Annotated in this window: 82 protein-coding genes (1 of these 82 running past the window's edge); 38 read left to right on the top strand and 44 right to left on the bottom strand. The window is 48.4% G+C overall.

The window, feature by feature from the left end; genetic code table 11:
- The 14 genes from OO017_RS13600 to OO017_RS13535 form a co-directional block, all read right to left on the bottom strand.
- On the bottom strand, positions 1-213 hold a 213-nt coding region (locus tag OO017_RS13600), incomplete at its 3' end, for a hypothetical protein (RefSeq protein WP_266053061.1).
- A 434-nt stretch (positions 214-647) separates the two neighbouring features.
- Positions 648-1,538, bottom strand: a complete 891-nt coding sequence (locus OO017_RS13595; RefSeq protein ID WP_266053060.1) for a hypothetical protein — start codon at positions 1,536-1,538, stop codon at positions 648-650.
- On the bottom strand, positions 1,531-2,553 hold the full coding sequence (locus OO017_RS13590) for a Gfo/Idh/MocA family protein (protein ID WP_266053069.1): 1,023 nt from the start codon (positions 2,551-2,553) through the stop codon (positions 1,531-1,533). The genes OO017_RS13595 and OO017_RS13590 overlap by 8 nt, the downstream gene beginning before the upstream one ends.
- Positions 2,546-3,577: a DUF354 domain-containing protein gene (locus OO017_RS13585; RefSeq protein ID WP_266053059.1), complete on the bottom strand. Its 1,032-nt coding sequence runs from the start codon at positions 3,575-3,577 to the stop codon at positions 2,546-2,548. The genes OO017_RS13590 and OO017_RS13585 overlap by 8 nt, the downstream gene beginning before the upstream one ends.
- A gap of 89 nt (positions 3,578-3,666) precedes the next feature.
- Positions 3,667-4,695, bottom strand: a complete 1,029-nt coding sequence (locus tag OO017_RS13580; protein WP_266053058.1) for a polysaccharide deacetylase family protein — start codon at positions 4,693-4,695, stop codon at positions 3,667-3,669.
- A 52-nt stretch (positions 4,696-4,747) separates the two neighbouring features.
- Complete coding sequence (locus OO017_RS13575) at positions 4,748-5,866, bottom strand: glycosyltransferase family 4 protein (RefSeq protein WP_266053056.1); 1,119 nt, start codon at positions 5,864-5,866, stop codon at positions 4,748-4,750.
- 74 nt (positions 5,867-5,940) lie between these two features.
- Positions 5,941-7,050: a glycosyltransferase gene (locus OO017_RS13570; protein ID WP_266053054.1), complete on the bottom strand. Its 1,110-nt coding sequence runs from the start codon at positions 7,048-7,050 to the stop codon at positions 5,941-5,943.
- A gap of 38 nt (positions 7,051-7,088) precedes the next feature.
- Entirely contained in the window at positions 7,089-8,240 is a 1,152-nt protein-coding gene (locus tag OO017_RS13565) for a glycosyltransferase (protein ID WP_266053052.1), read from the bottom strand.
- Positions 8,241-8,370: 130 nt separating this feature from the next.
- Positions 8,371-9,834: an oligosaccharide flippase family protein gene (locus OO017_RS13560; protein ID WP_266053051.1), complete on the bottom strand. Its 1,464-nt coding sequence runs from the start codon at positions 9,832-9,834 to the stop codon at positions 8,371-8,373.
- Complete coding sequence (locus OO017_RS13555; RefSeq protein WP_266053050.1) at positions 9,815-11,134, bottom strand: O-antigen ligase family protein; 1,320 nt, start codon at positions 11,132-11,134, stop codon at positions 9,815-9,817. The genes OO017_RS13560 and OO017_RS13555 overlap by 20 nt, the downstream gene beginning before the upstream one ends.
- Positions 11,135-11,140: 6 nt before the next feature.
- Entirely contained in the window at positions 11,141-12,028 is an 888-nt protein-coding gene (locus tag OO017_RS13550) for a polysaccharide deacetylase family protein (RefSeq protein ID WP_266053049.1), read from the bottom strand.
- A 52-nt stretch (positions 12,029-12,080) separates the two neighbouring features.
- Entirely contained in the window at positions 12,081-12,581 is a 501-nt protein-coding gene (gene nusG, locus OO017_RS13545) for a transcription termination/antitermination protein NusG (protein ID WP_266053048.1), read from the bottom strand.
- Between the two features lie 264 nt (positions 12,582-12,845).
- On the bottom strand, positions 12,846-15,155 hold the full coding sequence (locus OO017_RS13540) for a GumC family protein (RefSeq protein ID WP_266053047.1): 2,310 nt from the start codon (positions 15,153-15,155) through the stop codon (positions 12,846-12,848).
- A gap of 27 nt (positions 15,156-15,182) precedes the next feature.
- Positions 15,183-15,983 carry a polysaccharide biosynthesis/export family protein gene (locus OO017_RS13535; protein ID WP_266053046.1) on the bottom strand — a complete coding sequence of 267 codons (801 nt, stop codon included), beginning with the start codon at positions 15,981-15,983 and terminating at the stop codon, positions 15,183-15,185.
- 827 nt (positions 15,984-16,810) lie between these two features.
- On the opposite strand from OO017_RS13535, the gene OO017_RS13530 reads away from it, so the two are divergent.
- From OO017_RS13530 to OO017_RS13520, 3 genes are all read left to right on the top strand, one after another.
- Complete coding sequence (locus tag OO017_RS13530) at positions 16,811-20,773, top strand: Ig-like domain-containing protein (protein ID WP_266053044.1); 3,963 nt, start codon at positions 16,811-16,813, stop codon at positions 20,771-20,773.
- A gap of 178 nt (positions 20,774-20,951) precedes the next feature.
- On the top strand, positions 20,952-22,052 hold the full coding sequence (locus OO017_RS13525) for a DmpA family aminopeptidase (protein WP_439651314.1): 1,101 nt from the start codon (positions 20,952-20,954) through the stop codon (positions 22,050-22,052).
- Positions 22,036-22,890: an aminotransferase class IV gene (locus tag OO017_RS13520; protein ID WP_266053042.1), complete on the top strand. Its 855-nt coding sequence runs from the start codon at positions 22,036-22,038 to the stop codon at positions 22,888-22,890. The genes OO017_RS13525 and OO017_RS13520 overlap by 17 nt, the downstream gene beginning before the upstream one ends.
- Before the next feature lie 77 nt (positions 22,891-22,967).
- On the opposite strand, the gene OO017_RS13515 is transcribed toward OO017_RS13520, so the two are convergent.
- On the bottom strand, positions 22,968-24,524 hold the full coding sequence (locus OO017_RS13515) for a protein adenylyltransferase SelO (protein WP_266053040.1): 1,557 nt from the start codon (positions 24,522-24,524) through the stop codon (positions 22,968-22,970).
- A gap of 250 nt (positions 24,525-24,774) precedes the next feature.
- Here OO017_RS13515 and OO017_RS13510 point away from each other — a divergent pair, with 250 nt between their 5' ends.
- The 3 genes from OO017_RS13510 (at position 24,775) to OO017_RS13500 (ending at position 26,680) form a co-directional block, all read left to right on the top strand.
- The gene (locus OO017_RS13510) at positions 24,775-24,987 is read left to right on the top strand and encodes a hypothetical protein (protein ID WP_266053039.1); all 213 of its coding nucleotides are present in this window, start codon (positions 24,775-24,777) and stop codon (positions 24,985-24,987) included.
- A gap of 348 nt (positions 24,988-25,335) precedes the next feature.
- Positions 25,336-26,265 carry a 2-hydroxyacid dehydrogenase gene (locus tag OO017_RS13505; RefSeq protein ID WP_266053037.1) on the top strand — a complete coding sequence of 310 codons (930 nt, stop codon included), beginning with the start codon at positions 25,336-25,338 and terminating at the stop codon, positions 26,263-26,265.
- Position 26,266: 1 nt separating this feature from the next.
- A complete protein-coding gene (locus tag OO017_RS13500) occupies positions 26,267-26,680 on the top strand; it encodes a VOC family protein (protein ID WP_266053036.1) in 414 nt (137 codons plus the stop codon).
- A 405-nt stretch (positions 26,681-27,085) separates the two neighbouring features.
- Here OO017_RS13500 and OO017_RS13495 read toward each other — a convergent pair whose 3' ends face one another.
- Together OO017_RS13495 and OO017_RS13490 are read right to left on the bottom strand one after the other, a co-directional pair.
- Entirely contained in the window at positions 27,086-28,465 is a 1,380-nt protein-coding gene (locus tag OO017_RS13495) for a TonB family protein (RefSeq protein ID WP_266053034.1), read from the bottom strand.
- Positions 28,452-29,051, bottom strand: a complete 600-nt coding sequence (locus OO017_RS13490; RefSeq protein ID WP_266053032.1) for an RNA polymerase sigma factor — start codon at positions 29,049-29,051, stop codon at positions 28,452-28,454. The genes OO017_RS13495 and OO017_RS13490 overlap by 14 nt, the downstream gene beginning before the upstream one ends.
- A gap of 97 nt (positions 29,052-29,148) precedes the next feature.
- On the opposite strand from OO017_RS13490, the gene OO017_RS13485 reads away from it, so the two are divergent.
- Entirely contained in the window at positions 29,149-31,011 is a 1,863-nt protein-coding gene (locus OO017_RS13485) for a vWA domain-containing protein (protein WP_266053030.1), read from the top strand.
- Positions 31,012-31,096: 85 nt separating this feature from the next.
- Here the strand turns inward: OO017_RS13485 and OO017_RS13480 are convergent, their stop codons facing one another.
- Positions 31,097-31,534: a hypothetical protein gene (locus tag OO017_RS13480; protein WP_266053029.1), complete on the bottom strand. Its 438-nt coding sequence runs from the start codon at positions 31,532-31,534 to the stop codon at positions 31,097-31,099.
- 256 nt (positions 31,535-31,790) lie between these two features.
- On the opposite strand from OO017_RS13480, the gene OO017_RS13475 reads away from it, so the two are divergent.
- The 9 genes from OO017_RS13475 to OO017_RS13435 all read left to right on the top strand — a co-directional run bounded on the left by OO017_RS13475 (position 31,791) and on the right by OO017_RS13435 (position 42,331).
- The gene (locus tag OO017_RS13475) at positions 31,791-32,291 is read left to right on the top strand and encodes a (2Fe-2S)-binding protein (RefSeq protein ID WP_266053028.1); all 501 of its coding nucleotides are present in this window, start codon (positions 31,791-31,793) and stop codon (positions 32,289-32,291) included.
- On the top strand, positions 32,288-33,283 hold the full coding sequence (locus OO017_RS13470; protein WP_266053027.1) for an FAD binding domain-containing protein: 996 nt from the start codon (positions 32,288-32,290) through the stop codon (positions 33,281-33,283). Before OO017_RS13475 ends, OO017_RS13470 begins: the two co-directional genes overlap by 4 nt.
- Complete coding sequence (locus OO017_RS13465) at positions 33,280-35,499, top strand: xanthine dehydrogenase family protein molybdopterin-binding subunit (protein ID WP_266053025.1); 2,220 nt, start codon at positions 33,280-33,282, stop codon at positions 35,497-35,499. The genes OO017_RS13470 and OO017_RS13465 overlap by 4 nt, the downstream gene beginning before the upstream one ends.
- Before the next feature lie 68 nt (positions 35,500-35,567).
- Complete coding sequence (locus OO017_RS13460; RefSeq protein WP_266053024.1) at positions 35,568-36,746, top strand: XdhC family protein; 1,179 nt, start codon at positions 35,568-35,570, stop codon at positions 36,744-36,746.
- Complete coding sequence (locus OO017_RS13455; RefSeq protein ID WP_266053022.1) at positions 36,734-37,348, top strand: nucleotidyltransferase family protein; 615 nt, start codon at positions 36,734-36,736, stop codon at positions 37,346-37,348. Before OO017_RS13460 ends, OO017_RS13455 begins: the two co-directional genes overlap by 13 nt.
- A 75-nt stretch (positions 37,349-37,423) precedes the next feature.
- Positions 37,424-37,885: a (2Fe-2S)-binding protein gene (locus OO017_RS13450; RefSeq protein WP_304608501.1), complete on the top strand. Its 462-nt coding sequence runs from the start codon at positions 37,424-37,426 to the stop codon at positions 37,883-37,885.
- Positions 37,886-37,888: 3 nt separating this feature from the next.
- On the top strand, positions 37,889-40,039 hold the full coding sequence (locus tag OO017_RS13445; RefSeq protein WP_266053020.1) for a xanthine dehydrogenase family protein molybdopterin-binding subunit: 2,151 nt from the start codon (positions 37,889-37,891) through the stop codon (positions 40,037-40,039).
- A 91-nt stretch (positions 40,040-40,130) separates the two neighbouring features.
- A complete protein-coding gene (moaA, locus tag OO017_RS13440) occupies positions 40,131-41,117 on the top strand; it encodes a GTP 3',8-cyclase MoaA (protein ID WP_266053019.1) in 987 nt (328 codons plus the stop codon).
- Positions 41,118-41,134: 17 nt separating this feature from the next.
- The gene (locus OO017_RS13435; protein ID WP_266053018.1) at positions 41,135-42,331 is read left to right on the top strand and encodes a molybdopterin molybdotransferase MoeA; all 1,197 of its coding nucleotides are present in this window, start codon (positions 41,135-41,137) and stop codon (positions 42,329-42,331) included.
- A gap of 9 nt (positions 42,332-42,340) precedes the next feature.
- Here OO017_RS13435 and OO017_RS13430 read toward each other — a convergent pair whose 3' ends face one another.
- The gene (locus tag OO017_RS13430; protein ID WP_266053017.1) at positions 42,341-43,276 is read right to left on the bottom strand and encodes an FAD-dependent oxidoreductase; all 936 of its coding nucleotides are present in this window, start codon (positions 43,274-43,276) and stop codon (positions 42,341-42,343) included.
- A 212-nt stretch (positions 43,277-43,488) separates the two neighbouring features.
- Between OO017_RS13430 and moaC the strand changes: the two genes are divergently transcribed.
- From moaC to moeB, 3 genes are read left to right on the top strand one after another with little or no spacing between them, the layout of a single operon-like run.
- Positions 43,489-43,965, top strand: coding sequence for a cyclic pyranopterin monophosphate synthase MoaC (gene moaC / locus OO017_RS13425; protein WP_266053016.1), 477 nt, complete (start codon positions 43,489-43,491; stop codon positions 43,963-43,965).
- On the top strand, positions 43,946-45,115 hold the full coding sequence (locus OO017_RS13420; protein ID WP_266053015.1) for an NTP transferase domain-containing protein: 1,170 nt from the start codon (positions 43,946-43,948) through the stop codon (positions 45,113-45,115). Before moaC ends, OO017_RS13420 begins: the two co-directional genes overlap by 20 nt.
- Positions 45,115-46,176 carry a HesA/MoeB/ThiF family protein gene (gene moeB / locus OO017_RS13415; RefSeq protein ID WP_266053014.1) on the top strand — a complete coding sequence of 354 codons (1,062 nt, stop codon included), beginning with the start codon at positions 45,115-45,117 and terminating at the stop codon, positions 46,174-46,176. Before OO017_RS13420 ends, moeB begins: the two co-directional genes overlap by 1 nt.
- A gap of 3 nt (positions 46,177-46,179) precedes the next feature.
- Here moeB and OO017_RS13410 read toward each other — a convergent pair whose 3' ends face one another.
- The 6 genes from OO017_RS13410 to OO017_RS13385 form a co-directional block, all read right to left on the bottom strand.
- On the bottom strand, positions 46,180-46,596 hold the full coding sequence (locus tag OO017_RS13410) for a molybdenum cofactor biosynthesis protein MoaE (RefSeq protein ID WP_266053013.1): 417 nt from the start codon (positions 46,594-46,596) through the stop codon (positions 46,180-46,182).
- An 11-nt stretch (positions 46,597-46,607) separates the two neighbouring features.
- The gene (locus OO017_RS13405) at positions 46,608-46,850 is read right to left on the bottom strand and encodes a MoaD/ThiS family protein (RefSeq protein WP_266053012.1); all 243 of its coding nucleotides are present in this window, start codon (positions 46,848-46,850) and stop codon (positions 46,608-46,610) included.
- Positions 46,851-46,858: 8 nt separating this feature from the next.
- Positions 46,859-47,623: a sulfite exporter TauE/SafE family protein gene (locus OO017_RS13400; protein ID WP_266053011.1), complete on the bottom strand. Its 765-nt coding sequence runs from the start codon at positions 47,621-47,623 to the stop codon at positions 46,859-46,861.
- 63 nt (positions 47,624-47,686) lie between these two features.
- Positions 47,687-48,115 (bottom strand): c-type cytochrome, encoded by a 429-nt coding sequence (locus OO017_RS13395; protein ID WP_266053010.1) that lies wholly within the window; start codon positions 48,113-48,115, stop codon positions 47,687-47,689.
- Positions 48,116-48,197: 82 nt separating this feature from the next.
- Positions 48,198-49,568 (bottom strand): sensor histidine kinase, encoded by a 1,371-nt coding sequence (locus tag OO017_RS13390; RefSeq protein ID WP_266053009.1) that lies wholly within the window; start codon positions 49,566-49,568, stop codon positions 48,198-48,200.
- Positions 49,558-50,916 carry a sigma-54-dependent transcriptional regulator gene (locus OO017_RS13385; protein WP_266053007.1) on the bottom strand — a complete coding sequence of 453 codons (1,359 nt, stop codon included), beginning with the start codon at positions 50,914-50,916 and terminating at the stop codon, positions 49,558-49,560. The genes OO017_RS13390 and OO017_RS13385 overlap by 11 nt, the downstream gene beginning before the upstream one ends.
- Positions 50,917-51,244: 328 nt before the next feature.
- Here OO017_RS13385 and OO017_RS13380 point away from each other — a divergent pair, with 328 nt between their 5' ends.
- The 5 genes from OO017_RS13380 to OO017_RS13360 all read left to right on the top strand — a co-directional run bounded on the left by OO017_RS13380 (position 51,245) and on the right by OO017_RS13360 (position 57,445).
- Complete coding sequence (locus tag OO017_RS13380) at positions 51,245-53,671, top strand: ABC transporter permease (RefSeq protein ID WP_266053006.1); 2,427 nt, start codon at positions 51,245-51,247, stop codon at positions 53,669-53,671.
- Positions 53,672-53,719: 48 nt separating this feature from the next.
- Entirely contained in the window at positions 53,720-54,277 is a 558-nt protein-coding gene (locus OO017_RS13375) for a DUF1543 domain-containing protein (protein WP_266053005.1), read from the top strand.
- Between the two features lie 136 nt (positions 54,278-54,413).
- A complete protein-coding gene (locus OO017_RS13370) occupies positions 54,414-55,097 on the top strand; it encodes a hypothetical protein (protein WP_266053004.1) in 684 nt (227 codons plus the stop codon).
- Positions 55,098-55,264: 167 nt separating this feature from the next.
- Positions 55,265-56,659, top strand: coding sequence for a D-alanyl-D-alanine carboxypeptidase/D-alanyl-D-alanine endopeptidase (gene dacB / locus OO017_RS13365; RefSeq protein WP_266053003.1), 1,395 nt, complete (start codon positions 55,265-55,267; stop codon positions 56,657-56,659).
- Positions 56,660-57,025: 366 nt separating this feature from the next.
- Positions 57,026-57,445 (top strand): DoxX family protein, encoded by a 420-nt coding sequence (locus OO017_RS13360; RefSeq protein ID WP_266053002.1) that lies wholly within the window; start codon positions 57,026-57,028, stop codon positions 57,443-57,445.
- A gap of 43 nt (positions 57,446-57,488) precedes the next feature.
- On the opposite strand, the gene OO017_RS13355 is transcribed toward OO017_RS13360, so the two are convergent.
- From OO017_RS13355 to OO017_RS13345, 3 genes are read right to left on the bottom strand one after another with little or no spacing between them, the layout of a single operon-like run.
- Positions 57,489-58,295, bottom strand: a complete 807-nt coding sequence (locus tag OO017_RS13355; protein WP_266053001.1) for an alpha/beta hydrolase — start codon at positions 58,293-58,295, stop codon at positions 57,489-57,491.
- A 59-nt stretch (positions 58,296-58,354) separates the two neighbouring features.
- Positions 58,355-59,296, bottom strand: a complete 942-nt coding sequence (locus tag OO017_RS13350) for a gamma-glutamyl-gamma-aminobutyrate hydrolase family protein (RefSeq protein ID WP_266053000.1) — start codon at positions 59,294-59,296, stop codon at positions 58,355-58,357.
- Positions 59,263-60,276, bottom strand: coding sequence for an amidoligase family protein (locus OO017_RS13345; RefSeq protein ID WP_266052999.1), 1,014 nt, complete (start codon positions 60,274-60,276; stop codon positions 59,263-59,265). The genes OO017_RS13350 and OO017_RS13345 overlap by 34 nt, the downstream gene beginning before the upstream one ends.
- 171 nt (positions 60,277-60,447) lie before the next feature.
- Between OO017_RS13345 and ggt the strand changes: the two genes are divergently transcribed.
- From ggt to OO017_RS13320, 5 genes are all read left to right on the top strand, one after another.
- Entirely contained in the window at positions 60,448-62,142 is a 1,695-nt protein-coding gene (gene ggt / locus OO017_RS13340; protein WP_266052998.1) for a gamma-glutamyltransferase, read from the top strand.
- Positions 62,143-62,286: 144 nt separating this feature from the next.
- A complete protein-coding gene (locus OO017_RS13335; RefSeq protein WP_266052997.1) occupies positions 62,287-63,378 on the top strand; it encodes an efflux RND transporter periplasmic adaptor subunit in 1,092 nt (363 codons plus the stop codon).
- Positions 63,375-64,634, top strand: coding sequence for an ABC transporter permease (locus tag OO017_RS13330; RefSeq protein ID WP_266052996.1), 1,260 nt, complete (start codon positions 63,375-63,377; stop codon positions 64,632-64,634). Before OO017_RS13335 ends, OO017_RS13330 begins: the two co-directional genes overlap by 4 nt.
- A gap of 48 nt (positions 64,635-64,682) precedes the next feature.
- Positions 64,683-65,363, top strand: coding sequence for an ABC transporter ATP-binding protein (locus OO017_RS13325; RefSeq protein WP_266052995.1), 681 nt, complete (start codon positions 64,683-64,685; stop codon positions 65,361-65,363).
- 194 nt (positions 65,364-65,557) lie between these two features.
- On the top strand, positions 65,558-65,779 hold the full coding sequence (locus tag OO017_RS13320; protein ID WP_266052994.1) for a YgaP family membrane protein: 222 nt from the start codon (positions 65,558-65,560) through the stop codon (positions 65,777-65,779).
- 73 nt (positions 65,780-65,852) lie between these two features.
- Here OO017_RS13320 and OO017_RS13315 read toward each other — a convergent pair whose 3' ends face one another.
- Both OO017_RS13315 and OO017_RS13310 read right to left on the bottom strand, forming a co-directional pair.
- Positions 65,853-66,056, bottom strand: coding sequence for an SDR family oxidoreductase (locus OO017_RS13315; RefSeq protein ID WP_439651313.1), 204 nt, complete (start codon positions 66,054-66,056; stop codon positions 65,853-65,855).
- Between the two features lie 43 nt (positions 66,057-66,099).
- Complete coding sequence (locus tag OO017_RS13310; protein ID WP_266052993.1) at positions 66,100-68,877, bottom strand: cation-transporting P-type ATPase; 2,778 nt, start codon at positions 68,875-68,877, stop codon at positions 66,100-66,102.
- A 493-nt stretch (positions 68,878-69,370) separates the two neighbouring features.
- Here OO017_RS13310 and OO017_RS13305 point away from each other — a divergent pair, with 493 nt between their 5' ends.
- Entirely contained in the window at positions 69,371-70,231 is an 861-nt protein-coding gene (locus OO017_RS13305) for a universal stress protein (protein ID WP_266052992.1), read from the top strand.
- Positions 70,232-70,489: 258 nt separating this feature from the next.
- Positions 70,490-70,711, top strand: a complete 222-nt coding sequence (locus OO017_RS13300) for a YgaP family membrane protein (protein WP_266052991.1) — start codon at positions 70,490-70,492, stop codon at positions 70,709-70,711.
- A gap of 97 nt (positions 70,712-70,808) precedes the next feature.
- Here OO017_RS13300 and OO017_RS13295 read toward each other — a convergent pair whose 3' ends face one another.
- The 9 genes from OO017_RS13295 to OO017_RS13255 all read right to left on the bottom strand — a co-directional run bounded on the left by OO017_RS13295 (position 70,809) and on the right by OO017_RS13255 (position 78,583).
- A complete protein-coding gene (locus tag OO017_RS13295) occupies positions 70,809-71,897 on the bottom strand; it encodes a proline iminopeptidase-family hydrolase (protein WP_266052990.1) in 1,089 nt (362 codons plus the stop codon).
- Positions 71,898-72,058: 161 nt separating this feature from the next.
- Positions 72,059-72,481 carry a hypothetical protein gene (locus tag OO017_RS13290; protein ID WP_266052989.1) on the bottom strand — a complete coding sequence of 141 codons (423 nt, stop codon included), beginning with the start codon at positions 72,479-72,481 and terminating at the stop codon, positions 72,059-72,061.
- A gap of 124 nt (positions 72,482-72,605) precedes the next feature.
- Complete coding sequence (locus OO017_RS13285; protein WP_266052988.1) at positions 72,606-73,244, bottom strand: c-type cytochrome; 639 nt, start codon at positions 73,242-73,244, stop codon at positions 72,606-72,608.
- Positions 73,245-73,401: 157 nt separating this feature from the next.
- Positions 73,402-74,148 (bottom strand): VLRF1 family release factor, encoded by a 747-nt coding sequence (locus OO017_RS13280; RefSeq protein WP_266052987.1) that lies wholly within the window; start codon positions 74,146-74,148, stop codon positions 73,402-73,404.
- A gap of 82 nt (positions 74,149-74,230) precedes the next feature.
- Positions 74,231-75,067: an anti-sigma factor gene (locus OO017_RS13275; RefSeq protein WP_266052986.1), complete on the bottom strand. Its 837-nt coding sequence runs from the start codon at positions 75,065-75,067 to the stop codon at positions 74,231-74,233.
- Complete coding sequence (locus OO017_RS13270; protein WP_266052985.1) at positions 75,060-75,614, bottom strand: RNA polymerase sigma factor; 555 nt, start codon at positions 75,612-75,614, stop codon at positions 75,060-75,062. Before OO017_RS13270 ends, OO017_RS13275 begins: the two co-directional genes overlap by 8 nt.
- A 313-nt stretch (positions 75,615-75,927) precedes the next feature.
- A complete protein-coding gene (locus OO017_RS13265; protein ID WP_266052984.1) occupies positions 75,928-76,728 on the bottom strand; it encodes a ferritin-like domain-containing protein in 801 nt (266 codons plus the stop codon).
- 13 nt (positions 76,729-76,741) lie between these two features.
- Positions 76,742-77,449 carry a ferritin-like domain-containing protein gene (locus OO017_RS13260; protein WP_266052983.1) on the bottom strand — a complete coding sequence of 236 codons (708 nt, stop codon included), beginning with the start codon at positions 77,447-77,449 and terminating at the stop codon, positions 76,742-76,744.
- 348 nt (positions 77,450-77,797) lie between these two features.
- Positions 77,798-78,583, bottom strand: coding sequence for a bestrophin-like domain (locus tag OO017_RS13255; protein ID WP_266052982.1), 786 nt, complete (start codon positions 78,581-78,583; stop codon positions 77,798-77,800).
- An 81-nt stretch (positions 78,584-78,664) separates the two neighbouring features.
- On the opposite strand from OO017_RS13255, the gene OO017_RS13250 reads away from it, so the two are divergent.
- Positions 78,665-78,799, top strand: coding sequence for a hypothetical protein (locus OO017_RS13250; RefSeq protein WP_266052981.1), 135 nt, complete (start codon positions 78,665-78,667; stop codon positions 78,797-78,799).
- Here OO017_RS13250 and OO017_RS13245 read toward each other — a convergent pair.
- Both OO017_RS13245 and OO017_RS13240 read right to left on the bottom strand, forming a co-directional pair.
- Positions 78,796-81,420 (bottom strand): PAS domain-containing protein, encoded by a 2,625-nt coding sequence (locus tag OO017_RS13245; protein WP_266052980.1) that lies wholly within the window; start codon positions 81,418-81,420, stop codon positions 78,796-78,798. The two genes, OO017_RS13250 and OO017_RS13245, sit on opposite strands and share 4 nt — an antisense overlap.
- Positions 81,421-81,695: 275 nt before the next feature.
- Positions 81,696-82,211 carry a hypothetical protein gene (locus OO017_RS13240; protein WP_266052979.1) on the bottom strand — a complete coding sequence of 172 codons (516 nt, stop codon included), beginning with the start codon at positions 82,209-82,211 and terminating at the stop codon, positions 81,696-81,698.
- A 310-nt stretch (positions 82,212-82,521) separates the two neighbouring features.
- Between OO017_RS13240 and OO017_RS13235 the strand changes: the two genes are divergently transcribed.
- Entirely contained in the window at positions 82,522-83,058 is a 537-nt protein-coding gene (locus OO017_RS13235) for a hypothetical protein (RefSeq protein ID WP_266052978.1), read from the top strand.
- Between the two features lie 24 nt (positions 83,059-83,082).
- Here OO017_RS13235 and OO017_RS13230 read toward each other — a convergent pair whose 3' ends face one another.
- The 3 genes from OO017_RS13230 to OO017_RS13220 form a co-directional block, all read right to left on the bottom strand.
- Positions 83,083-83,892: a tRNA pseudouridine synthase A gene (locus tag OO017_RS13230; protein WP_266052977.1), complete on the bottom strand. Its 810-nt coding sequence runs from the start codon at positions 83,890-83,892 to the stop codon at positions 83,083-83,085.
- 170 nt (positions 83,893-84,062) lie between these two features.
- On the bottom strand, positions 84,063-86,603 hold the full coding sequence (uvrA, locus tag OO017_RS13225) for an excinuclease ABC subunit UvrA (protein WP_266052976.1): 2,541 nt from the start codon (positions 86,601-86,603) through the stop codon (positions 84,063-84,065).
- A 253-nt stretch (positions 86,604-86,856) separates the two neighbouring features.
- Complete coding sequence (locus OO017_RS13220; RefSeq protein WP_266052975.1) at positions 86,857-87,069, bottom strand: dodecin family protein; 213 nt, start codon at positions 87,067-87,069, stop codon at positions 86,857-86,859.
- Between the two features lie 187 nt (positions 87,070-87,256).
- On the opposite strand from OO017_RS13220, the gene OO017_RS13215 reads away from it, so the two are divergent.
- The 5 genes from OO017_RS13215 to OO017_RS13195 form a co-directional block, all read left to right on the top strand.
- Positions 87,257-89,005: an ABC transporter ATP-binding protein gene (locus OO017_RS13215; RefSeq protein ID WP_266052974.1), complete on the top strand. Its 1,749-nt coding sequence runs from the start codon at positions 87,257-87,259 to the stop codon at positions 89,003-89,005.
- A gap of 119 nt (positions 89,006-89,124) precedes the next feature.
- Positions 89,125-89,691 carry a hypothetical protein gene (locus OO017_RS13210; protein WP_266052973.1) on the top strand — a complete coding sequence of 189 codons (567 nt, stop codon included), beginning with the start codon at positions 89,125-89,127 and terminating at the stop codon, positions 89,689-89,691.
- Between the two features lie 326 nt (positions 89,692-90,017).
- A complete protein-coding gene (locus tag OO017_RS13205) occupies positions 90,018-90,566 on the top strand; it encodes an RNA polymerase sigma factor (RefSeq protein ID WP_266052972.1) in 549 nt (182 codons plus the stop codon).
- Positions 90,563-91,177 (top strand): cupin domain-containing protein, encoded by a 615-nt coding sequence (locus tag OO017_RS13200; RefSeq protein WP_266052971.1) that lies wholly within the window; start codon positions 90,563-90,565, stop codon positions 91,175-91,177. The genes OO017_RS13205 and OO017_RS13200 overlap by 4 nt, the downstream gene beginning before the upstream one ends.
- Before the next feature lie 463 nt (positions 91,178-91,640).
- Positions 91,641-92,432: the 5' portion of a cache domain-containing protein gene (locus OO017_RS13195; protein ID WP_266052970.1), read on the top strand. It continues 1,008 nt past the right edge of the window; only the first 792 of its 1,800 coding nucleotides appear in the window; the start codon lies at positions 91,641-91,643; the stop codon falls past the right edge of the window.

Here is a 92,432-nt window from a genome sequence, read left to right as displayed (position 1 = left end):
CGTGCCGGCGTTGACCATCGGGTCGGTGTCGCGCAGCTCGAAGCGGGCCGAGCGCGAGCCCCCGAAGGAATGCGTGCTCACGTACTGCAGCGAATGGCTACCAGCCGTCTCCGTGTAAAGGTTAAGAAAAGTAGTATCCCCCTCAATGTTATCTCCCTCAGAAGTATCTTCCTCAAAACTTTCATCAACAAGTAGTAGCGCCTCAACAGGCAAAGCACTAGCAGCCTCTTTTGAATTAGCTGTGTATTTGGATGAGGGTAAATCCTCTAAAGAGGTGTCTTGGCAGCCTACTAGATGGACTTCAAGTATAATAAGTAAAATAAAATACTGTAAATGTTTCATCGCAATTAGATAAAAGGTAATAAATGCTGAACAGATACAAGAGAGTAGGTGTCAATGGAGCGAGAATAAAGTTTTTGGAGGTATACATTTCTACTAAATCATTGCAGTGCTTGATTAAGCTACTGCTTGTAATGCGTTGCGGGTTACCTAGAATGGTAGGCGTAGTATATGGTTTATTTTTAGTTTTAGAGCATATTAGACGCCCGTCTTATAAATGGAGTCTTATATTGATGCTGCTAGTATCGAAGTACAGCTAAGCTTATACTAGTAGCTATTGTACATATTTTGAACGTTAATTTTATAACTCATGAGGTGAGTAGAGTCTCTTTCTGTGAATAAAGTTTATCAGCTTCTCTTATGAAAGCGCTTGTTTCCGAGATATTTTGTTTTGAAGAGGCTCCAAACAGTATTGACTCAACATTTGGTAGCATACATACATACTCAACAGCTTCCTTAGCTGGAATTGCGCCACCTGCTAACACCTGCATAGCTATAGCTCTCAATTTTCTAGTCTTAAGCGTGTGCTCATACAGTTCTTGCCCGCCAGACATTCTGAATCCTATTTTATTTATAGATGAGCATATAATAGGATTCTTAATTCCTACACTTTCGAGAGTATCTAAAAGTTTAGGTAGATTCATAGTAATAAAGCCTGGTTCTGCGTTATACTTTCTGATAATGTAGTCATAGTAGGCCAAAAAGACTTCCTTCATGTTGAGGCCTAATAATAGATCTGTAACAACGTTTTGTAGAAAAATCACTGGCGTATCTATACCCTTGAACATTTTCATCTCTGCATCAATCATTAATTCCATAATAGAGGTGTAGTCTTTTGAAAGAATTGCTGTGCCACCTTTGAATAGAGAACTGAAAAATCCTCCTGGAATATATTGTTGAATTGTGCCTATGACACCAAGCTCTGTTACAGAATTGGCATATTTATGTGCATAGGGCATGCAAGGGTATATTCTGAAGTCTTGGTACGCTGAGGGCTTTTGTCTGATTAGATCACAGATTCTAGCTATTCTATCATGAGTAGTACACATAAATGTTCCAAGGCCCTCATTGATGGCAATGTCAATAGTATTAAGAATGGCCCTGTCATCCTTAAACTTTATTGACTGCGCGCGTGATTTCTCATCTGAGATGTGATTAACTGAGAAAAACTGATTATCTCCAAAAAGTATTCTATCCATGATATTGGTTGCTATATCGTTTGATTTGGCCAACTATACTATCCGTAAGCAGAGCGCTTTCAAAAGTATTTATAATATTAGGTACTTCACCCTTGACTGCTCTTATGAAGTAATCTACCTGAGCAGAATATTCTTCTCCTCTTAAATAGAAATCGACAGCCTCTGTTAGATCTGTCACATAACGTATATTCCAACCCTTACTGTAACCAGGCGGGCAGTTATCACTTTTGAAATACACCTTAAGTTCACTTGCATCTGAGATGATTTTACCATTAGAACCAATAATGGTAATAGATGTGGACATCTTTCTAAAAGTTTCGTCACTCCAGTTAACTGATAATACACCTGAGACTGGACCTTCAGCCTCTAAAAGAGAGTAAACTGAATCCTCTACTGAAGTAGAATATAGAGATTTCATTATACATCCATTGATGCGAGTTATAGGTGATATGACATCATTAATAAGATCAATCACATGAGACGCATAATCCAATAGGCAGCCACCACCTTCCTCAGGACTTGAGCGCCAATTGTTTTGTTTTTTTCTTATTACAACAGGTCCATAAGACTCTCCTACAAAATGCTGAAGGGTACCAAGGTATTTGCTTTTTATGATACTTTTTGCTTCCCTGAATGTTCCAATAAACTTATTATGGTAGCCAACCTGGTTTATTAAACCTTTGTGTTTTACTAGTTTTACTAGTTCTTTGCCTTCCTGTAGATTAAGACAGAAGGGCTTCTCTACAAATACATGTATTCCTCTGCTTACTAGCTCATTGACAAATTGGCTGTGGTATTTTGTAGGAGCAGCTACGAATACAGCATCAGGTTTAGCAACTTCGAGCATCTTTCTATAGTCAGTGTAGCAGGGGAATGTGGTGTACTTCTGTAGTACATCTGTAACAACTCTAGTATTGTCAGCTACACCTACAACTTTAGCATCGGGATGTGCTCCAAGTATTGACAGATGAGAAATTCCCATCTTTCCGGCTCCTATCAACGCGCATTTAATCATGTTTTTCAAACTTTAGTATTTCACGTTTTAGTAAATTATAGGCCAGTTTCCCTTTCTGCATGAGCTCAAGAGCAGGAGATGTGTTTATCGAATGTTTAATATAATTGTCTAACTCAGGAGCTGTTAAGCAAGGACTGTGAAGCATAAGCTTCTTCTTAATTAGCAACTGGTCCACTTCGAGTAAATCGTCTTGGTACACAGAAATAGTTGGGATGCCTAAAATTGCCATTTCTCTTGTCATAGATCCCCCAGCTCCTATGAAGACGGTACAGTTAGATGCGATATGGTCGAAGCTTAGAGGTCTGTCAGGTACAATAGTTGAATGGAACTTGCTCTGCTTATAATGCTTTGCCTGTTTTGTGTCTCTTGGTAATACAAAAATCTTGTATTTGCTTTGAAGCTCTAGTATTACCTCGTCTAAGAAGTTCTCTTTGCCTTTGTAGTACTGGGCCGTTTGTGGTTCAGGTCTAACATAGATTTCGGGTACATTTGATGTTATACTAGTACGTGCCTCATGGATATGTCTTCCTTTGCTCCAGAGGTAAATACCTTCTTTTACACCTGGGTACTGTTTTATCTTTTTAGAGGATATGCCAAGCTTAGCAACACTTCTTATAGGCAAACTTTCAGGAATAAGTACACGTGTTGCACATAAGAAACTGATAAGATTCCCTAATGCATGTTCATTGTCATTGGTGTAAATAGATGGAACCTTTAAAAGCCGTGCGACAACGGGGGAATGAAATGAACTTTGAGAAACAGCCAAGTCAGGTTTGTGGTTGTTAAGGAATTTCCTTAGTTGAACGACTCTAATAGGGTAACCGAATATCTTCTTTAAAAGGCTTTTTCCGTAATGTTCACCTACTACAGTGTGTGTCATGCCTCTTTGATCTAGAAGTTCCACAGTATTAGCTAGAGGACGAGAAGTAATGATTATGGTGTGACCATTTTCTTCTAATTCCTGTATCAACTCATAGAACATATTAATATGAGGCGAGTTTGAAATGTCAAACCATATCTTCATAATGTAAAGTTTTAGTGGCTGTTAACACTTCGGAAATGTTAAGACAGTAACTGGTAAGAAATAACTACATGTGAGGAACTTGGCTTTTGCTACTGTCTATAACTTGAAGATATAACAGAGTCATTTATGTGGGGGCCAAAGGCCTCAGTTATGCTTGTAAAACGATGGCCATCGCCTGTAGCTTTGCTAATGAAGCTTTTTAAGTTTGTGAAAGCATATGAACTCAAAAGCTTTGGATGACCTATCACGACAAAATTAGTTCTTCCGCCTAATTTATACTGGTTAAATGCCTTCTCAAGGAAGAAGGATTTCAACCCATCACAGGAAACGGCTGTACTAGTCGAAGTTGTTAAGAACCTTATTATTTGGATCTTGTTATGAGGTATGCCTTTACCATCTCCTGCAACATGCTCTTTTCCAAATAGCAACTTACTTAGTAGAAGTTTTTTCCAATAGAATAAGGGTGATAATACATATGAGGCTATTGGTAATTCAATAAGATCACCTTGTGGTTCAACCTTTAATGGATTATTATTAAAACGCCACATGTCAAGATTAGGTGAATGTCTGAAGTCATAAAGGTTAGTTGGGGTTTGGTTGAATCCTTTATGATAAACTGATGAATCCAAGCTAATTCCATTTTTCAAAAATGCTGAGTACAACTTATCAAAGGGCTGTAAGCACCAGCCTCCAGCTCTAAAGGCGAAGACCCTTCGTTGTGTTAACGTTTGTAGGTAGCTTACTGATTTGTGAACGATACGTTCTACTGCCTCTGTAGAAAAGTTTTGAATGCGATAGTTTTCATAATCTAAACTCCAAACCCCATTATATGTGGCATTTATCCAGTGAGTGTGTAAATGCAATTGTAAGTCATGACCATGCATAACCAGCTGTTGTAGTTGACGCTTTATCTCTTGTAGTTCAGTGTCAAGTTGCTTTACATGTGAATACTCTTCAAGCTTTATTAAGTACAGAACATCTACAAAAAATGTGAATTTAGCTTTTAACTCCTTTGATAGTTCTATTAGTCTTTTGGTTGGTAAGATAACACACCTCTCAGCTGTTCCTATATTCTCTCCAAAGAAGAGTTCATAATCAAAAGTTATAAATATATCCATAAGCCTAAAAGTTCTTTAAAATATGGCTGTTGCTTTATTGCAAAGTGCTGTGCTACTTGTCCAGTAGAGTTCTATACATAAGAGACAACTGGTTGACAACTATGTCTGGACTGAATCGCAAAGCCTCAAGGCGAGAGTTAGCGCCATAAAGCTCAAGGATAGATGTGTCGTCAAATATTTCTTTAAATACAGTGTCTAGACCTGAGAAACACTTTGGGTCAAAAAGCCAACCATTATATTTGTTCTGTACAACTGAAGGTATGCCACCAACATTTGTAGCAATGACAGGTTTACCACAGGCCATTGCTTCCAATATAGAAATTGGCAATCCCTCGAAGAGTGATGGTAAAATGTAAAGATCGCAATTACAGATTTCCATATGTTTAGTTTTGTCAGTAACCCACCCTATAAATCGTATATTGTTGTTGATCTTTGCATCAGCTAAAACCTTTTTTAGCCTATCTACTTCGCCATTACCAGCAATGGTTAATTTTATCTGATTATTTGAAAAATATGGGTTCTCTTTTAGAAATTCGATTAACTTAAAGATTCCCTTTTCATCACAAATTTTACCTAAAAACAGAAGCTTGATGCCCTGAGCAGTGTCTTTTTTTTGACTTTTACTTGTAGCATCGCTGACATTACTTATGTCATCACATTCAATCGGGTTAGGAATAACAACAGTATTGTTTAATTTCAACTCCTCCTTATAATACTGTTTCCATTGCTCAGTAAGACAAACGACCCTATCACTTAATTTTAAAGCGGCTTTAATGAGAGGCCTGAGAGCCTGATAATTTTCATAGAAGAGGATAAATCCTCCTCCATGCATGTGGAGTATAACCTTTTTTCTGAATGCTTTCGCAACAAAACAAATGAGTGCTTTTCGTATGAAGCTGCCTTTAGAGGCACTGTGTATATGGACAATTTTAATGTTTTTATCTAATGCTAAAACCTGAGTTATGCCTAATAGGCGGCGGCAAAAGAATATGAGCACTAAAGCCTTAAATTTAAAAGTCTGTACGCTCGTTGGATTTGAAGGGTAGGTAGGGATGAAGTTGAAGCGATGAATCTTTTTCTTGTAAATTGTAAGAACAGCTCCAATTCCTCCATGATCGTTTTCGGGTCCTACGTATAATACATAATTAAATATGTTTTCTTCTTTATGCATAAGTGAATTCAGGAAAAGTAAGCAGCTAAGCAGACTACTATTTTGAGTTTAATAAATGGTAGAATGGTTAGAGACTACGATGAGCAAATTAGCTGGTAATACTCTTTAAGCATTCTTTGGGATGAGAACTTATTTACAACATAGTTGCGAATCTTTTTTTTATTTAAAACACTTGTGAGAAGTTTATGCCAACTAGCTGCTATAGAGTATGGATCCTTGGCTTTACTTAGTGCCCCTGTCAGCCCCTCTACAACCATTTCATTTGCCCCTCCTATTTCTGTTAAGGAGCAGGGTAGACCATAGGACATAGCTTCCAGTGCTGCAAGTGAAAAGGTTTCAATACTATAGGATGTTAAAGTGAATATGTCTGATGCACAATAGAACTTACGAACATCGGTCTGGTTACCCGCAAAATAAACATATGATTCCAGTGATAATGCTGCTACTTGCTCTTTAAGATGATGTGCATAATCAGGATCACCTCCTCCTACAAATAGCAGGTGCGCCTTGTAGTTATAATCTTTGTGTAGAATTGCCAAAGCCTTAATAGCTTCTAAGTGTCCTTTCTCCGGGTATAGCCGTGCTACATTCAAGATAACCTTGTCATCGGGATACAGTCTATAATTCTCGTCTAGGATTGATAGCTCTTTTGGTAGAGATGAATTTGGCTTGTAGTGAGCTGTATCAATTCCATTATATATAACAACTTTGTATGCAGATGATAGATAATACTTTTTTTGTAGATATTTCATCTGATTATTACAAATAAAAATAATATGGTCATTACGAGATATTAATCTGAAGTATATTATATTTTGTATATAAACTTTAAAAGAATCCGGGATTGTGGAGTGTAGAGACAGATAAAATTTTGTTTCTCTGTCAAAGAGGAAAGACAGTTTAGTAAGAAAGAATGCGTAAGTATTAATACAGAATACTTTTCTTATTTCCTTCTCTTTTATTATGTCTTTAATCCTTTTACTAACTGACAAGTTATACTTTGAAGTTCTTAGGACGGTATAAACGGGTATTCTTTCATCTAGTTCACCTATCAGTGCTTTTCTATCACTCAGTAGGATAATGACTGGGTCACAACCTTTTGATATAAGCATGTTAACAACACTGATCATAAACTTTTCTGCTCCACCTACTTGTAAGCCGTCAATAACGAAAGCTATTCTCATGTTAAGGCCTTATAATTATTTAAGAACTTTTATTAGGCTCACAGGTAACATCGAAGAATGTTGTCCCGGTTGATACTGCCTATCTCTTCAGAATAAGAACTACAAATATTCCTCTCTATATTTTTGTACCTCTGATTTGTTAATGCCTCAATAACTTTGGCTGCAATTGCCTCTGGTGTGGGCTCTGCCAAGAAACCATTTATGTTGTCACTAATATATTCAGGAAAAGCACCTACATTAGTAGCTATCACAGGCTTGCCTACAGCCATAGTGGTCATTAAAACTCCGCTCTGTGTGGCATCTCTATAAGGGCAGACAACTATGTTTGCTTTCCTTATAATTTTAACTAAATCTTCAGTGCTTAGATATTGTGTCATTAGTTCAACGTTTTTATCAAACTGCTTTATGGCGGTATTATCTAAACTATAGCCGGCACTGATTTTCCCAGCTATTACAAAGTTCACATTTGGGTTCCACTTTAGTATTGTAGGAATTGCTTCAATAAGTATGTCAATCCCCTTGTAAAGTGAAATTCTGCCATAAAATAAAACTGTTGTATTTTTGTATTCTTCTTCAGTTATAAACTGGGATACATAGGTATATGGCTGAAGTTTGAGCGATACTTTGGGAGCTCCTATAGCCTTAAACCTTTTCTGAAATTGCTTTTGTGCAAAGGAGGAGTAGAAGAAGTATCCACTTGCTAAATGATAGTATACGAATTTTGGCAGTTTGTTCTTCCATGAAGCTTCACCTGAATGGGGGATAGGATCGTGTACAGTTATGAATACTTTCAGGTCAAATATGTAAGGGTATAAACCAATAGACCGTACAGACACTGTATCAAAATGTATAACTTCTGCTTTTATATTCTTGATGTATTTTCCTAATACTGAGGCTACTCTTAAGCTGCTAATAGACAGGCTTCTCTTGTCTTTGTGTACTATGAATTTCACGCTGGCAACTCCGTGAAAGTATTTTTTAATGAGCAACCACTGGTGCTCGCCTAGTATTACCTCACAGTCCTCGAGTATAGAGTAACTACTTAAATCATTTACTTTTATAATAGTACTCGTTTTGGATTCTGGCGCTATTTCAATTATTACATGCAGCTCTATGGTATCTTTTATACATTTAATTGTTTCTAACACTGAATCAATAAAATGTGTGGAGGTATAATATAGGACTACCATAAAGAAGAGTTTATTCTGTGTAGAGGGTGAATCTCAATATTTAGACATAAGTTGCACGCTTACTTTCTGTAAAGCCAGAAATACAGCAGTTTGGGCTAATGCTAATAGAAGCTATTTCATTGGAGTGAATTTAAAGCATGTTCTTAAATGATAGTCTTATTTTTATTTTTAACATATCTGCATTTTTTATAACTAATACAGCAAATAGGATGATCCAATAAGTCATCAGCAAATAATAAGTATCGAAAATACTTGATAACATGTAATAGCTCACTAGAAATGCTGTAGAAGCAGCATAGAAAGATAATGTATGTGCTAACGTTGTTATTTTGTTTTTTACTAACACTATATCCTGTAAAATATGAAAAATAAGAAATGAAAAGAATATTGAATAGTTTACAGCACTTAGAGATTCTAAAAAGTATAAGCCAACAAAACATCCTACACAGACAGCCACTAAACTTATGGTGTTAAACCACATGTCCAGTTTTTCCAGTTTCATTGCTATAAGGACATTTGCCTGGAGTAAAGCAGTAGGAAATAACAGAATAGTTAAAAACATTTCTTTGCAGTACTGTGGGGTTTCAAAATACCTTTCTCCAAATAGATATGGTATTATAAAATCGGAAAAGGCTTGTATAATTGTATACATGAAGATGCCAAAGACTGTATATATAAGAAAAGTTCTCCTGTAAAGGCTTTGGAACTCCTTAGCACTAGAGTTGATAGATTTTATTAATAAAGGGAAAAGAGTTGTAGTAAGTATAACAGGTACAATAACTACAATTGACCAGAGCTTTAGAGATATATCATAATGTGCTACTGCCTCTAAAGGCAACATCTTTGATATTATTATCTTGCCTATTCCCCAGTATATCACGGATATACTACCAATCACAACAAACGGCCAGTTGGAGTAAATAAGCTGTTTTAACTCTTCTTTTGAGACTTTAGCCTGAACAATGTCCTGCAAGTTAATTTGTTTAGAACTACCTATCCGAACAAAGAGGTTAAGAGTAATCAACCTTAGAAGGACAAATAATATAGAAATATACACAATAGGTGTTGCGTAAATAAAAAGAGAGCATGCAACAATAAGTTTCAAGAACGCTTCGATTGTAATAATCTTGAAGGTCTTAATCTGCTCTAGATGAGCAATGTTTATATGTTTGATAACAAATATTATATTGTCAAAGATGATATTAATGCCAATTATCAATGATAAAGTTTTAATTAACTGATCTTCATATAAAAGTTGGGCTATTAAAATGTTAATCCCGAAGAAAAAAACACCTACTATAATCTGAATTTTGAAGAACTTGTTGATGAGAAGCTTCTTATCTTCAGTACTCAGTAACTCCCGTATGAACCATTGCCCCAGACCTAAAGATGAAAAAGCTACTACAAAAGCGTACAGAGTATTTGCTAGTATATAACTAGCAAAATCTGTGGTCGAGAATTTTCTTGTTATAATTACAAATACAGCACTAAATAAGAGGTTCTGTAATACGTTTGAGAGAACACCCCAAAAGCTGTTCTTGAGAAACGGAGTCCTTAATTTGGTGAAAAAAGTATTATGTAGTTGCTTTAGCATTAGTAGGCTGTTGGGTCTTATAGCTAGTTAACATCAGGCAAATTATAGTTGCGATAAGTACTTGAATCCGAATATCTCCTAGCGAATAGACAGTGTAGAATCCTACTAACCACGTCACGATAGAAGCAACAAGAAATAATGTAGAAGTGTGTTTAGTGCTTAGGTAAACCCTGAATGCCCTGGAAATCGAAATTATAATAATAAGGGCAACAGATGAAAAGCCCAACAAACCTACTTCCGTTAATATTTTCAGATACCCACTTTCTGGATGATCATAATAAACAAGTTCTCCCTCTACTAGCCACACTTGTTCAGGATAATAAACTGATATATAGTTCCGGTAATTTCCTAAGCCAATTCCAAAAATAGGATGATTGATAAATATCTCATATGCCTGCTGCCAAACATTGTATCTGAATTCATAGGAATCAGTTAAGGAAGTTCGTTTGAATATCGGTAAACTCTCTTTAAAAGAGTATCCAATAAAAGCAAACACAGTTGCTATTGTGAACGCACTTATACGGTATGTAGAATTACTGAATGCTATTACTAACAGCAAGCCAAGTATCCACCCACCTAATGCGGCACGCCCTCCAGTCAGGAGCAAGGCAACAATTGAAATACCAAACAAGACAAAATTTATCGGTGGGAGCTTAGGTTCTTTTGCATTTTTAATCAGCAATACAAAGCTTACTGCAGCTATAAACTGCGCATACCTTTGTGGGTCCTGAAAAAAGCTAGGATACCTGGTAATTCCTTCACCTAAAACATTCGGATTAACGACCAAGGCGAGTGAGAACTGAACTCCAAAAATAAACTGGCAAAGCAAGAAAACAAAAGACACAATCAGCGTTACCTTCAAGTACTTAATTACTTTATAGAAATAAGTGGGATCTGCTAAGCATTCTTCAATTAGTATTTTTGAAAATATAAAAATTGAGAAGAGTTGAATAAATGCAGGTAGAGTCCACCAGTCCAAGCTTTCTGCTGTTAAACATCCAACTGTGGCAGCAGTAAAGAGTAAGAAAAATAACAAACGAAGTACATTTCCACTTGAAAGGGAGGTGTCTTTGCTTCTGTACAGTCCTATAAAATACAGATAAGTTAGGAGATCAAAATTATAGAGTCCAAACCTTCCAGGAATTAAATACAACTGTAGGAATGGATAAGACAGGAGAATGAACTTGATGTACAATCTGTTCTTATCCTCAGTAGTAAAAAGCATAAGAGTAACAAAAGCGCCAAATACAGTAAGAGTTATAAGATGAAATAGTGACAGTCCCCCCATACCTTTAAACAAAAATGGTTAACCCTTGCTCGGCCATACGCCTAACATTCTGCACACATTTTCTGAAAACGATGCCCCTTCTTTTACATAGAACCGAGGCAGAGTGAATCGTTCTTGAAGCTTATCTGGAGTTATATAAGTTTCTTCTGTGGTAAAAGCTAAACTAAAGTTTAGCTCCTTTAGGCACTTGATTTCTCTTGCGGAGTAGCTTCCGTTAGGAAAAGAAAAGAAGTTTACTTCATAGTCAACCCATTCTTCAAGATGCATTTTTGAGTGCTTTATTTCTTCGAAAGCTTCGGTGTCATCGCAATTTGTAAGGATAGGGTGAGTGACTGTGTGTCCGCCAATTATGATGTTCTTGGACTTGGCAATTTTCTTAATTTGCTCAACTGTCATCGCCTGCCTATCAACTTTGATCTGCTCCTTAAGTTCTTCAATTACCTTGTTTCTTATCATATTGGGTATGGTTTTGAGATATTCCTTGTTGTAGGGAATTAACTTTTTTCTTTCTGCTAAATCTGCATATGACCACCAGTAAGCACCTGTTTCAATTGGTTCTGTTGATACAAAAATGGCAACAGGTACATTGTACCGTTCGGCGGTGGCAACTACGTTTGTCCTGTTGGTTAGCCATCCGTCATCCACCGTGAGTAGTACAGCGCCCTTGGGAAAAGGACTTTCCCTTTTATATATTTTCTCTAAATCTGATACAGATATAAACTTGAAATTTGAATCAGTAAACCACTTTATGCTGGACTCAAATAATTCTCTGCTGGGAGCGTGAAAGTATACTGCAAGAATACAATGGCTATGTAGCGCCTTTCTTTGAGCCCTTTTTACAATACCTAGTAATATTAGGACTCTAGCCATTACAAAAGCTCCAACATTTCTTAAAGTGATATTCATGTAAGATGTACATTCCTGTTAAACATTTGAAAAAGCACTGAATGCGTTTTAGTCAATGACTGCTAGAGGTTGTTATATTAGCTTTTTCAACTTCTGCAACCAGAAGAAAGCCTAATGATGGGAGCACTACTTTAACCTTATTTGAACTGACCTCGATCACATTTCCTTCCTGGTTCATCAAGGGACCACAAGTAATGCGTACGGTATCATTTACATTAACATCAATTTTGGCGACCTTAACATTTCTGTGCTTGTTTAAAAAATCCTTAATAACATCTATCTCTTGTTGCCGAATAACAGCGGGTTTACCTGATAAATGAACAAAATTTATGATACCGTCGGTTTTTTGCACCTTAACCATCTCTGCACTAGATACATGAACAAAAACATAAGATGGTATAAGTGGTTCATATACTTTTTTTCTCCTATCAGACCATTGCTTTACTACAGAATTAAGAGGGCAATAGTGCTCTACCTCCTTAACTACCAGTAGAGAAGCTACTCTCTTTTCCCATCGAGGTTTTGTATAAACAGCATACCACTTCTTCTCCATTGTTAAAATTTATAGGGTTATAGCATGGCTTCGCCACTCTCAGTCACAGTTGTGTAACTAGGACCATGCCTCTTATAAGGCTTCGCCATTCTCAGTCATGCTTAATAACCTGGGTAATAGCTTTTATTTAGATGATTTATATGACTGCAAAGGTGTATTTATACAACCTTATCAATGCTGATTTATACTTCAAACAGGTGCGAACTTGTAGTACCTATGTGTAATAGCTACTAAATATTTGCTTATATCTTACTTATTCGAAGACTAATATTTCGTAACAGCCTTGCTTCTGTAATACTTGTTACTGTACTTACTTTCAAAACCATACCCGTAACCGTAGCCGTACTGGCCCTTTATGAAGCCTCTTGGTTTGACCCCATTGAATACAATAGCAACATTATTAAGTGTTTTTATTTTTTCAGACTGGGCTAGTCTCTGGATTATTGTTTTTGGCGTGTGCGCATGTCTCATTACAAGTAATGTTATATCACAGTAGTCTGAGAGCAAATAAGCGTCAGAAACTAAATCAACTGGTGGAGTGTCTATAATGATATAATCATAAACTTTATCTAGATAAGAAAATAATGGCTCTAACTTTCCGTTCAGAAGCAGTTCCGTATGATCCCCAATATCTATGCCTGCTGGAATGATGGATAGGTTCTTCAATTTAGTTATCTTGACTATGTCTCGCGGCTCTGCCTCACCCTTCATGTATTCAATTAAACCCTTCTCAACATGAAGGCTAAAAAGCTGAGTTGACTTAGGGTTTCTCATATCAAAATCAAGTAGTACTACTTCTTTCCCTGATGAGGCTAAACTGTACGCCAAATTTGAACTAATAAAACTTTTACCCTCACCTGGAATACTGGACGTAATTACTATTTTTTTCTTTATAAATGAGCGACCATATAGACCCATTGTGACTCTCAATTGTCGGAACTGCTCCACAACCGAAGCCTCTGTAGGCTCCTCAAATTTATCTCTTGCTGTTTGCTTCGCAATTGCCAGTTCTGCCACTATAGGTGCGTTGGTATAGACTTCTATCTGGGATCTAAATAATAGTTTACCACTAAATATTTCTTTGAAGGTAATGAAGGCTAACCCTAAACCACATGCTAAAAACGCACCGGCAATGTAGAAATACAGAGGCTTAGGACTTACAGGCCATAAAGAAGCTTCGGCTGCATCTATTATTCTACTATCACCTGCAGTTGGTGCGTAAGAGAGAACTGTTTCTTCCCTTTTCTGTAAAAGAAAACTATAGGCATTGTTCTTTATCGCCTGTTGGCGACTTATTTCCAATAGCTCTCTCTCCTTTTGCGGTATAGCCTGTAGAGCTGTGTTATATTGGCTGTTAGTTGCAGCTAGATTTGTACGACTCGCTTGTAAATTTGCCCTCTGATTTCTTATATTCTCTAAAATACTAGGTCGTACTTTTTCTATTTCTTCCGTTAAAGACAGAAGAATAGGGTTGTTTTCTGCAGTTGTTCTTCTCAGTTTTTGATATTCAATTTCTGAATCATATAGTTTCTGCAACAGCTGCGACAAAACGGGATCACTTATACCTAAAGTTGATGGAACAATGCCTGAAGTATTATCTTTGGCAATAACATACTTCTCTACCTTATCTAGGATTGCTAATTGAGTATTAACCTCGGCTATCTTTCGATCATTTTCTCCAACGTTCTTCAAGAAGAGCTTTCCCTGTTCGCTTAAATCGATAGCCCCTTTTACAGATTTAAATTGTACAACTTTAGTCTCTAAATTCTCTAGTTCTTTCTCAACAAGCTTAATTCGATTTTCTACAAATTCAAGCGTGTTAGCAGCTAACTTATTTCTTTCTGTAACAGCAAGCTGGTTATATGTTTGAATCAACGTGTTTAAAATATCCTCACCTCTTTCAGGCACTGGGTCTAAAAGCTTTAGGTTAACAACTGTAGATACTTTGCTTTCTGCTTCTATTGACAGCGAAGCTAGTAGTGCATCAGTTACTTTTTTTGTTTCTATTAAGGAGAAAAACAGTGGGTGCTTAGCAAGACGGTTCTTTTTATCGTTTATTTTAAATTTTAAGTTGCCAAAAGGAGTATCTACCCATTTATTGATTGGGTACCTCCTGTCTCTTATCGTAACTTCATTGCTTGATTCGTCATACGTGAAGTAAACCTTCTCATACTCCACTAGTTTTGATGGTGAATCAATAGAGATAATTATTGGTGATGAATTGTAAGCTAGAGTTGGCTTAAATCTTCCTTCTTCATACACTTGGGCATAAAGCTTCATTGTATTTACCACTTCTCTCATTAATGCACGAGAATGAATAATCTTGATTTCGTTTTCGACAATATTATTGGATATAAATGCGTCGATGGACTCTGTCATTCTTGACTCGTTTACACCTTTTTCCTCATCTTTAATTATTATTGTAGCTGAAGCTTCAAATGTGGGTGTAGCAAAAAACTTAAGGTAGGCCCAAACACCAGTCATTGACAATACAATCAATACAACAAATAGAGGCCAATAAGGCAAGTATTTGAATACTAATGAAGTGAATAAATTTTCTTCTGATCTTGACATACTATTCACAAAAAAACTGCTAATAAGCTATCTTATAAAACGGTCAACGGCTATAACTGCTACCGATAAACCACTTAGAATCACTGGCAACCATTGTCTTGTTGAGTTAGTGCTCTGGATTTTGGCTTTATTCGGTTCGACATAAATAATGTCATTAGACTTTAAGTAGTAGTAAGGGGACGCAAATAGTTCATCTGTTGTTAAATCAATCCGAGTAAGCTTCTTTTTCCCCTCTTCTTCTCTTATAAGTAGTATGTTGCTACGATTAGCATAAATCGTAAGATCTCCTGCTAAGCCTAAAGCTTCCAGTAGGGTTATTTTTTCATTAGGCACAGTGATTACAGAAGGTTTTGCCACTTCCCCTAGAATAGATACTTTGTAGTTGATGTATCTTACATCAACTATTGGCTCTATTAAGAGGCGTCTGTCAACCAATTCACTAGTGATTGCCTCTCTTAGGGACTTCTTTGTTAGACCGGCTGCTTTGAATTTGCCTAAATAGGGAAACAGTATAAAGCCCTCCTGATCTACCAAATAACCCGCAGCTGTACCTGTAGAATTTGCGGTACTGTAGGAGTTATTCAAAGCTAAATTGTGGATGTTAAAAATCTTAGTAGCTTCTGGATTAATGCTGCTAACACTAATACTTAGAAGGTCATTTTTTTGTATTACAGGTTCTAAGTCTTCTGCTTGAAATTCTGAATATTCTACGTTTCCTATTTGACTGAAATAAATTGCATCCTTAGTATTTGTACAGGATGTAAAGGTTAATATACATAAAGTTATAAGAATGTACATTATATGCTTTCTCAAGGGTGTAGAAATCATAGTGAATATATAAAGTTTTATTGTAATAAGTTTATGTGAGTTATCATATATCTAATTGATTGCTTTGTAATTTATATTAATTTTCTATTAAATTGTTAAAATCTAATACGAGCTCTTTCTAGTAGAGTTATATAAGTTCTATTTAAAAATTGCAAATGGTGTGAATAAAACAGTGAACTTAGTGCCAGCCACAGTAGATGTTTAAAGTTGTAAACTAAGATTGTAATATTTTATAAAAATATTACTGTTTGAGCTTGGTTTTCAAGCGATGGAAAATCTAATTACATGAAGCAGACCTTGAGTGAAGGTGTTTTACGCAGAGAGACTAATTACTTATCAATTTTAACCTATAATTCGAGGTTAGATAATAAGCTACAAATTTATTTTAGAAAGATGATAAATTGTTGCGCTAAAATAAAAATACTATAAGTATATATAGTTATAATCTGCCAAATGTATCTTGTGTTATGCAATCGTAGGGATTTTGTTGTTTACTGAAGCTGAAGAATAACAAATAACAAGTATCTTTTTAATCTAAACATGATATAAATTATAAGTTTATTTATAGTGTTATTCTAGAATGTTAAAGAGGCTGCTATACAACATTTAATAATTTATTTTTAACGCTCACTTATTTAATTTAGTATTATGCATACTATTTTTTGTTATATAAGTATAATACATCATTGTTAAATCTATCTAAAAGTTTTATGCTGCGATAAAAATTAGTCTCCGAAACTCACTTCCTTGTTAGCATATATCCCTCTGTTGCCTGTTAAGCAGGTTTGCCCTTTCAAACTGTTTTCTAACCTTTTATTAATCTAGCTATGAGAAAGAGATACTGGCTTAAAAAAAAGCAGGGACAATTAGTCCGAAGTTCATTTCCTAAAGTTGCAAAAGTACAGTTCGCAATTACTCCAGTTAATACATTGTGGTCTTTAATAAGTAGATTATTTATTAAGGCATCTTTAGTCTTGCTAATCGGAGTAGGTGCTAACTCTTGGCAGCTTCTGTTAGCACAAACCCCGCCCTCTGGCTTTTCAAACGAACTGGTATCTTCACAATGGCAAGATGCAGTGGGGTTAGCCTTTAATAAAGATGGTACGCAAATGTTTGTTTGGGAAAAAGGGGGTAAAGTGTGGGTAGTAAAAAATAACCAGAAGCAAATATTAATAGATATAAGTGAAGAAGTAGGCGCATGGCGGGACTTTGGCTTGCTTGGTTTTGTCCTGCACCCACAATTCGATGTTAATGGTTACTTCTATCTGCTATATACAGTAGATCGCCATCATTTGATGTACTATGGTAGCAGTGAGTATAGTTCGTCAAAAAATGAATACTTTAGTGCTACAATAGGCAGAGTCACCCGTTACACCGCTACAAGCGCTACCAATGGTTACAATGTAGATCCTAATAGCCGAAAAGTGCTCTTAGGTGCTACTAAAAGTTCAGGAATCCCATCTTTGCATGAAAGCCATGGCGTGGGCTCTTTGGTGTTTGGTATTGATGGTACTCTACTTGTCTCAACAGGAGACGGTGCTAGCTATGACGGACATGATGCAGGCAGCTCAAGCGATACCTACTATGCCCAAGCACTGCTAGATGGTATAATAACCAGCGAAGAGAACGTTGGAGCTTTTCGTTCGCAATTACTTGAAAGCTACAACGGAAAAATATTACGTATCAACCCAGAGACAGGAGAAGGTATCCCTAGTAATCCTTATTATGAGTCTTCTAATCCAGGATCAGTTCGTTCTAAAGTCTGGGCTTTAGGATTACGTAATCCTTTTCGTATGTCAATTAAACCAGGATCAGGTAGTGTTAATCCATCAGACGGAAGACCTGGAGTCCTCTATGTAGGAGATGTAGGGTTCTATTCTTGGGAGGACCTAAATATCGTTACCAAACCAGGTATGAATTTTGGGTGGCCAATTTTCGAGGGTCTTTCGCAGTACGATCGCAATGGAAATTTAATAGGCTATGCTAACTTAAAAACATTTAACTATCACGCTCCAAATCCTATGTTTGGTACAAATGGTTGTACTCAACAATATTTTTACTTTCAAGATTTAATCAAACAAGAAACAGCCAGTGGCACAGCAACATTCAGTAACCCTTGCAACACAGGACAGGCTATACCATCGTCTGTAAAAACTTTTCTACACAGTCGGCCTGTTATAGATTGGATGCACGACTGGGTATTCAACACCATAGGTCCATCAAGAGCAGCTACATTTGAAGGAGATTTAGCTACAGAAACTAATATAGGAGCGGCAGGTTCACCTGTTTCAGGTCCTCAATTCGGAGGAAACGCTTCTGTCGCTGGTGTGTTCTACACAAGAAACGATTTTCCTCCAGAGTTTAGGAATACATTCTTTTTTGGAGATTATGCAGGAGGCTGGATTAGAAGCATTAAAACCGACTCAAACGATAAACCTGTATCAGTTAGTAATTTTATCAATAGTGGTGCAGTAGTAGTAGGCATGGCAACTCACCCTGTTGAAGGTGGTATATACTATGTTAGCTATCCCTCTGAGATCAGGAGAGTAACGTACAGAAACAGAACTCCTGTAGCCGTAGCCAAATCTGATAAATTATTTGGCTCAAGCCCCTTGACAGTACAGTTCAGCGGGAATGACTCTTACGATCCAGATGGGCAAAGCTTATCTTACCTGTGGGACTTTGGGGATGGCAACACAAGTACACAGGTAAACCCGGAACATACTTTTACGACGAGCACGACTGATCCTGTTACCTATACTGTTACTCTTACAGTAAAAGACCCTCCCGGAAGTACAGGGCAAACTACTCTAAAGGTTTTTGTAAATAATACTCCACCACAAGTAGAGATAACTAGCCCTGCTAAAAACACACTTTATCCTATTAACAGTGGCAAAGTTACATATGAATTAATGGCAACGGTATTAGATCAAGAGCATACAAGCGACCAGTTATCTTACCAGTGGCAGACCATCCTTCATCATAATGACCATGAACATCCTGAGCCTATTGATACTGCCCCTCAAACAACAACAACAATCTCACCTTTAGGATGTGGAGCTGAGCCGTACTATTATACTATTAAATTAACAGTAACTGATGATAGTGGGGCAGCCACAGCAAAAGAAGTTATCTTGAATCCTGATTGTGGTGTTTCTGCTATGCCGATAGTAAGAGAGTACTGGGGCAATATAAGTGGCGCTACCGTAGAGTCTATACCTGTAAATACCCCACCTAGTATGACATCTGAGCTCACTTCTTTTGAGGAACCTACAAATGTAGCTGATAACTATGGCACAAGGATAAGGGCTTTTATCCATCCTCCGGTCAGTGGTAACTATATTTTTTGGATAGCGAGTGATGACAATAGTGAGTTGTGGCTAAGTTCGGATGAAAACCCAGTGAACCGCAAACGAATAGCTTATGTGAACGGAGTCACCAACAGCAGAGAGTGGGAAAAGTATACTACACAAAAATCAATAGCTATTCCGCTTCAGGCTGGGCAAAAGTATTATATTGAATCGCTTCACAAAGAGGAAAATTATACTGATCATTTAGCTGTTGGTTGGACTTTACCAGACGGAGGGCAGGAGCGCCCAATCCCCGGTATTCGCCTTACTCCCTATACTTCAACTAATCCTGCCAATCAAGCTCCATCAGTGTCAATTACCTCTCCGGAGTATAATGCCACTTTTATGGGACCTGCCAACATAACCGTTCTAGCCTCTGCCTCTGACATAGATGGCAACGTTGCAAAAGTAGAATTCTTTCATGGTTCCACTAAGTTAGGTGAAGACTTAACCAGCCCTTACAGTTTTACATGGAACAACGTGGCGGTAGGCGTATACTCTTTGATGGCAAGGGCAACTGATGATAAAGGCGCCTTTACAAATTCAGATATAATTAACTTTACAGTCGCATCGCCATCAAACCAAGCGCCTTCTGTGACTATCACTTCGCCTTCCAACAACACTACTCTCACGTCACCAGCAAACATAAATATTGTAGTTTCAGCTTCTGACCCTGACGGCACAGTGAGTATGGTAGAGTTCTTTCAAGACTCTAATAGGTTGGGCTTGGATACGGACGGTACCGATGGGTGGAGCTATGCTTGGAGCAACGTAACAGCCGGAAACTACAGCTTAACGGCTCGGGCCACAGACAACTCTGGTGCCTTCACAAACTCTGCGTTGGTGAACGTCACAGTTAGCGACTCTAACCCTACGGCACCAATTATCAGCGCTTTTAATCCAAAATCTGGTCCAGAGGGAACGGTGGTAATAATTAGTGGCTGGGGGCTTAGCGGTGCTACTAAAGTGACGTTCGGTCCGTCTGCGGCCGAAATTAGGTCAAACACTGATACAGAAATTAGAGCTGTTGTGCCACAGATAAAGGGTAAGCTACCTAAAGGAGTAAATGTTTCTGTTAATACCACTGCTGGCTCTATAACGGTAAAAGAAAAGTTTACTGTTACTCCAGGCTATGTAAGCACGTCTTCCAAACTATTGGCAGTGGATGCAGCGGGAGGGGAGAGAATGCTAAGTGTTTATCCTAATCCGTTTTCGGGCAAAGCTACTGTTCAATTTGTGCTTCCGGTAGATGGAGAGTATAAGGTAAGTTTATTTGACTCTAAGGGAGCATTGGTGGAGATCTTGAAACAGGGAAGGACAAATGCCGGAGCAACTCAAACTGTAGAGGTACATGGAGCTAAACTTACTACAGGGATGTATATGTTGAGATTAGAGAGTGGAGATGTAACTGAGAACGTTAAAATGCTGCTTAAAAAGTAGTCTTGAAATATAGATCTTCTATATAGGAAAGCGGTGCAGCATCATGTTGTATAGATTTTTTTATGTTCAGCTGGTTTAAGCATAAATTTTACATACTACTCTTCCTTTTTCCTATATTTACTTCAAGCATAAACAGCTTGCGATGAGAATTCTATTCCTCCTGTTACTAATTTTGAGTATGAGCATAGATGTTGAAGCCCAGGCGCACAAACGCGCCAGGGAACAAGGCATTAAAATTGGCGTACTCCCAACAGGAAAGTATAATGCCATTACCGATGTGGATGGTGTTCGAGTTGGCCATACTACCTTAATACAAGCTGATGCCATCCGCACCGGCGTAACAGCTATACTTCCGCATAATGGCAATGTGTTTCAGCAAAAGGTTCCCACCGCCGTGTACGTGGGCAACGGCTTTGGGAAACTGACCGGCAGCACGCAGGTGCAGGAGCTGGGCAACCTTGAGACTTCTATCATACTTACAAATACCCTGAGCGTTGGCACGGCTATGAATGCGGTGGTAGGGTATACTTTGCAGCAACCTGGCAACGAGCAGGTGCAGTCGGTGAATGCGGTAGTGGGAGAGACGAACGACGGTTACCTGAACGATATTCGGGGCAGGCATGTATCGGAGGAGCATGTGCTGCAGGCTGTACAAGAGGCAAAGTCCGGTGCTGTGCAGGAGGGTAACGTGGGGGCTGGCACCGGAACCGTGTGTTTCGGGTGGAAGGGTGGCATCGGTTCCTCCTCCAGAAAGCTGCCGGAGAAGGCAGGAGGCTACACGGTGGGAGTGCTGGTACAGACAAACTTCGGCGGCGTGCTGCAGGTAAACGGTGTGCCGGTGGGGAAGGAGTTGGGGCAGTATTACATGCACCAGCAGATCAAGGACAGCGCAGATGGTTCCTGTATGATCGTAGTGGCAACCGATGCGCCCGTGGATGCCCGCAACCTGGAGCGCATGGCCAAGCGTGCCATGATGGGCCTTGCCAAAACGGGTGGCATTGCCTCAAACGGGAGCGGCGATTACGTAATTGCCTTTTCCACGAATCCGGAGTTGCGTATACCCTACACCTCAGATGCTAAAACACATGCGGCATCCACACTTCGGAACGATGAAATGTCGCCGATGTTCATGGCGGTGATCGAGGCTACGGAAGAGGCTATCATCAACTCGCTTTTTATGGCAGAAACTATGACGGGCAAAGACGGCAGAACGGTGGAGGCGCTGCCGATTGATAAGGTGCTTAAGCTGTTAAAGAAACATAATGCAATCAAACGTTAACTATGCCTATGTGCGCGGGCAAGTGCTGCCACTGGAGCAGGCCACACTGCACATCAGCGACCTTTCTATACAACGCGGTTATGGAGTTTTCGACTACTTCAGAATATCCAACGGAAGGCCGGTTTTCTTGGACGATTACCTCGAGCGTTTCCACGCCTCAGCCCAGGCGATGCGAATGCAGGTACCCATACCTGATGAAGAACTCCGGTCAGTTATCCGGGAGTTGATCAGCAAAAACGGCATACCCATGGCAGGCATGAAAATGATCCTGACGGGAGGGTACTCCGAAAACGGCTACGACCCGGCCGAGCCGAGCCTGGTTATACTGCAGCAGCCGCTTATGCTACCCGGCCCTGAAATGCTGGCGAAAGGCATCAAGATCATCACACACGAATATGTGCGGGAGGTGCCCCGGGCCAAGACCATCAACTACACCATGGGCATCCGGCTGATAGAGGAGATAAAGAACCGTGGCGCCAGCGATGTGCTGTACCAGCAGCAGGGCGTGGTGTCGGAGTTCCCGAGGTGTAACCTGTTTATTGTGAGGGAGGATGATGCGTTGGTAACGCCTGCGGAAAACGTGCTGCTGGGCGTAACCCGAAAGAACGTGCTGGCGCTGGCCGGCAAAAAGTATAAAGCTGTGGAAGGCACTGTAACATTAGAAAATGTTTACCAGGCAAAGGAGGTGTTCCTGACCAGCACTACCAAGCGTATCCTGCCCATCGTGCAGGTGGATGAGCAGGTGATTGGAACCGGCAAGCCAGGTGATATCACACTTTCTTTATTAGAGGATCTGGTGAGGCTGGAGGAGGAGTCAGTGCCGAGGATAAAAGTATAGCATGAGATTGGCTACAAAGTATAAAAGCCTCCCCGAAACTACTTCCGGGGAGGCTTTTATACTTTGTAGCAACAATATCAAGAGCTGCAAGACAGCATGGAGCACCCGGCCTTCTGCGTAGCCCATTCCGGGCGCTTAGCAAAGAACTCATCATACTTATCAGAATATGGCTCTCTAATGGCTTTCTGGAGTTTCTCGAAAAGAGCAGTCTCGCCTTTTTCCAGTTCCTCAATGGCCTGGTGCAGCAGGTAGTTCCGAAGTATGAAGCGCGGGTTGGTTTTGCGCATCAGCTCCTGCGAGACTTTGCGGGTAATGGTGTTTTTGTTGAGCCGATCCAGGTAGCTCTCAATCAAAGTATAAAGCTGCTGGTGTTGCTCCTGGCTCAGTTCATCATAAAAGCTTTCCTTAAAATGCTCCGCCACTTCCTGTGCACTGCCCATGTACAGCGGCAGGTCTATCAGCAGTTGGAAGAAGATCGCCATGTCGGGCTTTACCGAGGAAAGTGTTTTTTCGAACTGTGTGATCAGGTCTGTGTCGAGGCGGCTAACCCGGTCTAGTCCTAGTTTGTTGCCCATCATGGCGTAGTATTTCTGCCAATACACCTCCTTATAAGTTTCCAGGGCAGGCAGCAGCTGATCCTTTTCTACTAAAGGCAGCAGCGCCGCGGCCAGGCAACCAAGGTTCCAGTAGGCGATGCTGGGCTGTTTACCGAAGGCGTAGCGCCTGCCAGGCAAATCTGTGGTGTTGGGCGTAAAATCGGGATCATAGTCATCCAGAAAGGAATAAGGGCCATAATCTATCGTGAGGCCAAGTATAGACATGTTGTCGGTGTTCATCACGCCGTGCACAAAGCCCACCCGCTGCCACTCCACCACCAGACTCGCGGTGCGTTCTACCACTTCCTTAAAGAAGGTAACTATCTTATCCTCACCCTTAATGTGTGGGTAATAGCGGCTTATGGTCCAGTCCACGAGCTGGCGCAGGTTGTCAGTTTCCTTTCGGGCATTCAGGATCTCAAAGTTGCCGAAGCGCAGGAAACTCGGAGCAGCGCGCATCACAATGGCGCCTGCCTCAAAAGCTGCGTTGCCGTTGTAAAACATGTCGCGCAGCACCGGATCGCCGGTGGCCACCAGGCTGAGGGCACGTGTGGTAGGCACCCCAAGGTAGTGCATGGCTTCGCTCATGAGGTATTCACGCACCGAAGAGCGCAGTACCGCGCGACCGTCGGCGCGGCGGGAGTAAGGGGTTGGGCCAGCTCCTTTCAGCTGCAACTCCCATGATGTGTCGTCAGGGGTTTCCCACTCGCCTAGCGTAATGGCGCGGCCATCGCCCAGCTGGCCGGCCCAGCCGCCGAATTGATGGCCGGCATAGCAGGCGGCGTAGGGGTACATGGTGTCGGTTACATGGTTTCCACCGAGTATGTCCAGCTCCTTTTGATCAGCAGGTTTCTGAATTCCAAGCTTTGCCGCCAGGTCGTCTGACCAGGCCAGCAGGGTAACTCTCCCGACGGGGGTGGGCAGGGCTTTGCTGTACAGCATGCCGGGAGTCTGGCGTGGCGTCAGGTCACCGGTTTCGTCGCCCGGAAACGTATCTACAAATTCTTTTTTATACTTCTTTGAGCGCAGGCTCTCCATAGGTACAGGCTTATTGATTTATACTTATCCTCAAAGCTACTTATTAAAGTATAGTTTCAAGGCTTCTGTAGGTAACAAAGATAAAGCACAATTAGTTAGCCTCTACCTTCTGATTTTGCATCAGAGTGGAGGTTGATCAGCGATCGGATTTATACTTTGTAGCCGGCGAAACAGCATATATCGATTAAGTATATCTAATGCGCTCGTAGTGACGTATCTACTAGGAAATTACTAAAACAGCTACTAAACTATGGAAAATACATTGGAAAACACCTCACTGCGCAGCCTTGTTAGCAACCCTTCCCAACTGGCCGATATTATCAAAGACCCGACGAGGGGCATCGACTTTTACAAAGGGCTATCGGTAAAGGAGCAGCAGTATATCCTTTTTGCCGCCGCCTTCGGTCTTATTGCCTACGGGATTTATCTGGGTAGAAGTGAAAAACAGGATATGACAGCTTAACACCACCGGAAAACCAACGTATATACTAACATACATTCTGTGTTTTCGACCAGACAGGTGATAGCCTGAATTAAGCTTGTAGAAGCTTTTCGACCTAACTTGATGTTTGCTCGAAATTCAAAAATGTAAGGCCTGCCTTAAGCAAAACTTAAGGCAGGCTCTGTTTTTATGTCCTTCCCAAAGTTTAAGGGCGTTGAGTATGGTATCCAGAGTACTTTACTGAAGGCACGTCCTGATTTTTAAGCTGCTGATACCGTTCTTTTGTAGTATAGGTCGTAACTTAGTGGCTGTAGCTGTAAAGGCTTGCCCTTTTAAAAGAGAATCAGCTGCTGATACCCCGAATTTACTATGCCAATTACGATAGTTAGCCAGGGCAGAAATGTGAGCCCCTGGGTGAAAGCACTTAAAGAGAAAAGGCCAGAACTGGATGTCCGGATATACCCCCATGACCTGCCGCGCGAGGAGGTTACCTTCGCCTTGGCCTGGAACCATCCGCTGGGCGTGTTTAAAGAATTCCCGAACCTGAAAAGTATTTCTTCGCTTGGTGCAGGCGTGGACCACATCCTGAAAGATCCGGATATTCCGGAGCAGGTACAGATTACCAGAATAAAGGACGAGAACCTGACCAACGACATGGCTGATTTTACCATGGCCCTGGTGCTGAACCATATGCGTGGGCTTCATGCCTACAAGGCTGCAGAAAAAACGCAAACCTGGAAACCCCACAAGTATAAAAGAAACGAAGATGTAACTGTCGGCGTGATGGGCATAGGTACCTTGGGCACTGAAGTTGCCCACCGCCTCAGCAGCATTGGATTTAAGGTAACGGGCTGGGCAAGCTCCGCAAAGAGGCTGGAAAGTATAAAAGTATACGCCGGCCCTGAGGAGCTTGATGCCTTTCTAGGCACAGCGGATATTCTCATCTGCCTGCTTCCACTTACTCCCGAAACGGCCAACATCCTCAACAAGGATAATTTACTTAAGCTGCCCAAGCAGGCCTATGTAATTAACGTAGCGCGCGGCGAGCACCTGGTAGAGGAAGACCTGATCCAGGTGATTGATGCGGGGCATCTGGCAGGGGCAAGCCTGGATGTGTTGCGGGAGGAGCCGCTACCGGAGGGGCATCCATTCTGGACGCACCCTAAAATAAGTGTAACACCGCACATTGCCAGTGTCACCGATCCAGAGTCGGCGGTGGTGCAGCTGTTGGAAAATTACGATAGGGCCCAAAGCGGAGAGCCCCTGCTCAATCTTGTTTCTAGAACCAAAGGTTATTAACATGAACCCATTTCATTACGCTTTCAAGATAAAAGACATCGCCTCCACGCGACGGTTTTACGTGGATATCCTGGGCTGCAAAGAGGGGCGGAGCACTGAGCATTGGATCGATTTCGACTTTTTCGGGCATCAGCTGTCGGGCCACGTGAGCGCCAACATCCCGGAACTGGATTACTGCGGCAAGGTGGATGGCGTGAGTGTGCCGGTGCCGCACTTTGGCTGTATACTGAGCTATGAGCAGTTTGAGGAGGTACAGCAGAAACTGCAGCAGCACGACATAAAGTTTGTGGTGAAGGCGCACACGCGCTACGAAGGGCAAGTGGGGGAGCAGCGCACCATGTTCGTACTTGATCTGAGCAGCAATCCGCTGGAGTTCAAGGCTTTCAAGGACCCGGACGAGGTGTTTGCCTCGTAAGCGGATAGTAAGGAGAAAGAAGGGTATGTACCTACTTGGTGTGCCCGGTTATTTGAAATTTATACGAGATGCTGGCGCGGGTTTGTAACCCGTGCTTTTCCAACTACCCCCTTGAGGGGATCACAGGGCAAATTAACACCCCTGTGGTCCCCTTAAGGGGACAATTCTTCATCTTCAGATCCATTCCAGAGATGTTATGGGGTAAGGAAGTAAGGCTGAAGACCCGTTCTGCCGCAAGTTTTCAACTTGTGGCCTACAATGGTGTTGAGTTTGCAACTCAACTGGGCCAGAGGCCCAAAAATAGCCAGTCACGAGCGTGGACGCTCGCGCAATAAGTATTAAAAATTATCAGAATCAAACTGAGATAAAGAAAGATTAGGGCGTATACCTGCAAGGGTGTACGCCTTAATCCTTGAACTTTATACTTAGCCGCACCTCCCGCTCCACAGGCTGGCCGTTCTCCTGGCCAGGTTTCCAGCGCGGGCCTTCCTGCACCAGCCGGATGGCCTCGGCATCACACGCAGGGCACAGGCTCTTCACCACCCTGATCTGCTGCGGCTTTCCGTTCGTGCCCACGGTAAAGGCCACTTTTACCTTTCCTGATACCGGAACTGTTCTGCTGTTTTCCTGCAGGTATTTTTTATACTGACGCATCCTTGGGACAGGCATCGGGGATACTTTCTCCGGCACTTCCCGCTGCACGCCGTAGCCGGTCACCACTACTTCGCTCAGCGACCTCTGGTCTTGGGCCATAGTGATATCGGCAGAGGTATCGTTTTGGGCCAGTGTCTTTTCCGCGGTTTCGAAGCCAATGAAGCTGAAGCGCAGCGTTTGCTCCCCCTCCGGCAGCGCCAAACTGTAATTCCCCTCGGCATCGGTCACCGTGCCAATGGCCTTGCCCTTTAGCAGAACTGCCACCCCCGATAGCGGCTCCCCCTCCTCCGACAGTACCCGCCCTGTAATCTGCTTCTGATTAGCCGCAGAGTTGTTTCTGGGTCTGACAGTACTTACTCCCCTGATGGAAACTCCTGCCACTTTTCCAGACAGCGCTTTGGAAACATCCAGCGATTCAGGAGCCACTGCCATGCTAGGTGAGGCAAGGGGCTTGCTTTCGGTTATGGTGGCGTAATCCTGACTAGATGACTTTTTAGTGGTTGCTTCGCCTTTATCTGCCAGGTATACAGTATCCAAGGCTTCATTATCTGGAACCTCCTCCTCAACTACGGCATCGTCTAAGTCAAACTCAAGGTCCGATACCTCCTCGGCATCCGCCCTCACCAACGGGGAAGTATACTTTCTGGCAGGCGTAACGGCGGCTATACTTTTCTCCGAGATTTCAGTGCTTTGGGTATCCGCCGCTGCAGGTGCTACCGGCTCATTGGCAGCCACATTGGGCAATTCTTCGTCAGCTAGTATCTCTGTTTTTGCCAGCTCCTGCGCCGGCTGCTGCTTTTGGTAATTATAGTACAGCACCAGCATTGCCGAGGCCACCAATATAAGTATGGCCGCAGCACTCTGCCAGTACACCGGGGCAGCTTTCTCCTTGCGTTGCTGCGCCTGCGCCTGTATGCGTTGGTTAATGTCGGTTACAGCGGCTTTGGTTTGCCCGGCATCGGACACCTCCATACCTTCCAGCACGTCTGCACACAGGGCACAGCCCAGCAGGTGCCGCTCCAGCTGGTGGTGCAGGGCAGCGGGCAGATCGCCTTGCTGGTACTGCCGCAGCAGCTCCAGCGAAGGGTGGTCGCCGTCTGGCCAAAGTATGTGGTGCTTATCGTGTGGCATGGTGTTTCTCCATGTAAATTTTAAGGTTCCGCTTCCCGTTCTGGATATAGCTTTTTACTTTGTTCAGTTCATAACCCGTCAGGGTAACAATCTCAGCGTAGCTTTTCTGCTGCAGGTAAAACAGCTCTACGCAAGTATACTGTTCTGTCGGCAGTTGCTGCAGGGCCTGCTGCAAAAGCTGTTCCGTTTCCTCGGCCTGCTCTGCCTCTGTAAGATGCAGCGGCTCATGGTTTTCCATAAGCGCAGGTGGCGATTCTTCTTTGAAAACCCCTGTCGCCCCCTTTTGCGGTCGCAGTTTCATGAGGCAGTGGTTCTTGGCCGTGGCGTAGAGCCAGCTTTTAAAATTATCCACCTCGTGCTTTAGTAACGCCGTCGTCAGGTGCTCGAAAAGCTGCATGGTGGCGTCTTTGCTTTCCTCCTCATCCTTCAGGTACTTCAGGCAGACCAGGTATACCATTTCCGAGTGCCGCTGAAAAAGCTCGCCCAGGTGCTCCAGTTCCCCGCTCTGCCGGTACAGGCGCAGCAGTTCCGCATCCGGAGGAGGCGGCTTGGCGTTTGTGAACAGCTTGAGGAAAAAGGGCAGCATCTGGAGTATCTTTTCCTAAAGAAAGGAATTTTTTTTCAGAAGGGCTTATGGAATTTCCGGGAGGGCCGCATCCTATAGGAAACAAACGCATAAAGCCATGAAAAACCATCTTTACACATTGCTGCTGGCCCTGCTGATGCTGGGGCTGCAGGCAAAAGCCCAGTCGATAAGTATTACTGGCACCGTAACTGACGCCGATAGCGGTACGCCGCTGCCGGGTGTTACCGTTCTGGAGAAAGGAACGAGAACCGGAACCTCCACCGATCAGCATGGCAAGTATAGCCTGCAGGTATCCAGCGAGAAAGCCATACTTGTTTTCAGGTTTATCGGCTATCAGGACAAAGAGGTGAAGGTGGGGAGCAAGCGTGTAGTAGATGTGCAGCTTCAGGTGGATAACACAGCCTTGCAGGAAGTTGTGGTGACGGGCGACGAAGTTGTTGTGAAGGAAAGAATAAAAATAAGAGGTATTGCGTCCGGTATAGCCGTGCAGAAGCATACTACCAGTTATATTGCCTACGACCAGGAGGTACTGCACAACACCGAGAACTATGCCCACCTGAAGGAGAGTACCTTCCAGGATGCGAAAAAGTCGCCGCTCTCCACCTTCTCTATTGACGTAGACAGGGCCTCCTATAGCAATGTGCGCCGCTTCCTGAACAATGGACAGAAACCGCCGGTTGATGCTGTGCGCATCGAGGAGATGGTGAACTACTTCACCTATGATTACCCGCAGCCGACCGGGGAAGACCCTTTTTCTGTGACTACCGAGCTTTCCGCCTGCCCCTGGAACCAGGAGAATCAGCTGCTGCACATCGGCCTGCAAGGCAAGGAGATCCCCACGGATAACCTCCCGCCTTCTAATCTGGTGTTCCTGCTGGATGTGTCTGGTTCCATGGCCAGCCCGGATAAACTGCCGCTGCTAAAATCCGGTCTTAACCTGTTGGTAGACCAGCTGCGCCCGCAGGACAGGGTAGCCATTGTGGTGTATGCCGGCGCGGCGGGGCTGGTGCTGCCCTCCACGCCCGGTAACCATAAAGACAAGATACTGCAGGCGCTGGACCAACTGGAGGCCGGCGGCTCCACGGCGGGCGGCGCAGGCATAAACCTGGCCTACCAGGTGGCGCAGGAGAATTTTAGGAAGGGCGGCAACAACCGGATCATACTTGCCACAGACGGCGACTTTAACGTGGGCGTGAGCAGCGACGGGGAGCTGAACCGGCTGATCGAGCAGAAGCGCGAGACAGGTATTTTCCTGACGGTGCTGGGTTTCGGAACCGGCAACCTGAAAGACTCCCGCATGGAGCAGCTGGCTGACAAAGGCAACGGCAACTATGCCTATGTAGACAACATCCTGGAGGCGAAGAAAGTGTTCATCAACGAGTTCGGCGGCACGCTCTTTACCATCGCCAAGGACGTGAAGTTGCAGCTGGAGTTTAACCCGGCCAAGGTAAAGGCTTACCGCCTGATCGGCTACGAGAACCGCACCCTGCAGAGCGAGGATTTTAACGACGACAAGAAAGACGCGGGCGAGCTCGGTGCCGGCCATACCGTAACCGCCCTTTACGAGATCGTGCCAGTAGGTGCAAAGGGAACAGCTACGGGAGCAGTGGACAAGCTGAAGTACCAGCAAACGCAGCTGAACAAACAGCCCAGCACCACCGATGAGATCCTGACGCTGAAACTGCGGTATAAGGAGCCGGAGGGCAGCAAGAGCAAGCTCATCTCCACCACGGTTTCCGACAAGGCCCTGGATGCGGGCAATACCTCCGATAACTTCCGGTTTGCGGCGGCGGTCGCCTCTTTTGGCATGCTGCTCCGCGATTCTGAGTTTAAGGGTAACGCCACCTACGCCCAGGTGCTGGAACTGGTGCAGGGCGCCCTCGGCAAGGATGCGGAAGGCTATCGGGCAGAGTTCATCAGGCTCGTCAACTCAAGAGTGTTATTGAGTGACAGGCGTTAAGGCTAAACATCAGGCTAAATAGGAAAGGGCAGCTTTATACGTTTAAGCTGCCCTTTCTTTATCCCGCCAAGTATAAATCGGCTCTTTAGCGGCCTTTTTTGCCGCGGCCTTTCTGCTGCTGTTTCTTCTGCTTGATGTGCTGGGCCTTCAGCTCCTTAAACTCCTCATTCGAAACAGTCTCTGTATAATACAGCTCAGACAAAATGGTGATATCGGTGTCGAAGTCATAGGTGATGGTAAGCGACAGCTCCTTGTCGGGGTTTAGCACATACTCGTCGTCCTCCAGGTCGTACACCTCAAACTCATACTCTCCCTCCTCCAGTTGCTTGTTCTGGATGCGGGACAGACGATCACCGGTAATCACGATCGGCTCCTCCAGCTCAACCTCCAGGTCAAAAGGCTGGAAAAAGCGGCCGTCCTTTTTGTGTGTGATGTACTCTACCTTGCTGATGTGCAGCTCAACTCCTGCGTTGCGGTTCTCGCGGTTATACTTGATGTCCTGTATGTTTCCGATCAGTTTCATGTAATTTTATACTTGTCGGGTACAAAGGTAAGCAATAGCTACTGCAATGTCCGGGGAAGTATACGTGACAAACTCCGGCAGCGGGCTTACTCTTCCTTATACTTCCTATTTACTTAATTGATGCGGCCCATGGCAGCGCTTTTGCCAACAATAACAAAAGCAGGAGCGTAAGACTATTTCTATATAATTACTCTCTCTTTACCACCTGCTTGGCCCGGGACGGACAGGCGCTTTTACCTTTAAACGCTTAACTACTATGGAAAACAACTCCCCCGCCTTACCCCCTAAACAGACGGTAAAGCTTCGAATCAACGGGGCTGAAAAGCAGCTGGAGCTAGCTCCCTGGACCTCGCTGCTTGATGCCCTGCGCGAGCACCTGAACCTGACCGGCACCAAGAAAGGCTGCGACCACGGCCAGTGCGGTGCCTGCACGGTGCTGGTTGATGGCAGACGCATCAACTCCTGCCTGACGCTGGCCATGATGCAGGAAGACAAGGAAATCACCACTGTGGAAGGTCTGGCAAAAGATGGGGAGCTCCACCCGGTGCAGCAGGCCTTCATCAACCATGATGCCTTTCAGTGCGGCTACTGCACGCCGGGGCAGATCTGCTCGGTGATCGGCCTGGTGAACGAAGGGAAGGCTAAAACCCTGGACGATATCCGCGACCTGATGAGCGGGAACATTTGTCGCTGCGGAGCTTACGTGAACATTGTAAAAGTGGTGCAGGAAGCACTGGAAAGGAGCGAGACCCGATGAGACCATTTACCTTTTCCAAAGCAAGAGATGTATCTAGCGCAATTAGCGACGTCACCTCTCATGAAAAAGCAAAGTTTATTGCCGGCGGCACCAACCTGCTCGACCTGATGAAAATAGACGTGATGACCCCAAGGCACCTGGTGGACATCACCAACATCGCCCTCAAAACCATAGAGGAGAACGAGGAAGGAGGCCTGCGGCTGGGGGCACTGGTCTCGAATGCTGACACAGCCTACCACGAGCAGGTAGAGAAACGCTATCCGCTGCTGTCGCATGCTATTTTAGCGGGGGCCACAGGGCAGCTGCGCAACATGGCCACCGATGGCGGAAACCTCTTGCAGCGCACCCGCTGCTACTACTTCTACGACACCGACACCCCCTGTAACAAGCGCGAGCCCGGCTCCGGCTGCTCTGCCATCAAAGGGTATAACCGCGATCTGGCCATACTAGGCACCAGTGAGTACTGCATCGCCACTCACCCTTCCGATATGTGCGTGGCGCTGGCGGCGCTGGAGGCAAAGGTGAACGTGACCGGCAAGGACGGTGACCGGGTGATCCCATTCGCTAAGTTCCACCGCTTGCCCGGCGATACCCCGCACATCGACACGAACCTGAAGGAAGACGAGATCATCACGTCCATAGACCTGCCTGCCAAGGGTTTTGCGGAACATTATACTTACATGAAGCTTCGTGACCGTGCTTCCTACGCCTTCGCCCTGGTATCAGTGGCTGCAGCTTTGGAGATGGATGGTGATACAGTAAAAGAAGCCCGCCTTGCCTTAGGTGGGGTGGCACACAAGCCCTGGCGCAAACCGGAGGCGGAGGCCATGCTGCAGGGAAAACCGGCAACACGGGGGCAATTCCAGAAGGTGGCAGAGGCATACTTGGAGGGTGCCAGGGGCTACGGATACAATGACTTTAAAATAGAACTGGCAAAGCGCGCCATTGTGCGTTCGCTGGAGCAGGCATTCAAAATGGAGGCATCATCATGAAAAACGAACAGATAGGCAAAGCCACCAGCCGCGTGGACGGGCGCGCCAAGGTAACAGGTGAGGCAAAGTATGCGGCAGAGTTTAACGTGCCTGACCTAACCTATGGCTTTGTGGTGAGCAGCGCCATCGCCCGCGGAAAAATAAAAAGCATAGACACCAGCAAGGCACTGGCTGTAAACGGGGTGTTGCAGGTGTTCACCCACGAGAACAGGCCCGGCTATGTATGGGGCGATGAAAAGTACCAGGACAAGGACTCGCCCCCGGGCTCACCGTTCCGCCCGCTGTACCAATCCGAGATACAGTTCAGTATGCAGCCGATTGCCTTAGTGGTGGCAGAGACGTTTGAACTGGCGCGCTACGGGGCTTCGCTGGTAGAGGTAGCGTATAAGCAGGATGCATTTGATACAAACTTTGAAGCGAACATCGAGAAGGCTTATGTGCCGGAGAAGTATAAATCTACCCCGCCCCCGGACCCGCGCGGTAAGCCTGAGAAAGCCTTTGCTGACGCAGCTCTTCAGATAGAGACAGAGTATACCCACCCCAGCGAACACCACAACCCGATGGAGATGCATGCATCAGTGGCAGTATGGGAAAAGGATGGGAAGTTAACCGTGTATGACAAGATTCAGGGGGTAGATAACAGCCAGCAGTACATTGCCAATGCCTTCGGTATGGACAAAGAGGAAGTACGCGTGATTTCTCCGTTCGTGGGAGGTGCTTTTGGCTCCGGCCTGCGTCCGCAGTATCAGCTGTTCCTGGCTGTATTGGCTGCCCGTGAGCTGAAACGATCGGTAAAAGTGATGCTGACGCGGCAACAAATGTTCTCCTTTGGCCACAGGCCAAAAACCACGCAGCGCCTGGCAGTGGGTGCCGCCGAAGACGGCAAGCTGGAGGCGATACAACACGATGCTTTTGCAGAGACATCTAAGTTTGAGGACTACAGCGAAAATGTAATTACCTGGCCCGGCGTGCTGTATAAGTGCGATAACATGAAGCTTAGCCACAAACTGGTGGGGCTGGATGTATACACGCCGCTGGACATGCGTGCCCCCGGCGGTACCACCGGCATCTTTGCCTTAGAGTGCACCATGGATGAGCTGGCCTACAAGGCGGGTGTAGACCCTGTGGAGTTCAGGCTGAAGAATTACTCCGAGAAGGACCAGAACCAGGACAAGCCTTTTTCCAGCAAAGAACTGAAGGAGTGTTACCGGCAGGGAGCTGAGAAGTTTGGCTGGAGCAAGCGCAATCCGGAGCCACGCTCCATGAAGGAAGGGCACAACCTGATTGGCTGGGGCATGGCCCATGGTGCCTGGGAGGCAACACAGAAAGAGGCTTCCGCGAAAGCGGTTCTGAGTCCGGACGGAAAACTGACGGTAAGTTCCGCTACCGCTGATATCGGTACCGGAACCTATACTGTGATGACGCAGATCGCTGCCGATACCCTTGGCCTTCCGCTTCAGGATGTTACTTTTTTGCTTGGCGACACATCACTGCCGAAGTCTCCATTGGAGGGCGGCTCCTGGACGGTGTCCTCTGTTGGATCTGCTGTTAAAGCGGCCTGTGATAAGGTGCGTGAAAAGCTTTTTAAGCTGGCACAGCAGGTGGAGAACTCCCCTTTAAAAGACGCTAAGTTTGAAGAGGTACGTTTTACCGATGGAAAGATCAGTTTACAACAGGATGCTTCGAAAGCCGTGACTATAACTGCTGCGCTAAAGCAGAACGGAGGAGAAAGTATTGAGGAGCAAGTGGATAGTAAACCTGCCGATAAGCAGGATAACTATGCCCCCTACACACATGCGGCCACTTTTGTGGAAGTGAAGGTGGATGAGGACTTGGGTACAGTGAAGGTAACGCGCATAGTGAGTGCCATTGCCGGGGGGCGTGTCATCAACCCGAAAACAGCCCGAAGTCAAATCCTGGGCGGTATGGTATGGGGTATTGGTGTGGCCCTGGAAGAAGAAGCGGTAATGGACAACAACCTGGGCCGTTTCATGAACCATGACCTGGACAAGTATCATGTGCCGGTAAATGCCGACGTGCACGACATGGAAGTGATTTTTGTGGAGGAAAAAGATGATATCGTGAACCCACTGGGGGCGAAAGGCCTCGGAGAGATCGGTATCGTCAGCGTAGCCCCGGCCATTGTGAACGCCATTTTCCATGCCACCGGCAAGAGGGTACGAGAGCTGCCTGTTACGTTGGATAAGCTGCTTTAACATCTTAAATTTTGTATCTTGTTAGCGAAAAGGGTAACTGGTGTTAGCAGCTTTGTCATTACTAATACATGAAGGAAATACAGGATATAGTCAAGGCATACGAGGAAGCGCAGCAGGAGGGGCGGCAGACGGCCCTGGCAACAGTGGTGCAGGTGCAGGGCTCTTCTTACAGAAGGCCGGGTGCGCGTATGCTGGTGCGTGACGACGGGCAGCTGACCGGTGCCATCAGCGGAGGCTGCCTGGAAGGCGATGCTTTACGCAAAGCCCGGCTTGCAATGCTGCAGCAAAAGTCTATGCTTGTGACTTATGATACCACCGATGAGGACGATGCTACACTTGGCGTAGGCCTGGGCTGCAACGGTATTATTCAGATCCTGATCGAACCCATCGATCCCAAAGACCCGGCGAACCCGATTTCTTTTTTCCAGTCCTTTCTGAGCAGCCGGCAATCGGCTGTGGTCGTTACGCTGTTTTCACTCCAAAAAACAAAATCCCAACAACCAGGTACCTGCCTTTTCATAGCGGAGAAAGGAGACATGGCTGGTGTGTGTCCGGATGCCGACTTGCAGGAAAATCTCTTGGCTGATGCGCAGCAGGTACTCCATTCCGGTGTCTCCCTCACCAACTCCTATACTTCTGCTGCCGGCGAGTTGACGGGCTTTGTGGAGTTGCTGCAGCCGGCCGTGTCTCTGGTCATTGTAGGCGCGGGTAACGATGCTGTGCCGCTGATGCACATGGCAAACTTGCTGGGCTGGCAGGTGACGGTAGTGGATGGCCGCGCCAACTACGCTACGGGCACCCGTTTCCCGAAGGCTGAGCGGGTGATCGTGGCAAAGCCGGAAGGAGTACTGTCACAGCTGACAATCGACTCACAAACGGTGTTTGTGCTGATGACGCACAACTATAACTATGATATGGCCATGCTGCGACAGCTGTTGCCGTTGCAGGTTCCTTATATTGGCTCGCTGGGGCCTAAAAAGAAGCTGGAGCGCATGCTGGAGAAGCTGCAGGACGAGGGCATGCGCTTAAGTGAGGAGATGCTGCAGCGGGTGTACGGGCCTACCGGCCTGGACATGGGTGCAGAGACATCCGAAGAAATCGCACTTTCCATTTTGGCGGAGATGAAGGCAGTGCTGGCAGGTAAACCAGGTACACCACTGCGCGAAAAGCAGGGTGCTATACACGAGCGCGGCAAAGAAAGCCCAGAGCTGGGCAGACAGGCAAAATTTCTGGGATGTTCTCTGTAAGCGGGTTGGTCATATTGGCGGCAGGTGCTTCCACACGCTTGGGCGAGCCAAAGCAGTTACTTCGCTACCAGGGGAAAAGTCTGTTACAGCGTGCCACCCAAGTGGCCCTGGAAACTGGCTTTTCGCCTGTCGTGGTCGTGTTGGGTGCCAACGCAGCTATACTTTTGCCAGAGGTTTCCAACAGTGCTGTCACTATCGTCCGGAACCCCGAGTGGCAGGAGGGCATGGCATCCTCGATCCGGGCAGGGCTGAGTGAACTTTTACGGCTGAAGCCAGAGTTGGATGATGTTACGTTTATGGTCTGCGATCAGCCCTATGTGGATGCGGCCGTATTGAAACAGCTGGTGCAGGCTAAGCAGGATGGAAGAAGTGGTATCGTTGCCAGTGCCTACCAAGGTACATGGGGAACGCCAGTGTTGTTCGATAAAGTATACTTCCCGGAGTTGCTGGCGCTGCAGGGGCAGGAGGGCGCCAAAAAGATCATTATGAAACATAAGTCGGCGGTAACGTCCATCTCTTTTCCGGCAGGCGCCACCGACATTGACACAGCGGAAGATTATGCAGCGCTACTGCAGACTGACAACACCCCCAATGATGAATAAGAGTTTTCAGGAATTTTCATGTTCCCCGATTAATATATTTTCTTAACTTAGAGTTTAAACTTAACAAGGAGAGAGATGGCAATTTATAAGCTGCAAATCAACGGCCGAAGCTATGAGGTCGATGTAGAGCCGGACACCCCGCTGCTGTGGGTGCTGCGCGACAACCTGGGTCTGGTAGGCGCCAAGTATGGCTGCGGCATTGCGCAGTGTGGTGCGTGCACCGTGCATGTAAATGGCAATGCGATGCGCTCCTGTGTATACCCGGTTTCGGCCGCCAGTAATGCCAAAATAACCACTATTGAGGGCTTGTCTGAAGATGGCAGCCATCCGGTACAGCTGGCCTGGGATGAGGTAGATGTGGCGCAATGCGGCTACTGCCAGGCCGGCCAGATCATGACGGCCACTGCCCTGCTGAACAAGAACCCAAAACCTTCGGCAGAAGAGATTGACAATGCCATGAATGGTAACATCTGCCGTTGCGGAACCTACCATCGTATCCGTGAAGCTGTAGCATTAGCCGCCACTAAACAAAAATAAGCCATGCCGAACGTAACCCAAGATAGCAGACGTAATTTCATGAAGCTGTTCGCAGCAGCGGGCGGCGGACTGGTTTTAGGCTTTAACACAACCAGTTCGGTGGCATCGGCACTGGGGCTGATCGATGAGGCTAAGCTCCCGGCAGCTGCCATCGATTTTAACAGCTACCTTTCCATCTCCCCGGAAAATATCATTACCATACTTTCTCCTAACCCGGAACTGGGGCAGAACATCAAAACCTCTTTCCCGATGATTGTAGCGGAGGAGCTGGATGCAGACTGGACGAAAGTAAAAGTGGTGCAGGCACCCTTAGATACAAACAAGTTTGAGCGCCAGGTGACAGGTGGCAGCGGTGCTGTACCGCACTCTTGGGAGCGCCTCCGGAAGGCGGGGGCTACAGCCCGTCACATGCTCGTTGAGGCAGCCGCCAAGCGCTGGAAGGTGCCCGCCAACTCCCTCACCACCGAAAACGGAACGGTGGTGCACGCCGCCAGCGGACGAAAGCTTACCTATGGCGAACTGGCTACGGAAGCTTCTAAAGTCCCGGTTCCGGCTGATGTGAAGCTCAAGGACAACAAGGATTTCAAACTCATTGGCACAGCCGTTCGGAACGTAGATAACCATGAGATGATAACAGGCCAGCCGCTGTATGGCCTTGACATCTACAAAGAAGGCATGCTGTACGCCATGATCCAGCGCCCGGAGGCTTTCGGATTGAAGCTGAAGTCGGTGGACGCCGCTGCTGCCAAGGCCATGCCGGGCATTGTGGATGTGGTGACTTTCAAGAACAACGTAGCTGTAGTGGGTAAATCTACCTGGCAGGTGATGAAGGCCCGCAAGGCGCTGAAGATAAGCTATGAGCAGGAGGGGGCACTGGAGAGTTCCGCCGACCATGACCGCCTGTTCAAAGAGCTGCTGAAAAGCCCGGAAGCTACCGTTCGCCGTAAAGACGGTGATGTGGATGCTGCTTTTAAAAAGGCTGCTAAAATAATAGAGAGCGAGTACCAGTGTCCGTTCCTTTCGCACAGCCCGATGGAGCCGATGAATTTCTTCGCGCATGTGCGCCCGGATGGCGTAGAACTGGCAGGTCCGACTCAAACCCCGGAAAGGGCCCGCGACCAGGTGGCAAAGCTCTTAGGTATAGCACCCGAAAGTATAACCCTTGAGCTGACACGACTTGGAGGAGGCTTCGGTCGCCGCCTTAGTGCAGACTATGTATTGGAAGCAGCGGAACTGTCGAGCCTTGTCAAAGCGCCTGTAAAAGTAATCTGGAGCCGTGAGGATGATATGACCGGAGGTATTTACCGTCCGGCTGTGCGCTATCGTTTTGAGGCCGCCCTGGATGCGAAGGGAAACATGATCGGCTACAAGTTACGTGGCGTGGGTATTAACTCCGGCAACCCTACAAGAGAAGACAATTTTCCGTCTGGCGCAGTAGAGAACCTCCTGATCGAGTCGGTTGAGCACCAGTCTCCCATCACCACCGGGCCATGGCGCGCACCGATTACCAACTTCCTGGCCTATGCCGAACAGGCTTTTCTGGACGAGATAGCACACGCTGCCAAGAAAGATCCGGTACAGTTCCGCCTAGAACTGCTGGAAAGAGCCAAGAAATCTCCTGTTGGAGAGATCAAGTATGATATTGACCGTATGCGTGGTGTGATCGAGCTGGCGGCTGAGAAATCGGGTTGGGGAAAGAAGAAAGGCGTGGCACAAGGCTTCAGCGTATACTTCTCGCACCGCTCTTATGTAGCGCAGGTGGCAGAAGTGAAGCTGAAGAACGCTGTGCCGGTAATAGATAAAATCTACGCGGCTGCTGATTGTGGTATTGTGGTGAACCTGAGTGGCGCTTACCAACAGGTGCGCGGCGGTATAGTAGATGGCCTGGGACATGCGATGTACAGCAAGCTATCTTTCAAAGGCGGGGCGCCGGAGCAACAAAACTTTAACAACTACCGGCTGATTCGCCTGAAGGAAGTGCCGGAGATAGACGTACACTTCGTTAACAACGGTATCGACCCAACAGGACTTGGCGAACCGGCTTTGCCACCTACTGGCGGAGCCGTGGCAAATGCCATTTTCAAGGCCACCGGGAAGCGCCTACGCAACCAGCCGTTTGTAGAACAGCCGGAGCTGAAGAACGTAATAGGTTAAGCTGTGTGGCGTGAGCCTCCTTACTTACGCCGCACAGCTTACACAAAAGCGTAGGTGCAACTTTGGTGCCTGTAATATGAAATGAGGGAATATGCTGGTAGACAGACACGGAAGAAAAATAAACTATTTGAGGCTGGCGGTGACCGACAGGTGCAATTTGCGTTGCTTTTACTGCATGCCCGAAGAGGGGCTCGATTGGCTTTCCAGAAGCGAGTTAATGACCTATGAGGAAATGCTGCACATCAGTTCGGTATTGCTCAAAATGGGGATAGATAAGATTCGGATCACCGGAGGCGAACCGTTTGTGCGCAAAGATTTCATGTCGTTCCTGGCCCGGCTCTCTAAACTGCAGGGGCTGCAGCAACTGGCTCTTACCACCAATGGCGTGCTCACTGCCCCCTTTGTACCTGAGCTGAAAAAAATTGGCTTACACTCCGTCAACCTCAGTCTCGATACCCTTGACCAGAATCGTTTCTTTGCCATTACAAGGCGCGATGAATTACCAAACGTGCTGAATACACTGGAAGCTGTGCTGCAACATGGCCTGGAGGTCAAGATTAATGCGGTGGTGATGGAGGGAAAGAACACGGAAGATATTCTGCCATTGGTGGCGCTCACCAAGGATGCATCAGTCAGTGTACGGTTTATCGAAGAAATGCCCTTTAACGGGGGAGCTGGTCATGCTGCTAACCTTAGCTGGGACCACTGGCGCATATTGGAGGTCATCAAAGGCAAATACCCCAACATCCGGAAGGTGGCCGACCCGCCACATTCTACATCCTACAATTACCAGATTCCGGGGCATAAGGGCAGTGTGGGTATTATAGCGGCCTACACCCGTTCTTTCTGCGGCACCTGTAACCGCATCAGGCTAACGCCGCAGGGCGAGCTTAGGACCTGCCTCTATGGGAGCAGCATCCTGAACGTGAAGGACCTGATGCGCAGCGGTTTGCCGGAGCAGCAGCTGCAAGAGGCACTTGCAGGGGCCATCAGCCAGAAAGAGGAAGACGGCTGGGCAGCCGAAAAGAACAGCAATTTGCATACTCTCCACGCCTCCATGGCTACGATTGGGGGCTAACACATAAATATTCATACATGATCCGGGTTGAGGAAGCTGAAGCCATTATACAGGCACAGGTAAGAGACTTTGGCACCGAACGCTTACCTTTTGAGCAGGCGCTGGGAAGGGTACTGGCTAGAGACCTGTGCACGGACAGGGACTTGCCGCCTTTTAACCGGGTAGCCATGGATGGGATTGCCATTAGCTATAACACTTATGCCGGGGGGACACGCACGTTTCAGGTAGAGGGAACACAGGCGGCAGGAGAGACCCCGATCGAGATCACCTCAGCAGCAGCGTGTGTGGAGATCATGACGGGTGCGGCCTTGCCAGCCACCACCGACACCGTAATCCGCTATGAGGACCTGGAGCTGCAGGAGGGGCAGGCTACCATTATGATCGATACCGTTCAGCAAGGTCAAAACATTCACCCACAGGGCAAGGATAGGAAAAAGGGAGACGTGGTAGCCTCGGCTGACCAGGTGGTTACAGCGGCTTTGGTAGGTATGGCGGCGGCAGTAGGAGCTACCGAACTGGAAGTGAAAAAGCTGCCGCGTACTGTCGTGATATCAACTGGTAACGAGCTGGTTGCTGTGGAGGAGACACCGCTGCCTTACCAGATCAGGCGCTCAAACAGCTACATGGTAAAAGCTGCCTTGCAGAAGTATGGCCTGCAGCCCGACCTGTTGCACATACCGGATGACCTGGATCAGACGAAGGAACATTTAAGAAATTGCCTGCAGGCTTATGATGTAATCATACTTAGCGGGGGCATCTCGATGGGCAAGTTTGACTATGTGCCGCAGGTGCTGGAGGAATTGGCCGTAGAGAAGCTTTTTCATAAAGTACAGCAGCGCCCGGGAAAGCCGTTCTGGTTTGGAGCCCATCCTAATGGAGTTGTAGTCTTTGCCTTACCGGGAAATCCGGCCTCTACCTTTATGTGCCTGCACCGCTATTTTATATCCTGGCTCGAAAGCAGCTTATGTATAAAGTATGGCCCTGGCCTTTTCGCCACGCTAAGTACAGACCTTAGCTTTCAGCCGGCGCTACAGTACTTTCTGCAGGTAAAACTCGATATAAGCAAAAACGGGCAGTTATCCGCAATACCCCTGCAAGGCAATGGCTCCGGCGACTTTGCCAATCTGGTAGAGGCAGATGCATTCCTGGAGCTTCCATCAGATAAAAGTGACTTCAAGGCAGGAGAAGTATACAAAGTATGGCCGTTCAAATAGGCGGTTCGATCAGTTGCTGATCATAAAGGCGATATCTTCTGCACAACCCCATGCCAAGGTAAACCCGCTACCGCCATGCCCATAGTTGTGGATGATATTTTGCCCCGCTTCCTGCTCTACCCGGATTACTTTTCTGTAAGGCCTCAAGCCAGCCCAGCTTCCTGTTACAGGGCAATCAGCTAGTTGTGGGAACAGGTCGGTTGCCTGCTGGTACAGCCGTTGAACAGTTGCAGTTTCGGGAGTGGTGTCCCATACATTTTCTTCAAAGGTTCCACCAATTATCGTGGCGTCTTTTCTGGGGACAATGTAGAATGGCTGCTCTTCGTATAAAAATATCGGCATGTGTTTTTGAGGTGCCATGAGAGCTACCTGTCCCCTGATGGGATAAATGCTCTGGTCGTGGCACAACTCCCGGGAGCCAAGGCCGGTGCAGTTAATCACCCAGCTATATTTAGCTATTAATTCGCTAAACTCCTTTATTTCATCCTTTACAAATTTTACGCCTTTTTGGCTTAGGAAATCCATGAGCCAGAAGAGGAAAATCTGAGTCTCCATCAAGGGTACCTGTATAGTATAGCCTTCCTGAAACTCCCCTGGGAATTCCGTTTTATCCATGAGCCTGCAACTGCCTGCAGGTATGAAATCTTTCCAGTAGGTGGCAGGCGCATCACTGCTTTTGGTTACTTTTTGCAGCTCCCTCATACTTACACCCGTGGCAGGGTTATCCAGCAACGAAAGGTATTTATGGTAGCTTGCCTGGCTCCAGCGGATGCATCTTAAGTCGTTTTCGATATGGTATGGGAACCAGAAAGCAGCCGCTCTGTTAGAAGTTGTTTCGGGCGGGAAGTCTTTAGCGTATATCGTGACTGGGTATCCTTTCTCTACCAAAGTATAAGCAGTAGATAAACCGCAAATTCCTGAGCCTATAATTGCAATGCTTTTCATGTTACAGCGTAAGAGTTATACCCTAGTACAAAGTATACAGTTGGCCTTAACCGTACAATAGCTGAAATATAAGCAAATGCTGGCTAGCATGGTAAAACCGCATAATTATCTCCTGAAACATCGGGATACGGATACCGGAGCAGTGCAAAGAAATTTGAGTTGCGCTTTTTAAGGCGTATTTTTGATATAAGACAAAGCAAGTACTAATAACCATGAGTGATTTTTCACACCTGAATGATAAAGGGCAGCCCACGATGGTGGATGTAGGCGGAAAACAGCCAACGCACCGTACCGCCACAGCCAGAAGCATTGTGTCGTTGCCGCCGGAGGTACTGGAGAAGTTCGCAGCCGATGATATACAGACCAAAAAAGGGTCGGTGTTTCAGACAGCGATAATAGCAGGCATCATGGCGGCCAAAAAAACCGGGGAACTGATACCGCTTTGTCACCCGATTGGGATGGATAACTGCCACGTTGCCATACAGCTGAATGAGCAACAGGAGGTGGTGATAGACTGCACGGCCAGTATTACAGCCAAGACAGGAATCGAGATGGAGGCTTTGGTGGGTGCCACCGTTGCTGCGCTAACGGTGTATGATATGTGCAAGGCAATGAGCCATGACATCGTGATCCGGGAAACAAAGCTGATAGAAAAGACAGGAGGGAAGCATGACTTTAAAAGATCATAAAAAGCATAGCCTGATCACCAGGCCATCCTTTGGCAACTTTGGGCGCAACGAGTGGGCTATACTTGGTACACCTTGTGGCACGATCAAAGCGTTGGCAGATACTGTCATTCAGGCTTTAGCACCAAAGTATAAATGTGCTTATGTGGATGCCAGCCATGCACATGCTGATGGAGAGACTACGCTACCAGGACGATTGGCTTCAGGGGCTGAAATGGAGTATACGGATCAGATCCACTACCACCAGTTTGATTTGAACCGGGAGCTGAACCAGTTCCAGTTCCGGCAGCTGTTCCAGGAGGCGGATGTGGTGCTGGTAAACGGTAACCACCAGCAGGCCAGGGCGCAGGTGGTGGTAATCGATAACGCCAAAAAAGCATCGTTGCAGAAAAGGCTGTCGCAGCTGGATAACGTGGCCCTTTTTATACTTGCCGATGATGCTGAGGAAGTGTTTGATTTTGTGCAGAAGGCAATCCCTGCCTGGCAGGCTATACCTACGTGCCGGCTTAGCGACACGGACAAGATCATTACTTTTTTCAGGGAGCAGATGCAGCGGGCAAAGCCTAAACTCAACGGACTTGTGCTGGCCGGCGGGCAAAGTATACGCATGGGCCAGGACAAAGGAGCCATGAACTGGCACGGTAAAGAACAACGGTATTATGCTGCTGACCTGCTTAAGGAAGTATGCGAGGAGGTGTTCATTTCCTGCCGCCCAGAGCAGCAGGCAGAGATCGACAGCACCTATACTGCACTTCCCGATACCTTTACCGGCCTAGGCCCTTACGGTGCCATACTTTCCGCTTTCAGGGAGCAGCCTGATGCGGCGTGGCTGGTAGTGGCCTGCGACATGCCGCTGCTCGACAGCGCCACACTGCAGCACCTGGTAAAAAACAGGAATTCCTCTTCTGTCGCCACTACGTATGTAAGCCCGCACGATGGCTTCCCGGAACCGCTGATCACGATATGGGAGCCCAAAAGCTACCCTGTGTTGCTTGCCTTTCTGGCGCAGGGTTATACTTGCCCACGCAAGGTATTGCGGAACAGTGTTATCAGCTTATTAGAGCCCTTACAGGCCGAAGCACTGCTTAACGCGAACACACCGGAAGACTCTGAGAAAGTGAAAGAGATTCTACAGCAGAAAACTACCAGCTAATGGCACAACCTGAACTTTTGCGCTACAGTTGCCAGGTGTCGCTTCCGGGTTTTGGCGAAGCAGGGCAGCAGCTTCTCCAAAACGCACGCGTGCTGGTGGTGGGGGCCGGCGGCTTAGGTTGCCCTGCTGCCCAGTATCTGGCGGCGGCAGGTGTGGGTACGTTAGGCATAGCAGACTTCGACACGGTGTCCATCGGCAACCTGCACCGGCAGGTTTTATTCACCCCGGAGGAAGTGGGGCAAAAAAAAGTCAAGGTAGCCTGCGAAAAGCTGCAGAAACAGAACCCAGGTATAAAACTGGTGCCGCATGAGGTGAAGGTAACCGCTCTGAACGTGATGGACCTGCTGCAGCATTATGATATGGTGCTGGATGGCACTGATAACTTTGATACGAAATACCTGCTCAACGATGCCTGTGTGCTGGCAGGAAAGCCGCTGGTGTACGGTGCCATCTATCAGTATGAAGGGCAGGTAGCGGTCTGGAATTTACTGAACGGGAACGGAAGCCGGAGCCCTAACTACCGGGATGTTTTTGTGGAGGTGGATGCCTCGCAGGTGCCAAACTGTGCCGAAGGAGGCGTTATTCCTACTCTGGCAGGTATGGTTGGCTGTATGCAGGCCAATGAGGTCATTAAAATCATTACAAATACAGGGGAAGCGCTGGCGGGTAAGCTGTTGCTGCTGGATGCGCAGACGCTGCAAAGCCGAATCATCAAGGTTGGAAAAGTATCTAAAGTAACGATAGAAAAACTACCTGAAACGGAGGAGGTGCCAACCATATCCGTCGCAGAGCTGAAACAAAGTATGGCCCATGGACATTTTGAGCTACTGGATGTAAGGAGGGCGGAGGAGCGGGATGTGTTCCATATTGGCGGAGCGCACGTGCCGCTTGACCAGCTTGGGCAGAAGTTGCCACAGCTGCAGACAGCCAAAAAACTTGTGGTGTACTGTGCCTCCGGTAAACGAAGCGGGGAGGCTGTAAAGCGCATAAGAAAACACTTTCCGGAGCTAACCATCTACTCCCTGGAAGGGGGAATGAAAGCGTGGCTGGAACAGCAGTAGAAATTAAGGATGCGCTGCCACCCATACTTCCCCATCCTCAAAAAACTCCTTTTTCCAGATGGGCACTGTTTGCTTTAGGGTATCGATGATGTAGCGGCAGGCTTCGAAAGCAGCGGCACGGTGGGCAGCGGCCACGGCAATCACAACAGGCACTTCGCCTACCTGCAATACGCCAGTGCGATGGTGTATGAGTACTTTCTCCACTGGCCATTTTTCCAGTGCCTGTTCCGCAATTTTCCGCATCTCCTTCAGGGCCATTTTCTGGTAGGCTTCAAATTCTAAACGTAACACCTGCCTCCCTTTTGTTGCATTGCGCACCGTGCCAATAAACACATCAATGCCTCCGCATTGCGGCGACATCACCCAATCGATGCAGGCTGGAATGCTTAAGGAGTCTTCGGATATGTGTATGTCTATCATGTGCACCATTCTTAACCGCCACTTACCGGTGGAATAATTGCGACTTCATCTCGCTGCTCTATCGTCTCACCGGCCTCTGCGTACTCGTCGTTTACGGCTACCATGTAAGAAGTCAATTGCTTTAAACGGGGATGCTGCTCCTCCAGCACTGCGCGGAGGGATTCTACTGTCGCCGCGCTGCTTAGCTCTACCTCAATGCAAGAGCTTCCGAAAATATCTTTCGCGATGCCGAATGCCAGGACATTTACTTTCATAAGCTTTTCTAATTTATCCAGGGCAGGTGTTTGTACAACACTTCCAACCCTGCCATAAAAATAAGGACTGCCGTCGTGCGCCGGATGACCCGAGGGTTAAACCGGGCAATTGCGATGCGGGAGCCAATCTGCCCGCCAGCCAGTACGGCTATGCCCAGCAGAAGTATACGTGTAAAATCTACTGAGGCTGGTAGATGTGTCAGTTGCCCTGCTATACCTGCCACAGAGTTCACTAAGATAAAAAAACTCGCCGTGGCTGCAATCCGCTTCGATGTGTCCCACCTGATCAGGTTTAACAGGGGAGACAGAAAAATGCCGCCACCGATACCCACCATACCGGACAGTAAACCAAGGCTACCGCCTAAAAACCCGTCGCGGGTATAGTTGTTTTTGCCAGAGACCTCTTCCAGCGCTACATTGGCAGACAGTTTTTGTGTCCACAGCAAAAAAGCGGCTGCCAGCAGGCTGCAGCCAAGCAGCACAAAGAATGTATCCTGCTCCAGTCGCAGGCTCGCTCCCAGAAATGCCATTGGCACACTGAGTAAAACGAGCGGAATGATTTTCTGCCAGTTAACCTGCCTGTGCCGGATGAACAGGATCGTGCCACTTGTAACCACAACCACGTTGCACAACAGGGCAATCAAACGTACTTCCTGAAAAGCTAGCGGGTAAAGTGCCAGGACAGCCAGGTAGCTGGAGCCGCCGCCGAAGCCTACGGATGCATACACAAAGGCAATGACAAAAAAGAAAAACAGTAACTCCCAGTGCTGCATGCTTAAGGGTGGCGGTGGCTGGTGTGAAAATACAGGTGTTTTAAGTTGTCCTGTAAAGTAATGCTATTTCTTTCTTTCCGCCTTTACCTGAGCAGGCGTAACAGCCTTGGCTTTATTGCCCCAGTTATTCTGGATGTAATTCAGCACATCGGCTACTTCCTCGTCCGACAGGTAACTCATTGCCGGCATATCCATACTATACTTTTCACCGTTTACGGTGATCTCACCGCTTAACCCATGAAGCACAGTGCCGATGGCTCTTTTCTGATCTTTCATCAGGTAATCCGATTTGGCAAGTGGTGGAAAAGTGGCTGGAATGCCCTCACCTTCGGGCATGTGGCAACTCTGGCAGTTGGCCATGTATACTTTCTCTCCTCTTTTTAGACTTTCCTTCAAGGTATCAGCCTGTATAGCAGCTGCAGGCTCCGTTGGCGATACCAAAGAGGATAAACCGGTGGTAAGTATAAAAGCGATGAATAAACCCTTGATCATGTTCTCTCAATATTTAGGTACTAAGATACGCAATAAACTTCTACTTTCGGGCATCCAGGGTGGCCGGTAAAACGTAACCTGCTCAATTCTCTAGCTCATGCGGCTTGCTGAACCGCAGAATAAAGGCTGTGCCCTCGCCCTCAGCCGACTGCACCTGAATAGTGCCCTGGTGCAGCATGATAATCTGCTTACAAAGGCTCAGGCCAATGCCACTGCCGTTCTTACGGGTACTGAAGAAGGGTATAAAAATCTTCTCCTGCACCTCCCGCGACATACCTATGCCGTTGTCCATGATTCTGATTAAGGTGTTCCCTTCCGAAGTATAGGCGGATAAGGTAATAGAGGGGCTTGGCTGGTCTTTAACGGCCTCAATGGCATTCACCAGCAGGTTAATCAATACCTGGTCGAGGAGGTTCCTGTCTGCCAGTAATCGGATGGCGGGGTCTTCCAGTAGAATCTCCAGCGCTATGTTTTTCTGTGCCAGGGTGGGCTGCATCAAGTGTTTCAGGTTGGCAAAAACATCTTTTACCGCTACATCAGCCAGGTTAAGCTTCGTGATCCTGTTCAGGTTTCGGTATACTTCGGCAAAGCGCAGCAGGCCAAGGCTTCTGCTTTTAATCGTGCTTACGCTCACCTCAAAGTCTTCCAAGTCGTGTACCGATGGGCCGTTTACAGCTGTTTTGTGGAGGCGGTTCTTCAGGGTATCAGCCAGTGAGGCAATGGGCGCCACAGAGTTCATGATTTCGTGCGTCATTACGTTCAGCAGTTTTTGCCATGCCCTGGATTCCGTTTCGTCCAGTGCCTCATTCACGTTCTGGAATGCCACCAGTTTATATGTATGGCCATCACTCCGAAAAGATGTGGCAGACAAAAGCACTTTGAAGGGGCTCTTTACAAAGTGCGCACTATAAGCCGTCGCAATTTTTGTGCGCCCGGCCTGTAATTCACGCACGGCCAGGTACAAGGCATGATCCCTTTTGTCGAGGTGATGTATGCTCTTCATGTAGGGCAGGTGCAGGAGCTTTTTCAGAGACTCATTCATCAGCACTACCTCTCCACTCTCCGTGTCATAAGAAAGGATGCCCGTGTCCACCAACTCCATGATCTTCTGCAGATGCAGGTGTTGGCTTTCACGCTCTTTGCTTATACTTTTAAGTGTCGTGTTGATCTCATTAAACCCCTTGTGTAGCAGCTGTAGCCTAGTGCCCTGGTACGATTCGCTGTAGTACCTGGAGAAGTCGCGGTAATGCACCGACTCGATAAACTGGTTGAGTTCATCCTGTGCCTTTCTGAGAAACCTGATCAGTTCGACTACCTGAAAAACGATGACAGGAAGTATAAAAACAAGTGTTTCGGACCATCCCTGCACAATGGCCACCGCTGGTGTACTCAGGGTGATCAGAAGAAGCACTACCCTCAGTGCCACATGCCACTCAAAGCTTTTAGAGCCCATACTTGCCTAATCGTCTGTACAAGGCTGTCCGGGTGATCCCCAGCTCTTTTGATGCTCTTGTAAGGTTGCCGCCGTGCTTCTGCAGCACACGGTTGATAGTTGTTTTCTCCAGTTCCTCCAGGTTGCTCTCCTGGGCGAGCGGCTGATCTGCTGGTACAGCCTCAATAGGAGAGAAGATAATATCGTCGGCGGCCAGCACCTGTCCGTCGGCCATGATAACTGCGCGCTCAATGGCATACTGCAGTTCCCGCACATTGCCTGGGTAATGGTACTGCATCAGTTTATCGGTTGCGGCCTTGCTTAATTCGGGGGCAGGCTTCATATACTTGTCTGCATACACAGTTGTAAAATGCTTGGCAAGCAGCAAAATGTCGGAGCCCCTTTGGCGTAAGGGCGGTATCATGATTTCTACCGTGTTGATCCGGTAAACAAGGTCTTTCCGGAAGCGGAATTCATTTGCCAGTTCTGCCAGCGGTACGTTGGTGGCGCAAAGCAGGCGTACATCTATGTTCACCGGTTCGTTAGCTCCCACACGGATCACCTGCCAGTTTTGCAGCACGCTGAGGAGCTTGGCCTGCTGGTGCAGCGAGATATTGCCGATTTCATCCAGGAAGATGGTTCCTCCGCTGGCAGCTTCGAATCTGCCGGCACGGTCCTCTCGGGCATCCGTAAAGGCACCCTTCTTATGCCCGAACAGCTCACTCTCGAAAAGTGACTCGGTAAGGGCACCCACATCCACTTTTATAAAGGGTTTACCGGCCCGCAGCGAGTAGGAATGGATAGCCTTGGCCACCAGTTCCTTTCCCGTGCCGTTCTCCCCTAAAATCAGAACGTTGGCATCTGTTGGGGCAACTTTCCTGATCTTCAGGAAGATATCCTTCATAGCTTCAGATGTTCCCAGTAGTTCAGAATAAGGTAGGTCCGATAGGCTTTCTGTTGCTTCGGCTGCCATGCCTTTTCCCTTTTTACTGACTGCATCTGCTAGGATAGCCAGCAGTTTATCATTGTGCCAGGGTTTCACCACGAAATCAAAAGCCCCTTCTTTCAACGAGCGTATGGCCAGGTCTATGTCTCCGTAGGCGGTGATCATGATAACAGCGGCGTCCGACTTCAGCTCTTTTACCTTCCTGAGCCAGTAAAGGCCTTCGTTACCGGTGTTCAGGGCGCTTTTAAAGTTCATGTCCAGCAGGATCAGGTCATATGCCTGTTGCCTGAGCAGGGCAGGGAGGTTGTCGGGGTTCTTCTCTGTAACAACTTCCTTTACATGCGGCCGCAACAGTAAACGGACAGCTGTCAACACATCTGCATCATCATCCACTACCAGAACGGAAGCCTTTTTTAACTGCATACGCATAAATTTATAGTACATAAAGAAACTACAATTGTGCCATTTATCCAACATGCTGATAACGAAGTAGTAGCGTATGTTGTAGCTGGAGAGGGCGTGCGAATTCGCACACCTGTTGCACGATTCTGCACGTTCTAAATTTCTTGTTATTGCATAAGTTGCTGATAAACAATGATATGCTTTTGTGGCATATGTTCTGAATGGCAGGAGGTATGCCAGGAGCTAACGGATTTTGCCGGTTCCGACAAAGCGCGGGATAATGGCCGGTTAAGGCTGAGGTGTTGCCACCCGTACTTCTGGTATATCAGGCTTATTACTAAATAAAACTATGTTCAGAACCTACCTTAAAACGGCTTATCGGAACCTGTTCCGGCACAAAGGTTTCACCTTCATTAACATTGCCGGCTTAACCCTGGGGATTACCGCCTGCCTGCTCATCGGATTGTTTGTATACGACGAGCTGCAGTATGATAAGTTCCTGCCTGAAGGGGACCGTGTATACCGGCTCTACAATGACATGTCAGCCAGAGAGGACGGGGCGATGGTTGCGCCGGTTCCGCCCAAGTACGGAACCACGTTGGAGCAGAGCTTTCCGGAGGTGGAGACTGTTGTGCGTATTTTGATGCTGCAGTTTGATGCGAACAACCTGGTGGAGGTTGGGGACAAGAGCCTGTACGAAAAAGGCCGCACCTATACTGATCCAGGGTTCTTTGAGCTGTTCCAACTCCCTTTCAAGTACGGCTCGCCCGAAAAAGCGCTGGAAGATCCGTCCTCCATCGTTATATCGGATACGTTTGCTGAGCGTGTGTTCGGAGACACAAACCCTGTTGGCAAGCAGGTTTTAGTTAATAAGCTTCCTTACCTTGTAAATGGCGTGTTTGCAAGCAACGATAAATTCCATCTTCCGGTAAACTTTATACTTCCCATGGCAGCCGCGGAATTGCCTGCCGAGCGCATGAAGCGGTGGAGCTGGCAGCAGTTTTATACTTATGTAAAGCTGCAGGAAGGCGCTGACCCGCAGTTTGTCCAGGATAAATTCCGGGCTATCGTGGCGAAGCAGATCGACCCGGAAAGAAACCAGCCATTCGGCTACCTCCCGGTCTTCCAGCCACTGAACGAAGTATACCTGTACTCAGCTGGTTTCAAATATGATCAGGCCATTAAAGGCAACATCACGTATGTGAAGGCGCTGAGTGTCATTGCGGCCTTTATCCTCCTGATTGCCTGTTTCAACTTCGTGAACCTAGCTACGGCAAAGTCTATGCAGCGCGCCAGGGAGGTTGGGGTGAGGAAGGCCGTTGGAGCCAGCCGGGGCCAGTTAGTGGTACAGTTCCTGGCAGAAACCGTGTTTCTTACATTCATCAGCATCATCTTCTCGGCTGCGCTCACGTCACTGCTTTTACCCTCTCTGAACGCATTTACAGGTAAGGAAATGAGCTTTAACATTTTCACGGATCCCTCTCTTCTTTTACTGCTGTTCCTCTTAACACTGGTAGTGGGCATACTGGCGGGGTTTTACCCGGCGCTGGTCCTGTCCGGCTTCAAGCCTGTAAAAGTACTGAAGAGCGCTGTTGTTGTCGATAGCAGGGTAGGACGGATACAGTGGTTGCGGCATGGGCTGATTGTGGTGCAGTTTACCTTGTCGATCTTTCTGATCATATGTGCTTTCATCGTTTTCAGGCAAGTATCCTATCTCCATAACAAAGACCTTGGCTTTGATAAGGAGCAGATCATGTTTTTCCAGATGAGAGGGGATAGCATGTTTGAGAACTATGAGACCCTTAAAAACGAATTACGTAAAGCACCCGGTATAAAGGATGTGTCTATCGGCTACGGTTTTCCGGGCGACGCGACTGCTGGTGACGGGATCATAGTGCCTAAAAACGGGGAGCAGGTACATCACAGCGTTACACAACTGATGGTGGATTACGATTACCTCAATACATTGAATGTAAAGCTGCTGGCCGGAAGGCCTTTCTCAAAAAAGTATGGAACAGACGCCGACCATGCTTTTATGATAAACGAGACTGCCGTAAGGGAACTCGGCTACGGCACACCGGAGAAAGCACTCGGGAAGCCCTTGCGGTGGCAAGTGTGGAGTGATACAAATCCTGATACCCTGAAGGAAGGCAAAATCATAGGTGTTGTAAAGGATTTTCACTTCAAGAGTCTGTATGATAAAGTAGAGCCAACGGTGCTCCAGATCTTCCCGGGTGCCTACTGGAAAGTGGCCGTGAAAATAGACGCCGCGGATGTGGCTGGCTCTGTCGGCCATGTGAAGCGGGTGTGGGACAAGTTCTCGCCCGATTACCCGATTGAATACACCTTTATAGATGAGAACTTTGACAAGATGTATAAGGCCGAAGACAAGCTAAGGACCCTGCTCTGGATATTTACAGGTATAGCCATCTTTATCGCCTGCCTCGGCTTGTATGGCTTAGCTGCCTATGCCGCAGAGCGCAGGAAAAAGGAGATAGGTATACGCAAGGTGATGGGAGCAGAAAACACCTCCATTGTCGTGCTGCTCTTTAAAGAGTTTCTGATGCTGATAGTGGCTGCCACACTTCTTTCTTTTCCGCTGGCGTGGTACGCCATGCACAGTTGGCTGCAGAACTTCGCCTATCGCATAGAGATTCCGTTGTGGGTGTTCTTAGCGGCAGGTATAGTGGCGGGTATTGTAGCCTTTGCAACCGTCAGTTACCAGGCGCTTAAAGCGGCTTCCGCCAATCCGGTCGCCAATCTCAGGTTTGATTGAGCCTGAAATACTTTGCCAAAAGCCCGGTTAAGTCTGTACTTTTACAGCATGCAAACACCTAAACTTTTTATGCTGATGCTTGGCTGCAGGCCAGCCGGCAGAAACACAGAGCAGCACGATATCTTCTTTAGCGTGGCAGCAACTCTAAAAGATCTGGTGCCGGAGATACAGGCTTTTTGGCCTGAGGCGAAAGGAAATATACACGTGGATGCCTGGCGGGAGGTAACGCAGGTGAACGGCCATAGTATAACCGTGGTGCCAAAAGCAGAGGCAGGCGCAAGCACAGATAAGCTGTTTTTCCTGAACCTGGGCGGGTACAAGCCTGGTGAGTTCGATGAGTTTCACTACAAAATGCTGGCCGTGGCACCGGATACAGCGGGGGCTATAAAGCAGGCCAAGCAAACTGCTTTCTACAAGAATACGGGCTTCAAAGGTGCCGCATCGCATGTGGATGATAAGTTTGGGGTGGATGTGGATGAACTCTACCAGGTGCAGGATATTCTGCCGGAGGCGATCAAGCAGAAGTATAGCCTGCAGGTAACCCCAAACAACAGCACGGCGGAAGACGAAATGCAACTGGGGTACTTTCAGCTGCACAAGCTTTAACACCTTACCGAAGCCCCTGGCTTGGCTGCCTTGGAAGACGCGGAGTGAGCAAACAGGCGTTGCTGGTGAAAATCTAAAAACATGCGGCAATTGGCTTCGTTAGTAAGGGAAGTATAAAACCCTAAAACACGAAGCTATGAACAGAAACGAGAATAACGACTTCCGGAATAAAAACCATTACGCCGATTTTGACCGGCACGGCAACCCGCTCACAGGCAATACCCATAGCCTATCCCATTATAACCCAAGAGGTGCTTATGGTGACTACGGCGACAGGTATGGGCACGAAGGCCACCATCGGGATACCAATGCAGCTCATGCCTACGGCGATTACGGCAGTGGCACGCGCTACGGCGAGGGCGGCAGCAACAAAGGCGGAGGCTCCTCCTACGGGCATTCATACTATGGCTTATCCGGCAACGAAGGGCCGCGCATGACGCAGCACGAGTTGCACTGGGATGAAAGCAGAAGGTATGATGCTTACGGTGATCGTGCGCATAACCGCGACCGCGACCAACGCTTCAGCGATAGCTTCGGGCGAAGCCGTGATGGAGGCTATGTAAATGAGGGAAGAAACCGGGAGGAACGTGGTTACACCGACCGTTACGAGGATAGCCGGCAAGGCGCACGCTATGGAGGCGCAGGCCGTGAAAATACCGGCTACAACCGAGGCTACGATGACTTTGGCCGTACAGGCTACGGTGCAACCAGCTACAACAACCGCGACGTAGACCGCGAAAGAAGTGCCTATGGCAGCCGACAGGACAGAGACCGTTGGACCGACGAACGTAACTACTATAACACGCACCAGAACTGGTAAGTCATACGTTATACTTTGGCAGCAGCCGCCTGTTTACAGAACAGGCGGCTGCTGCCTTTTTATAGCAGTAGAATCCCCTCCTTTAGATGAACTGCAAACGAGTTACTTCCTGAATTCAGTAACCTCGGAATAAAGTATAAACGATTTAAAATGCTTAAATTTTGGCTATGAAACTCTTCACTACCAAAGCCGCCCTACTTCTGGCATTCGCACTGGTCCATACTTCTGCCTGGTCGCAGGCCGTGGATGAAAAGCTGGCCGCCGCCTTCCGCAAGTTTGAGCAGGACCCGCAGCTTCAGAACGCAATTAGCTCGCTCTATATAACAGATGCCGAAACAGGTAAAGTTGTCTTTGATAGGAACAGCAGAATTGGCCTTGCGCCCGCCTCCACCATGAAAGTCATCACGAGTCTCAGCGCCTACGAGCTTTTAGGGAAAGACTTTGTGTACAAGACCAAGTTTGCTTACCATAAAGGCCCGAAAGGAGCAGAACTGGTCATCGTACCCAGTGGCGACCCTACCTTTGGAAGCTGGCGATGGTCTGACACCCGGGAGGGAATCGTGTTAAAGCGGCTGACGCAGGCATTGCAGCGCACCGGGGTTAAATCTTATAACAAAGTAATCATCGCGAACGAAGGCTGGAACGATGAGACCGTGCCGGATGGATGGATGTGGCAAGATATTGCCAATTACTATGGTGCGGGTCCTGCAAAGCTGAATTGGCGCGAGAACCAGTATGACGTTATCCTGAGGTCGGGAAAAAGTGTAGGCGATCCGGTTGCCATCGTGAAAACAGTGCCGGCCTTAGATGGTTATGGACTAAAATCAGAGCTTACGTCTGCCGCTGCCGGCACCGGCGACAATGCCTACATCTATTTTCCGCTGAGCGCTCCTTCTGCCACAATACGGGGCACCATCCCGGTTAACGAAAGCAGTTTTAAGATCTCAGGCGCCATGCCTTCAGCGGCACGCCAGTTTGTAAGCACCTTATCCGACACACTTGAAACGGCTGGTATTAAGATCCCGAAGTTGCCGGAAGCGCATAACGCTGCGCTTCCCAAAGAGGGCTACAACGTTTTCCATACCGTCACTTCCCCTGCACTGGACAGCATCATCTACTGGTTTAACCGCAAAAGTATTAACCTCTATGGAGAGGCGCTCGTGAAAACAATTGCCTACCAAAAAACGCATAGCAGCGACACAGGGAAGGGGCTCGAGAAAATCAGGGAGTTTTGGCAGCAGCAGGGCATTCCTGAAACTGAGTTAAGTATGGTAGATGGCTCTGGGTTATCGCCGCTCAACCGCGTAACGACGCATGCTCAGGTGCAATTGCTGGAGCACGCCAGCACACAGGCTTGGTTTGATGGGTTCTATACGTCGCTGCCGGTTTACAACGGCATGAAGATGAAGAGCGGCACCATCCGTGGCGTGAAAGGCTACTGCGGCTACCACAAAGGCAAAGACGGCAAAACCTATATTTTCTCATTTCTGGTGAATAACTACAATGGCTCCGCTTCCGCGCTTGTCAAAAAAATGTATACTGTGCTGGATGAACTGAAGTAGAAGAAATAAGCTAATTGATGCCCTCAGCGCTCATGTCATAGTCACCCCGAAAGGATCTTGGCCCCTTATTTTGGGGCTTGAATTCCCTTTAACCGAGGTTCTTAACAGGCTGATAAAGGTATTGCGGTCAGATTACTGGCATGAAATGGCTCTGCCAGAGCTGGGGCTTGTGTTTACATGTGTTTACGGATTCAGCTTTTGCCCAGGCCATACTTGGGGTATAGCCTTGCGATCCTTAAAAAAACTCCAAGTTTAAAAATATAGCCCTGCTTAACTTTAAAGTGGGAGGGTGCGTTAATGGTGTAAGTTGTTGTTAAACAGTTTGTTGGTAAAGTGTAAACTTCTTGTTAAACCTACTTTAAGACTATGGAAAGATTTTTGGGTTCGTACAGTTCGCAGCTATATGCCATTCTGCGCGTGGTGGCAGGTTTGATGTTTGCCATGCATGGCACCCAAAAGCTGTTTGGCTGGCCCGGAGCGGGCGATACCGTAGAACTGGCTTCGCTGATGGGCTTGGCTGGCATCATCGAGTTTGTGGGTGGCCTTATGATAGCCTTTGGCTTTCTGGCCAGTTGGGCCGCTTTTATAGCCAGCGGCGAGATGGCGGTGGCATACTTTGTGGCCCATGCCTCGCAGGCCCTGTGGCCCATCCTCAACAAAGGGGAACTAGCTGTGCTTTACTGTTTCCTGTTCCTGTACATGGCTGCCCGCGGCTCCGGCATCTGGAGTGTAGACGCTGCCAGGCACAGAAAACCAGTTACCGAAGCAGAAACGTATCGCAGGTAAGGTATCGTTTTAACCTGACGTATACTTTAAGGTAGCCGACAGGTCATTTCCCTATGCTCGCCAGCACCTTTGCCAACTCCCGTTGGTACTCCCTGTTCTCGTTCATGCCGTTATGGCCTATCCCTTTCAAGAAGATTGCCTTATCCGTTGGCTTGAGGTGGGGCTGCAGTTTTTGGGAAGAGCCGGGATAAATGATTTCATCCTGATCGCCGTGAAAAAGTATAACGGGTGCCTTCACCTGCTCCACAAATCGGAATGTCTCGAATTTATACTTGAGCAGAAAAGTGGGCACTAAAGGGTAGAGGCTCTGCATCAAATCGCCGAGGCTATAGTATGGGGCCTGCAAAATCAGCAGTAGTGGGGTGTTGTCAGCGGCTAATTTGGCCGCAGCTGCTGTTCCAATTGAGTAGCCCGCAACTATCAGCTGGCTTTCCTCATACTTTGTTCTCAGGTGGGTGTAGGCAGTCTGTGCATCCGCATAAAACTGCGCTTCGCTGCTGATCTTGCCCTCGCTCTTGCCAAAGCCCCGGTAGTCAAGTATAAAAATGCTGTAGTTCAGGCTGGTGTAGGTTTCCGCTATACCCCCCCAAGAGTCTACAGAGCCGGCATTGCCATGGAGGTAAAACACCAGCCCTTTTGGGTTTGCAGCCTTAAACAGGAGCCCATGCAGCGTAGCGCCGTCGCCGGCAGGTATAAACACTTCCTCAAATTCCTGGTCAAAAGCAAACCGGTGGTCCTGCGGCAGTTTATCCGGGAAGAAAATCAGGCTTTCCTGTTGAAAGAATCCAAGGCTCATGAGTAGCAGGTATAGCGTTAGAAGTATAGCCGTAGTTCTGATGATGGTACGCAATGCTTTGGCTCTGGATAAGGTTCGGGAAGTATAACTGCCAGCGCGAAGCGGTTTGTAGCCTATTCGCTTTCCGTCCGTTCTTCTATCATTTTCTGTACATCTGCTTCTGGTCGGGCTAAAGCCTGCTGCATATCGTTTTCCTCAATCTGCTGCTGCACCTCCCTTGCCTGCTGCACAAGGGCCTTAAATAAGCGGCGGTGGGTTTTGTACTGCGGCAGGTACTCCGGGTGCCACTGCACCCCCAGCATAAACCGCTGCCCGGTGTGCTCGATGGCCTGCACCACCAGGTTAGGCTCCCGGGCCACGATAGCGATGGCATCTCCCGGGGTTTTTACAGCCTGCTTGTGGAGCGCGTTTACCTGTAGTTGCTGTGTGCCCAGCACCTGCGCCAGTTTGCTGCCCGGTTTAATACGTACAGCCTTCACCGGAAAGACGCTGGCTGGGTTGGGCGCTTCGGTGTAAAACGAGTGGATGCTTTGGTAGAGCGTGCCCCTGAAGTATACGTTCATCAGTTGTGCGCCGCGGCAAATGCCCACCACAGGAAGGTCTTTTCTGGCTGCCTGGTCCAGCAGCTGCAGCTCCAGATGGTCACGGGCGGGGTCGAGGCCAAAGGTTAGTTTTCGGCTCAGGAGCTTCCGGACAAAGAACAGGGCCGGAAAGTATAGCCAGCGGGCAAAACGTCCTAATCGTTGGAAAATGTTTTTGTCAGGTTGCTTCAGGGTGCGCTGCAGGTAGTCATCCAAAACGTGCTCCTGCTCATAGGTGCTGGGGTCCACATCCGCGCCTCCCCCGATAATCAGCCCCTGTAGTCCGTCGGCGGTGCGGGGCCAGGAGGGGGTGATGCGCACGGGTTTGCCACCGGCCAGCCAGACAGAAAGGGCGGTGAAGAGCCAGGCAGCCTCGCCTCCTTTATCAGGCCCGGTAACACCGATGGTGGGCCTGTCGCGGTTTATCTTATTTTGTCTTTTCAGGTTAGCCACGCTAGCGTTCTTTTCACCCACCTGGTTTCAAACCCGATGAAGGTATTCTTTTTCAGGGACAGATACTCCAGACTCAGATCAGTGATCTTAGCAGGGTCGTTTGCCAGTTCCTCCACCCTTACCCAGTTATTCCATTCCTGTGCCAGCGTCCAGTCTGGTTGCGCGATGGAGCTGTTTGGCAACCTGTAATGAAACGCATCCCTGGCCTTTACCTTGCCCAGCCCGGTGAACTGAGCCGGCAGGTCTTTTCTCAGATAGGCAAACAGTGGGAAAAGGTCCAGCGGCCGGTTGCGGTCAGGGTTGTGGGTATGGTAATCAAGTATAAATTGTTCCAGTGCAGGCTTATACGCCGGGGCCAGGACCAACTCGGCGTAGGCAGCGGGGTAGGGGTCTATAAACGGGCTAATTTTACGGGCCAGGTCTGTTTTGCCTGCCTCCAGCAGCCAGGGGTACAGCAACAGGAAAGACCTGAGGTAGGCCAGAAGCGTGGTGGTAGAAGTATCCGGAACCTTTACGTTTATGTGCGTGCCAAAGGCGTTTGTAGGGAAAGAGTTTGTGCCTTCGGCGTTATTCCGGTAAAGCGCCTCCCGCAGCTTTTCGAGCGGGGCCAACTGTGTGCAAGGTATGGGCGGACAGGCAATCTCGTAGGGAAACACCTTCGACACGACACTTTCCAGCGCCGTTTCTACCTCCGTCTCCAGGGTGCCGTTTCCAAGGTGCACATCCTCCAGGTGTATGTTTAGTGCCTCAAAAGCTTTTTTATAGCGCTTCTCGGATAGCAGCGTCAGGTCAAACTCCACTGTAAAGTCACCCAGTTCCGTATCCTGTACGGTGCGCTTAAATCGGCTCTCCTGTTGTACCCTGCCCCCGAAAAGCTCCTGTATTAGTTGTACAGCTTCCTCAATGCGTACCTTGGCATACTCCAGCTCATAACCCACTTTGCGTATCTCTCCGTGGGTGTTATATAGTTTCGGCGGATGTTTAAACGGCATAATGCGCATAAAATGATGTTAAGATAAAAACGTCAATCAGCGGAATCAGTTATGATAGCCGGTAAATGAGTCGCTGCCGGTTATACCTGCCTGCACCGCATTACCATACCTCATCTTAAACCCGGAGCGCCGCTGAAGGGTAAAGACTACATCAGAACCTATACATAGAAATTTATACTTGTGCTTATTAGAAGACTCTCTTTTATTTTTATACTTCTAGTTACGGCGGCCGGCTGTGCAGACAGGGACTTGCAGGAGCGGGGGCTTGTAACGGAACAGGCCATGGTTGTGTCGGCACATCCGCTTGCCTCCGCAGTTGGGGCAGAAATACTCCGGCAGGGCGGCAATGCCATGGATGCAGCCATAGCAGTGCAGTTTGCCCTTGCCGTGGTATACCCTGATGCAGGTAACGTTGGCGGTGGGGGCTTCCTGGTGCTGCGGCAGCACGATGGCATGCTGGATGCCTTGGATTATCGCGAGAAAGCACCTGCCGCGGCACACCCGGATATGTTCCTGAACGAGCAGAAAGAAGTGGTAGAGGACCTGAGCCTGAAAGGGCATCTGGCAGCAGGTGTGCCGGGCACCATAGATGGCATGGTGCAGCTGCACGAAAAATATGGCAGCATGCCTTGGCAGGAACTGGTGCAACCAGCCGTTGCGCTGGCTGCTAACGGGTTTACGCTCACCAGCAAAGAGGCGGAAAAGCTAAACGAACAGCGCCTGGAGTTTATCAGGTACAGCACCAGGAGGCCCGAATTTATCCTTAAGCCGCACTGGAGCGAAGGCGATACCGTGCAGCTGCAGGACCTGGCCCGTACCTTAGAACTGATCCGGGATAAGGGCAGGGCCGGGTTTTACGAAGGAAGAACAGCAGATTTGCTGGTGGCCGAAATGAAGCGGGGCGGGGGGATTATAACCAAGGAGGACCTTGCCGATTATACTTCGGTATGGCGCAAACCGCTCACAGGGCAGGCCAACGGCTACCGCATCATCTCCATGCCACCTCCATCCAGCGGGGGCATCGCGCTTATACAGCTGCTTACTATTTCAGAGGCTTATCCGCTGCAGGACTGGGGCTGGAACTCAGTTAAGTCGGCGCACCTGATGGTAGAGGCGGAGCGAAGGGTGTATGCTGACCGTGCAAAGCATCTCGGTGACCCCGATTTTTACCGGGTTCCGGTAGAGGGGCTGTTAGCGCCTGCGTACATACAAAGGAGGATGAAGGGGTTTGATCCAGGCAAAGCAACTGACAGCGATTTGGTGGCCGCAGGTGCGCCCGCCCCACCTGAAAGCCCCAATACCACGCACTATTCTATAGTAGATGCACAAGGGAACGCGGTTTCTGTTACCACCACCCTTAACAGCAGCTTCGGGTCTAAGGTGTTTGTGGCGGGCGCAGGGTTTCTGCTGAACAATGAAATGGATGATTTTAGCGTGAAGGCGGGCTTCCCGAACAGCTATGGCCTGGTAGGCGGCGAGGCCAATGCCATTGCCCCCGGAAAACGCATGCTCAGCTCCATGACGCCCACCATCCTGGAGAAAAACGGCGAGCTGTTCATGGTGGTCGGAAGTATGGGCGGCTCCACCATCATCACAACGGTTTACCAGATCATCCTGAACGTTACGGTGCATGGCTTTCCAATGCAGGCGGCCATAAACGCGGGTCGTTTTCATCATCAGTGGAAGCCGGATTGGATACTGTCGGAATGGGGCGCTTTGGGGGCGTTAGACGGGTTGGGGCTGTGGTGGAAAGGCCACAGGCTAGCACCTAAACCAGGTGGGATAGGCCGTGCGGCAGGCATTCTGGTGCTGCCGGATGGCAGGCTGGAAGGCGGTGCAGACCCGCGTGGCGATGATGCCGCAGCCGGGTTCTAGGAACGGGCAAACCCGGCGGGCTGTTATGCTAGTGCCATGAGTTTATACTTTAAAAATCATAGAGTTTTATGAAATCGTATTCCTAATCTGCTACATTTGAAAGTCGATACATGTCCTGAGCCAGACAGCCGCTCCAGAAAAACTATGAACCACATGAAGCCATACTTTCTCATCGCCCTGATCCTGCTTGTACTTGCCTCCTGCTCCGGTAAGCAAGAAAAGATACAGCCAGCAGTAGAGGATATCACGGAGGCTGTTTATGCTTCGGGGGTGGTGAAGAGCCGTAACCAGTACCAGGTTTTCCCGACGGTGAGCGGGGTTATCGAGCAGATTATGGTTACCGAAGGCGATGTGGTGAAGAAGGGGGAGCCGCTTATGAAACTGGATAATGAGGCAGCCCGCCTGAGCACCGAGAATGCACGGATTGCTGCTGAGTATAACCGTGTAAGTGCCAATACCGAGAAGCTGAACGAACTGCAGGAAACCATAGACCTGGCCCGTAGCAAAAAGCAGAATGACTCGCTTTTGCTGGAGCGGCAGCGCAACCTGTGGGCAAACAAAATAGGTACCCGTGTAGAGCTGGAGCAGCGGGAGCTGAACTATAAAAACTCCGTCACAGCTTACAAATCGGCTGTACTTCGCTACAACGACCTCAAAAAACAACTCGACTTTGCTGCGCGGCAATCACAGAAGAACCTCCAGATCAGCGAAACCATGTCGGGGGACTATACCGTGAAAAGCGAGACCAGCGGCAAAGTATACGATGTGCTGCGGGAGCAGGGTGAGCTGGTGAGTCCCCAGACGCCGGTGGCCGTAATTGGCGATGCGGATGAGTTTATATTGGAGCTGCAGGTGGATGAGTACGACATTGCACGCGTAAAGCCGGGCCAGAGGGTGCTGCTGAACCTCGACAGTTACAAAGGTCAGGTGTTCGAGGGCAAGGTATACAAAGTGAACCCGGCCATGAACGAGCGCACCCGATCCTTTACCGTAGAGGCCAGCTTCGTAACCGCTCCGCCTGCGCTGTACCCCAACCTCACCACCGAGGCCAATATCATCATACAAACTAAAAAAGATGCCCTTACCATTCCGCGCGAGTACCTGATAGACGGCGCTTATGTGATGACGGAGGAGAAAGAGGAGGTGCCAGTTAAAACCGGTCTGATGGATTATCAGAAGGTGGAGATTTTGAAGGGGGTTACGAAGGAGGATGTGCTGCTGAAACCGGACCGATGAACACGAGACTCACATTCGGGATAGCGAAGTCGCTGCTGCTGGCCCGCTGGCGCCAAACACTGGTGGCTGCGGTGGGCGTTACGTTCAGCATTGCCATGTTCATTACCTTGTTAGGCTTTATGAACGGCCTGAACGACATGCTGGATGGGCTTATACTTAACCGCACCCCGCATGTGCGCCTCTACAACGAGATAAAGCCCAGTGAGAACCAGCCTGTAAATGTCGCCTCTGAGTTCAAGGACTCCTATAATTTCATCAGCTCCGTAAAGTCTGGCATTTCGCGGCAGGAGGTATACAACAGCGAACCCATCATACAGGCGGTCAGGAACGACGAGCGTGTGCTGGGGGTGGCCCCCAAGCTGAACACGCAGGTTTTCTTCAACGAGGGTACCATCGATATATCCGGCACCATCAGCGGTATAGATGTGGAGGAGGAGATGCGGCTTTTTAACTTTCAGGACTACGTTACGGCCGGAACAGCCATCGATGTGAAGCATGTGGCCAACAGCATTATACTTGGCAAGGGGCTGGCCGACATCCTGGTGGCCGACATTGGCGATGTGGTGCAGGTAACCACTCCGGAGGGCGAGCGTTTTTCACTAAAGGTGGTAGGCTATTTTCAGTCTGGGATACAGGATATAGATAAGGTGCAAAGCTATGCCTCCATCAACACCACGCAAAAGCTATTGGGCAAGCCGGCCAACTACATCACTGATATCCAGGTAAAGCTGCATGACCTGGACATAGCCCCAGCCGTGGCAGCAGAGTACAGGGAGAAGTTTGAGGTAGATGCCGAAGACATTCAGACCGCAAACGCTCAGTTTGAGACGGGCTCCACCGTGCGCTCGCTCATTTCATTCTCCGTAGGCATTGTGCTGCTCATTGTATCCGGTTTTGGCATTTTCAATATCCTGAACATGATGATCTATGAGAAGATGGATTCCATTGCCATATTAAAAGCCACCGGCTTTTCGGGCAGAGACGTAAACCTCATCTTCCTGCTGATCGCCCTAAGCATTGGCTTTTTCGGGGGCTCCGTGGGGCTTATTTTCGGATTTGTCTTCTCTGTTGTCATCGATAACATCCCGTTCAAAACCGCTGCGCTTCCGACCATCGAAACTTACCCGGTAAACTATGATCCCTTCTTTTACTTCATAGGCAGCTCCTTTTCCCTGATCACTACCTACTTTGCCGGTTTTTTCCCGGCCCGAAAAGCCAGCAAGGTTGATCCGGTGGAGATCATCAGAGGAAAATAAAGGAAGCCGGGGGGATTTATACTTTGCAACACTTAATAGAGGCAGCTCATGCATAACGTTGTACTTGAGGCAAGGCACATTAACAAAGAGTTTCACGACCCTGTAACGGTGCAGGTGCTCAGCGATATAACCTTTTCAGTGAGGGGCGGTGAATTCGTGTCTGTGATCGGGAAGTCGGGCTGCGGGAAGTCTACCCTGCTCTACATCCTGTCTACTATGGATACCGATTATGACGGCGAACTGCTGATAGACAATGAGCGCATGACGGGAAGGACAGACCTGGAACTGGCGCGCATCCGCAATGAGAAGATCGGCTTTGTGTTTCAGTTCCACTACCTGCTCAACGAGTTTACCGTACTGCGCAACGTAATGTTGCCCGGAATGAAGCTGGGAAAGTATAGCGAGCAAGAGGTGGAGCACCGCGCCATGGAGCGCCTGAAAATGCTTGGCATCGGCCATCTGGCCGACAAAATGGCTTACAGGATATCAGGAGGGGAGAAACAGCGCGTGGCTATTGCCCGTGCCCTTATCAACGATCCGCTTATCCTGATGGGCGATGAACCCACCGGTAACCTGGACTCGCACAACTCAGAGCTGGTGTTCGAGATCTTCAAAGAGCTTACAGATGTGCATAACCATACCCTGCTCATCGTTACCCACGACCAAAGCTTTGCCGAGCGTAGCGGCCGCATTATTGAGATGGAGGACGGCCGCATCATCCGGCATTAAAGGCTCCGAGGCCTATACTATCACCAATGAAGACATATATCACCCAGCATCATTCAGAAAGGTGATGAAGGTCACTGCTTTTGAAGGGCCGAAACACGTACATTTATATTCTGAAGGGGCACGTACAGAACCGGCCGCTATGGCGGCGGCAGTAGCCTGAAACAGAGAATAAAAACAATTTAATCTGAGTGATCATGAAAAAGAACATGGGAAATACAGACCGCATTATCAGGCTGATACTAGCGGTACTGGTGGCTGTTTTATACTTTACCGGCACCTTAACAGGCACGGTAGGCATTTTGCTGCTCGTATTTGCTGGTGTGTTTGTACTTACCAGCCTGGTAGGCTTTTGCCCGTTGTATACTTTGATAGGAATAGACACCTGCCCTAAAACCAGCAGCAGGCATCACCAATAGACAAGTATAAAACTGCCTAGACAAGCCACCATTCCTTGCCCAAGCTGCCTTAGAGGTAGTACCTAGTCCTACTTTACTGCGCCAGATAGGCACCATCTACGGCATAGTAGGCACCAGTAACAAAAGAGGCTTTCTCAGAACTGAGCCATGCTAATAGCTCTGCCACCTCCCCCGGCGCACCGAGCCTGCCGATCGGGTGCATTTGAAACGCTAAGGCTTCTTTTGCTTTGGATGTGCTGCCGGGGACTGACTTTGGCAGGCGGCTAAAAAAGGCCATCAGACGCATTACAGCATCTGATGGCCTTTTTTATACGTTAAAATCAGGAAAGATTAGGCATCTCCCTTGCAATTGCCTTTTTCCGGCGGTCAACCTTAAACCGGATATACTTCTCTATGGATACAATAATAAGCAGCAGCACACCAGCTCCAAAAATGCGCAGCACCTGCATGGCATCCAGCGGGCTTGAACTAAAGAGGGTATTCATGAATGGGGTGTAGACGAACAATGCCTGGAAGAAAAACATAGCGGCAATACCATAATAGACCCACAAGTTCGTGAAGAAACCGATCTCCTGCATAGGCCGTACAAGTGAGCGACAGCTTAATAGGTAGAACGCCTCCAGAACCACGAAAACGGTAGTAGCTACCGTCTGTGCCTCAGCTGTTGTAGCACCCTGCTCCACCTCATACAAGTATAAACCGAATGATGTGATCAGCAGAATGGTGCCCACCAGTAAGGTACGCATAATAAGGTCATAGGTAAGTATAGGTTCATCTGAAGGGCGTGGCGGGCGGTCCATGATTCCAGGTTCTTTAGGCTCGAAAGCCAAAGTAAGGCCAAGCAGCACGGCTGTGGTCATGTTTATCCATAGTAGCTGCACAGGCAGCACGGGCAGCTGAGAGCCAACTATAACCGCGGCAAGTATAACTAGCCCCTCTCCCAAGTTGGTGGGCAGTGTCCAGACGATGAACTTGGTCAGGTTGTCGAACACCCCTCTGCCTTCCTCCACAGCTCCTTCAATAGAGGAAAAGTTGTCGTCGGTCAGCACCATATCAGAGGCGTCTTTGGCTACGTCGGTGCCGGTAATGCCCATGGCTATGCCTATGTTGGCCTGCTTCAGGGCCGGGCCGTCGTTCACGCCGTCGCCGGTCATGGCCACCACATGCCCGCGGGCCTGCAGGGCTTTCACCAGGCGCAGTTTCTGGTCGGGGGCCACGCGCGCGAAAACAGACACTTCCTCGGCCGTATCCTCCAGATCTCTGTCCTGTATCTGCTGCAGCTCTTTGCCGGTTATGGCAACCAGTTTCCCGTTCTCCCGGCGCCCTTTCAGGCCGATCTGGCTGGCAATGGCCGCCGCGGTAACGGCGTGGTCGCCGGTAATCATTTTTACACCTATACCCGCTTGCTGGCATAGCTTCACGGCTTCAACTGCCTCCTTGCGCGGTGGGTCTATCATGCCCTGCACACCTAAAAACACCATACCAGCCTTTGTGTTCACATGATCGATGCCATCCATATCCGCCGGTACACTGGCCATGGCAAAAGCCAGCACACGCAAACCCTCGCTGGCCATTTGTTCTACATGTTTATGTATGGCTTCTTTATCCAAGCCGGTCATTTCACCGTTTGGCAGCATCGCCTGCTCGCTACGCTCCAGAATGGCCTCTACAGAGCCTTTCATATAAATTACCGGGCTGTTGCCGCCGTGTAGCGTGGCCATGTACTGGTATTCAGATTCAAATGGAATGCTATCTTTGCGGGGCAGGTCCTGCTCCAGCTTCCAGGCCTCCAGTTGGGCTTTTTGAGCGGACACGACCAGGGCTCCCTCCGTAGGGTCTCCCTCAATGTGCCATTGCCCGTCTTTCTCCTTTACACTACTGTCGTTGCAAAGCAAACCCGCCTTCAGGCACTGCTCCAGCGCGGCATTGGTAGATAGGTTGACTGTTTGCTCCCCGGCTAGGATATCTCCTTCCGGGCGGTAACCGAGTCCGGAAACAGTGTAGGTTTTACCACCTGCCACTATCTGCTGTACCGTCATCTGGTTTTCGGTGAGCGTGCCGGTCTTATCGGAGCAGATGATATTGGTGCTGCCAAGGGTCTCAACGGCCACCAGTTTGCGTATAATGGCCCTGCGCCTGGCCATTTTGGACACGCCCAGTGCCAGCATGATGGTAACAGCCACCGGCAAACCCTCCGGAATGGCGCCTACAGCGAGCGCCACGGCTACCATAAAGGTCTCGCCGAGGCCTGCTCCGCGGATATACTCTACTACAAACACTGTTGCCGAAAGACCTAGGATTACCCAAAGCAAAAGTCGGCTGAACTCCTTTATTTTTATGGTAAGCGGTGTTTCCAAGTCCTGGGCACCGGCAATAGACTTCTGTATCTTACCAACCTCTGTCTGGTCGCCGATGGCGGTAACAATTCCTTTGCCCTGCCCGTAGGTCACCACAGTGGACGAGAAGCCCATGCCAAGCCGGTCGCCAAGTACGTCATCTGCTGCTACGGGTGTATCTTCTTTCTCCACTGCTACAGACTCCCCCGTCAGCGCGGATTCGTCTACTTTCAGATCACGGGTCCGCACGAGTCGCACATCCGCCGGAAACTTATCTCCGGACTGTACCAACACGATATCGCCTGGCACAAGCTCCTGCGCATCGATGTTCTGTTTTGTGCCGTTGCGGATCACCTGGGCCCTAGCGGTCATGCTATTGGCCAGTGCATCTATCGCCTCCAGCGCCTTAGACTCCTGCACATAGCCAATAATGGCGTTGATGAACACCACCGCAAAGATTACAATGGCATCTACATACTCTTCCAGCAGAATAGTAACTAAGGTTGCTGCAAGTAAAATGTAGATCAGTGGCTGGTGAAACTGTAGCAGGAACCGCACAAAGGCGCTCTGCTGTTTCTTGGGAGTCATTACGTTACGGCCAAACTGCTCTCTTCGCAGCTCCACTTCCTCATCGCTCAGGCCTTCGTCTGCAGAAACCTGCAACAGGTTCAGTGCCTCTATAGCCTTCAGGCTATGCCATGGATACTGTTTTTCTAGCGTCAGAGGTCTTTTGTTAAGTGGTTTTTCTTGGGTAACACGCATGGTCGTGGTAGATATCCTGTGATAATAAAGCCTTATACTATTACGGGTTGCTTGCTTATCAAGCTATAATTCAATTTGCATTAAACTGTTTATTTATACTATGTTACTGGAGTGGAACTCACGCGCATTTTCATGCAGGAGCACAATCCTGATGAAACAAATCGGTCCTATCACATCCTGGTCACCAGGTATTATAGCCGTGTCTTCCTTCCTGTACTGTACAGCGCCAAATGTAGCCTGAGCCTGTTTTAGTTTGCTTCAGGAAGGTATAAAAACAGCATTACAATCGTCTGATAATCATTTGAAGCATTGGCCAAGGTGAAATAAAGGCCATACACAAAGTTCATACATTCGCTACAGCCGAATGATGACGAAGATCAATTTTTAAGATGATAAACATTATTGGCATCAGGCTGTTAATCAGGTAGTTTTGTTTACGTAATGAAGCGGTAAGTAATGTTTACCCATTGTTTCCACACTAAACTTTAAAACCATGAAGACTTTACTTGTTCCAGTTGATTTCTCTGAAAGTTCTTTCCGTGCTCTTGAGTATGCCTTAGACCTGGCGTCCAGATCTCAGGTAGAGATTGTAGTAATGCATAGCGCTGAAAAGGGAGCAATATTGCCTGGATTGGGCAGTGGCAAGGTGGAGGAAGACAAAAGGACGGCACAACAGAAGTTAGACGGTATACTGGCAAATATTAACAGAAGTGATGTGCCGGTCAGGTATATTGTGAGAGAAGGAGGAGCAGTTGGCGAGATAGTAAAGGCGGTTGAAGAGTTCGGGGTTACCCTGGTGGTAATGGGAACCGGTGGCGCAAAGAACTTTACGAAAAAGGTTTTCGGCACTACCACAGAGTCCGTTGCGAAAGAAGGCCTGTGCCCGGTGCTGGCTATACCTGAGGGTGCCGCCATTAGGCCGATAGAGCATATCGTGTACGCTGCCGATTTTGAGAATGGCGACCAGGTAACAACCATGCAGCTGCTAAACCTGAAAGAACTGCTGAATGCTACCATAACCTTTCTGCACATCAAGAGCGAGAGCCAGCCAGACTACATAGATGATGAGTACATTAAAGATAGCCTGGTGAAGCAGTTTCCGGAGGCTGAGCTGAATTTTATGGAGATAGCCAATAAAGATGTGGCCGAGGGCATTACCAAGTACGTGCAGGCAAACGACACCAGCCTGCTGGCCTTTACCATACTTAACAGGATGTTCTGGGAGAAAATATTTCATAGCAGTGTTACATCCCAGTTGCTCAAGACACTGAAGATCCCGATGCTGGCACTGCCAGAAAACGGCAACCTGCTCGACCTGCGAAGACAAGCCAGGCTAGAAAGAGACCAGCTGTAGCGGTATTGCAGGAGACTACCTCAAGCTAAAGTATAAGGTTAAGCTGATTGATAAATGAGAATCCCTGGCTAGTTCTGCTGGCCAGGGATTTTTTGTATTGGGGAGCAATTAAAAGTCTTCTAACACCAGCAAGCATGATGAATGTCACAGCTTTTCTGTAGCCTGTAGGAGCTTAATTATATCAGAGAAAGGCAGAAGTATACTTAATATGCCAAAGCCTGCGACAATATCTTAAAATAAGATATAATCTGAGTGATCATGAAAAAGAACATGGGAAGTACAGACCGGGTTATCAGGCTGATAATTGCGGTGCTGATAGCAGTTTTATACTTTACCGGCACCTTAACAGGCACGGTAGGCATTTTGCTGCTCGTATTTGCTGGTGTGTTTGTGCTTACCAGCCTGGTAGGGTTCTGCCCGTTGTATACTTTGATAGGAATAGACACCTGCCCCAAAAACAACAGCAGGCATCACCAGTAAACCGATGCAGCACAGCCCGGATAAGTACTCTTTCTGCCCGGGCTGTGCTGCTTATTCCTTTCCCGTCCCTCTTTAGAGAGGTTAGGGCTGGAGTTAGTTACAAATCATGTACTTGCTGGTTGCCTGTTGCAGTTCTTTCGGCATCTACCTTTTTTATGAACGTGGTAAAGCCCGCAAAGTATGTTTTCTGGTCGTCATACATGGCCATGTGGCTTCCCTCCGGGCAATAAAGATAGCTGCCGTTCGGTAGTTGTTCTGCCATCCATTTCATGTGTTCCGGATCCGTGGTGTCGTGCTCTCCGCCAATTGTCAGGGTCGGCACTTTTATCAGATCCAGGTCGCCGGAGCGGTCCCAGTTTTTCAGCGAGGCGTTTCCTCTTATGCCGAACTCACTTGGCCCCTGCATCTGTACATACACCGTCTGGTTCATGTGGCTGAACATCCTGTTAACGGGGTTAGGCCATTGCTCCAGCGGCATGCGCAAGGCGTGCTTGGTATAGAAATTCGGCATCAGCAACTCCATATACCTTGGGTTGGAGAAGTCGTTTGCGGACTCGATCTGCTTCAGCTCCGCCAGCACCTTGGGGTCCATCTGGGGGCCGAGCACCTCATCAGGGTACTTGTTGTAAGCAGGTATACTCGACATCATGTTGGATATAATCAGGCCCTTAAGCTTATCCTGGTGCTTAAGCGCGTACTCCATAGCCAGTATGCCTCCCCACGAATGGCCGAGCAGGTAAAAATTGTCTTTGTCCAGGTTCAGCGCTTTACGCACTTGTTCGACCTCTTCTACAAAGCGGGGTATGTTCCAGAGGCTGGTGTCGTTGGGTTGGGCGCTGTAATGAGAACCTAACTGGTCATAATAATAATACTCTATACCCTCTTTAGGCAGGTAACTGTCAAAGCACTCAAAGCCTTCGTGGGTGCCGCCTGGGCCACCGTGCAGCAGCAGCACCTTCATGGAGGGGTTATAACCCACGCGCTTCGTCCAGACATCGAATTCTCCGGAAGGGGTGTTGATCTTTACCATCTTAACTCCACCACTCAGCTGATCATCTTTGCCGGAGCTATCAAAGTATTCTGACAGGGCAGGGGTGTTGCTCTCCAAGACGGCGGAATCAGTAGAGGTGGAGCAACTCTGGAGCAGGAGCGAACCCACAAGTATAGCAGGTAACAGTAGTTTCATACTTCTCTGTTGTTTAAGGTGAGGTAGATACAGGTATAGCTAGTAAATATAAACAATTGCGGCAGCAAAGAGAAGCGGTAAAGTATACAGGGAGAGAAGTGAGAGGTGGTTTGCGCCTGCCCTAAGCTACAGAAAGACTGATTTTATACTTTAGAAGGATACTAATTGCTGATACCGGAGATGTAAGCTGCAATTTCATCTTCTTTGCCCTGCTGGTGCTCGTATGCGAATTTAGCTATCACATCGCTCGCCATGGTGTTCAGTACCCCGAATATCCTGGCCTGGCTGATCACTTCCTTGTCCCAGGCTGAAGCCATCACCATGATGGCATACCCGTTATACTGCGAGAGGTCCATGAGGTTTGCGGTGGAGCCGGGAGCAGGCCATTTGCCCGCCGTGATGCTGTAGTTTCCCTTTTCCCAGCGGGGCGGCGTGTGCAGCATGTCCTGCACAGGCTGGAAATAACCATCTTCCACAGGCCCTATAAAGAGCACGTTTACTTCCTGCAGTGCCTTGGGCACAAGTGCTTTCGGGTTGGGCAGCACAGTTCCGGATTCATCAAGAACCTCTTCAGGAGCATCCATATTTAAAGTATTGGTTCAGCTATAGATACTGAAATAGAAGACAATTGTTCAGTTAACGGCACACAAAAGCCTCTGCCGTGTAACTGTTGGCGCCTAGTCAATTGTTTAATATGAAGTATAAACGCTACTTCTGAACGCCTGCTGAAACGGGTGGCTCAGGAGGTGGAACGGTATTCTGTATGGGTTTTGTAGATTTCAGGTAGGCAAATATTGCCTTTAGTTCTTCGTCCGTCAAGTTTCTGTACATGGGCCAAGGCATTGGAGGCAGCACATCGCGTCCGGTGGCAATTCCTTTGTGTTTTCCTTCCCGGATGGAGGTGATGAAGTTCTGCTCCTGCCAGGTGCCGATGCCGGTCTTATCGGAGGTTAAGTTAGCGGCATAAGAAATTCCCCAGGGGCCTACCCATGCCGTAAAATGATCGCTTGCCGTCAATCCTTTCTTTTCGAGTTCAGCACGGTCTACGTCTGGTGGGGGCATTTTTGAGGGGTGGCCCGAGAGCGCCCGTGAGAAGTCAGGCTCCAGTCCCTTCTCGGTCACCATCTTAGGTGTGTGGCAATCGTGGCAACCTATACTTAAAACCAGGTGCTCCCCAAACTCGATCTGGCTGGCGTATCCTCCGTTCTTTAACTGCTCGGGTCCTTGCTGACCTGCTGAATCAAAGCCGGCTTTCTGCATGTCGTTTTCTGTACTTGCCTCAGAGCACTGCGAAAAGACCCAAACGGTTGAAAGAAGGAAGCAGGAATAAATAGAATGCTTTTTCATAGTCGTAACTCCTCTAATTTCACGAATCCGGTATAATAAGGTATACTATTCCGGGTTGAAAACAGGGAAATTTGTTAAAACTATTGCGTGTATAAGTATAAAACAGTGGTGGAGGGGGCCATTTAGTTTGTTGCTACCGCTGCGGTTTGAGTGGGTTTCAATCCCACAAATCAAAGCCTTCCTCCTCCGTGTCGCCATCATACGCCTCGGGTGCATCGTCAACATCTGTAATCCCTGCCAGCGCCAGCAGTTCGTTTACCTTAGCCTGCTGTGCCTCCTCATAAATCAACTCGCCCCGCAGCAGGAAGCGGTTGGCGTCCAGCATTACCTCGTAAATTGGCGTGTGGATGTGCTTGGGTATTTTATACAGGCGCGGATCGTGCTTATCGAAGGGCGTGGCAGTTTTGGAGTTGTAGAGGTAGGGGATAAGGGTTTTAGAGCAGCTGATGGCAATGCGGTCTACCCTGTAATCCTCAAAGTATGATTGCAGCCGCTCATTAATGTTCTCAAAAAACTCTACTGTTTCACCCAATCGCACGCGCGAGCCAGCCCTGGATTTGCCCTTGGTCTTGAGGTACTTGAGCTGGCTTTTCCCCTGCTTCTTCCGGACCATGTAGGAGCGGAAAACTTTGTGGTCCAGGTTCACGCCGTTTTCAAAGTATCCCATCGCGCAGTTCCCCGACTGAATCAGCAGGATCACATAGTTTACCTGCTCTTTTTTGTCAGGCTGGCTGGTGCCGGGGGCAGGAATCACTAACGGCAGCCTAAAGTATACTTGCTCATTCCCGCTTTCGACTGGCAAGGCAATCCGGTGTTTCTCCTGCTCATATACAGCTGCAATTTTCTCCGCCTCGATGGCACGAAGCAATATGGATGCTTGCTCTTTGGATAAGAATTTGTTCATCAGTAGCAGGGGAGTGGTAAAGGCGTGTTTGGTTATTAACGCACAAGTGTGGCAGGAACATTTTTGAGACCGGCCGTAGTTTCTAGGATTTTACTTTGCCCATCACCATAAGTTGCTCCAGCGTCGGGTTCACACTGCCCCCCACGGGTTCCATGGTTACAGCAAAAGCCTGTGCAGCCTTAATTGGTTTCATCCTGAGTAGTTCGGCACCCGCACCAGCTAGCGGAATCATACCAGCATCAATCGGGTTGCCGTTGTCCAAGGCCCAAAGTTGGTATTGCTTGCCTGCTGGTGGAGCCGGTAGTTTAAGCTCGTCTATGTATACTTCCTGTTTCTGTGCGTTCCAGTACACAATCATGTTCGCGTCTGGGTGCGCCTCTACGCCCTGCAGTCTTACAGGCTGGTAGCTTGGGTCACGAAGTATGGCTAGTGTCTCTTCTAGCCGTTGCGTTCTAAGTGAGGTTTGCTGCATATCCTGCGCCAGAAGTTGCTCCGAGGCCATGGCTGTGGCCAGCCTTTGTTCTGCCTGCTGCCACTTGGTGTAGAAATGATAGCTTAGCATGCCCGAAATCAGGAACAGCACGATGCTGGCCGCAAACATCCATTTGTATGGGGAGCTTTCCGCTTCTTGATCAGGTAAAGGAAACGGAACAGCCGTATCATTCCCGGGTGCATCGGCAGCATCAGTTTTTGCCTCATCCTGTACCTGTGCCAGTATCCTTTGCTTTAGTTCAGGTCTTGGAGACACTGCATGCAGGTGGGCATAGGCCTCCATGGCCGCGCAGGCTTCATCCAGTGCGGCGCGGATCTCAGGGGAGCTTGCAGCACGCAGCTCCACCTCCTCACGCTCTGCCTGAGAGAGGCCACCTGCGGCATAAAGCTCCAGGATGCCGGATGCCATGTATTCTTCGTTAGACACTTCCCTTAAATAATTTTGATAAAAGCTTAACAGCACTTCGCGCCCTGGTTTTTACTGTACCCAATGGAATGTTATATTCTTTTGCAATCTCGCTCTGCGTCAGTCCTTCAAAATACATCAAGTCTATGATCTTTTTCTGATCCGGGCTCAGCTGCTCCACAACATCCCGAACGCCAATATGATCCGGGTTAAAAGCACTGCGTGTAAACTCCGGGCGATGTTTTTCCGGAATTGTGTCGGATGAAACCTTCATGCGGTGTTCTCTGGAGCGGATCTTATCGATGGCCAGGTTTCGGCAGATGTTTATCATCCAGGTAAACAGCCTGCCTTTTGTCTCATCATACTTATCAAAAGACTTCCATATTTTAATGAAAGCCTCCTGCAATACGTCCTCCGCCACCTCTTCTGTCTTCACAATCTGCAGGATCACACCGTACAGCGTTGCGCTATACATATCGTATAGCAGAGACACTGCCGAGTTGTCGCTGGCACGTAAACGGGCCACCAGGGCTTCTTCGTTTATCTTTTGTATCGTATTGTCAGGCAAGGAGGTGCAACCGTTTAAGGAATAACCCTGGGTAAGAGTTTATCAAAATTAAGAATATTTCGGAATCATACTCACTAACTTCAGTTACAGGAAAAGGTTTTTATAAAGAATGAGATTTATAAAAGGAGCACCCCTTGTGTGGCTTTATTTTCATACTTAAAAGTTTAAGGGTGGTGTAGCGTGTTTATACTTTGGACACGCCTTACGTCAGCTTGGCCAGGTTTAGCGGCTTTATCAGAATTAGAGAAGAGCTGCATTGCAGCTCTTCTCTCGACTACCAGGCTGCAGTCATACTATAATTCAGTGATATCAATTATTCAAACAGCGACACAATCTGGGCCACCTGTTCTTTGGTCAGCGGCTCATCAAAGGCGCCTGTTGCAATGGCTGCGGAGTAACCTTCGCCTACCGTTTTTACATCGTTTATACTTCCCTGCATCACGTTATTTTCTCCGGCATAAACGGGCTGGGCACCGGCCGGAACATCGCTGTTATCGCCGGCTCCTTCAATCCAGCCTTTGTTGCTGCGCATGCGCCTTACGTGTGCGGCATGGCGCGCCTCCACCGAGTGTATCTGCAAGGCAACCGTCAGCACCGTGTCGTTGTTTATCAGGTTTGCGGCCTGCCCCTTGTAGGCTCTCACGCCTGTGTCTTCAAAGGCTTGCGCCAGCGTCAGGAAAGTCTGGTAGTTCGTGTTCCAGTCCGCGAAGTTCTTGCCAAAGTTGAAAGTCGGTTCACTGATGGGTGTACCGTTCAAGCTTTGGATGGTGGTGATGAGCAGGTCTACGTGAGCGGCTTCGTGCATCTGTATCTTTTCAAAAGCCCCCCTCGCGGCGCTATCCGTAATCAGGCCCGATGCAGCCAAGCCCTGGGTATAAAAATTGCGCTCCAGGTACTCCAGCTTCAGGGCGAAGTTTAGTATTTCGAGCACCATGCTGTTGCCCTGCCCGTATGCTTTCTGAAATACCGAGCCTAAAGCCAGTGGCATAGCGGCAAGAGCGGTTTTCTTACCTAAACTGCCCAGGTTTTTAAAAGCGCTTCTTCTTGAGTCAAGACGACCGTATACTTCCGGGTCGAACTTCTCTATCTCCTCTATTATTTTGAATATGTTCATGACGTGGGTCTCCTTATTTAGGTAAATTGTTAGCAGATATTTTATTTTTGATAAAGGGGGCTGCCGCCTGAAGTACATCTGCTGGCATCATGGCTGGGTCAAGGCCCATATTGTCTGCTGTGTCAGAGAAAGTGCCGTTTGAGATCAGGTCGCGGATGACGGCGGCATGCCTTGCCTCCACCGAAACGATTTTACCTGCTAGCGTCAGGAAACCGGCGTTTTCAAGGTACTGGCCGGCACCGTTATAGGCCGCAACACCCAGGTCCTCGAATGTACGGGCAGTCGCAAGTATGTTGTTCTTGTCGTTGAAGTTAATGGTGGAGAAGTCCACTTCCAGGTCAGGTATGGCAGCGTTTCCGAGGGCTGCCTTCAAAAAGTCCCGGTGAATACCTTCATGGCCCTTGAGGTCCTGCATTATCTGCTGTTCTGTTTGGCTAAACATGCCCAACGATTTTGCCACCACCTCTGCGTAGAAGGCTGCCTCCAGCTGTTCCAATGCATAAGCATAATTCAAAATGCCAGTGTCTCCTGATCCAAGATCAACTGTCTCGGGGTCGGTCGGCATGGTTTCATCGTCGTCATCGTCGCAGGATGTGGTGAGAAGTAGCGTGGTGGCTAATGCAGTGGCGCCGGCATAGCGTAAGAACATGCGTCTCTGCGGCACAACTATACCGGTTCCTGCTTTGTCCTGCTGCCCCTGCTTTTGTGTAGGTTTTTCCATAATTTAAAAAGTTAAATGAGATTCTAATCCTGTAGATCACTCACTCGGTAAGCTACAGTGGAGCAAGACCTACGTGGCAGGTAGCACAGCTGGATTGCAGGCGACTCCAAATTTTAGAAATGATTTGCAGAACAGGCTTCGAGCAAGTAGGGCACCTGCTTAAGTATAAGTATAAATTAACGTGAGCTCAGGGAACGGGTGCGTAAAAAGTATAGCGTGTTTAAACGCCGTGTAAAGGAAAGGGTAGTTTCATTTTAAGTTTCTCAGGAAAGGAGAGAGGGGTATTGAAGTATAAAATGTACGGCTTGAAAGCGGAAGCCACAGCGAACAGAGGCGGGGACGGTTGGTTTACTCACTCATCAGATGTTCCATACTGGCCTGGTTTATTTTAATGATACCTCTTTTGGGCCTGTCGAGGTCTATTATAATAAACACTACCAGCGAGATCAGGAAAGTCATCATCATGGCCGGGATCGTGGTTCTTTTATTGCCTAGGCCGCTAGAGTATCCCATCAGTGCGCCCGACGTGATGAACACGATAAAGAGCAGGAAAAGAATCACCTCCGGCACATGCAGCTGCAGTAACGCGTTCCGTTCTCCGTGCGCATCTATCATACTGTTGAGCGAACTGATGTAGTAGCCCGTTGTAACCGGCCTGGGGTCGATGCGTGCTGCCTTTACAGCTTGTAGCCATATCTCCTGATGTAGTTTTTTTGTCTCTTCGTCAAGGTGTTTCTGCTCCGTAACCATGGCAAAATCGGTGTTGCTCACCGCCAGGCGCAGGCTGATGTAGTCCTTCAGAAGTTTGTGCGAGAGCGAGTCATACGGAGCCGGGAGCAGTTCCGTTCTAAGCAGGGCCGTACTAATGGAGTTTGCTTCATGAATAACAGCCTGGCTTCGGTTGTTAAACCGCTGCAGGGCCATATTAAAGGTAAAACCAAGAATAAGCGCCAGCAAACCAAGCGTGCCGGCCTGTATGGTGTTGGTCTGCGTTTTTACGTCAGTGTTAGTTTTGTTAAGATAGTGCTGCCCGAGCCTGTATCCCGCCTCATGTGCCAGCAGAATAAGAAAAAATAAGATCGCTACTATCAGAATACTGTTCTGGTTATACATGATTTCATTTGAGGTATCCATTCTAAATCAGGACTGATAATATCGGAAGCCTCAGCTGTAGTGGCTGCGCTTAAGGTGTATACGCAACCACGGCAATCATGTATGGCAGGGGAACAGTATGGCACGCACCATAGCACCTGCGCCTACGGTGCCCACAAGTATAAACAGGCACTTTACCTCGGTAACAAAGGGGGGCGTTTTGCCCCGGAGGCAGCGCCGGAAGTATGTTTCTCCTAGTTCTTCAGGTACACTTTAAAGGTTGACCCTACACCTGGCTCGCTCTCCACTTCTATGCGCCCGGCGGCGTTCTCTATGATCTTCTTGACCATATACAGGCCAATGCCGGAACCTTCCACGTGGTCGTGCAGGCGCCCGAACATTGAGAAAAGCTTTTGGCTGCCAGCCTTGTTAAAGCCCAGACCGTTGTCGCTCACGGTAATAACATTAAATTCTCCATCTGGGTAGCAGGTAAGCGCTATTTCGGGCGTTCGTTCCGGAGAGCTATACTTTATGGCGTTAGACAACAGGTTATATACTATGGAGCGAAGGTTCTTGTGCGAGAAACGGATAGGGGGGGGACTGTGCACATCCAGCGTCAGGCTGGCGTTGGCTGCTTCCAGTTGTGGGTTAAGGTCTAGTACTACATCGTGTATGACCTCCGCCAGGTCGATCTCAACCGCTTCCTGGCTGTTTTCCTTTTGTAGCTTTACAATCTCGGTAAGATGTTCTATGGTGTTTTTGAAGCGGCTGATAGAACCCTCGATCATTGTTCTAACCCGCTCTGTTTCCTCAACCGGAAGAGCATTGGTGGTAACGGATTCCAGCAGTACCTGCACCAGCCCCTCAATGTTATAGATAGGTGCTTTCAGGTCGTGGGATGCCGTATAAATAAAGTTGTCCAGATCCAGGTTCGTTCGTAGCAACTGTTCATTCGCTGCGATGAGTTCTTCGTTTGTTGCGGCTAATTTCTTAGTGAGGGCCTGTGCTTCTTTCTCACGCTCCTCTATCTGCAACAGGTTCTGCACCTGCTCGGTAATATCGTTCACTAAAGTATAAAAACCTGCTACTTTCCCTTCTCTTATATCAGGAACATAGCTGGTGTTGATGTACTTTATGAAGTTTTCCCGGTAAGGCATTTTACTCTTAAAGTCCAGGCGCTCTCCGGCCAGGGCCCGGTCAATATATTGTTTTACGCCCTGGTATGCCTTTTCCCCAACTATCTCGCGTACCGGCCTTCCAATCAGGTCTTCTGACTTCATGGGGAACCAGGCTTCATAGGCCTTGTTGGCAAACCGGTATTTCTCGTCTTTATCGAGGTAACCTATGAGCACGGGCAACGAGTCCGTAATAAGCTGCAGTTGTTGCGCACTTTGCTCTACTACCTGGCGGGCTTTTACCTGTTCGGTTACATCCTGGACATACACCAGCACTCCGTCCACTTTGCCTTCTTCGTCGATACGTGGCTGATAGGTAAAGGTAAAGATGATCTCTTCGGGTTCGGCTCCCTCATGGCGTGCCAGCATAAGCGGAAATTCATTGCCCTCATACGTCTCTCCCTTGGTGTATACATTATGGAGGATGTTTGGGATGGGGGTGCCTTCCAACTCCGGCAATGCCTCCAGCAACGTCTTGCCCACCAAGTCCCGACCAGGGAAAATTTTCTGAAAAGAAGGGTTTACGAGCTGGAACACATGCTCAGGCCCGTCCAGGATTAGAAAGGGAATGGGAGCATCCATAAACAACATATGCAGGCGGTTACGCTGTAACTCTGTGGTAGCTTTGGAGCGCTCCAACTCCCGGGTTCTGGTTGCAATCCGCTCTTCCAGTTCCTTGTTCAGCTGTTGGAGCGCTTGCTGCGTTTGGGATAGCTCGGCGTATGCCGCCTCTATTTCTCTGTTAGCCGCCTCTAGCTGCTCGTTAAGGGTTTTTAGGGTTTGCTCGCGTTGCTCCACTTCGCGGCGGGCATTTACCTGTACCGTTACCTCGTAGGCAAACACCATAATGCCATCGATATCACCATCCAGGTTGCGGACAGCCTGGTACGTAAAGTTATAGTAGTTATTTCCTAAGTTGCCATCATTATCATGGTCCAGCTGCACTTTGGTTTCAAAGGCGTAAACGCTTTCGCCGGTGCTGTATACCTGGTCCAGCAAGTGTAAAACAGACTGACCTTCAAGTTCAGGCATGGCTTCGGCAATGGGCCTCCCCAGTAAAGGGCGGTCGCCGACCAGCCCCTGATAGGGCGGGTTTACAAATTTGAATACATGCTGCGGACCTTCAAAAATGCAGAACATGGCAGGCGTTTGCATCAGCAGGTTGTAAAGCTTCATGCGCTCCAGCTCGGCATCGGCTCGGGCCGCAATCAGTTGAACCTGGGTCTGAGCCTGTTCGCCATACAGTTTCTCAAGCTGTATTTTTGTGTTAACCTCATTTTTTTTGGCTAATTCCTGTGCCGTAATGTCCTCCACTTTGTGGATGATGTACTGAATGTTTCCCTCTGTGTCTGCTACCGGGGTGTTGACGGCCTGCCAGTATTTCTCCGTAAATACCTCCGGGCTATTAGGTGGGCTCAAATCGTAACGCTGACACGGCATGGTATGCACCTGCTTGTGTTCCACTGCCCACTGCAGGGAGCTTTTTAACATGGCAGTAGCTTTACAGTCTGTTACCGAGGGGTTATCTGGGAAAACGTCGAGTACATACTTGCCCTGTATGTCGGCAAGGTTCCGTAACGAGAGTTCTAAGTATGCCTTACTGGCAGTAAGTATGGTGAATTCAGGTGAAAGGATCAGGTATGGATCGGGCAAGGTTTCAAAAGCACGTAGTACCTCTGGTGATAGGGAAACAGGTTTTGTCATAGATTCATTTCGTTCGGGCAGAGGCCATTTCCTATCACAGTTCAAATGCCCGGCAAAGCCATACTATAGGCTATCGGGCGGATGGGAGCTCTTAAAACGCACGCTCTCAAAGAGAAGTGTTTGAGCTTTACCTCTTGTAATTTTCAAGATAGGCCTTTTAAAAGAGATCTGCAACCGGAAGTGTGGGTGAGTATACATTATGCCTATACCCGCCGACTTGTTAAACGGTGTAAAACAGAGATAACTGTAGCTTAACCGGGGCTGGGCAACAGGAATTAACGTAGCATTTTGATCTCTTCTTCTATGGCTGGGCTCAGCACCATGATCAGGTGCTCGGCAAAGGCAGCATTCTCGATCTGCTTCACATCCATCAGTACCGTTAAGCCAACCGGCTCGTTATCGTCCGACAAAAGTATACTGCCAAGGTAACTCTCTATCTGTAACTCCTGCAGCTCAAGATCGTCCGGAAAGGCGGGGGCCACGTCAAAAGGGTGGTAGCAGAAGCGCTGCGCAACAGCCACTTCACACGGGGTGCCTTTTAAAGGATAAGTATAGTTATCCAGCACTGTCTTGTCCTTCATAAAAACCAGGGTGTGAATATGTTTTTTATCCTCGGATAATTGCCCGATTATGACATACTTTGCCCCTGTGTTTTCAGAAATAAACGATGCGATTTCAGCAAGGTAAGCATCGTGTCTTCCTTTTTGAGAGAGGTCTAAGGCAGCTTCCAGAACATTCTCCTCCTCTAACCCCGGCACATACTGCCAATAATGAATTTGCCTGTACTCCATCAGGTAAAACAGTAAATAAAAATAACTACAAAAGTATGCGTTTTTACATTGGCTCAGGTATTTTTTAAGTGTAGTATACGGTGAACAGGGCTAAAGTATAATTCTTGCAGGTAAAGTGTAAAAACATCCTACTATACTACCATTGATGCAGCACGTAAGATTGTGCAATTAAGTGCCCCATACTTTATACCCGCAATGCTATATATTTTAAGATTGATGCTGCATGTCTGCCATTGTTTCCGTATGTACTCAGCAAGCGAACGATTTTTAAAAGCCTGGGCGGTTGGGGCAATTAAACCGCGAAGCAAACATGAGATGGACTTTACTACTACTGCTGCTGCTGTGCTCCTGCGCCACACAACGCCAGGCGGAAAAGTATTTCGATGAGAATACTGATAAGCTGGCAGCGTATGTAGATAAGAACGAGGCGTACACCAACACCTACGGAGAGGCTTACGCGACCAGGCATTTCCCTCCCAGGCTTTACCCGCCTGCCATAGAGCCAAAGCCTGTACTTAGCCCCGGCAGGCTGCTCCCCACCCCGATGATGGTGCCAAAGGCGGATGTTGCTACTCGTTACCGAAGATGCCCGGAATGCAACAGCACCTCTGTCACCAAAACCGTTTACCTACCCGATACGGTTCAGTTGGACTCCCTGCACCGGGAGCTGAAGATAGAACGTATGGCGAACACAGCCATCCGGCAGAAGTTAAAAGAAACCGAAGCCGACCGGGATTACTGGCAGGAGATGAACCGAAAAAAAAGATGGGCTCTTATCGCCATGGCTGTTTTCGCTGTGTTGTACATCCTTTTTAAGGTACTGGCGGCACGGGTACGAACTACCTGAGCCACCGCAAGAAGTATGGACTTCTTACAGTAAGTGCCAGCCACGCTCCTCCTGGTTCTGAAGTATGGCTGAACTGGTAAAACGGGGAGCAAGGTTGAGGTATGGGTACGTGACTTTAGACAGATAAAGCCCCTGTGGGTGAGCCGGTGTCAGGTGTTTAGGCCCCTTTTCTGTCGTGAGGTAGCTTTCGAACTCATGTATACTTAGCGTGCCCATTCCTACCTTTAACAATTGGCCAACTATGATTCGGATCATCCGGCTCAGGTACCTGTTCGCCGAGATCTGGAAACGCAGCCTGTCGCCGGTTTTATCGCCAAGCCAATGGGCGGAAGAAATGTAACAGATGGTGCTGTCCTGCTCGGCCGGAGTGAGGCAAAGGTTCTTGTAATCGGTGTAAAGCGGGAGCAGGGCTGTAGCCGCTTTCATGGCATCCAGGTTCAGGTTTTTAACCAAGTATAAAGAGCTGACGTTGCTTAGAAAGGGGTTCTTGTAGGTATGGATAAAATAGTCATAGCTTCTCTGGATGGCATCGAACCGGGCATGCGGCAAGCCTTCCATCGGAATTATATCAAACACAGCTATATCCGGCGGCAAGACTTTATTTAACCTGAAAAGCATGTCAAACTCCCACGGCTGGGCCACGTCCAGGTGGAAAAAGAACTGGCTGGCATGCACCCCTGCATCCGTTCGTCCGCAACCTGTAATAGCCACCGGCGCCTTCAGGATTTTTCGCAAAGCATCCTCCAACACCTCCTGCACACCAAGGCTATACGGGTGGCGCTGCCAGCCTCTGTAGTTGCCCCCGTTGTAACCGATATGGAAAAAGTAGCGCATGGTTTGGTACTGGCCTAACGTGTTGAGTAGAATCTACAAGGTACTGATCTTTCAAATATGGCGTGAACATGTGCGCCATACTTATTTTACTACACCCAATTAAGAGCCTTTTCTCCATACAAGCAAAGGCTATGGTGTAGCAGCTGCAGCAGAACTGTGGCAATATATCCCTATACTTCCAGCCTCTTTTTCAGAAAAGGAGCCGTCTTGCTTTGCTTGTTCTTCGCTACTTCGGCAGGTGTTCCGGCTGCTACAATTGTGCCGCCTTCTTCGCCGGCGCCCGGTCCTATATCAATTACCCAGTCGCTGTGGACTACTACGCGCATGGTATGCTCCACAACGATAACCGTGTTGCCTGCTTCCACCAGGTTATCCAGTTGCACCAACAGCTTTTCTACGTCGGCGGGGTGAAGGCCTGTGGTAGGCTCATCCAGTATGTATAAGGAGTTGCCGCGCTGTGCCCGTTGCAGTTCGGTGGCAAGTTTAATGCGCTGAGCCTCACCACCGGAAAGCTCCGTGGCAGGCTGACCAAGACGCAGGTATCCCAGGCCAACTTCACGCAGCACGGTAAGCGCGCGGTGCACGGGTGGCTCCTCCTCAAAAAACTCCCAGGCGGCATCCACCGTCATCGCCAGCACATCGGCTATGTTCTTGTCGCGGTAGGTTACCTCCAGAGTTTTAGTATTGTAGCGGGCGCCGTGGCAGACAGGGCAGGGGGCGTACACACTTGGCAGGAAAAGCAGCTCGACCATTACAAATCCCTCTCCCTGGCAATTTTCACAGCGGCCCTTGGCAACATTGAAAGAAAAGCGCCCGGCATCGTACCTTCTGGAGCGCGCCATAGGGGTAGCGGCAAAAAGCTTGCGCACATGGTCAAAAAGGCCGGTATAAGTGGCCATATTTGAGCGTGGGGTTCGGCCTATGGGCTTCTGATCTACCCGGACCAGCCGTTTTATACTTTCCATTCCCTCCGTTATCTGCCCATCGGTCTGAATAGGTGCTGCACGCTCCAGTTCCTCGCCTTCTTCCTCCTCTGCAGGTATGGCATGCCCCAGATGTTCGGCCACCAGTTCTACCAGCACCTGGCTCACCAGGCTGGATTTGCCTGAACCAGAAACGCCGGTAACAGTTGTAAAGATGCCCAGCGGAAACGCCACATCAAGCTGATGAAGGTTGTTACGGGTAACGCCACTTAAGTGCAGCCAGCCGGCGGGGGTGCGTGCCACACGCTTGGGTGAGGCTTCCTGGTTAAAAAGATACTTTGCCGTTTTAGAGCTTGCCACCTGCTGCAGCCCTTCCGGTGCGCCGCTGTACAGTATTTTGCCCCCTTTCTCACCGGCATCTGGACCTACATCCACCAGCCAGTCCGCATGTCGGATCACGTCCAGGTTATGCTCTACAATGAAGAGTGAGTTCCCTGCCTTTTTCAGACCTTCCAGCGCCTGCAGCAGGGCAAGAGTATCGGAAGGGTGAAGGCCGGCAGATGGTTCGTCCAGCACGTACACAACCCCGAAAAGGTGGGAGTACAGTTGCGTGGCAAGACGCAGGCGCTGCAGTTCACCGGGCGACAAGGTGGGGGTGCTGCGCTCCAGCGACAGGTAGCCCAGGCCAAGGTCCAGGAGCACTTTTATGCGTGCCACCAGGTCTTCGGCAATGCGCTGCGCCACAATGGTCTGCTCCGGATGCTCAGCCTCCTGTTTTTCGTGCCCTTTGGCGGTGCCTTCTGCAAATGGCTTCAGTATACTTGCCACCCGCTTCAGTGGCAAACGGGAGAGTTGGGTGATATCATACCCGGCAAATTTAACTGACAGCGACTCCGGGCGCAGGCGCTTGCCCTGGCAGTTCGGGCAGTCGGTGCTCAGCATGTATTGCATCACCCGCTTCTTCATCAGTGGACTGTTCGTGTTGGCAAAAGTATGGAATACATGGCGCCTGGCGCTGCTGAAGGTGCCCATGTAGTTCGGTTCCTCCTTGCGTTTGAGCGCGCGCTGCGTTTGCTCCGGCGTATAGCCCGGGTAAACGGGTACCACTGGCTGCTCTTCAGTGAACAGGATCCAGTCGCGGTCCTTCTGCGGCAGCTCGCGCCAGGGCCGGTCTACGTCGTAGCCAAGCGTTACAAGTATGTCGCGCTGGTTTTGCCCGCCCCAGGCCGTTGGCCACGCTGCTATGGCCCGCTCCCGTATCGTCAGGGAGTCATCGGGCACCATCGACTTTTCCGTTACCTCATAAATTCGGCCCAGGCCGTGGCACACAGGGCAGGCGCCTTCGGCGGTGTTCGGAGAAAAGGCTTCCGCATAGATGATGGATTGCCCTGGAGGGTAATCGCCGGCGCGGGAGTACAGCATCCGCAGCAGGTTGGAGAGCGTGGTGACGCTACCTACTGAGGAGCGTGTGGTGGGGGTGCCACGTTGCTGCTGCAGCGCCACGGCAGGCGGTAATCCCTCAATCGCATCTACCTCCGGCACCGCCATCTGGTGAAACAAGCGCCTGGCATACGGCGAGACGGACTCCAGGTAACGTCGCTGGGCTTCAGCGTAAAGCGTACCAAAAGCCAGCGATGATTTGCCGGAACCCGACACGCCGGTAAACACCACCAGGGCGTCACGGGGAATGGTCAGGTCTATATTTTTCAGGTTGTGTTCCCGCGCACCGCGCACGGTTACAAAACCGGTAAAGCCACTGTTTTTATTCTGATAAGGGTCTTTTGCCATGTGCTAATATAAGCAGATTAATATTGCCGGCCGGAACGGGTGCAGCCAGGCAGCAACGATTAACCGCCTTTTACTGCAAGCGGAAGGATAGTGTTATACTTTGAGCTAAACTTAAAACTTACCCGGAGAGAGAAAGTGCGGATGCCGGTACGGGTAGATATATGAAAGGAAAAGCGTTGGGTACGCCGAAGTATAAAGTATAAAAAAGGGAAGGAGCTTACAAGTATAGCTCCCTCCCTTTTTATCGGACAGGTTATTTTTTAAGGGTGTCTACTTCAAAGGATATTTTGGCATTAACCCCGTAGGAGACAATCTTATTATTCTCCACTCTAGCTTTCATCTCCTGAATATAGATAGATTTGATATTTTGTACAGACTTTGCAGCCTCCGCCAGTGCGATCTCTGTAGCATCGTCAAAACTTTTTTCCGACCCTGCGATTACTTCAATTACTTTTACAATTGCCATAGTTTTATACTTTAAAGTTTAATTATTATGATATTAAATTGTGTACGGCTTGTAAAATAAGGAGTTTGTGTAAATAGCAGATTCACAGGTAAGTATAAATACCGTGCAGGGTCAGGTAGGCGCGTGATTTCTGAAATGCTTGATCCTATTAATTCGATACCTTCAACAGGAAGGCAAATGTCAAACTATGTCTAAATCAAAAAAGCTTAAAAACGTATCGGTAGGTCAGGTTTTTAAAACGATCATCTGGCCCCGGAGGAAGTATCTTGGCAGCGGGCTGGTCCTGATCATTATCAGTCGCCTGGCAGGCCTGGTGCTGCCGGGAGCAAGTAAGTTCCTGATAGACGATGTAATCCCCAAAAGCGATTTTACCATGCTGAAATGGTTGATTCTGGCTGTGGTGGTTGCTATAGTTATTCAGTCCGTCACCTCTTTTGCCCTCACGCAGATACTGAGCGTGGAGGCGCAGCACCTCATCTCTCAGCTCCGTGCGAAGGTGCAGCGGCACATCATGCAGCTGCCCATCCGCTTTTTCGACAATACCAAAACCGGCGAACTGGTGTCGCGCATCATGACGGACGTGGAAGGGGTGCGGAACCTGGTGGGCACCGGTTTTGCCCAGATGGTGGGCGGGGTGCTGACCTCGCTCATTTGCCTCGTGCTGCTCATTTACATCAGCCCGCTCATGACAGGTTTCGCCTTGATTCCGGTGGCGATATTTGGGGTTATTTCTACAAAGGCGTTTGGCAAGATAAGGCCCATTTTCAGAGAGCGCGGCGTGATTAATGCAGAGGTGACAGGCCGGCTTACCGAAACTCTGGGCGGGGTGCGTGTGATAAAGGGCTTTAATGCCGAGGAGCAGGAGATCAAAACATTTGAAGACGGCGTAACCCGACTTTTCCTGAACGTGAAGAAAAGCCTGATCACCACCAGCCTGGTTACATCTTCGGCCACTCTTTTGCTGGGCTTGGCCTCGGCGGGCATTATGGGCATTGGCGGCTACCTGATCATGAACGGGAAGCTGACCTTCGGCGATTTCCTGGCCTTTACGCTATACCTGGGTTTTATGATCGCGCCTATACTTCAGATGAGCAACATCGGGAGCCAGTTTACCGAAGCCTTTGCGGGCCTCGACCGCACCGAGGAAATACTGAATACGCCACTGGAAAGTGAGGGCGGGCACAGGACACGGCAGCTCGATGCCATTCACGGGGATATTGTGTTTGACCGCGTGTCTTTTGCCTATGAACCCGGGAAGGAAGTGGTGAAAGAAATCAGCTTTAAAGCTCCAGCCGGTTCTGTTACAGCGCTGGTAGGCACCTCCGGTTCCGGTAAAACCACCATCGCCGGGCTGGCCGCATCTTTCCTGAACCCTGAAAGCGGCACCATTACCGTAGACAGCCACGACCTGCAAAGTATAAGCCTGCAGAGCTACCGCAGCCAGCTGGGCGTGGTGCTGCAGGACGATTTCCTGTTTGAGGGCACGATAAGGCAGAACATTCTTTTCCCGCGCCCCAATGCCACTGAAGCCAAATTGATGCAGGCCGTGCAGGCAGCCCACGTGCAGGAGTTTACAGACCGTTTCCCGGACGGCCTGGACACACTGATCGGGGAGAGGGGCGTGAAGCTATCAGGGGGGCAGCGGCAGCGTATCGCCATTGCCCGGGCCATACTTGCCGACCCGCGTATACTTATACTTGACGAAGCCACCTCCAACCTGGATACCGAGAGCGAGAGCCTGATACAGGCCAGCCTCAAAAATCTGATGCAGGGCCGCACTACTTTCGTAATAGCCCATCGCCTGAGCACCATCCGCCAAGCCGACCAGATCCTGGTGATAGAGCAGGGCCACATAGCCGAGCAAGGCCGTCACGAAGAACTGCTGGCAAAGCAGGGGAGATACTACCAACTTTATACTTACCAGGCAAGAATTTAGAAATCGTCCGGAGCCGGAATATGTTTCAATCCGGAGGCAGGGGCGGCACAAACTAAACCACGTAACCTCATAGCCGTTTATTAGGGAAAAGCATTTGTAACTAAACCTATAAATTGACTATGGACAGACGAGATAGAGATCGTGATTACTATGGCCCTTACGAAGGCTACAACAGGTCGGATGAGCATTACCACGCTGCCAGGAATTTAACCAACGAGTTTGAGCGCGACTACCAGCGCCACAGAGGCCATTGGGAAGATGACCGCGGCCGGTACCGAGCGGAGCATACTTACCACGAGGGCGACATGGGAGACGCTTACGAGCGCCTGAGAAGAGAAGACCGCGACTACAGCGGATATGCGGGTAGCCAGCAAAACGACTGGGACCGCAACAGAGGCTATGGCGGTAGTTTCAGCCGTGACCGCGATTACCAGGAAGACTTCGGAAGAGACCGCGACTATGGCAATAGGAGGCAGGGCTACAATACCTCTGATCGGTCCGGCGCTTATAACAGAAATGAAAACAGAGGGGCGGGATATGAATTGGATTTCGACTCTCGCTCAGGAAGCTACTACAGAAGCTCCCGCTACCCTGAAAGAAACTATGGCAGCGGCCGCGGCATCAGAACAGAAGACAATTGGTACAGCTCAGGCCACAGAAGGGATGAGCTGAACAGGTACTATTAATAGTTGCTGATATACCTGGAACAGCCGCTGCCTCTACGCAGCGGCTGTTTTGTTTGGAAACCCACCCGCTTCTTCGGCACCACCAGCCCGACTGAAACGATACTGCTTGTGTTTCGGCAGGCTGCCGGTACAATATTATTGTGCTGCTGAGCTAACATTGGCTGTAAAAAATCCTGAAATTCAGGTGGTATTTTGTAATATTACGTAAAGAGTGTTTTCTGATTTCCAGCAGCAGCCTGGAAATAGTGCTTTACGCTATTTTGTCTTTTAAAAATGAATCCTGGCCACTTTCGCGAGAAAGTATGACACCGGGGTTTTAAACCAATATGTCAGGAATCGATCTTCAGGGAGAAACGGAAAAAAGCCTGGTCACTGCCCTCCGGCAGGGCAGACAGGAAATGCTAGGTAAACTTTATGACGCGTACGCCCCGGTCATGATGGGAGTCATATCCAGGATTGTGCGGGACCCGGAGGTAGCGGAGGAGGCGTTGAAGGAAACCTTTGTCGCTATCTGGACCCGCATCGGGATGTATGACTCCTCGAAGGAGCGGCTGCTAACCTGGGGGTTGGCCATTGCCCGCGGAATAGCCCTGCAAGCCATCAAGACAGACAAGTACAAAGCCATTGTTGAGGCCCACACGGAGGGCGTTAAAAACGGGTATCCAAAAAATAAACCTGCCACTTTACCGGACACAGAAATTAAAAAGCAGGATCTTTGCACCCTTGCTCCGTTAGAGAAAACAATACTGGAGTCGCTCTACCTGAAAGGCCGCACTTGTGCAGAAACCGCAGGAGAGCTGAACATGAGCGTGGAGGAAGTTAGAGAAATTTTAAAAAAGGCATTTGTCCATTTAAAGGCGGAGAAATCAGTATGAGCCCTATTACAGAATTTATAGAATCCGGGGTTTTGGAGCTGTATGTGATGGGTGCTGCCAGTCCTGAGGAAGTGCTTGCCGTAGAGCAGATGGCTGCTGCCCATCCGGAAGTGAAACAGGAAGTAGAGCAAATCAGGCTGTCGATAGAGCATTATGCGCAAGCACATGCCCTAAAGCCGCGTGCCACTGTTAAAACGCTGCTAATGGCAACCATCGATTACCTGGAGCGCATGAAGGAGGGAGAACTCCCCGAATCGCCCCCGGTTTTGACCCCAGAGTCCAGGACCAGCGACTACGGGAAATGGCTGCAAAACGAAAAAGCCATACTTCCTGAGGATGCCGAAGGGATACATGCCCGTATTATCGGGTACACGCCTACCGCAACAACAGCCATCGTGTGGGTAAAGGATGCCACCGAAAGTGAGGTGCATCATGATGAGTACGAGCGTTTCCTGATAGTGGAAGGTGCCTGTCAGATGAGAGCAGGAGAGGAAACCCACACGCTGAAAGCCGGCGATTATTTTGCTGTGCCGCTGCATGCCCCGCACCAGTTAACGGTTACCTCTGCCACACCTTGCAAAGCCATTCTGCAGCGCCTGAGCGTGGAGTAGCCAGTGCACAAAGAGCAGAAACGTATAACATCATACCTCAACGTAAAAAGAGCCCCGCCTGTGAATGCAGCGGGGCTCTATGTTTTTAAGTCGTTTACTTACTTTTCCTGCCTCTCCGCCGCTGTTCAGGCGTCCTCCGCCACTCACAGGCTGCAATTTGCCATTTGCGAGGGAACCTGAAGGCAACACACATCCCTGGAATCAACCTGCCAGGTATAAATAGCGTTAAAATTTATAAGTATAGTATAAATTAATCAGCGCCGGATGGTCTCTTGCCGGAGCATCGCCCGGTGCCTTTCTGGCTACCCATAAGGTATGCCGCAACCTGTATGGGATGCTGTTGCCAACCGGACCAGAGGTAGGCAGCATCCGGATTCACCCCACTTGATTTATGAAATTTGAAGATGCCCCGGTTTTATGCCTGGAGGCTGGCAGTTTTCATTCCTTCTTAAACTTTTCGACCATGAAAATAGCATCTCTTTTAATTGTTCTAGCCTGCGTACTTGCTCCTGTATGCCAGGCACAGTTCCGAAGTATGGACGGCGATTACCAAGCTTTTAAAGTCAACCGATCAAATGCGCCGCAGGGAAACCCCGCTGTTGCTCTGCAGGATTACCAGCAGGACTCTGCCCGGCAACTCATTTCGTTGGTAAAAGATGCTGCCGAAATGATCCGGAACATGGGCGAAGCAGCGTTCGATGATTTTAGAAAACCTGGCAGCCACTGGCGGGAGGGGGAGAAGTATGTTTTTGTGCTGGACCCAGAAGGTACTATGCTGGTGCACGCCGATACGGCAATGGTTGGCAAAAACCAGCTGGAGCTAACGGACGTCAACGGAAAACCCATCTTACGTGGCCTAATGGCAGCGGCAACCTCTAACCCGGACAAGCCTCAGGGCTGGTTCCATTACGAGTGGCCGGTACCGGGTGGCCTGCTCCCTCGCTGGAAAAGTAGCTATGTGCAACTGGTAAAGGCTCCATCAGGCAAAAGCTACGTCGTAGGCAGCGGCATGTACAACGACCACATGGAGCGGGCGTTTGTGGCGGATATGGTGAAGAGTGCCGTGCAGGAGATTGAGCAGCGGGGAAAGGCGGCTTTTGAGCGGTTTTATGACCCCACCGGTCCGTATAAAGTAAAGGATGCCTATGTATTTGTGCTCGATTCGGCAGGGGTGGAGCTGGTGAACCCCGCTTTCCGAAACCTGGAGAGCCGCAACCTGATGGACCTGAAGGATACAAAGGGAAAGCCGCTGGTA

It is taken from the genome of Pontibacter anaerobius (genome assembly GCF_026241195.1).
GTDB classification, from domain to species: domain Bacteria; phylum Bacteroidota; class Bacteroidia; order Cytophagales; family Hymenobacteraceae; genus Pontibacter; species Pontibacter anaerobius.
This window is presented reverse-complemented; position numbering and strand designations above follow the sequence as displayed.

Coding starts and splice junctions, on each gene's coding strand:
- OO017_RS13290 (WP_266052989.1), bottom strand. CDS start 72,481: ATGGATGCTCCTGAAGAGGTTCTTGATGAATCCGGAACTGTGCTGCCC.
- OO017_RS13325 (WP_266052995.1), top strand. CDS start 64,683: ATGCATAACGTTGTACTTGAGGCAAGGCACATTAACAAAGAGTTTCAC.
- OO017_RS13570 (WP_266053054.1), bottom strand. CDS start 7,050: ATGAGAATAGCTTTCGTTATTGACGGCTTACAAGTAGGTGGAGCAGAA.
- OO017_RS13550 (WP_266053049.1), bottom strand. CDS start 12,028: ATGAATATCACTTTAAGAAATGTTGGAGCTTTTGTAATGGCTAGAGTC.
- OO017_RS13560 (WP_266053051.1), bottom strand. CDS start 9,834: ATGCTAAAGCAACTACATAATACTTTTTTCACCAAATTAAGGACTCCG.
- OO017_RS13320 (WP_266052994.1), top strand. CDS start 65,558: ATGAAAAAGAACATGGGAAATACAGACCGCATTATCAGGCTGATACTA.
- OO017_RS13230 (WP_266052977.1), bottom strand. CDS start 83,892: ATGCGCTACTTTTTCCATATCGGTTACAACGGGGGCAACTACAGAGGC.
- moaA (WP_266053019.1), top strand. CDS start 40,131: ATGCTGGTAGACAGACACGGAAGAAAAATAAACTATTTGAGGCTGGCG.
- OO017_RS13210 (WP_266052973.1), top strand. CDS start 89,125: ATGGACAGACGAGATAGAGATCGTGATTACTATGGCCCTTACGAAGGC.
- OO017_RS13455 (WP_266053022.1), top strand. CDS start 36,734: ATGTTCTCTGTAAGCGGGTTGGTCATATTGGCGGCAGGTGCTTCCACA.
- OO017_RS13475 (WP_266053028.1), top strand. CDS start 31,791: ATGGAAAACAACTCCCCCGCCTTACCCCCTAAACAGACGGTAAAGCTT.
- OO017_RS13295 (WP_266052990.1), bottom strand. CDS start 71,897: ATGAAACTACTGTTACCTGCTATACTTGTGGGTTCGCTCCTGCTCCAG.
- OO017_RS13505 (WP_266053037.1), top strand. CDS start 25,336: ATGCCAATTACGATAGTTAGCCAGGGCAGAAATGTGAGCCCCTGGGTG.
- OO017_RS13390 (WP_266053009.1), bottom strand. CDS start 49,568: ATGGGCTCTAAAAGCTTTGAGTGGCATGTGGCACTGAGGGTAGTGCTT.
- OO017_RS13215 (WP_266052974.1), top strand. CDS start 87,257: ATGTCTAAATCAAAAAAGCTTAAAAACGTATCGGTAGGTCAGGTTTTT.
- OO017_RS13220 (WP_266052975.1), bottom strand. CDS start 87,069: ATGGCAATTGTAAAAGTAATTGAAGTAATCGCAGGGTCGGAAAAAAGT.
- OO017_RS13420 (WP_266053015.1), top strand. CDS start 43,946: ATGACTTTAAAAGATCATAAAAAGCATAGCCTGATCACCAGGCCATCC.
- OO017_RS13300 (WP_266052991.1), top strand. CDS start 70,490: ATGAAAAAGAACATGGGAAGTACAGACCGGGTTATCAGGCTGATAATT.
- OO017_RS13330 (WP_266052996.1), top strand. CDS start 63,375: ATGAACACGAGACTCACATTCGGGATAGCGAAGTCGCTGCTGCTGGCC.
- OO017_RS13460 (WP_266053024.1), top strand. CDS start 35,568: ATGAAGGAAATACAGGATATAGTCAAGGCATACGAGGAAGCGCAGCAG.
- OO017_RS13345 (WP_266052999.1), bottom strand. CDS start 60,276: ATGCGCATTATGCCGTTTAAACATCCGCCGAAACTATATAACACCCAC.
- OO017_RS13580 (WP_266053058.1), bottom strand. CDS start 4,695: ATGGATATATTTATAACTTTTGATTATGAACTCTTCTTTGGAGAGAAT.
- OO017_RS13480 (WP_266053029.1), bottom strand. CDS start 31,534: ATGAAACTGATCGGAAACATACAGGACATCAAGTATAACCGCGAGAAC.
- uvrA (WP_266052976.1), bottom strand. CDS start 86,603: ATGGCAAAAGACCCTTATCAGAATAAAAACAGTGGCTTTACCGGTTTT.
- OO017_RS13565 (WP_266053052.1), bottom strand. CDS start 8,240: ATGGTAGTCCTATATTATACCTCCACACATTTTATTGATTCAGTGTTA.
- OO017_RS13585 (WP_266053059.1), bottom strand. CDS start 3,577: ATGAAGATATGGTTTGACATTTCAAACTCGCCTCATATTAATATGTTC.
- OO017_RS13395 (WP_266053010.1), bottom strand. CDS start 48,115: ATGATCAAGGGTTTATTCATCGCTTTTATACTTACCACCGGTTTATCC.
- OO017_RS13200 (WP_266052971.1), top strand. CDS start 90,563: ATGAGCCCTATTACAGAATTTATAGAATCCGGGGTTTTGGAGCTGTAT.
- OO017_RS13380 (WP_266053006.1), top strand. CDS start 51,245: ATGTTCAGAACCTACCTTAAAACGGCTTATCGGAACCTGTTCCGGCAC.
- OO017_RS13265 (WP_266052984.1), bottom strand. CDS start 76,728: ATGAACATATTCAAAATAATAGAGGAGATAGAGAAGTTCGACCCGGAA.
- nusG (WP_266053048.1), bottom strand. CDS start 12,581: ATGGAGAAGAAGTGGTATGCTGTTTATACAAAACCTCGATGGGAAAAG.
- OO017_RS13430 (WP_266053017.1), bottom strand. CDS start 43,276: ATGAAAAGCATTGCAATTATAGGCTCAGGAATTTGCGGTTTATCTACT.
- OO017_RS13335 (WP_266052997.1), top strand. CDS start 62,287: ATGAACCACATGAAGCCATACTTTCTCATCGCCCTGATCCTGCTTGTA.
- OO017_RS13400 (WP_266053011.1), bottom strand. CDS start 47,623: ATGCAGCACTGGGAGTTACTGTTTTTCTTTTTTGTCATTGCCTTTGTG.
- OO017_RS13520 (WP_266053042.1), top strand. CDS start 22,036: ATGCAATCAAACGTTAACTATGCCTATGTGCGCGGGCAAGTGCTGCCA.
- OO017_RS13590 (WP_266053069.1), bottom strand. CDS start 2,553: ATGATTAAATGCGCGTTGATAGGAGCCGGAAAGATGGGAATTTCTCAT.
- OO017_RS13450 (WP_304608501.1), top strand. CDS start 37,424: ATGGCAATTTATAAGCTGCAAATCAACGGCCGAAGCTATGAGGTCGAT.
- OO017_RS13205 (WP_266052972.1), top strand. CDS start 90,018: ATGTCAGGAATCGATCTTCAGGGAGAAACGGAAAAAAGCCTGGTCACT.
- OO017_RS13315 (WP_439651313.1), bottom strand. CDS start 66,056: ATGGCCTTTTTTAGCCGCCTGCCAAAGTCAGTCCCCGGCAGCACATCC.
- OO017_RS13465 (WP_266053025.1), top strand. CDS start 33,280: ATGAAAAACGAACAGATAGGCAAAGCCACCAGCCGCGTGGACGGGCGC.
- OO017_RS13375 (WP_266053005.1), top strand. CDS start 53,720: ATGCAAACACCTAAACTTTTTATGCTGATGCTTGGCTGCAGGCCAGCC.
- OO017_RS13595 (WP_266053060.1), bottom strand. CDS start 1,538: ATGGATAGAATACTTTTTGGAGATAATCAGTTTTTCTCAGTTAATCAC.
- OO017_RS13370 (WP_266053004.1), top strand. CDS start 54,414: ATGAACAGAAACGAGAATAACGACTTCCGGAATAAAAACCATTACGCC.
- OO017_RS13280 (WP_266052987.1), bottom strand. CDS start 74,148: ATGAACAAATTCTTATCCAAAGAGCAAGCATCCATATTGCTTCGTGCC.
- OO017_RS13285 (WP_266052988.1), bottom strand. CDS start 73,244: ATGAAAAAGCATTCTATTTATTCCTGCTTCCTTCTTTCAACCGTTTGG.
- OO017_RS13470 (WP_266053027.1), top strand. CDS start 32,288: ATGAGACCATTTACCTTTTCCAAAGCAAGAGATGTATCTAGCGCAATT.
- OO017_RS13530 (WP_266053044.1), top strand. CDS start 16,811: ATGAGAAAGAGATACTGGCTTAAAAAAAAGCAGGGACAATTAGTCCGA.
- OO017_RS13305 (WP_266052992.1), top strand. CDS start 69,371: ATGAAGACTTTACTTGTTCCAGTTGATTTCTCTGAAAGTTCTTTCCGT.
- OO017_RS13255 (WP_266052982.1), bottom strand. CDS start 78,583: ATGGATACCTCAAATGAAATCATGTATAACCAGAACAGTATTCTGATA.
- OO017_RS13245 (WP_266052980.1), bottom strand. CDS start 81,420: ATGACAAAACCTGTTTCCCTATCACCAGAGGTACTACGTGCTTTTGAA.
- OO017_RS13260 (WP_266052983.1), bottom strand. CDS start 77,449: ATGGAAAAACCTACACAAAAGCAGGGGCAGCAGGACAAAGCAGGAACC.
- OO017_RS13575 (WP_266053056.1), bottom strand. CDS start 5,866: ATGCATAAAGAAGAAAACATATTTAATTATGTATTATACGTAGGACCC.
- OO017_RS13405 (WP_266053012.1), bottom strand. CDS start 46,850: ATGAAAGTAAATGTCCTGGCATTCGGCATCGCGAAAGATATTTTCGGA.
- OO017_RS13445 (WP_266053020.1), top strand. CDS start 37,889: ATGCCGAACGTAACCCAAGATAGCAGACGTAATTTCATGAAGCTGTTC.
- OO017_RS13485 (WP_266053030.1), top strand. CDS start 29,149: ATGAAAAACCATCTTTACACATTGCTGCTGGCCCTGCTGATGCTGGGG.
- OO017_RS13435 (WP_266053018.1), top strand. CDS start 41,135: ATGATCCGGGTTGAGGAAGCTGAAGCCATTATACAGGCACAGGTAAGA.
- OO017_RS13385 (WP_266053007.1), bottom strand. CDS start 50,916: ATGCAGTTAAAAAAGGCTTCCGTTCTGGTAGTGGATGATGATGCAGAT.
- OO017_RS13410 (WP_266053013.1), bottom strand. CDS start 46,596: ATGATAGACATACACATATCCGAAGACTCCTTAAGCATTCCAGCCTGC.
- dacB (WP_266053003.1), top strand. CDS start 55,265: ATGAAACTCTTCACTACCAAAGCCGCCCTACTTCTGGCATTCGCACTG.
- OO017_RS13535 (WP_266053046.1), bottom strand. CDS start 15,983: ATGATTTCTACACCCTTGAGAAAGCATATAATGTACATTCTTATAACT.
- OO017_RS13310 (WP_266052993.1), bottom strand. CDS start 68,877: ATGCGTGTTACCCAAGAAAAACCACTTAACAAAAGACCTCTGACGCTA.
- OO017_RS13525 (WP_439651314.1), top strand. CDS start 20,952: ATGAGCATAGATGTTGAAGCCCAGGCGCACAAACGCGCCAGGGAACAA.
- OO017_RS13490 (WP_266053032.1), bottom strand. CDS start 29,051: ATGCTGCCCTTTTTCCTCAAGCTGTTCACAAACGCCAAGCCGCCTCCT.
- OO017_RS13240 (WP_266052979.1), bottom strand. CDS start 82,211: ATGGAGTACAGGCAAATTCATTATTGGCAGTATGTGCCGGGGTTAGAG.
- OO017_RS13540 (WP_266053047.1), bottom strand. CDS start 15,155: ATGTCAAGATCAGAAGAAAATTTATTCACTTCATTAGTATTCAAATAC.
- OO017_RS13495 (WP_266053034.1), bottom strand. CDS start 28,465: ATGCCACACGATAAGCACCACATACTTTGGCCAGACGGCGACCACCCT.
- OO017_RS13510 (WP_266053039.1), top strand. CDS start 24,775: ATGGAAAATACATTGGAAAACACCTCACTGCGCAGCCTTGTTAGCAAC.
- OO017_RS13250 (WP_266052981.1), top strand. CDS start 78,665: ATGGCAGGGGAACAGTATGGCACGCACCATAGCACCTGCGCCTACGGT.
- OO017_RS13360 (WP_266053002.1), top strand. CDS start 57,026: ATGGAAAGATTTTTGGGTTCGTACAGTTCGCAGCTATATGCCATTCTG.
- moeB (WP_266053014.1), top strand. CDS start 45,115: ATGGCACAACCTGAACTTTTGCGCTACAGTTGCCAGGTGTCGCTTCCG.
- OO017_RS13500 (WP_266053036.1), top strand. CDS start 26,267: ATGAACCCATTTCATTACGCTTTCAAGATAAAAGACATCGCCTCCACG.
- OO017_RS13515 (WP_266053040.1), bottom strand. CDS start 24,524: ATGGAGAGCCTGCGCTCAAAGAAGTATAAAAAAGAATTTGTAGATACG.
- OO017_RS13235 (WP_266052978.1), top strand. CDS start 82,522: ATGAGATGGACTTTACTACTACTGCTGCTGCTGTGCTCCTGCGCCACA.
- moaC (WP_266053016.1), top strand. CDS start 43,489: ATGAGTGATTTTTCACACCTGAATGATAAAGGGCAGCCCACGATGGTG.